At 71.9% G+C, this 86,658-nt stretch carries 73 protein-coding genes and 1 tRNA gene (1 of these 74 running past the window's edge); 45 read left to right on the forward strand and 29 right to left on the reverse strand.

The window, feature by feature from the left end; genetic code table 11:
- On the forward strand, positions 1 to 874 hold the 3' portion of the coding sequence (locus ACH4KB_RS26775; protein WP_398068445.1) for a class I SAM-dependent methyltransferase. Its footprint begins 440 nt before the window's first position; only the last 874 of its 1,314 coding nucleotides appear in the window; its start codon lies off the left edge, out of view; the stop codon is at positions 872 to 874.
- Positions 875 to 1,184: 310 nt separating this feature from the next.
- On the opposite strand, the gene ACH4KB_RS26780 is transcribed toward ACH4KB_RS26775, so the two are convergent.
- Together ACH4KB_RS26780 and ACH4KB_RS26785 are read right to left on the reverse strand one after the other, a co-directional pair.
- Entirely contained in the window at positions 1,185 to 3,716 is a 2,532-nt protein-coding gene (locus ACH4KB_RS26780; protein WP_398068446.1) for an ABC transporter permease, read from the reverse strand.
- Positions 3,717 to 3,837: 121 nt separating this feature from the next.
- Complete coding sequence (locus ACH4KB_RS26785) at positions 3,838 to 4,608, reverse strand: ABC transporter ATP-binding protein (RefSeq protein WP_073879335.1); 771 nt, start codon at positions 4,606 to 4,608, stop codon at positions 3,838 to 3,840.
- Between the two features lie 578 nt (positions 4,609 to 5,186).
- Between ACH4KB_RS26785 and ACH4KB_RS26790 the strand changes: the two genes are divergently transcribed.
- From ACH4KB_RS26790 to ACH4KB_RS26800, 3 genes are all read left to right on the forward strand, one after another.
- A tRNA-Leu gene (locus ACH4KB_RS26790) sits at positions 5,187 to 5,269 on the forward strand.
- Positions 5,270 to 5,477: 208 nt separating this feature from the next.
- A complete protein-coding gene (locus tag ACH4KB_RS26795) occupies positions 5,478 to 6,359 on the forward strand; it encodes a Bax inhibitor-1/YccA family protein (protein ID WP_228925671.1) in 882 nt (293 codons plus the stop codon).
- Between the two features lie 140 nt (positions 6,360 to 6,499).
- Positions 6,500 to 6,817 carry a hypothetical protein gene (locus tag ACH4KB_RS26800; RefSeq protein ID WP_398068447.1) on the forward strand — a complete coding sequence of 106 codons (318 nt, stop codon included), beginning with the start codon at positions 6,500 to 6,502 and terminating at the stop codon, positions 6,815 to 6,817.
- 25 nt (positions 6,818 to 6,842) lie between these two features.
- Here ACH4KB_RS26800 and ACH4KB_RS26805 read toward each other — a convergent pair whose 3' ends face one another.
- The 3 genes from ACH4KB_RS26805 to ACH4KB_RS26815 form a co-directional block, all read right to left on the reverse strand.
- On the reverse strand, positions 6,843 to 7,694 hold the full coding sequence (locus ACH4KB_RS26805; protein WP_398068512.1) for a hypothetical protein: 852 nt from the start codon (positions 7,692 to 7,694) through the stop codon (positions 6,843 to 6,845).
- A 449-nt stretch (positions 7,695 to 8,143) separates the two neighbouring features.
- Entirely contained in the window at positions 8,144 to 9,364 is a 1,221-nt protein-coding gene (locus tag ACH4KB_RS26810) for an acetyl-CoA C-acetyltransferase (RefSeq protein WP_398068448.1), read from the reverse strand.
- A gap of 233 nt (positions 9,365 to 9,597) precedes the next feature.
- A complete protein-coding gene (locus ACH4KB_RS26815; RefSeq protein ID WP_398068513.1) occupies positions 9,598 to 10,599 on the reverse strand; it encodes an SGNH/GDSL hydrolase family protein in 1,002 nt (333 codons plus the stop codon).
- A gap of 159 nt (positions 10,600 to 10,758) precedes the next feature.
- On the opposite strand from ACH4KB_RS26815, the gene ACH4KB_RS26820 reads away from it, so the two are divergent.
- On the forward strand, positions 10,759 to 12,165 hold the full coding sequence (locus ACH4KB_RS26820; RefSeq protein WP_398068449.1) for a cystathionine beta-synthase: 1,407 nt from the start codon (positions 10,759 to 10,761) through the stop codon (positions 12,163 to 12,165).
- Between the two features lie 503 nt (positions 12,166 to 12,668).
- On the opposite strand, the gene ACH4KB_RS26825 is transcribed toward ACH4KB_RS26820, so the two are convergent.
- Positions 12,669 to 13,085, reverse strand: coding sequence for a hypothetical protein (locus ACH4KB_RS26825; protein WP_398068450.1), 417 nt, complete (start codon positions 13,083 to 13,085; stop codon positions 12,669 to 12,671).
- Between the two features lie 792 nt (positions 13,086 to 13,877).
- Between ACH4KB_RS26825 and ACH4KB_RS26830 the strand changes: the two genes are divergently transcribed.
- Positions 13,878 to 14,723, forward strand: coding sequence for a MurR/RpiR family transcriptional regulator (locus ACH4KB_RS26830; protein ID WP_398068451.1), 846 nt, complete (start codon positions 13,878 to 13,880; stop codon positions 14,721 to 14,723).
- A 145-nt stretch (positions 14,724 to 14,868) separates the two neighbouring features.
- On the forward strand, positions 14,869 to 15,408 hold the full coding sequence (locus ACH4KB_RS26835) for a hypothetical protein (protein ID WP_398068514.1): 540 nt from the start codon (positions 14,869 to 14,871) through the stop codon (positions 15,406 to 15,408).
- Between the two features lie 150 nt (positions 15,409 to 15,558).
- Here the strand turns inward: ACH4KB_RS26835 and ACH4KB_RS26840 are convergent, their stop codons facing one another.
- From ACH4KB_RS26840 to ACH4KB_RS26860, 5 genes are all read right to left on the reverse strand, one after another.
- Positions 15,559 to 15,933: a hypothetical protein gene (locus ACH4KB_RS26840; protein WP_398068452.1), complete on the reverse strand. Its 375-nt coding sequence runs from the start codon at positions 15,931 to 15,933 to the stop codon at positions 15,559 to 15,561.
- A 144-nt stretch (positions 15,934 to 16,077) separates the two neighbouring features.
- Positions 16,078 to 16,542 carry a roadblock/LC7 domain-containing protein gene (locus tag ACH4KB_RS26845; RefSeq protein WP_398068453.1) on the reverse strand — a complete coding sequence of 155 codons (465 nt, stop codon included), beginning with the start codon at positions 16,540 to 16,542 and terminating at the stop codon, positions 16,078 to 16,080.
- 38 nt (positions 16,543 to 16,580) lie between these two features.
- Positions 16,581 to 17,390, reverse strand: coding sequence for a winged helix-turn-helix domain-containing protein (locus tag ACH4KB_RS26850; RefSeq protein ID WP_398068454.1), 810 nt, complete (start codon positions 17,388 to 17,390; stop codon positions 16,581 to 16,583).
- Complete coding sequence (locus tag ACH4KB_RS26855) at positions 17,387 to 17,800, reverse strand: hypothetical protein (RefSeq protein ID WP_398068455.1); 414 nt, start codon at positions 17,798 to 17,800, stop codon at positions 17,387 to 17,389. Before ACH4KB_RS26855 ends, ACH4KB_RS26850 begins: the two co-directional genes overlap by 4 nt.
- A 144-nt stretch (positions 17,801 to 17,944) precedes the next feature.
- Entirely contained in the window at positions 17,945 to 19,327 is a 1,383-nt protein-coding gene (locus ACH4KB_RS26860; protein ID WP_398068456.1) for an APC family permease, read from the reverse strand.
- 134 nt (positions 19,328 to 19,461) lie between these two features.
- On the opposite strand from ACH4KB_RS26860, the gene hutU reads away from it, so the two are divergent.
- The 5 genes from hutU (at position 19,462) to ACH4KB_RS26885 (ending at position 25,796) form a co-directional block, all read left to right on the forward strand.
- Positions 19,462 to 21,120, forward strand: a complete 1,659-nt coding sequence (hutU, locus tag ACH4KB_RS26865; protein WP_398068457.1) for a urocanate hydratase — start codon at positions 19,462 to 19,464, stop codon at positions 21,118 to 21,120.
- Positions 21,120 to 22,454 (forward strand): allantoate amidohydrolase, encoded by a 1,335-nt coding sequence (locus ACH4KB_RS26870; RefSeq protein WP_398068458.1) that lies wholly within the window; start codon positions 21,120 to 21,122, stop codon positions 22,452 to 22,454. The genes hutU and ACH4KB_RS26870 overlap by 1 nt, the downstream gene beginning before the upstream one ends.
- A complete protein-coding gene (locus tag ACH4KB_RS26875; protein ID WP_398068459.1) occupies positions 22,445 to 23,815 on the forward strand; it encodes a formimidoylglutamate deiminase in 1,371 nt (456 codons plus the stop codon). The genes ACH4KB_RS26870 and ACH4KB_RS26875 overlap by 10 nt, the downstream gene beginning before the upstream one ends.
- A gap of 266 nt (positions 23,816 to 24,081) precedes the next feature.
- The gene (hutI, locus tag ACH4KB_RS26880; protein ID WP_398068460.1) at positions 24,082 to 25,254 is read left to right on the forward strand and encodes an imidazolonepropionase; all 1,173 of its coding nucleotides are present in this window, start codon (positions 24,082 to 24,084) and stop codon (positions 25,252 to 25,254) included.
- A gap of 131 nt (positions 25,255 to 25,385) precedes the next feature.
- Positions 25,386 to 25,796, forward strand: coding sequence for a DUF6086 family protein (locus tag ACH4KB_RS26885; RefSeq protein WP_398068461.1), 411 nt, complete (start codon positions 25,386 to 25,388; stop codon positions 25,794 to 25,796).
- Between the two features lie 216 nt (positions 25,797 to 26,012).
- On the opposite strand, the gene ACH4KB_RS26890 is transcribed toward ACH4KB_RS26885, so the two are convergent.
- The gene (locus ACH4KB_RS26890; protein ID WP_398068462.1) at positions 26,013 to 27,038 is read right to left on the reverse strand and encodes an RNA polymerase sigma factor SigF; all 1,026 of its coding nucleotides are present in this window, start codon (positions 27,036 to 27,038) and stop codon (positions 26,013 to 26,015) included.
- Between the two features lie 285 nt (positions 27,039 to 27,323).
- Between ACH4KB_RS26890 and ACH4KB_RS26895 the strand changes: the two genes are divergently transcribed.
- The 7 genes from ACH4KB_RS26895 (at position 27,324) to ACH4KB_RS26925 (ending at position 33,699) form a co-directional block, all read left to right on the forward strand.
- The gene (locus ACH4KB_RS26895) at positions 27,324 to 27,692 is read left to right on the forward strand and encodes an STAS domain-containing protein (RefSeq protein ID WP_030589247.1); all 369 of its coding nucleotides are present in this window, start codon (positions 27,324 to 27,326) and stop codon (positions 27,690 to 27,692) included.
- Between the two features lie 202 nt (positions 27,693 to 27,894).
- The gene (locus tag ACH4KB_RS26900; RefSeq protein ID WP_398068463.1) at positions 27,895 to 28,386 is read left to right on the forward strand and encodes an ATP-binding protein; all 492 of its coding nucleotides are present in this window, start codon (positions 27,895 to 27,897) and stop codon (positions 28,384 to 28,386) included.
- 305 nt (positions 28,387 to 28,691) lie between these two features.
- A complete protein-coding gene (locus tag ACH4KB_RS26905) occupies positions 28,692 to 29,450 on the forward strand; it encodes a peptidase (protein ID WP_398068464.1) in 759 nt (252 codons plus the stop codon).
- A 52-nt stretch (positions 29,451 to 29,502) separates the two neighbouring features.
- A complete protein-coding gene (locus tag ACH4KB_RS26910; RefSeq protein ID WP_398068465.1) occupies positions 29,503 to 30,552 on the forward strand; it encodes a hypothetical protein in 1,050 nt (349 codons plus the stop codon).
- Positions 30,549 to 31,703: a hypothetical protein gene (locus ACH4KB_RS26915; RefSeq protein WP_398068466.1), complete on the forward strand. Its 1,155-nt coding sequence runs from the start codon at positions 30,549 to 30,551 to the stop codon at positions 31,701 to 31,703. The genes ACH4KB_RS26910 and ACH4KB_RS26915 overlap by 4 nt, the downstream gene beginning before the upstream one ends.
- A gap of 14 nt (positions 31,704 to 31,717) precedes the next feature.
- Entirely contained in the window at positions 31,718 to 33,109 is a 1,392-nt protein-coding gene (locus tag ACH4KB_RS26920; RefSeq protein ID WP_398068515.1) for a hypothetical protein, read from the forward strand.
- A gap of 227 nt (positions 33,110 to 33,336) precedes the next feature.
- Entirely contained in the window at positions 33,337 to 33,699 is a 363-nt protein-coding gene (locus ACH4KB_RS26925) for a hypothetical protein (protein ID WP_398068467.1), read from the forward strand.
- Positions 33,700 to 33,816: 117 nt separating this feature from the next.
- Here the strand turns inward: ACH4KB_RS26925 and ACH4KB_RS26930 are convergent, their stop codons facing one another.
- On the reverse strand, positions 33,817 to 35,316 hold the full coding sequence (locus ACH4KB_RS26930) for a peptide MFS transporter (RefSeq protein WP_398068468.1): 1,500 nt from the start codon (positions 35,314 to 35,316) through the stop codon (positions 33,817 to 33,819).
- 487 nt (positions 35,317 to 35,803) lie between these two features.
- Here ACH4KB_RS26930 and ACH4KB_RS26935 point away from each other — a divergent pair, with 487 nt between their 5' ends.
- Both ACH4KB_RS26935 and ACH4KB_RS26940 read left to right on the forward strand, forming a co-directional pair.
- Positions 35,804 to 36,481, forward strand: a complete 678-nt coding sequence (locus ACH4KB_RS26935) for a response regulator transcription factor (RefSeq protein ID WP_007450117.1) — start codon at positions 35,804 to 35,806, stop codon at positions 36,479 to 36,481.
- A gap of 55 nt (positions 36,482 to 36,536) precedes the next feature.
- A complete protein-coding gene (locus ACH4KB_RS26940; RefSeq protein ID WP_398068469.1) occupies positions 36,537 to 37,802 on the forward strand; it encodes an ATP-binding protein in 1,266 nt (421 codons plus the stop codon).
- Positions 37,803 to 37,951: 149 nt separating this feature from the next.
- On the opposite strand, the gene ACH4KB_RS26945 is transcribed toward ACH4KB_RS26940, so the two are convergent.
- Entirely contained in the window at positions 37,952 to 38,473 is a 522-nt protein-coding gene (locus ACH4KB_RS26945) for a GtrA family protein (protein ID WP_398068470.1), read from the reverse strand.
- 177 nt (positions 38,474 to 38,650) lie between these two features.
- On the opposite strand from ACH4KB_RS26945, the gene ACH4KB_RS26950 reads away from it, so the two are divergent.
- From ACH4KB_RS26950 to ACH4KB_RS26960, 3 genes are read left to right on the forward strand one after another with little or no spacing between them, the layout of a single operon-like run.
- Positions 38,651 to 39,802, forward strand: coding sequence for a 5-(carboxyamino)imidazole ribonucleotide synthase (locus tag ACH4KB_RS26950; protein ID WP_398068471.1), 1,152 nt, complete (start codon positions 38,651 to 38,653; stop codon positions 39,800 to 39,802).
- Positions 39,799 to 40,347: a 5-(carboxyamino)imidazole ribonucleotide mutase gene (gene purE / locus ACH4KB_RS26955; RefSeq protein WP_398068472.1), complete on the forward strand. Its 549-nt coding sequence runs from the start codon at positions 39,799 to 39,801 to the stop codon at positions 40,345 to 40,347. The genes ACH4KB_RS26950 and purE overlap by 4 nt, the downstream gene beginning before the upstream one ends.
- Before the next feature lie 10 nt (positions 40,348 to 40,357).
- Positions 40,358 to 41,557, forward strand: a complete 1,200-nt coding sequence (locus ACH4KB_RS26960) for a dipeptidase (RefSeq protein WP_398068473.1) — start codon at positions 40,358 to 40,360, stop codon at positions 41,555 to 41,557.
- A gap of 102 nt (positions 41,558 to 41,659) precedes the next feature.
- Here ACH4KB_RS26960 and ACH4KB_RS26965 read toward each other — a convergent pair whose 3' ends face one another.
- Positions 41,660 to 43,003, reverse strand: coding sequence for a UDP-glucose dehydrogenase family protein (locus ACH4KB_RS26965; RefSeq protein WP_398068474.1), 1,344 nt, complete (start codon positions 43,001 to 43,003; stop codon positions 41,660 to 41,662).
- Positions 43,004 to 43,210: 207 nt separating this feature from the next.
- Here ACH4KB_RS26965 and ACH4KB_RS26970 point away from each other — a divergent pair, with 207 nt between their 5' ends.
- Positions 43,211 to 44,368: an acyl-CoA dehydrogenase gene (locus ACH4KB_RS26970; RefSeq protein WP_398068516.1), complete on the forward strand. Its 1,158-nt coding sequence runs from the start codon at positions 43,211 to 43,213 to the stop codon at positions 44,366 to 44,368.
- Between the two features lie 77 nt (positions 44,369 to 44,445).
- Here ACH4KB_RS26970 and ACH4KB_RS26975 read toward each other — a convergent pair whose 3' ends face one another.
- Complete coding sequence (locus tag ACH4KB_RS26975; RefSeq protein ID WP_398068475.1) at positions 44,446 to 45,036, reverse strand: 1,4-alpha-glucan branching protein; 591 nt, start codon at positions 45,034 to 45,036, stop codon at positions 44,446 to 44,448.
- A gap of 106 nt (positions 45,037 to 45,142) precedes the next feature.
- On the opposite strand from ACH4KB_RS26975, the gene ACH4KB_RS26980 reads away from it, so the two are divergent.
- Entirely contained in the window at positions 45,143 to 45,667 is a 525-nt protein-coding gene (locus ACH4KB_RS26980; RefSeq protein WP_398068476.1) for an AAA family ATPase, read from the forward strand.
- A 61-nt stretch (positions 45,668 to 45,728) separates the two neighbouring features.
- Here ACH4KB_RS26980 and ACH4KB_RS26985 read toward each other — a convergent pair whose 3' ends face one another.
- On the reverse strand, positions 45,729 to 46,301 hold the full coding sequence (locus ACH4KB_RS26985; RefSeq protein WP_398068477.1) for a dihydrofolate reductase family protein: 573 nt from the start codon (positions 46,299 to 46,301) through the stop codon (positions 45,729 to 45,731).
- Positions 46,302 to 46,459: 158 nt separating this feature from the next.
- Here ACH4KB_RS26985 and ACH4KB_RS26990 point away from each other — a divergent pair, with 158 nt between their 5' ends.
- Together ACH4KB_RS26990 and ACH4KB_RS26995 are read left to right on the forward strand one after the other, a co-directional pair.
- The gene (locus ACH4KB_RS26990) at positions 46,460 to 46,930 is read left to right on the forward strand and encodes a hypothetical protein (RefSeq protein ID WP_398068478.1); all 471 of its coding nucleotides are present in this window, start codon (positions 46,460 to 46,462) and stop codon (positions 46,928 to 46,930) included.
- The gene (locus ACH4KB_RS26995; RefSeq protein ID WP_398068479.1) at positions 46,927 to 47,454 is read left to right on the forward strand and encodes a class I SAM-dependent methyltransferase; all 528 of its coding nucleotides are present in this window, start codon (positions 46,927 to 46,929) and stop codon (positions 47,452 to 47,454) included. Before ACH4KB_RS26990 ends, ACH4KB_RS26995 begins: the two co-directional genes overlap by 4 nt.
- Here the strand turns inward: ACH4KB_RS26995 and ACH4KB_RS27000 are convergent.
- Positions 47,345 to 48,343, reverse strand: coding sequence for an alpha/beta hydrolase family protein (locus ACH4KB_RS27000; protein WP_398068480.1), 999 nt, complete (start codon positions 48,341 to 48,343; stop codon positions 47,345 to 47,347). The two genes, ACH4KB_RS26995 and ACH4KB_RS27000, sit on opposite strands and share 110 nt — an antisense overlap.
- Before the next feature lie 103 nt (positions 48,344 to 48,446).
- On the opposite strand from ACH4KB_RS27000, the gene ACH4KB_RS27005 reads away from it, so the two are divergent.
- The gene (locus ACH4KB_RS27005) at positions 48,447 to 49,016 is read left to right on the forward strand and encodes a TetR/AcrR family transcriptional regulator (RefSeq protein WP_398068481.1); all 570 of its coding nucleotides are present in this window, start codon (positions 48,447 to 48,449) and stop codon (positions 49,014 to 49,016) included.
- Between the two features lie 48 nt (positions 49,017 to 49,064).
- Here the strand turns inward: ACH4KB_RS27005 and ACH4KB_RS27010 are convergent, their stop codons facing one another.
- Entirely contained in the window at positions 49,065 to 50,012 is a 948-nt protein-coding gene (locus tag ACH4KB_RS27010) for a hypothetical protein (protein WP_398068482.1), read from the reverse strand.
- A 622-nt stretch (positions 50,013 to 50,634) separates the two neighbouring features.
- Here ACH4KB_RS27010 and ACH4KB_RS27015 point away from each other — a divergent pair.
- Positions 50,635 to 51,681: a DUF5954 family protein gene (locus ACH4KB_RS27015; RefSeq protein WP_398068483.1), complete on the forward strand. Its 1,047-nt coding sequence runs from the start codon at positions 50,635 to 50,637 to the stop codon at positions 51,679 to 51,681.
- A gap of 75 nt (positions 51,682 to 51,756) precedes the next feature.
- Here the strand turns inward: ACH4KB_RS27015 and ACH4KB_RS27020 are convergent, their stop codons facing one another.
- Entirely contained in the window at positions 51,757 to 53,082 is a 1,326-nt protein-coding gene (locus tag ACH4KB_RS27020; RefSeq protein ID WP_398068484.1) for an LCP family protein, read from the reverse strand.
- A gap of 117 nt (positions 53,083 to 53,199) precedes the next feature.
- Here ACH4KB_RS27020 and ACH4KB_RS27025 point away from each other — a divergent pair, with 117 nt between their 5' ends.
- Positions 53,200 to 53,748 carry an acyl-CoA thioesterase gene (locus ACH4KB_RS27025; protein WP_018961270.1) on the forward strand — a complete coding sequence of 183 codons (549 nt, stop codon included), beginning with the start codon at positions 53,200 to 53,202 and terminating at the stop codon, positions 53,746 to 53,748.
- 12 nt (positions 53,749 to 53,760) lie between these two features.
- Here ACH4KB_RS27025 and ACH4KB_RS27030 read toward each other — a convergent pair whose 3' ends face one another.
- Positions 53,761 to 55,143, reverse strand: a complete 1,383-nt coding sequence (locus ACH4KB_RS27030; protein ID WP_398068517.1) for an LCP family protein — start codon at positions 55,141 to 55,143, stop codon at positions 53,761 to 53,763.
- A gap of 341 nt (positions 55,144 to 55,484) precedes the next feature.
- Here ACH4KB_RS27030 and ACH4KB_RS27035 point away from each other — a divergent pair, with 341 nt between their 5' ends.
- Positions 55,485 to 56,513 carry a glycosyltransferase family 2 protein gene (locus ACH4KB_RS27035; protein WP_398068485.1) on the forward strand — a complete coding sequence of 343 codons (1,029 nt, stop codon included), beginning with the start codon at positions 55,485 to 55,487 and terminating at the stop codon, positions 56,511 to 56,513.
- 257 nt (positions 56,514 to 56,770) lie between these two features.
- Here ACH4KB_RS27035 and ACH4KB_RS27040 read toward each other — a convergent pair whose 3' ends face one another.
- The 4 genes from ACH4KB_RS27040 to ACH4KB_RS27055 form a co-directional block, all read right to left on the reverse strand.
- On the reverse strand, positions 56,771 to 58,495 hold the full coding sequence (locus ACH4KB_RS27040; RefSeq protein ID WP_398068486.1) for an LCP family protein: 1,725 nt from the start codon (positions 58,493 to 58,495) through the stop codon (positions 56,771 to 56,773).
- A 37-nt stretch (positions 58,496 to 58,532) separates the two neighbouring features.
- On the reverse strand, positions 58,533 to 60,323 hold the full coding sequence (locus ACH4KB_RS27045) for an LCP family protein (RefSeq protein ID WP_398068487.1): 1,791 nt from the start codon (positions 60,321 to 60,323) through the stop codon (positions 58,533 to 58,535).
- Positions 60,324 to 60,547: 224 nt separating this feature from the next.
- A complete protein-coding gene (locus ACH4KB_RS27050; RefSeq protein ID WP_398068488.1) occupies positions 60,548 to 61,972 on the reverse strand; it encodes an LCP family protein in 1,425 nt (474 codons plus the stop codon).
- Positions 61,973 to 62,149: 177 nt separating this feature from the next.
- Positions 62,150 to 62,902 (reverse strand): TIGR03089 family protein, encoded by a 753-nt coding sequence (locus tag ACH4KB_RS27055; RefSeq protein ID WP_398068489.1) that lies wholly within the window; start codon positions 62,900 to 62,902, stop codon positions 62,150 to 62,152.
- A 137-nt stretch (positions 62,903 to 63,039) separates the two neighbouring features.
- Between ACH4KB_RS27055 and ACH4KB_RS27060 the strand changes: the two genes are divergently transcribed.
- From ACH4KB_RS27060 to ACH4KB_RS27070, 3 genes are all read left to right on the forward strand, one after another.
- The gene (locus ACH4KB_RS27060; protein ID WP_398068490.1) at positions 63,040 to 64,617 is read left to right on the forward strand and encodes an N-acetylmuramoyl-L-alanine amidase; all 1,578 of its coding nucleotides are present in this window, start codon (positions 63,040 to 63,042) and stop codon (positions 64,615 to 64,617) included.
- A gap of 79 nt (positions 64,618 to 64,696) precedes the next feature.
- Positions 64,697 to 65,788, forward strand: coding sequence for a sugar phosphate nucleotidyltransferase (locus ACH4KB_RS27065; RefSeq protein WP_398068491.1), 1,092 nt, complete (start codon positions 64,697 to 64,699; stop codon positions 65,786 to 65,788).
- A gap of 101 nt (positions 65,789 to 65,889) precedes the next feature.
- Entirely contained in the window at positions 65,890 to 66,897 is a 1,008-nt protein-coding gene (locus tag ACH4KB_RS27070) for a DNA-3-methyladenine glycosylase family protein (RefSeq protein ID WP_398068492.1), read from the forward strand.
- A 185-nt stretch (positions 66,898 to 67,082) separates the two neighbouring features.
- On the opposite strand, the gene ACH4KB_RS27075 is transcribed toward ACH4KB_RS27070, so the two are convergent.
- The 3 genes from ACH4KB_RS27075 to ACH4KB_RS27085 are packed head-to-tail and all read right to left on the reverse strand — an operon-like array spanning position 67,083 to position 69,935.
- Complete coding sequence (locus tag ACH4KB_RS27075) at positions 67,083 to 68,468, reverse strand: coenzyme F420-0:L-glutamate ligase (protein ID WP_398068493.1); 1,386 nt, start codon at positions 68,466 to 68,468, stop codon at positions 67,083 to 67,085.
- A complete protein-coding gene (gene cofD / locus ACH4KB_RS27080) occupies positions 68,465 to 69,421 on the reverse strand; it encodes a 2-phospho-L-lactate transferase (RefSeq protein ID WP_398068494.1) in 957 nt (318 codons plus the stop codon). The genes ACH4KB_RS27075 and cofD overlap by 4 nt, the downstream gene beginning before the upstream one ends.
- Positions 69,422 to 69,434: 13 nt before the next feature.
- Positions 69,435 to 69,935 (reverse strand): cysteine dioxygenase, encoded by a 501-nt coding sequence (locus ACH4KB_RS27085; RefSeq protein WP_398068495.1) that lies wholly within the window; start codon positions 69,933 to 69,935, stop codon positions 69,435 to 69,437.
- Between the two features lie 709 nt (positions 69,936 to 70,644).
- On the opposite strand from ACH4KB_RS27085, the gene ACH4KB_RS27090 reads away from it, so the two are divergent.
- The 3 genes from ACH4KB_RS27090 to ACH4KB_RS27100 all read left to right on the forward strand — a co-directional run bounded on the left by ACH4KB_RS27090 (position 70,645) and on the right by ACH4KB_RS27100 (position 77,064).
- Positions 70,645 to 70,908: a WhiB family transcriptional regulator gene (locus tag ACH4KB_RS27090; RefSeq protein ID WP_003968728.1), complete on the forward strand. Its 264-nt coding sequence runs from the start codon at positions 70,645 to 70,647 to the stop codon at positions 70,906 to 70,908.
- Between the two features lie 688 nt (positions 70,909 to 71,596).
- Positions 71,597 to 75,529, forward strand: coding sequence for a glycosyltransferase family 2 protein (locus ACH4KB_RS27095; RefSeq protein WP_398068496.1), 3,933 nt, complete (start codon positions 71,597 to 71,599; stop codon positions 75,527 to 75,529).
- The gene (locus tag ACH4KB_RS27100) at positions 75,526 to 77,064 is read left to right on the forward strand and encodes a DUF5719 family protein (RefSeq protein ID WP_398068497.1); all 1,539 of its coding nucleotides are present in this window, start codon (positions 75,526 to 75,528) and stop codon (positions 77,062 to 77,064) included. The genes ACH4KB_RS27095 and ACH4KB_RS27100 overlap by 4 nt, the downstream gene beginning before the upstream one ends.
- A gap of 106 nt (positions 77,065 to 77,170) precedes the next feature.
- Here the strand turns inward: ACH4KB_RS27100 and ACH4KB_RS27105 are convergent, their stop codons facing one another.
- Positions 77,171 to 77,599 (reverse strand): metallopeptidase family protein, encoded by a 429-nt coding sequence (locus ACH4KB_RS27105; RefSeq protein ID WP_398068498.1) that lies wholly within the window; start codon positions 77,597 to 77,599, stop codon positions 77,171 to 77,173.
- A gap of 351 nt (positions 77,600 to 77,950) precedes the next feature.
- Here ACH4KB_RS27105 and ACH4KB_RS27110 point away from each other — a divergent pair, with 351 nt between their 5' ends.
- The 7 genes from ACH4KB_RS27110 to ahcY all read left to right on the forward strand — a co-directional run bounded on the left by ACH4KB_RS27110 (position 77,951) and on the right by ahcY (position 86,534).
- Positions 77,951 to 78,328 carry a DUF3499 domain-containing protein gene (locus tag ACH4KB_RS27110; RefSeq protein ID WP_032753657.1) on the forward strand — a complete coding sequence of 126 codons (378 nt, stop codon included), beginning with the start codon at positions 77,951 to 77,953 and terminating at the stop codon, positions 78,326 to 78,328.
- Between the two features lie 133 nt (positions 78,329 to 78,461).
- The gene (locus ACH4KB_RS27115; RefSeq protein ID WP_398068499.1) at positions 78,462 to 79,832 is read left to right on the forward strand and encodes a phosphomannomutase/phosphoglucomutase; all 1,371 of its coding nucleotides are present in this window, start codon (positions 78,462 to 78,464) and stop codon (positions 79,830 to 79,832) included.
- Between the two features lie 910 nt (positions 79,833 to 80,742).
- Positions 80,743 to 80,925: a Trm112 family protein gene (locus ACH4KB_RS27120; RefSeq protein WP_364874442.1), complete on the forward strand. Its 183-nt coding sequence runs from the start codon at positions 80,743 to 80,745 to the stop codon at positions 80,923 to 80,925.
- Between the two features lie 174 nt (positions 80,926 to 81,099).
- On the forward strand, positions 81,100 to 82,236 hold the full coding sequence (locus ACH4KB_RS27125) for an SIS domain-containing protein (protein ID WP_398068500.1): 1,137 nt from the start codon (positions 81,100 to 81,102) through the stop codon (positions 82,234 to 82,236).
- Positions 82,237 to 82,527: 291 nt separating this feature from the next.
- Positions 82,528 to 83,703: a mannose-6-phosphate isomerase, class I gene (manA, locus tag ACH4KB_RS27130; protein ID WP_398068501.1), complete on the forward strand. Its 1,176-nt coding sequence runs from the start codon at positions 82,528 to 82,530 to the stop codon at positions 83,701 to 83,703.
- 87 nt (positions 83,704 to 83,790) lie between these two features.
- The gene (locus ACH4KB_RS27135; protein ID WP_398068502.1) at positions 83,791 to 84,801 is read left to right on the forward strand and encodes a cation diffusion facilitator family transporter; all 1,011 of its coding nucleotides are present in this window, start codon (positions 83,791 to 83,793) and stop codon (positions 84,799 to 84,801) included.
- A gap of 275 nt (positions 84,802 to 85,076) precedes the next feature.
- Positions 85,077 to 86,534 carry an adenosylhomocysteinase gene (gene ahcY, locus ACH4KB_RS27140; protein WP_398068503.1) on the forward strand — a complete coding sequence of 486 codons (1,458 nt, stop codon included), beginning with the start codon at positions 85,077 to 85,079 and terminating at the stop codon, positions 86,532 to 86,534.
- Positions 86,535 to 86,658 lie beyond the last annotated feature (124 nt).

Consider the following 86,658-nt stretch of genomic DNA (forward strand, 5'->3'; position numbering starts at 1 on the left):
CCACCACTACGACGTCGGCAACGACTTCTACGCCCTGGTGCTCGGCCCCTCCATGGTCTACTCCTGCGCCTACTGGCAGGACGGGGGGACCCTGGAGGAAGCGCAGCGCGACAAACTCGACCTGGTCTGCCGCAAGCTCGGCCTGAAGGGGGGCGACCGGCTCCTGGACGTCGGCTGCGGCTGGGGCTCCATGGCCATCCACGCCGCCCGTGCGTACGGGGCACAGGTCACCGGCGTCACCCTCTCCCAGGAGCAGGCCGCGCACGCCCGCAAGCGCATCGCCGAGGAGGGCCTGACCGACCGGATCGAGATCCGGGTCCAGGACTACCGGGACGTCCGCGACGGCCCGTACGACGCGATCTCCTCGATCGGCATGGCCGAGCACGTCGGATCGGTCCGCTACCGGGAGTACGCGGACGACCTCTACGCCCTCCTGAAGCCCGGCGGACGCCTCCTGAACCACCAGATCGCCCGCCGCCCCGAGAAGGACGAGGACGCCTACCGTATCGACGCGTTCATCGACGCCTACGTCTTCCCCGACGGCGAACTGGCCCCGCTCGGCCGCACCCTGGCCACCCTGGAGGAGGCCGGCTTCGAGGCCCGGGACGTCGAGACGCTGCGCGAGCACTACGCGCTGACCCTGCGCCAGTGGGTGGCCAACCTGGAGCGGCACTGGGAGCGGGCGGTACGCGCCACCTCCCCGGGCCGGGCCAGGGTCTGGCGGCTGTACATGGCCGCATCGGCCCTCTCCTTCGAGCACAACAAGATCGGCGTCAACCAGATCCTCGCGGTCCGCCCGCTGGACGGCGGCGGCTCCCGGATGCCGCTGCGCGCCCGCGCCTGGACGGAGTCCGCCGGGGGCACGGACGCCTGACCCGTACATGCTTACGGGCGTCTGACCCGTACGCGTACGCCGACGGGTGAGGGGCCGGGGGGCCCCCCCCCCCCGGGGGGGCCCCCCCCCCCCCCCCCCCCCCCCCCCGCCCCCCCCCCCCCCGGGGGGGGGGGGGGGCGCCGCGCCCGCGCGGGGGGGGGGGGCGGGCGGGGGCCGCCGGCGGCCCCCTTACTTGTTCCCGGGGGTCGCCCCGGACGGGCCCGCCGGGGGGGGGGGGGGCGGGGGCCCCCCCCCCCCGGGGCCCCCCGGCCCCTCGTCGTCCCCACGTCCCGGGCTCCCCGGGCCCGGGCTACTCGGTCTTGATCGCCGTCAGCATGTTGAGCTTCGCGGCGCTGCGCGCGGGCCACAGCGAGGCGAGGACGCCCACCAGGGCGGCGAGGAGCAGGAAGAGGCCGAGCCGGTCCCACGGGATGACCAGGGCGTAGCCGGGGATGTCGGCGGACAGGGTCCGGCCGATCGCCCAGCCGAGGAAGACCCCGAGGCCGACCCCGATCACCGCGCCGAAGAGCGAGATGACGACGGCCTCCAGACGGATCATCCGCTTGACGCGGCCCCGGTCGAGGCCGATCGCGCGGAGCATGCCGATCTCCTGCTGCCGCTCGAACACCGACATCGCGAGGGTGTTGACGACCCCGAGGACCGCGATCAGCAGGGCCATGGCGAGCAGCCCGTACATGATGTTCAGGGCGGTGTTGATGAAGCCGCCGAACATGTCACGGATGTCCTGCCGGTCCATGACGCTCATCGCCGGGTTGTCACCGAGCGCGTCCACGATCGACTGCTCGTTGGCCTTGCTCGCGCCGCCGTCCGCCTTGATCCAGATCTCGCGGATCTCGGGGCGGGTGGACGTGCTGTGCTCGTCCGCCAGCTCCTTCGGGATGAGGAAGGGGGAGAGGAACTCGTTCTCCTCGTAGAGCGCGCCCACCTTCAGCTCGCCCTTCTTCTCGTCGTCGAACTTCACCGGGAGCGTGTCACCGGTCTTCCAGCCGTTCGACTTGGCGGTCTTGGAGCCGACCGCGACCTGACCGTCCTTCAGCGAGCCGAGGGAACCGGAGACGGTCGTCAGCGAGAAGACCTCCTCCACATCGCCCGGGGTGACGCCGGACGCGGAGTGGCTCTCACCGTCGACCTCGAACCAGGCGGCCTGCTGCGGGGAGAGCGCCGAGACGCCGTCGGCCTTCGCCAGTGCGGTGAGCGCGGACTCGTCGAGCGAGTCGCCGCTGGCCATCGAGACCATGTAGTCGGCCTTGATGTTGTCCGTGGTCATCTTGTCGATGGCCTGGCCGAGCGTGACGCCGAGCACCGAGATGCCGGTGACCAGGGTCAGCCCGATGGCCAGAGCGGAGGCGGTGGCTCCGGTACGCCGCGGGTTGCGGACCGCGTTCTGCGAGGCCAGCTTCCCGGAGACGCCGAACAGCTTCTTCAGCAGCGGCCGGACCAGCGCGATGACCGGGCGGGAGAGCAGCGGGATCAGGATGATGACGCCGATCAGGGCGAAGAACGCGCCGCCCGCGACCAGCTGCCTGCCGGGTGTGCCGCCGGCCGCCGCGCCGCCGACGATCCCCGCGGCGCCGAGCAGGGCGATCACGCCGCCGATGGAGTTCCGTACGACCAGGGACTTGGTGGAGGCGGTGGCGTGCACGCTGCTCATCGCGGCCACCGGGGCGATCTTCGCGGCCCGGCGGGCGGGCAGCCAGGCGGCCAGCACGGTGATCAGGATGCCGACCGCGAAGGCGGAGAGGACGGCGGTCGGCGAGACGACCAGCGGCCCGGCGGGGATCTTGCCGCCCAGGAGGCCCATCGCGGAGCGCAGTCCGGTGGCGAGGCCGAGGCCGAGGGCGAAGCCGATGACGGAGGCGAGCGTGCCGACGACCGCCGCTTCCAGCAGTACCGAGCGCTTGACCTGGCGGCGGGTGGCTCCGATGGCCCGCATCAGGGCCAGCTCGCGGGTGCGCTGCGCGATCAGCATGGTGAAGGTGTTGGCGATGAGGAAGATGCCGACGAACAGCGCGATGCCGGCGAACGCGAGCAGCATGCCGTTGAGGCCGGCCATCCCGTTCTCGATGTCCTTCGCCTGCTGGTCCGCCAGTGCCTTGCCGGTCTGCGCGGTGGCGTCCTCCGGCAGCAGGGGCTCGATGGCGTCCAGCAGCTTCTGGTCGGAGACGCCGCCCGCGGCGGAGACGGTGGCGTTCTGGAAGACGCCGGGCTTCAGGTAGAGCTTCTGGGCGGTCGCGGTGTCGAACAGCACGAGGCTGCCGCCCGCGTTGACCGCGCCGTCCTCGGTGGTGAAGATCCCCGAGAGGGTGTACTCCTTCACCGGGCCGTTGGTCGCGACCCGAACCGGGTCCCCGACGCGGTACTCGCCCTTGCTCGCGGTGTCCTTGTCGAGCGCGACCGAGCCGTTCTTGGCCGGGCCCGAGCCGTCGGTGAAGACGTAGCTCGCGTCCTTGCCGTCCTTGCCGGGGGCGAAGTTCGCACCGGTGTTGGACCAGCCGTTGCCGATCAGCTTGCCGTCCGGGTCGGCGACCCCGGCGAAGCCGTTGACCCGGCCGGTGGCGGAGGCCACGCCGTCCAGGCCCCGGATCTTCTCCAGGGTGGCCTCATCGATGCCGGGGGTCTTCTCGTCGTTGCCGGCGTACGTCTCCACGGAGACGGCGACGTTGTCGTAGCTCTTGGCGGACTGCTTGCCGAAGGCGTTGCCGAGGGTGTCGGTGAAGACCAGGGTGCCGGAGACGAACGCTACGCCGAGCATGACGGCGAGCACGGTCATCAGCAGCCTGGCCTTGTGCGCGAGCACATTGCGCAGGGCGGTACGGAACATGTCTGTGTGTCCTGGGATGGGTTCCGGAAGGGGGACGGGGACGCGCGGGGGCGGCGGCCGGGGTACGGCGGGCGCCCGCGTCAGCCGGTGCGGCGGCCGTGTCGGCCGGCCGCCGACGGCGTCAGCTCGTGCGGCCCTTCGCGTCGAACGCCTTCATCCGGTCGAGGACCCCGTCGGCGGTCGGGTGCATCATCTGGTCGACGACCGCGCCGTCGGCGAGGAAGATGACCCGGTCCGCGTAGGAGGCGGCGACCGGGTCGTGCGTCACCATCACCACGGTCTGCCCCAGCTCGCGCACCGAGTTGCGCAGGAAGCCGAGGACCTCGGCGCCGGAACGGGAGTCCAGGTTCCCGGTCGGCTCGTCACCGAAGATGATCTCGGGCTGCGACGCCAGGGCGCGGGCCACGGCGACGCGCTGCTGCTGGCCCCCGGAGAGCTCGGTCGGGCGGTGCTTCAGCCGGTCCGAGAGCCCGACCATGTCGATCACCTTCTGGAGCCACGCGGCGTCCGGCTTGCGGCCCGCGATGTCCATCGGCAGGGTGATGTTCTCCAGCGCGGTGAGCGTCGGCAGCAGGTTGAACGCCTGGAAGATGAAGCCGATCTTGTCCCGGCGCAACTGCGTGAGCTGCTTGTCCTTCAGTGTGGAGAGCTCGGTGTCGCCGATGCGCACCGAACCGCTGCTGAAGCTGTCGAGGCCGGCGACGCAGTGCATCAGCGTCGACTTGCCGGAGCCCGAGGGGCCCATGATCGCGGTGAACTCGCCCTGCGGGAAGTCCACGGTCACCCGGTCCAGGGCGACGACCTGCGTCTCGCCCTCGCCGTAGACCTTCGACAGCTCCGTGGCGCGGGCAGCCACCGCGGTGGCGCGGTGAACGGTGGGGGTGGTGGTCACAGGGACGCTCCTGGTTCGGGTGATGCGGACGCATGGGCCGTGCTGAGGCGGGCGCTGACGCCATGCCTCGGGGACTTACTCCATCGTTACGTCCCGATCGGCCCCGGTCGTCACTCCCGATGCCCGTTCCCGTGGCCCTCTTGAGTCGCATCGAGGGCGTGGATCCGTCCTCCTCGGGTATGACATCGACCCTGACCGGAGTCGTGGCCACCGCTTCGTGGTCACCCACCGTGAGTGTGCCGGGACGCGGGCGGGGAGCGGCGCCCGCGGCGGTGAGGCCCCTCCGGAGCGCTGCCGGGGCCGGGGCCGGGGCGGAGCCGGACCGGAGGGTGGCGGATGCCCTGGCGAAGCATGGCGCGGACCTGGCGCGTTGGGCCGTACGAGTGCGGCGACTTTCCGTCATTCCCATGCGGTGCGCGGGCCGCCCAAGATCGGCCGCGGGCGTGCGGTCAGCTTGGCCTGATGTCCTGACGGTCCCTCAAGCGGTCAATAAAATAAGACAACATCGCGCCACTGTTCCGCTGATCGAGGGATGTCCCCGGCTAGGGTCGGTAGCCAGACGCGGAGTCGCGCGGCACGCCCGGATGGTGGAACGTAGACACGGCGAGCTTAAACCTCGCTGCCCCTCGGGGGCGTGCCGGTTCGAGTCCGGCTCCGGGCACTACGCGCCGCACCGTGCGTGACCCGGACGGCCCAGACCGTGACCGATGCCCGGTCCGTGATCCCGGCCCCGCACGACAGCTCTCCCAAGCCCTCGGCCGGCATCACTCCGGGCTGCCGAAAAGATCCTCCCCTGGCACTGGGGTGATTCTTTTGCCTACCCATTACTCTTGTGGCAAGGCCACGCAGTGTGGCCATGGAGGAGTGAGATGAGGAGCAGCAACCCGGTCTTCTCGCGACGGGGGTTCAGCCGCGACAACGGCCACGCGGGCTTCAACGCGACGCCGCAGGCCGGGGCCCCCGCGACGGGCAACCCGTACGCGCAGGGCACCGCCGCCAACCCGTACGCCACCAACCCCTACGCGCAGACGGACATCCAGGGCGCCCCGCAGGCGCCCGCCCGTCCCGACGTGATGACCATCGACGACGTGGTGACGCGTACGGCGATGACGCTCGGCACCGTGATCGTCGCCGCGACCGCCGCCTGGTGGACGCTGCCGGTCGACAAGGAGAACGTCGGCACGGCGATCGGCGTCGCCATCGGCGCCGCGATCATCGGCTTCGTGCTGTCGCTGGTGAACTCGTTCAAGCGCCGGCCCTCGCCGCCGCTGATCCTGACGTACGCGGCGTTCGAGGGTGTCTTCCTCGGCGTCATCAGCAACATCGTCAGTGTCTACTGGGCTCCCGGCGCCGCGATGCAGGCGGTGATCGGCACCATGGCGGTCTTCGCCGGTGTGCTGATCGCCTACCGCACCGGACTGATCCGGGTCACGCGCCGCTTCTACGGCTTCGTGATGGCGGCCGCCATCGGCTTCACGCTGCTGATGATGGTCAACCTCCTGTTCGCCGTGTTCGGCGGCGGTGACGGCCTCGGCTTCCGCAGCGGTGCGCTCGGCATCATCTTCGGCATCGTGGCCATCGTCATCGGCGCGTGCATCCTCGCCCTGAACTTCAAGCAGGTCGAGGACGGCATCGCGTACGGCGCTCCGCGCGAGGAGTCCTGGCTGGCGGCCTTCGGCCTCACCGTGACCCTGGTGTGGATCTACATCGAGATGCTGCGCCTGGTCGCGATCCTCAGCGGCGACGACTGACCGGCCGTGGAGCACGCGTGACACCCGCAGTACCCGCGACACCGGAACGGCCCGCAGGCACCATGCCTGCGGGCCGTTCCGCGTTCCGTGTGCCCCGGGGCGTTGGCAGCCGGGCGGGAGGGCCGCGTAGGGTCGGCCGGGTGCTCGATACGACGCCCCTGATCCTGGCCGTGGACCGTTTCGCCGACCGGCTGCGCTCGGCCCCGCAGAGCCGCCTCCAGCGCGGCGCGGCCGCCGAGGCGCTGGCCGCGGCCCGCGAACTCGCCGCCCGGGCCCAGCGCCTGGAGACCCCGGACGCCGAGCCGCGTGAGCTGCCGGACGCCGGGATGTTCGCCGTGGGCGACCAACTCGCCGTCGCCGGGCGGGACCTGGCCGTGGCACTGGAAACGGCCCCGTCCCAGGAGCTGGACGAGGCCGTGCGGTATGTCGGGGAAGCGGCGGCGCGGGCGTTCGCGTGATGCGTAAGGGGCCCGCGCCCGGCGGTCAGAGCGAGGCGATGACGCGGTCGGCGAGGATGTACACGTTGTCCTCGCCGCAGGAGAAGGTCAGGGCGTAGGCGCCCGAGACTCCCGAACCGCCCAGCAGCACCGGCTGCCGGCCCGCCCGCAGGGCGTCGGCGAGGCGCTCGGCGGTCTCGCGGTGACCGGGGGTCATGCAGAGCGTGGTGCCGTCGGCGAAGACGTACACGTCGAGCGTGCCCAGCGGGCCGGGCCGCACGTCGGTCAGCTCGGTCGCCGTGTCGGCCAGCTCCTCCAGCCGGTTCACGGTGCGCTCGTGGTCGGTGACCACGGGTGTCTGTACGGGGATGAAGTCCGGGTGCGAGGGGTGGCGGCGGCGGGCGGCGGCCAGTTCGGGGGAGTCCTCGGGGAACTCCGCGATCTCCGGGAGGTCGGTCAGCTCGCCGATCTCGTGCTCCGCGAGGGTCCGCTCGCTCAGCTCCGTGAGCTCCTCCATCGCCTCGGCCGCTTCGAGGTCCATCGACTCCAGACCGGCGAAGTCGGCCTGCCGGGGCAGGTAGTACGGGGCGTCGTCGCCGAGGCCGGACAGGCCGCCCAGCAGGGACGGGGCGTCGGCGGCGTCACGGGCTTCCTGGGCGGCCCAGAACGCGCGCGCCTCGGCCAGCTCGCGCTCGCGCTCCTCGGCGAGCGCTTCGGCGACGGCCGCGCGTATCTCCTCGGCGGGAGTGGCCGTACCGCGGCTCTGTGGTGGCACGGAAGCATGGAGGGCGTGACCGGCGGCCAGCTCCGTGCGCAGCGCCGCGACCTGCTTGCGCAGCCCGTGAGCGGCGTGCAGTGCGGCGGCGCCGACGGCCGTGGCAGCGGCGGTGGTCAGCAACAGGGCAAATGACATGGCGCTCACTGACATACTCCCGGTTTCTATCGATACCCCCGACTTCCTACATCAGCTTGGCCTGTACCGGTACGTGCTGTCAGTGCATTACGTCACGAAATGGACAGGTCTTTCGGTCCGATGTTTAGCCCCATATCGGCTCTGACCTGCGGAAACGACTCTCCCCCGGGACACAGGTCACATCCTGGGGGAGATTCGGTCACGGTCGGAGCTCGGTGGGGTTGGCCGGGCACCTCAGCTCAGCCGCTCGTGCTGGTGGTCGCGCTGAGCTTCGCCTCCGCTGCGGGCAGGTGCCGCACTCGTGCCTCGCGCGACCCCTACCCTCCGCTGCGGCTCAGCTCAGCCGCTCGTGCTGGTGGTCGCGCTGAGCTTCGCCTCCGCTGCGGGCAGGTGCCGCACTCGTGCCTCGCGCGACCCCTACCCTCCGCTGCGGCTCAGCTCAGCCGCTCGATCACCATCGCCATGCCCTGGCCGCCGCCCACGCACATCGTCTCCAGGCCCCACTGCTTGTCGTGGAACTGGAGGCTGTTGATCAGCGTGCCGGTGATGCGGGCGCCGGTCATGCCGAAGGGGTGGCCGACGGCGATCGCGCCGCCGTTGACGTTGACCTTGTCCAGCGGCAGGCCGAGGTCCCGGTAGGAGGGGATGACCTGGGCGGCGAACGCCTCGTTGATCTCGGCGAGGTCGATGTCGTCGATGGTCAGGCCGGCCCGCTTCAACGCCTGCTTGCTGGCCTCGACCGGGCCGTACCCCATGATCTCGGGGGACAGGCCGGAGACGCCGGTGGAGACGATCCGGGCCAGCGGGGTCAGGCCCAGCTCGCGTGCCTTGGTGTCGGACATGATCACCAGGGCCGCGGCGCCGTCGTTGAGCGGGCAGCAGTTGCCCGCGGTGACCAGGCCGTCGGGGCGGAAGACCGGCTTCAGGCCCTGCACGCCCTCCATGGTGACGCCCGCGCGCGGGCCGTCGTCCTTGGCGACCGCGGTGCCGTCGGGGGTGGTGACCGGGGTGATCTCCCGCTCCCAGAAGCCGTTCGTCAGGGCTTCCTCGGCGAGGTTCTGCGACCGTACGCCGAACTCGTCCATCTCCTGGCGGGTGACGCCCTTGGACCGGGCCAGGTTCTCCGCCGTCTGCCCCATCGAGATGTACGCGTCCGGCACGAGGCCGTCCTCGCGCGGGTCGTGCCAGCTCGCGCCGGACTCCTCGGCGCGGGCTGCGGTGCGGGCCTCGGCGTCGGCGAACAGCGGGTTGTGCGTGTCCGGGAGGCTGTCGGAGTTGCCCTTGGCGAAACGGGACACCATCTCGACACCGGCCGAGATGAAGACGTCTCCCTCGCCCGCCTTGATCGCGTGCAGCGCCATCCGGCTCGTCTGCAACGAGGAGGAGCAGTAGCGGGTGACCGTACAGCCGGGAAGGTGGTCCATCCCCATCTGCACGGCGATGATGCGGCCGAGGTTGTTGCCCTGCTCGCCGCCGGGCAGACCGCAGCCCAGCATCAGGTCGTCGATGTCCTTCGGGTCCAGCTCCGGGACCTTGGCCAGCGCGGTCTGGATGATCGTGGCGGTCAAATCGTCCGAGCGCAGGTCCTTGAGGGACCCCTTGAAGGCGCGGCCGATCGGCGAACGGGCGGCAGAGACGATCACGGCTTCGGGCATCACGCGGCTCCAAGGGGCTGGAAGGCTGTGTGGACGGGCGGAACTCCTCTGGAAGTTACCCGGACGTATCGTCGGGGTCACCCGGCAGGCCGTGTGATGCGGGACTCTTTTCTAAGCGCTTGCTCAGGACGGCCTGCCGGTGTCCTGCCGGATGGCCTGTCGATGTCCTGCCGGGTGTCCTGCCGGGTGCCCTGTCGGTGTCCCGTCGAAGTTCCGCTGGAGGGCGACGCCCCCTACGCGTGCCCGTGGGCGGCGTCCGGGTGCGGGTGCGGAGTCGGTTCCGTGGAGGCGGGCAGACGCCGCCGCCGACGGTGCTTGAGGAGGGCCCAGGGAGCGCGCGCCCCCGTGACCTCCGTGCCGGCCTCCCGAGCCGCCTGGGACGCGGCCTTCGCCACCGGGAGGATGTCCTCGCGGCGCGCGCCGTCCAGCCGGTCGGTCTCCGGCCACAGGCCCAGCACCGCGCACAGCGTGGGCAGCACCGCCATGGCCGCCGTGGCATAGCCCTCGGCGGAGGGGTGGTAGTTGTCCGGGCCGAACAGCTCGCGCGGATTGGCCGCGAACTCGGGGCCCAGCAGATCACCCAGCGACACCGTGCGCCCGCCCTGCTCCACCGCGCCGATGGTCTGCGCGGCCGCCAGCTGCCGGCTCACCCGCCGGGCCAGCCAGCGCAACGGCTGGTAGACCGGCTCGATCGTGCCCAGGTCCGGGCAGGTGCCGACGACCACCTCCGCCCCCGCCGTCCGCAGCCTGCGCACCGCCGTCGTCAGACAGCGCACCGACTGGGTCGCGGGCATCCGGTGCGTGACGTCGTTCGCCCCGATCATGATCACGCAGACGTCCGGGACGCGTGCCGGGTCCGCCAGCAGCAGCGACACCTGCCGCTCCAGGTCGTCCGACCTGGCCCCCGGCAGGGCCACGTTCCGCAGGTCCACCGGCCGCTCGGCCACCGCCGCGAGCCCCGAGGCCAGCAGCGCGCCCGGGGTCTGCCCGGCCCGCCGCACGCCCTGGCCCGCGGCCGTCGAGTCCCCGAGCATCCCGAGCCGCATCGCGTCGTTCGGCCCGGCGAACGCCACTCCGTACCGCCCGTCCGCGCTCGGCGGGACCGGAGCCGTCCCGCCGCCCACCTGCCTTTTCGCGAGCTGGACCTCCGCCAGGAACACGCCCACGGCCGCCGCACCGATCAACCCGATGCTGCCACCGCCGTAGGCCGCGCCCGCCGCGATCCGCCGTGCCACCCTTGCTCTCGACACAGTCCGGTCCACCTCCTCCTCGCCGTACAGCCGTACACGTACCTACTTGCCCCGCTGGGGGCTCGGTGTACTCCTTCCCGTACGCAGAGTGCGTCCCGTACGCATACTCTGGGCCGGACCATCTCGGAGATCCCGGAGTACACGGTGCAATTCCACGATTCGATGATCAGTCTTGTCGGCAACACCCCGCTGGTGAGGCTGCGCAACGTCACGGCAGGTATCCAGGCGACGGTCCTGGCCAAGGTCGAGTACTTCAACCCCGGCGGGTCGGTGAAGGACCGCATCGCGCTGCGCATGATCGAGGCGGCCGAGCAGAGCGGGGAGCTGAAGCCCGGCGGCACGATCGTCGAGCCGACCAGCGGCAACACGGGCGTCGGCCTCGCCATCGTCGCCCAGCAGAAGGGCTACAAGTGCATCTTCGTCTGCCCGGACAAGGTGTCCACGGACAAGATCAACGTGCTGCGCGCGTATGGCGCGGAGGTCGTCGTCTGCCCCACCGCCGTTGACCCCGAGCACCCGGACTCGTACTACAACGTCTCCGACCGGCTGGTCACCGAGACGCCGGGCGCCTGGAAGCCCGACCAGTACTCCAACCCGAACAACCCGCGCTCGCACTACGAGACCACCGGTCCCGAACTGTGGGAGCAGACGGAGGGGAAGATCACCCACTTCGTCGCGGGCGTCGGCACCGGCGGCACGATCAGCGGCACCGGGCGCTACCTCAAGGAGATCAGCGAGGGCGCGGTCCAGGTCATCGGCGCGGACCCGGAGGGCTCGGTCTACTCCGGCGGCTCCGGGCGGCCGTATCTGGTCGAGGGCGTCGGCGAGGACTTCTGGCCGAGTGCTTACGACCGGAACGTCACCGACGAGATCGTCGCGGTGTCCGACAAGGACTCCTTCCAGATGACGCGGCGGCTCGCCAAGGAGGAGGGGCTGCTCGTCGGCGGCTCCTGCGGCATGGCGGTCGTCGGGGCCCTGGAGGTCGCCAGGCGGCTCGGCCCCGACGACGTCGTCGTGGTGCTGCTCCCCGACAGCGGGCGCGGCTACTTGAGCAAAATCTTCAACGACGAGTGGATGGCCGACTACGGCTTCCTCGAGAACACCGGCGCCTCCGCCAACGTCGGCGCTGTCCTGGACTTCAAGGAGGGCCCGATGCCCTCCCTGGTCCACATGCACCCGGAGGAGACGGTCGGCGAGGCCATCGAGGTGCTCCGCGAGTACGGCGTCTCCCAGATGCCGATCGTGAAGCCGGGCGCCGGTCACCCGGACGTGATGGCCGCCGAGGTCATCGGATCGGTCGTGGAGCGGCAGCTGCTGGACGCGCTGTTCACCCAGCGCGCCTCGCTGACCGACCCGCTGGAGAAGCACATGTCGGCGCCGCTGCCGCAGGTCGGCTCCGGCGAACCGGTCGAGGACCTGATGGCCGTGCTCAGTGGCACGGACGGCGCCGACGCGGCGATCGTGCTTGTCGAGGGCAAGCCCAAGGGCGTCGTGAGCCGGCAGGACCTGCTGGCGTTCCTCGCCAAGGACGCGGGCACGGCGAAGGCCTGACGGGCCGACGGCGGGCCGGGCCGACGGCGGGCCGGGCCGAGGTCCGACGGGCCGGCGGCGGGCCTTCGCGAAAGCGGCGGGCCTTCGCGAAAACGGTACGAGCGCGTCATGTTCGCGCAGCACCCGCTTAACACGGCTCCGGCACATTGGTGGGTGTCGGCAGGGAAACCCGCCGGCACCCAGAACGGCGACACCGGACTACGGAGCGGCTCCCGGACCTCCACCGTCGCCCGGACGCGGGCAACCGGCCCTGACCCGGACCGCGTCCCTCGCGGGGACCGCCGTCGTCCCGCCCCCCGGGTGACCGGGGGTGTGGCGGTCCCCGCGACAGACTTCGCAGCTCGCAGCTCGCAGCTCGCAGCTCGCAGCTCGCAGCTCGCAGCTCGCAGACTTCGCAGACGACAGCGCGGCAGGACTTCCCGGGGGCCCGGCCGCGCGGTCGTGCCCGGGCCTCGGCCGGGCTCCGGGAGGCTCGCGCCCGTCGTCGATGATCGTGGCGGCGCTCAGTCCCTCCAGTCGGACGGCGCGCGTTCCTCCCGGCGGCGGAACAGGCCGCCGCCCCGCGCCGCCTGGAACGCGTTGACGCCGACGATGCCGAGCCAGGCCACGACCAGACCCTCGATCCCGGCGTTCGCGACGCCGATCGCGGACAGCGGAATGGCCAGGATCAGCGAGACGATCCCCAGACCGTGCCGCTCCCCGAAGCTCCACGGCTCCGCCGGACGCGCCCCCCGGGCGACGGACATCTGCTGCTCGGCGAGCTGACGCCGGACCCGGCGGTCGAGCGTGCCGTCGAGCCGCTGCTCGACCTTCTCCAAGAACGAGTCGATGAGCGCGGTCTCGTACTCCGCGCCCAGCTCGCCACGGGCCTGGAGGGTGGCGGCGAGCTCCTTCTTGAGCTCGTGGTCACGGGCTTCCATGCCTACGACGGTACGGAGCCGGACCCGCGCCCGCAGTGGGGCTAGCCCCCGGATTTCCTGGGGCTAGCCCCCGAGTTTCGTGGGGCTACCCCCCCCTCCGAGTCCTACCGACCCACGCGGCTTCGACTCTGACAGGTGGCCTACGCTGGATGACTACCTCAAGGCGAAAGGCCCTGGGATGACTACCTCAAGGTGAAAGGCCGGCGAGAGCGCTGACCGGGATGAAGGGCGACTCCGTGCCACCGGACGGCCTCGTTCCCCCCGGTCCGGACGAGGAATCTGCCTGCCGGGTGTGCGGACACGACGACGGCGACCTGTTCTGGGAAGACGGATGGCCCACAGGCCTCATCTGTGTGTGCTGCGGAAACGAGTCAGATGTGTCCGACACCAGCCTCATGGGGGTCCGGAACTACCGCGGCTACTGGACGGGGAACGGTGCAGCATGGCACTCCCCCTCCCACGAGCCCCGGGACTGGGAAATCCTTGAGCAATTGGCCCGCCATCCCAGTGGAATGGCGTTAGTGGTGGTTGGCCGTGTGCCGACCATGATGGCGTGTCTTCCTGATCGATTGCGTCGTTGATCGCGACCGAGCACGTGCGGCAGACGCTATGGCGCTGTACGTGCAGCCCCGACTGCCACCTCATCACTCCCGCCTTCCGGGCTGCGGCATCCGAACAGGAACAGCCCTCCCCGCCCGCCCCCACCCACTGCATATGGACATACAACGACCTTCCTGGCTGAATAGAACGGTCGGCGCCGGTCGTGGCGCGAAATCCAGCAAGGGGACAGGCATGAGTGGGAGCAGCCCCGCCGCACGGTTGCAGCGGCTCTTCGAGGGCCACCGGCTCACGCCCACCCAGCGGCGTATCGCGCACTGCATGGTCCGCCGGGCCGCCGACGCGCCGTTCCTCTCCAGCGTCGAGCTGGCCGAGCTGGCCGGGGTCAGCCAGCCCTCCGTCACCCGCTTCGCCGTCGCCCTCGGCTTCGACGGCTATCCGGCGCTGCGCAGGCATCTGCGCGAGGTCGCGCCCGCCGACGGGGAGCAGGAGGACCCGGGGGAGACGTACAACGAGTACCAGCAGGCCGTCCGCGCCGAGATCGAGAACCTCCAGCACCTCTGTGACGTGCTCGCCGACCCCGCGCCCGTCGAGCGGGCCGGTCGACTGCTCGCCGGCTCCCGGCCGCTGCCGGTGCTGGGGCTGCGCGCCGCCTCCTCGCAGGCGCGCGGCTTCGGCTACTTCGCCGCCAAGGTGCACCCCGACGTCCGGGTCCTCGACGAGGGCGGCAGCATGCTGCCCGACCGGATCGACTCCGCCCGCCGGGCCGGGGCCACCGTCCTGATGTGCTTCGCGCTGCCGCGCCACTCCAAGGAGAGCGTGGACGCGCTCGCGTACGCCCGGGACCAGGGGATGACCGTGGTGACGGTCGCCGACTCCGCCTTCGCGCCCGTCGCCAAGCACAGCGATCTGCTGCTCCCGGCGGCGATCGGCTCCGGGCTCTCCTTCGACACCGTCTGCGCGCCGATGCTGCTCGGCCGGGTGCTGCTGGAGGCGATGTGCGACGGACTTCCCGACGCCCAGGCCCGGTTGGAGGAGTTCGACGCCCGGGCGGCGGCGCGCGGCCTGTTCGTGGAGTGAGGGCCCGCGCCCGGCCCTTTCGCGGATTTCTCAGGTATCGCTCATCTGCGGCGGTTAATCTCCGCGCCCAGAAGCACCGCGGGCAACGCGGCGCCAGGAAGAGAGGGGCACGGACGTGGGGCGCGGAGGGCAGTCGCTGGCGAGAGTGGCCGTGACCGTACGGGCAGGGGCGGCGCCCCTGTGGTGGGCGGGCCTGGTGGCCGCGGCGGCCGGGGCGTTCGTCCCGGGCCTGACCGGGCGTCGGATCGGGCTGCTGGCCGGAGCGGCGCTCTTCATCGTCACGGCGGCCGTCGTGGCCCTGGCGCGCAGCAAGCGGTACGCGGAACTGGCCCGGGGCGCCTCCCGCGCCGGGCGGGGCGACTTCCTCCAGGACCGGGCCGTGACCGTACGGATGTGGCGGCGCGGGCGCAGGTGGTGGCTGTTGGGGGCGTTCGTCGTCGCGGTGGCGTCCTCGTTCGCGCTGCCGGGGGCCGGCGGGCTGCTGCTCGCCGGTGCGGGTGCGGGCCTGTGGCTGAAGGCCGTGCGCATCGGACAGCGGGAGCGCCGTGACGACGTCCTGTACTGGGTGCGCACCGACTGGACCGGGCACGGGGGCCCGGCGGGCAAGCGGGTGAAGGCGTACCGGACGACGGGGCCGGAGGCGGGGGACGCCGCGCCGGGCGGGGCGCGGCGTCGCCGCCGGTGAGGTCGGGCCTTCCGGGGGCCGGGCCAAAGACCTTGCTGAGGCCGGGCCAAAGACCTCGCTGAGGCCGGACCGAAGGCCTCGCAGGGGCCGGACCGAAGGCCTCGCTGAGGTCGGACCGAAGGCGTCGGTGAGGTTGGACCGTACCCGGCGTCAGACCTCCAGGCCCGCCTCGATCTTCTTCAGCTGATGGCGGGCCATCGCCAGGTTCGACCGGCTCGCGTCCAGCACCAGGTACAAAAACAGGCCGTTGTTGCCACGGGTCTTGAGGAGCCGGATCAGGTGGTACTGGGTGCCGAGCGTGATCAGGATGTCCTCGATCTCGTCCTTGATGCCGAGGTGCTCCATGGTGCGGAGCTTGGCGCGGACCACGTCGGTGTTGCCCGCGGCGGCGACCTCCAGGTTGAAGTCCTTGCCGCCGCCGAGCGTGCCCAGGGCCATCCCGCTCGTGTAGTCGACGAGGGCGACACCCGTGGCGCCCTCGATCGAGCTCATCGCTTCCTTCAGTGTCGCTTCGGTGTTCGCCATGGAGGCTCGTTTCCTTTCCCTGGCCGGTCGCGGTGACCGGGGCCGTTTCTGTGGTGGTTGTTGTGCGGGCCGGTGCGCGGGCTTCTGCGTGATGGCGTGAGTCCCGGTGGTGGTGGTGACGCCGCGGGTGGGGGATCGGGCCGCCTACGTGGGGCGTTGCGGCAGGGTGCGGCCGGGCGCGGTGGCGGGGCGTGGGGGCGCGGGGGTGACGGGACGCTCCGTGCGGGGCAGCGCGGCGTCGACGAGCTCGCCGATACGGGCGCCCGCGCGGCGGCCCTCCAGATGGAGCCGGCCGACGTTGATGCGGTCCTCGGCCAGCAGGGTCAGGACGGCGGAGGAGCCCGCGGCGTAGGTGGCGATGTAGCCGCTGTCACCGCGGACCAGCAGTTCGCGGAAGCCGCCCCGGCCGGTGGCGTCGGTCATCCGGATGGAGACGCCGAGGGCGGCCGCGGTGAGGGCGGCGACGCCCTCCGCCTCGACGCCCGGGGTGTCGTGGGCCAGGACAAGCCCGTCGGTGGAGGCGGCCAGCGCCCCGGAGAGCAGCGGGACCCGGGCGCGTAACCGCTGGAGCTCGACGAGGACATCACGCACTTCGGCCTCGGGCACCATCAGCTGTCTCCTCCCGGCACGCTGTCTGAGCGCGCGTATCACAGGGCCTCCAATGCGTCTCGGAGCCGGCGCAGCAGGGCGACGTCGGGGTCGGCCGTCACCTCGGGGAGCACGATCCGGCCCGACGCCGAAGAGGCCGGCGGGGGCTGGGCGCGGACCGCCTCCACGAGGCCGGCCGCCGCCAGCCGCCGCAGGTCGACCAGGATGTGGAACGCCGAACGGCCCAGCGCCCGCGCGATGTCCGAGGCGGTACGGACCCCGTCGGCGAGCTCCAGGAGCCGGCGCTGCCGGGCCGGGACCGGGGCGTCGGACGGATGCGCCGCCGTCCGCAGCAGTGGCGCGGCGTCGCAGGCGGGATCGGGCCAGATCCGGTCCAGGAACTCCCGTCTGCGCAGCGTCTCGCGCTCCACGGCGGCCACCGGGACCGGCCGCACCGGACCGATCCAGTGCGCGACCCCGTAGCGGAAGCGGGCGGGCGTACCGGTCGGGGCGAGCGCGAAGAACGCGGCGTCGTACAGCGCCCCGAGGTGGCACAACTCCAGTGCGCCGCCCGGCACACGGCCGCTGTCGACGAGATAGCGGCCGACCCGCTGGTGCGCCCCGGCCTGTGCCACGGCGTCCCACCAGCCCTCGTGCCGCAGGGTGCCGCCGGCGGTGAGCAGGACGTCGATGCCGGGGGTGGCGGGGCTCTCCGCGTGCACCACCTGGCCGTCGGCGAGGTAGAGGGTGCCGCGGTCGCGCATCAGGGCGCCGGTGGCGCGCTCGGCGGCGAGGCGCCGGAGCATCGGGGAGAGCGCCGGGAGTCGGTCCGTGCAGGGGGCGTCGGGGTCGGCGGCTATCGGGCTCATGCCAGCACCAGGCGCTCGGCCAGCTCGCCCAGGCGCATCCGGGCGAGCGCGAGATTCCCCTCGGAGCGGTCCAGCCACAGATGCAGGAAGACGCTGCTGTCGAAGGCGGTCTCGACGAACCGGAGCATGTGGTACCCGTCGCGGGTGGTGACGATGACGTCCTCGACGGAGGTGCTCGGCGCCTGTCCGGGGTGCTGTGCGCCGCCGTCCGGGGCGAGGTGGGCGAAGGCCGGCTGCTCGGCGGTCAGCCGGGCGACCTCCGCCGTCTCGGCGGCGGTCGCCTCGTGGTCGCCGTTGGGGGATTCCCCGATGGTGCCGAGGGCGAGACCGCTCGTCCAGTCGACCACCGAGGCGCCCCGGGCGCCGGGCAGCCTCATGACTTCGAGCAGGCACTCGTCGATTCCGGGCACGCGGATCTCCCCTCCCGACGTGGCGTACGGCTGTAACGCAGAGGCTACGCAACGTGCTTGCGGCAGGTGGAGGTTCTGGCATTTTCCTTTGGTACATGCGGCCCGCGATGTAAAGGGGCGGCCGGAGCGCGGGGGCGGTGCCCGTCAGGCGTCCGGGGCGCCGGACCTCTCGCGGGCCGTCATGACCGCCTTGTTGAGCACCCACAGGCCGATCCCGATCAGCAGCAGGACCCCGGCCCGGACGTACACGTCGGAGCCCCGGTCGGCCAGGGGGCTCGCCAGGATCAGCGAGGTGAGCGCGCCGAGCACCGGAAGCGCCGTGGGCGTACGGAAGTGGCGGTGGTCCACCCGGTCCTTGCGGAGCACCAGCACGGCGACGTTGACGACGGCGAAGACGCAGAGCAGCAGGAACGAGGTGGTGTCGCCGAGCCCCTCGATCTCGCCGGTGGAGACCAGGCCGATCGCCAGGAGGGAGACGAAGACGATCCCGACCCAGGGGGTGCGGCGGCCGGCCAGTACCTTGCCCATCGCGGGCGGCAGGATGCGCTCGTTGGCCATGCCGTAGCAGAGCCGCGAGGCCATCATGATGTTGATCAGGGCCGAGTTGGTGACGGCGAACAGGGCGATCAGCGCGAAGAGTTTCGGCGGGAAGTCGACGCCCCCGGCCTTCACCACCTCCAGCAGCGGGCCGCTGGAGCCCGCCAGGGTGCGGGAGTCGACCAGGAGCGAGGAGACCAGGGCGACCAGGACGTAGACGGTGCCGGTGATGCCCACCCCGATGAAGATCGCGCGGGGGAAGGCGCGGCCGGGGTCCTTGGTCTCCTCGGCCATGTTCACCGAGTCCTCGAAGCCGACGAAGGCGAAGAAGCCCAGCGCGGTGGCGCCGAGCACCCCGGTGAGCAGGGCGTACCCGGTGCCGCCGGTCTCGATCTGGGTCAGCCGGGAGGGCTCGCCGTCGCCGCTGAACACGGCGTACGCGCCGATCGCGAGGATCACCGCGAGTCCGCTGACCTCGACCAGGGTCAGGACGACGTTCGCCTTCACCGACTCGGCGACCCCGCGGAGGTTGATCGCGGCGAGGGCGAGGACGAACAGGATCGCGATCAGGGTCGCCGGCACCGCGTCGGTGAACTCCCCCAGGTAGTCGCCGCTGAACGCCCGCGCCGCCGCGCTCGCCGAGGAGAGGCCCGAGCACATGACCATGAAGGCGACGACGAAGGTCAGGAACGGGACCTTGAACGCCTTCTGGGTGTAGAGCGCGGCCCCGGCGGCCTTCGGGTACTTGCCGACGAGTTCCACGTACGAGGCCGCCGTCAGCAGGGCGACGGCGAAACCGATCGCGAACGGCAGCCACAGCGCGCCGCCGACCTTGCCCGCCACGTTCCCGGTGGTCGCGTAGATGCCGGTGCCCAGGATGTCGCCGATGACGAAGAGGATCAGCAGCTTGGTGCCGAGGGCGCGCTTGAGCGGCGGCGACCCTCCGGGGTTCGCGGGATCGCCGGTCGTGGGGGATTCGGCAGTGCTCATCGACGCCTCCGGTCCATGCTGCGCATCACTGGCAGAACCTGTTCCCGGTCGCGGCGCGAACCGCACCTGTTGACTACGACTATTCAGAGCATCAGGATGTGAATAGATTTTCACCGTCGCGAGGAGGCACCGCCATGTCAGGACCCCGCCCCGTACGGGCACCGCGCGGCAGCGCGCTGACCGCCCTGGGATGGCAGCAGGAGGCCGCTCTGCGGATGCTCCAGAACAACCTCGACCCCGAGGTCGCCGAGCACCCCGACAAGCTCGTCGTCTACGGCGGCACCGGCAAGGCCGCCCGCGACTGGCGCTCGTTCGACGCGATGGTCCGCACCCTTCGGACGCTCAAGCAGGACGAGACGATGCTCGTCCAGTCCGGGCGGCCGGTCGGCGTCATGCAGACCCACGAGTGGGCGCCGCGCGTGCTCATCGCCAACTCCAACCTGGTCGGCGACTGGGCCAACTGGGAGGAGTTCCGCCGCCTGGAGGCGCTCGGACTCACCATGTACGGCCAGATGACCGCCGGGTCCTGGATCTACATCGGCACCCAGGGCATCCTCCAGGGCACCTACGAGACCTTCGCCGCCGTCGCCGCGAAGAAGTTCGGCGGGACGCTGGCCGGGACGATCACCCTGACCGCCGGGCTCGGCGGCATGGGCGGCGCCCAGCCGCTCGCCGTGACCATGAACGACGGCGTCGCCATCTGTATCGACTGCGACCCGCGCGCCATCGAGCGCCGGATCGAGCACCGCTTCCTGGACGTGAGGGCCGACAGTCTGGAGCACGCCCTCCAGCTCGCCGTCGAGGCCCGCGACGCCCGCCGCCCCCTCTCCATCGGCCTCCTCGGCAACGCCGCCGAACTGCTGCCCCGGATGCTCGCCGAGAGCGCGCCCATCGACATCGTCACCGACCAGACCAGCGCCCACGACCCGCTGGCCTACCTGCCGCTCGGCGTCGACTTCGACGACATGGCCGGCCTCGCCGCCGACAAGCCCGCCGACTTCACCCAGCGTGCCCGCGAGTCGATGGCCCGCCACGTCGAGGCCATGGTCGGCTTCATGGACGCGGGCGCCGAGGTCTTCGACTACGGCAACTCCATCCGGGGCGAGGCCCAGCTCGCCGGTTACGACCGCGCCTTCGACTTCCCCGGCTTCGTCCCCGCCTACATCCGCCCCCTCTTCTGCGAGGGCAAGGGCCCCTTCCGCTGGGCCGCGCTCTCCGGCGAGGCCTCCGACATCCACAAGACCGACCAGGCGATGCTGGAGCTGTTCCCGGAGAACGAGTCGCTGCACCGCTGGATCAAGATGGCAGGCGAGCGCGTCCACTTCCAGGGCCTGCCCGCCCGCATCTGCTGGCTCGGCTACGGCGAGCGCGACAAGGCCGGCGAGCGCTTCAACGACATGGTCGCGAGCGGTGAGCTGGCCGCCCCGCTGGCCATCGGCCGTGACCACCTGGACTGCGGCTCGGTCGCCTCCCCGTACCGCGAGACCGAGGCCATGCTCGACGGCTCCGACGCCATCGCCGACTGGCCGCTGCTCAACGCCATGGTCAACGTCGCCTCCGGCGCCTCCTGGGTCTCCCTCCACCACGGCGGCGGCGTCGGCATGGGCCGCTCCATCCACGCGGGCCAGGTCTCCGTCGCGGACGGCACGAAGCTCGCGGGCGAGAAGATCCGCCGCGTCCTGACGAACGACCCGGGCATGGGTGTCATCCGCCACGTGGACGCCGGGTACGACATCGCCGAGAACGTCGCCGCCGACCAGGGCGTACGCGTCCCCATGACGGAGGGCAACTGATGCCGTCCGGCACGCCCGGGGACACCCCCGGCACGCCCGGGAACACCCCAGGCACGCCCGGGGGTGAGCCCGCCACCTCTCCCGGCACCCGGCAGTGGTGGCGCGCGGGCGACTCCTTCCTCTCGATGTGGCGGGAGCTGGCCCCCATCGGGCGCCACTCCGACAGCGGCGGCTACCGGCGCTACGCCTGGTCACCGGCGGACCTCGACTGCCGGGCCTGGTTCCGCGCGCAGGCCGAGGCGCGCGGTCTCGCGTACGAGACCGACCGCAACGGCAACCAGTGGGCCTGGCTCGGCGACCCCCTGGGCGGGGACGCCGTCGTCACCGGGTCCCACCTGGACTCCGTCCCGGACGGCGGCGCCTTCGACGGCCCGCTCGGCGTGGTGTCCTCCTTTGCCGCGCTCGACGAACTCCACCGCAGGGGAGTGGAGTTCACCCGGCCGCTGGCGATCGCCAACTTCGGTGACGAGGAGGGCGCCCGCTTCGGCCTGGCCTGCGTCGGGTCCCGGCTGGCCGCCGGACAGCTCGCCGTCGCCGACGCCCACCGGCTGCGCGACGCGGATGGGACCACCCTGCCCGCCGCCATGGAAGCCGCCGGATACGACCCCGGGACCATCGGCCCCGACCCGGAACGGCTCGCCCGGATCGGCGCGTTCGTCGAACTCCACGTCGAGCAGGGCCGCGCCCTCGACCTGACCGGCGACCCCGTCGGCATCGCCTCCGCCATCTGGCCGCACGGCCGCTGGCGGTTCGACTTCCGGGGCGAGGCCAACCACGCGGGCACCACCCGGCTCGCCGACCGCCGCGACCCGATGCTCACGTACGCCGAGACCGTGCTCGCCGCCCGCCGCGAAGCCGAACTGACCGGCGCTCTCGCCACCTTCGGCAAGATCGCGGTCGAGCCCAACGGCGTCAACGCCATCCCCTCCCTCGTACGCGGCTGGCTCGACTCCCGCGCCGCCGACCAGGCCACCCTCGACACCGTCGTCACCGGAATCGAGCGGGCCGCCCGGGAGTACGCCGAGCGGGCCGGGATCGACCTCGACGTCGTCCGCGAGTCGTTCACGCCCGTCGTCGCGTTCGAGCACGCCCTGCGCGACGAGCTCGGCAAGATCCTGGAGGCGAGCGGCGACACGGGGCGCCCCCTGCCTGTCCTCGGCACCGGCGCGGGCCACGATGCGGGTATTTTGTCCGCCTCGGCGCCCACCGCCATGCTCTTCGTACGCAACCCCACCGGCATCTCGCACTCACCCGCCGAGCACGCCACCGAGGACGACTGCATGGCCGGGGTCGGGGCACTCGCCGACGTACTGGAAGGTCTCGCGTGCAGCTGACACACCGGACGACGGGCGCACCCGTCACCGCGACGTACTGGATGGACCACGCCTGGCTCGGCACCCACGTCGAGCCGGGCGTCACCCTGGACGTCGCGGACGGCCGCATCGCCGGGATCAGGACCGGGGTCGAGACCCCGCCGCCCGGCGCGACCGTCCTGCGCGGCCTGACCCTCCCCGGTCTCGCCAACACCCACTCCCACGCCTTCCACCGGGCCCTGCGCGCCACCGTCCAGGTCGGCTCGGGCACCTTCTGGACGTGGCGCGAGCTGATGTACCGGACGGCCTCCCGGCTCACCCCGGACACCTACTTCGACCTGGCCCGCGCCACGTACGCCGAAATGGCCCTGGCCGGGATCACGGCCGTCGGCGAATTCCACTATCTGCACCACGCCCCCGGCGGCACCCCCTACGCCAACCCGAACGCCATGGGCGAAGCGCTGATCGCGGCCGCCGCAGAGGCCGGGATCCGCATCACCCTGCTGGACACCGCCTATCTCGCCGCCGGATTCGGCGAGAAGCCCAACCGGCACCAGCTGCGCTTCTCCGACACCACCGCCGAGGCCTGGGCGGAGCGCGCCTCCCTCCTCAAGGGCGACGACCACACCCTCATCGGTGCGGCCGTCCACTCCGTCCGGGCGGTCCCGGCCGGACAGCTGGCCACCGTCGCGCGGTGGGCCGAGGAGCGGAACGCCCCGCTCCACGTCCACCTCTCCGAGCAGACGGCGGAGAACGACGCCTGCCGGGCCGCCCACGGGCGCACCCCCACCCGGCTGCTGGCCGACCACGGGGTCCTCGGGCCGCGCACCACCGGCATCCACAACACGCACCTGACCGAGGCGGACATCGAGCTGCTCGGTTCCTCGGCCACCGGCACCTGCATGTGCCCCACCACCGAACGCGACCTGGCCGACGGCATCGGCCCCGCCGCCGCCCTCCAGAAGGCGGGCTCGCCGCTCTCGCTGGGCAGCGACAGCCACGCCGTGATCGACCTCTTCGAAGAGGCACGCGCGATGGAGCTCAACGAGCGGCTGCGCACGCACATCCGGGGCCACTGGACGGCCGCCGCCCTGCTCCGGGCCGCCTCCGCCGACGGGCACGCCGCACTCGGCCGCCCCGACGCGGGCGTGCTGGAGCCGGGCGCCCCGGCCGATCTGACCACCATCGCCCTGGACTCCGTCAGGACGGCCGGGGCGGTGCCCCGACTGGCAGCGGAGACCGCCGTATTCGCCGCCTCCGCCGCTGATGTGCGGCACACGGTCGTGGCGGGCCGGCACATCGTCCGGGACGGCCGTCACACCCGGATCGAGGACGTGCCCCGGGCGCTCGCCGAGGCCGTGGCAGCCCTGCACCACCACTGACCCCGGACCCGCCCGAGCCCCCGGCCCGGGGACCACCGGCGGGACCGGAACGGAACCCGCCAGAGCCCCCGGACCTGACCCCGCCCGCCGAACCGGACCCGCCCGAGCCCTCCGACCGGGCACCACCGGCGGGACCGGAACCGAACCCGCCCGAGCCCCCGGGCCTGACCCCGCCCGCCGAACCGGACCCGCCCGAGCCCTCGGCCCGGACACCGCCCGCGGAACCGGAACCGGACCCCCCGGAACGCAAGGAGAACACTCTCCAGATGACGACCACCGCCGTCACCCACATCGCCAGCCTGGTCACCAATGACCCCTCCCTCGGCAACGGGACCCCCCTGGGCCTGATCCAGGACGCGGCCGTCGTCATCGACGGCGACCGCATCGTCTGGACCGGTGAATCAAGCAAAACACCCGCCACTGACAACGTCCTCGACGCGGCCGGCCGCGCGGTGATCCCGGGCTTCGTCGACTCCCACTCCCACCTGGTCTTCGCGGGCGACCGCACCCAGGAGTTCAACGCCCGCATGTCCGGGCAGCCCTACCGCGCCGGCGGCATCCGTACCACCGTCGCCGCCACCCGGGCCGCCTCCGACGAGGAGCTCTCCGCCAACGTCGCCCGCTACCTCGCCGAGGCCCTGCGCCAGGGCACCACCACCTTCGAGACCAAGTCCGGCTACGGCCTCACCATCGAGGACGAGGCCCGCGCCCTGCGGATCGCGGCCCGCCACACCGACGAGGTCACCTACCTCGGCGCCCACATCGTCTCGCCCGACTACGCCGACGACCCCGCCGGCTACGTCGACCTGGTGACCGGCCCGATGCTGGAGGCCTGCGCCCCGCACGCCCGCTGGATCGACGTGTTCTGCGAGCAGGGCGCCTTCGACGGCGACCAGGCCCGCGCCATCCTCACGGCGGGCCGCGCCAAGGGGCTGCACCCCCGGATCCACGCCAACCAGCTGACGTACGGCCCCGGCGTCCAGCTCGCCGTCGAGCTCGACGCGGCGTCGGCCGACCACTGCACCCACCTCACCGACGCGGACGTCGACGCGCTCGGCCAGGGCGACACGGTGGCCACGCTGCTCCCGGGCGCGGAGTTCTCCACCCGCGCCACCTGGCCCGACGCCCGCCGGCTCCTCGACGCGGGAGCCACCGTCGCGCTCTCCACGGACTGCAACCCCGGCTCGTCGTTCACCTCGTCCATGCCGTTCTGCGTCGCGCTGGCCGTGCGCGACATGGGGATGACCCCGGACGAGGCGATCTGGTCGGCCACCGCGGGAGGGGCGGCGGCTCTGCGGCGCCCGGACATCGGCCGGATCACCCCCGGCGCCCGCGCCGACCTGGTCCTCCTCGACGCCCCGAGCCACGTGCACCTCGCCTACCGCCCGGGCGTCCCGCTGGTCAGCGCGGTCTGGCGGAGCGGACAGCGGGTGGTGTGACGGCGCCCCGGGGGCCGAGGCCGGGGCGCGTTCATGATCGAACGCTTCACGGGAACGGGCCCCGGCTCGCCTTCCGTGGGGGTCTGACGCGCCGTAAGGTCGGCCCCCGTGGCCAACAGGGAGAGGGTGACGTGAGTCAGTACTACAAAATGGGTGACCGAACCCTGTGGAATCCGTCGAACGGCGCGTCTCGGCTGTTCGCACGTCAGGTAGCCCTTTACGAAGCCGAATTGAGTCTGGCGTCCGGCATCGGCCCCATGGAGGCCGACGAGTGCCAGATCGACCCCGCCGTATTCGCGGCGTTCGCCAACGCCCTGCTCGCCTGGCACGCCGAAACGAGGCACGCCGTCATGGCCACCCTGTCCGCAGGGTTCGTCGCCATGGTGCTGGCCTTGGCCGAGAAGGCGAACATCGAGGTGGACTGGCGGGCCGCCGAGAGTGCCGAGAACGATTACCTCAAGATCTCGGGACCCCATGCGAAGGAGTGGACGGCCGCGCTGCGCCAGCGGGTGCGCGAACTCACCCGGAGCCTGGCGACCTGAGGATCGGCTCGTCAACCGCACCCGGGGCAGGCCGACACCCGGGGCAGGGCGGCACCCGGGGCAGGGCGGCACCCGGCGCGGGATCGCAACCGGCACCGCGCCCCCGCACGCGGAAGGACCCGCTCCCGGCATCCGGGGCGGGTCCTTCCGCGGTGCTGCCCGAACGGCCGTGGAGCCCCATGGGCGGGGCGGCGGGCCGCGTCGGGGGCGGCGGGGTCACTCCTCCAGGGTCAGTCCCTTGCGGAGCTTGGCCAGCGTCCTGGAGAGCAGCCGGGACACGTGCATCTGCGAGATGTTGAGCTCCTCGCCGATCTCCGACTGCGTCATGTTGCTGACGAAGCGGAGCGAGAGGATCATCCGGTCCCTGGAGGGCAGCGCGGCGATCAGCGGCTTCAGCGACTCGACGTACTCGATGCCTTCGAGACCGTGGTCCTCATAGCCGATGCGGTCCGCGAGAGCGCCCTCGTGGTCGTCCTCCTCGGGCTTGGCGTCCAGCGAGCTCGCGGTGTACGCGTTGCTCGCGGACATGCCCTCGACGACCTCCTCCGGGCTGATGCCGAGGAGCTCGGACAGCTCCGCCACGGTGGGCGCGCGGTCCAGCCGCTGGGAGAGCTCGTCGCCGGCCTTCGCCAGGTCGAGCCGCAGCTCCTGGAGCCGGCGCGGTACGCGTACGGACCAGCTGGTGTCACGGAAGAAGCGCTTGATCTCGCCGACGATCGTCGGCATCGCGAACGTGGGGAACTCCACGCCGCGGCTCAGCTCGAACCGGTCGATCGCCTTGATCAGGCCGATGGTGCCGACCTGGACGATGTCCTCCATCGGCTCGCTGCGGGAGCGGAACCGGGAGGCGGCGAACTTGACGAGCGCGAGGTTGAGCTCGACGAGGGTGTTGCGGACGTAGCTGTACTCGTGGGTGCCCTCTTCGAGGGACTCCAGCCGCTCGAAGAGCGTCTTCGACAGGGCCCTGGCGTCCAGAGCGCCCACTTCGGCGTAGGGCGGGATCTCGGGAAGCCCTTCGAGTCCCTCGCCGACCACGCCGGAGAAGTCTGAGGTGGTGCCGGTGGTGCCGGTGGTGCCGGTGGTGCTGATGGTGCCAGTGGTATAGGTGCTGCTGGTGCTGCTGGTGCTGCTGGTGCGCGGGCCGGGAACGGCGCTCGCGGCGGGGGAGTCGGAATTGGTCGGTCCCTGAGGACATGCCGACGGCGCATTGTGGGTACGCGCTTCGTCGAGCCGGGGTGACATGGGTCTCCTCCATCGTTCTCGGCATATGGCTGCCGATGCCCATACGTGTTCCTGCGGTGAAGCGGCGCCTCCAAAGCCGGTTGTGTTTCTGGTGTCCCTCTACCCATACCCGGTCCTGGCCAGCAGTGACAAGCTCCAATTACCGCTATATGTCCGGTTTGTTGAGGTCTCCGACTACCGCGTGGGCAACGGAACGCGTACTGTTTTAGGCACGTCGGCGGCAGCTGTGCATGCAGCCGCACAGGCGGTGACGCGCAAAGTGACGAACGGCGAAGAGGGTCAGGCATGGACCGCGGGACGGTCGGCAGTGCTAACCGGGGTCGACTTCAGGTCGAGGCCCGGACCGAGGGGCGCAGCGAGGTCGTGACGCCGGTGGGTGAGCTGGACCACCACACCGCCGATCTGCTGCGCGAGCCCCTGGAGAGTGCGGTCGAGCAGGGGCGGTCACGCCTGGTGGTCGACTGCTCTCGGCTGGATTTCTGTGATTCCACCGGGCTGAACGTCCTGCTCGGCGCCCGCCTCAAGGCGGAGGCGGCCGGCGGAGGGGTTCATCTGGCCGGGATGCTGCCCGTCGTGGCGAGGGTGTTCGAGATCACCGGCGCGGAGGCGGTCTTCACCGTCCACGCCACGCTCGAAGAGGCCCTGGCCACCTGACCCGGCATGAGCGTGCGACCGCGGACGTCCTCGATGTCGGCTGTGTCACGCGATCGTGTGCCTCAAGTGGGTGTTGTTGCGACATGGCAGGGCAGGAGACACCCCGGCGGTGCCCCGCAAGGGTTCCGGCACACTCGGTAACTGACCATTATCTGTTGAACGGCGACATGGCGACATGGCGAATCGGTGAGGTGAAGCGCTGATGAGCACCACCCGGCAGCATCCGCCGGGCGACCTCGGTCGCGAGCCGGACGGAGCGGGCGCAGCCTCGACCGTCCCGGCCGAGCGGCAGTGGCGCACGCTCTCGCTCGGGCAGGCCAGCGGCATTGTTCCGACGGCCCGTGACTTCGCCCGGCAGGCGCTGCACGACTGGGGCTGGCTCCCGGCGTCGTCCGCGGACCGCAGGGCCGCCGCCGAGGATGTCCTGCTGGTCGTCTCCGAGCTGGTGACGAACGCCTGTCTGCACGCGGAGGGCCCCGAGGAGCTCCGGATCGGCCACACGCCCAAGGTGCTGCGGGTGGAGGTCGTCGACCGGGGAGCCGGTCAGCCCGCCCCCCGTACGCCGCACCGCGCCGGCCGGCCCGGCGGGCACGGCATGTTCATCGTGCAGCGCCTCTGCCTCGACTGGGGTGTCCTGCGCACTCCGGACGCACCCGGCAAGACCGTCTGGGCGGAGCTCGCCGCCCCCGCCTAGCGAGCGTCCGGCGGATCAGGGCCGGGACAGGGCTCAGGGCGTGTCCCGGCCCTGTCCCGGCCCTGATCCGCCGGACACGCCCTGGCCGCGCCCCCACCCGCGCTCCTCACCCGTACACCCCACCGGTACGCCTCGGGCGTACCTCTCACCCGCACCGACAAGAGCGCGCCGGATCGGCGCGCTCTTTGTCTTCCCTCCATCAGGCCCCGGGCGTACCTTGAGCGCCCAATCTGATGTGCCGTCAGTAATGTGCGCCCGTACGGGTCGTGGCGCGCGGCGGCGTCCCGGCATGAGGGGAACACGAGGTGTCGAACCAGAAGCGGACCACTCTCGCGCTGGCGGCTGCGCTGGCAGGCTCGATCGTGGTCGCGGGCGCGCCCGCCGCGCACGCCGAGGTCGTGGACGTCAACTACCAGTGCGTGACGCCCATCGGGCCCAAAGGGGCGGTCTCGCCCATCGATATCAAGGGCGTGAAGAGCGGCGACGGCTACAAGCTCACCATGTCCTTCCAGAAGGGCGTCTCCTCCAGCCCGGTCGAGCTGGGCAAAGGGGCCATGAACCCGAGCGCCGAGATCGAACTCGGCGGTGCGGAGCAGGGGAAGGTCCAGGTCACAGGTCCGGCGAACAGTGAGGCGATTCCGGCCAACGCCCCGATCAAGATCAGCGACCTGTCGGGGACGTACACCCCGAAGAAGAGCGGCAAGGTCACCTTCACGGCCGGGGTCCTCACCATCAAGGCCCTCGGTACGACCACCACCTGTACGCCGAAGAACAGCCCCGGCCCCTCCCTCGAACTCGACGTCCAGGGGGCGGGCGGTTCAACGGACGGCGGCTCCACCGACGGCGGTTCGACGAGCGGCGCGTCCACCGGCGGTTCCACCGGTGGTTCGACCGGCGGTTCCACTGGTGGTTCGACCGGCGGCGCTTCGGGTGGCGGTGAGCTTCCCCGCACCGGCCCGCTGGACTCGGCGGCGGCGCTGGGCACGCTCGGCGGCACCGTGCTGCTGAGCGGGGCGGCCGGAGTGCTCTGGCTGACCCGGCGAGGACAGCGCTCCGCGGGCTGAGGCCGGCACGGTCCAGCGCGGCATCACCGCCGGAAAGCAGAGGAGCCGCCCCATGTCGCCACCCACCCCGCACCTCCGCCGGGCGCTGCTCGTCCTCACGGCGGCGCTCACCGCGCAGCTGTGCGCGCTCGCCCCGCTCCCGGCCGCCGCGGACGGCCCGGCGAAGACCGCAGCTCTGGCCGCCCCCGCCGCTCCGGCCGCCCCCGCCGCTCCGGCCACCCCCGCTGCCCCGGCCGACCCAGCCCCGGCCACCCCGGCGGGCTGGTCGGCCCGGCCCGCCGGCGGAGGCGCCGGCCAGGACGCCAGGCCGTACGTCTATCTGGAGGGCACCCCCGGCACGGCCCTCCAGGACCGTCTCGCGGTGACCAACTCGGGCCGCGCCCCACTGACCGTACGGCTACGGGGCGACGGCCGGGCCGGGGCCTGGATCGGGTTCGCCGCGGCCACCGTCACCGTCCCGGCCCGGACCCGCGCCGAGGTGCCGCTTGCTCTCACGGTGCCGCCCGACGCGGTGCCCGGCGACGCTTCCGGGGAGGTCGTGGCCGACGACGGGGACGAGGAGATCCGCGTACCGGTCCGGGTCCGGATCGGCGGTCCGACGCTGGCGGCGCTCACTGTCGAGGACGTCGAGATATCCGGCGGGACCATCCGGTACGCCCTGGTCAACCGGGGTAACGCAGTGCTGGAGCCCCGGCTCGCGGTACGCGCCGACGGGATGCTCGGCACGTTGCTGGACCGCCCGGAGCGGCCCCTGCCGCTGGAACTGGCCCCCGGCCGGAGGGTGGAGCGGGCCGAACCCTGGCCCGAGGCCCCGGCCCTGGACGCGGTCACCGTACGGCTGCGGGTCACCGCCCCGGGGGGCGCCCGGGACGAGGCCGAGGCCTCGGCGACGTACGTCCCGGTGGCCCCGGCCGTCGGCGCCGGGCTGCTGCTCCTCGGCGGCCCGGTCCTGCTCGGCTCCGCCGCGTACCGGCGGCGACGCACCCGGCGGGGCGGCCCCGGACCGGCGGCCGCGGAACCGGCCGACGACAGGCGATCGACCACAGAGACGAGGCCCTCGGTGACGGCGGGACCCCCAGTGTGGACGGGAGCGGAATCGTGAGGCGGCAGCCCGGCCCCCGAGCCTCCCGGCGCCCCGCGTCACCCGTCCTCCTGCTCCTGGTGGCCGCCCTCCTGGCCCTCCTGCCCGCCCTGTCCGTCCTGTCCGTCCTGGCGGCGCCGGGCGCGCGGGCGGCCGACGGCGATCCCACCGTCAGCCTGTCCAAGAAGGAGGCGGGCAAGGGCGGAGAGATCACCGTCAGCGGCGGCGGCTGGCGCGCCGAGGCGCTGCTGATGCTGCTGATCTGCGGACAGTCCACGCCGGAGCGGGGCGTGATCGGCGGCACCAACGCCTGTGCCAACGCCGACGGCCGCGCCGTCACGACCGACGAGAAGGGCGCCTTCACCAAGAAGCTGCCGGTCACGGAACCGCCGAAACCGTGTCCCTGCGTGGTGCACGTCGCCACGGTGACCGGTGAACAGGCGCTGGCCGACGCGGTGTTCACGGTGGCGGGCCACCCCACCGCAGAGCTGCCGGAGCAGACCGGCGGCGGAAAGCTCGCGGTGCTGGCCACCACCCGCCTGGAGGGTGACAGCTCCCTGCTCACCTGGTTCGGGGCCCCGCCGGCCCGGCGGCTCGTCTTCACGGTGGGCAATCTCGGCTCCGCGCCCGTCAAGGACCCCGTCTTCGAGATCGGCACCGCGCACGGCGTCTACGCGCCGCAGTGGGAGGAGCGCCAGTGGCGCGGCACGGTCGCCCCGGGAGCCAAGGCGCAGATCAAGCTGCCGGTCGAACTGTCGGCGGGCGCGCACGGCGACTACCAGGTGTCCCTGCGGTACGGGCAGAAGGTGCTGGCCGAGCAGCCGTGGGGGGTCGGCCGCCCCTGGGGCGTCACGCTCTTCTGGGTTCTGCTCTGCCTGGTCGTCCCGGCGGCCGTCTTCCGGATCGGCATGGCGGTCGTCGACAAGGTCCGGCCGCGTTCCGCCGGTTCGCACCGTACGCGTACGCCGGCCACCCGACGGAGGCCGAAGCGGCGCGGGCGCACCGGCGCGCGCACCGGCCAGGACACGGCCACGGCCCCGGGCGCGACCACTGAAGCGACCGCGAACGCCGCCACGACCACAGAAGCGACCACGGCCGTGCTGCCGTGGTTCACCCCGGATTCCGCACCGTCGAAAAACCGACCCCGACCCACGACGAAGGGACAAGCGTGAGCACGCAACGGAGGATGAGCGCGGCCGGAGTCGCGCTGATGCTCGGCGGCGCGGGCATCCTGATGGCCGCGAGTCCGGTCCAGGCCGCCGAGGTCAGTTACGCGACGGAGTGCGTTCCGCCGCCGATCTCGGGACTGCCCGCGGTGCAGGGCACCACGAAGGTGGAGCTGACCGCACCGGCCGAGGCGAAGGTGGGCGACGAGATCGAGATCGTCTGGAAGACGGTCGAGGCCGCGTCCAAGAACCCGGACGTGCTGGATCTGGGAGCGGACACCGTCAAGCCGACCGGAACCGTCACCCTGGGCGGTTCGGCGAGCGGCGAACTGAAGCTGGAGGGCCCCCGGCAGAACCCGCCGATTCCCAAGAACAGCCCCATGGTGCTGCCCGACATGAAGGGCACGCTCAAGCTGGAGACCGCGGGGGAGATCACCCTGACGCCGGGCGCGTACAACATCAACGTGTCCAAGCCGATCTCCACGGACACCAAGTGCGCGCCGAAGGAAGAGGTACGGGCGGGCGCCACGATCAAGGTCACCGAGGGCGGCGGCTCCACCACGGGCGGCACGACGTCCGGCGGCACGGCGTCCGGAGGTGCGGACAGCGGCGGCACGGCCGCCGGAGGCACCACGTCCGGCGGCGCCGACACTGGAGGAACCACGTCCGGCGGCACGACGTCGGGCACCTCCTCCGGCGGTGCCGACACCGGGGGCACCACGTCCGGCGGCAGCACCGGCGGCGGGGGCGGGGAGACCGACTTCCCCGGCAAGGAGGTGTCCGTCGCCTACGCGTGCAAGACCCCGATCGGGGACAAGAACGCCACCTCACCGGTCAGGATCAGCGCCAGGAAGAGCGGCGGCGACTACGACCTGACGGTGGAGTTCAGCAAGTCCGTGATGGACAGCCCGATCGACATCCCGGCGGGTCAGGTGAAGCCGTCCATGGACGTCGAGCTCGGCGGGGCGGACAAGGGCACGGTCAAGGTCGAAGGGCCGGTGAACAAGGAGGTCATCAAGACCGGCGCCCCGATCGAGATCCCCGACCTCACCGGCACGTACAAGCCCGGCGCGAGCGGCACGTCCACGCTCAGCCCCGGCGTCCTGACGGTGATGGCCGCCGGTACGACGACCACCTGCACCCCGCCCGCGGGCGTGGCCGTCTCCCTGGAGCTGGACACCTCCGCCCAGCCGGGCGGCGCGTCAGGAGGCAGCGGGAGCGGCGGCGCGGCGGACTCCGGCGGAGCCGCGGCGTCCGGCGGCGGCACGGACTCCGGCGGCGGCCTGGCCGCCACCGGGGCCGAGGACGGCGGTGCGCTGCGAGCGCTCGGCCTGGTCGCCGGCACGGCGATCCTGCTGGGCGGCGCGGTGTTCACGTTCACCCCGTGGCAGAGGCTGCGCGGCACCCGCTGAGCCCGGGACCACGAGCGGGGGCTCCGCCCGGAGCACGCTTCTCCGGGCGGAGCCCCGTCATGCTCAGAACTTGCTCAAATCACCCGGCGCGCCTTGCTCGTACAAGATCGACAAGGCTAGGTTCCCTCTACGCCTCTTCGCAGCAGCGAAGGGCATCGTCTGGGTGCGGCGCTGTCCGGCAGGCTTGACCACCTGCTGGTGCCGCACGGGTTGAGAAAAGGAACGACATGAACGTGACCTGGGGGAAGAAGGCTGCGACGGGCGTGCTCGCCGGCCTGCTGATTACGTCCGGACTGACGCTGGCCACCGCCGCGCCCGCTGCGGCGGCCGGTGTGAAGTACACCTGCAAGGCGACGCCCAGCCTCTCGCTGGGGCGCCCGGTGTCGACCTCCGCCTGCAAGAAGTCCGCCAAGGGCAAGAGCGTCAAGAAGCACCGTGCCGTGCTCGTCTGCGATGTGGTGCGGGGCCGCGGAGCCGAGCACACCATCCCGTGGACGGTGAAGGGCAGCTGGAAGAAGCCCAGCCAGAAGTCCTCGGTGAAGTGCGGCTTCAGCAGCTTCCTGCGGAGCGTCAAGGTCGAGACCAAGTAGTCGTCACGACCGCCTGAACCGAACCGCCTGAACCGAACCGCCTGAACCGAATGGCAGCGGGTCCGCACGAGATGACCGTGCGGACCCGCTGTCGTGTCCCGTGCGGGACCGGGGCAGCTACTTGACGTTGCCCATCAGAGCGCGGATCTTGCGTCCCGCCACTATGAAGGCGATGCCCGCCGCGACGGCCACGGCCGCCTGCAACGTGTAGTACGCGGCGTCGCCCAGCGGGGCGTTGAGCTTCGTGGTCCAGCCGTTGAGGGCGTTGCCCGTCGACGTGGCCAGGAACCACAGGCCCATGATCTGGCCCACGAACATCTTCGGCGCCAGCTTCGTGGACAGCGACAGGCCGACCGGGGAGAGGCACATCTCGCCCATGGTCTGCGCCAGGTAGACGGCGAGCAGCCAGAAGACGGTGACCTTGCCGGTCTCGCTGTTCGCGGCGGCCGCGCCCGCCAGGCCCATGATGCCGAACGAGCCGCCGATGAGGAGCATCGCCAGTGCGAACTTCATCGGCGTGCTGGGCTCACGGTTGCGTGTGGCCAGCTTGACCCAGACCATGGCGAAGATCGGGGCCAGGATGATGACCAGTGCGGGGTTGACCGACTGCAGCCAGGAGGCCGGGAACTCCCAGCCGCCGATGAAGCGGTCCGTCTTGTTGTCGGCGAAGATCGTCAGCAGCGAACCCGACTGGTCGTAGATCATCCAGAAGAGCACGGCCGTGATGAAGAACCACACGTACGCCTTGATCTTCGGCCGGTCCTCCTTGGTGAGCGCCGGGTCCCGGAAGATCGTGATGAAGTAGACGACCGGTACGACGACGCCCAGCACGGCCAGAACGTTGACGATGTGCTCGATGTCGTACGTTCCCAGCGCCAGGTCGATCAGCAGCGCGGCGACCGCGACGCCGGACCACAGGCCCACCTTGCGCAGCATCTGCCGCCGTTCCTCGGGGGAGGCGGGCTTCGCGGGCAGCTTGCCGATCTCGCCGAGGTGCTTCGAGCCCAGCACGTACTGGATGACCGCGAAGGTCATACCCACACCGGCGACACCGAAGCCGAGGTGCCAGTTGACGTTCTCGCCGAGGTAGCCGACCAGCAGCGGAGCGGCGAAGCCACCGATGTTGATCGCCATGTAGAAGAGGGTGAAGCCGGCGTCACGGCGGGCGCTGGACTGGTTCTCGTAGAGCGCGCCGACCATCGCCGAAATGTTCGGCTTCAGCAGACCCGTACCGACCGCGATCAGCGCGAGGCCGAAGAAGAACGTGATGTCGCTCGGCAGCGCGAGCGCGAAATGACCGAGTGCGATGACGATCCCGCCGACCAGAACGGCCTTGCGGGCGCCCCAGAGGCGGTCGGCGACCCAGCCGCCGGGCATCGCGGCCATGTAGACGACGGCGTTGTAGACACCGTAGATGGAGGCGGCGAGCGCCTCCCGGCCCTCGAGGGGGCCGTCGAGCACGGCGGCCACCAAGTACAGGGTGAGGATGGCGCGCATCCCGTAGAAGGAGAAGCGTTCCCACATCTCCGTCATGAACAGGGTGGCCATACCGCGGGGGTGGCCGAAGAAGGTCTTCTCACCGGAACTGGGCGAGTCCTTCGTCAGGCTGGACGCCATGGTCGATCCTTGCTGGTCGGGACGCGACGCCTCGTGAGCTGTACGCGCCCGGTGGGGGGCAGCCGGCACCGGCGCGGCATACCCCGGCCCCACGCCTGAGGGGGACGTGCTCCGTGCGGCCGGGCTCCTGACGGAGATACGGCGGCGGAGCGGGGAAGAACCGCGTCGGGATCCACGCCCGTCGCGCGTCCTCGCGCTCCGGGCCCGGCTCACAGGTCATTCACTCAGGAGCCGGCGGGAACCGGCCCCGCACACAAAAGAGACCCTTGGCGCTCATGGCTGCCCAAAGGTCCTTGAGTAGTGCAACAGGCGTCGGGACACCATACGACACGACACGGCAGGATATGAAAGGACTTGAGACATGGATCACAGGTCCGGATGGAACCACAGTCCCATATTCAAAGGCCCCCGTCCGCTTTGTGGCGCTGACCCGCAGGTGACGTCGTGGGCCTCACCTCGGACCCCCCGTCCGGACTACCATCACTCCATGACCCGTGTACTGCTCGCCGAGGACGATGCATCCATCTCGGAGCCACTGGCCCGCGCACTGCGTCGGGAGGGCTACGAGGTCGAGGTCCGCCAGGACGGTCCGACCGCGCTCGACGCCGGTCTCCAGGGCGGCATCGACCTGGTCGTCCTCGACCTGGGGCTGCCCGGGATGGACGGTCTCGAAGTCGCCCGCAGGCTCCGGGCCGGCGGCCACACCATCCCGATCCTGGTCCTGACGGCCCGCGCCGACGAGGTCGACACGGTCGTCGGCCTGGACGCGGGCGCCGACGACTACGTCACCAAGCCGTTCAGGCTCGCCGAGCTGCTCGCCCGGGTCCGCGCCCTGCTGCGCCGCGGGGCCTCCGAGCCCGTGCCGCAGCCCGCCACCCACGGGGTCAGGATCGACGTCGAGTCGCACCGGGCCTGGATGGGCGAGGAGGAACTCCAGCTCACCGCCAAGGAGTTCGACCTGCTGCGGGTCCTGGTCCGGGACGCCGGCCGGGTCGTCACCCGCGACCAGCTGATGCGCGAGGTCTGGGACACCACCTGGTGGTCCTCCACCAAGACCCTCGACATGCACATCTCCTGGCTGCGCAAGAAGCTCGGCGACGACGCCGCCAATCCGCGCTACATCGCCACCGTCCGGGGCGTCGGCTTCCGGTTCGAGAAGAGCTGACGTACGAAGCACCCATGCACCCTGAGAACGGCCCCCGCGGCCCCCTGAGGCCGGCATGCGCCGCCGGCTGATCAACTCCACGCTCGCCGTGGTGCTCGTCGTCATCGCCGTCTTCGGCGTCTCGCTGGTGATCGTCGAGACGCGCACCATCAGCGCCAGCGCCCAGGAGAGCGTCGAGTCCGAGGCGCTCCGGCTGATCAGTGTGGTCGACAGCCGGCTGCTGGGCGCGGAGCGGATCAATCCCGGGGTGCTCGCCGAGCAGATCGACCCCAAGCGGTACGCCCTGGTCGAGATCCCCGGCCGCAAGCCCATCGCCGTCGGCGAACGTCCCGTCGGCAGCGTCCTGCGCGCCGTCGAGACCGGTGAGCAGGGCGAGACCGTCACCGTCGAGGAGTCACGCTCGGCCGTGACCCGCGAGGTCGGGCGCACGCTCCTGATCATCGGTGCGGTGGCGCTGCTGGCGATCGTCTCGGCCGTACTGCTCGCCGTACGCCAGGCGAACCGGCTGGCCTCCCCGCTCACCGACCTCGCCGAGACCGCGGAGCGCCTCGGTTCCGGGGACCCCCGCCCGCGCCACAAGCGGTACGGGGTGCCCGAGCTGGACCGGGTCGCCGACGTCCTGGACTCCTCGGCCGAGCGGATCGCCCGGATGCTGACCGCCGAACGCCGGCTCGCCGCGGACGCCTCGCACCAACTGCGGACGCCGCTGACCGCCCTCTCCATGCGGATCGAGGAGATCTCGGTCACCGACGACCCGGACACGGTGAAGGAGGAGGCGAACATCGCCCTCACCCAGGTCGAGCGCCTCACCGACGTCGTCGAACGGCTCCTGACGAACTCCCGGGACCCGCGCACCGGCTCCGCCGTCGTCTTCGACCTCGACGAGGTCGTCAAGCAGCAGATCGAGGAGTGGCGCCCCGCCTACCGCAGCGCGGGCCGCGCACTGGTCTGCTCCGGCAAGCACGGGCTGAAGGCCGTCGGCACCCCGGGCGCGGTCGCCCAGGTCCTGGCGGCGCTGATCGAGAACTCCCTCATGCACGGCGGCGGCACCGTCGCCCTGCGCACCCGGGTCACCGGCAACCAGGCCGTCATCGAGGTCACCGACGAGGGCCCCGGCGTCCCCGCCGAGCTGGGGGCGCGCATCTTCGAGCGGACCATCAGCGGCCGCAACTCCACCGGCATCGGCCTGGCCGTCGCCCGCGATCTCTCGGAGGCGGACGGCGGTCGGCTGGAGCTGCTCCAGCAGCACCCGGCGGTCTTCGCGCTCTTCCTCAGCCGGGTCCCGGTCGACCGCAGGACCCCTGAGCGCCCGGTGCGCTGAACAACGACGGGCGCGGCGGGCCGGTTCCCGTACGGGCGCGGCGGGCTCGTCCCTCAGAGGTGCCGCGGCTCAGTTCCACAGAGGTGCCTCGGGCAATTTCCGTACGGGGTCGGGCGCCGGGCCGGTTCCGTACGGGGCCGGGCGCCGGTTCAGTTCCGTACGGCGTCAGGCGTTACCCGCTCCTCCGCCGGCCTGCGCTGCTCCAGAAACCGTTCCGCGTTCAGCACGGCCTCCTTGGCGGGCAGGGTCTTGAAGACCCAGGTCCGGTAGGACCAGAAGCGGAACAGGGTGGCGACCCCGATGCCGACGATCTTGAAGACATTGCTCTGGACCGGGGTGTTCCAGCCGAAGCCGTACGTCGCCAGGTACAGCACGCCCGTCTCGATCACCGCGCCCGCCGCACTGAACAGCAGGAAGAGGGCCAGCTCACGGGTCCGGCCGGTCTTGTCGCGGTCCCGGTAGGTCCAGTAGCGGAAGCCCACGTAGTTGAAGAGGATCGCGACGAACGTCGCCACCACGCTCGCCCGGACCACCTGGAGGTCCGTCGTGTGCCGCAGCAGGTTGAAGACCGCGATGTTGACCAGCAGGCCGAAAGCGCCGACCGCGCCGAACTTGGCGACCTCCCGGGCCAGCAGCTCAAGCCGGGTCCGCAGTGCGCCCCGTTCGCTCATGGTGATCGCTGGTCCCGTCCGTCGGAAGGCGTCTGGAAGACGTGTCGACGCAAGCACGTCAACTCCGCCATGCTAACCAGCCCACCCGTGTGACGCCCGTGAGTCCGCAGGGGTCGTGGTCCTACGGCATCCGTACGGCCGTCCGGGAACCACCGGCGTGGCGGATATCCTGAAGACGTGACGTTCCCGGTAGTCGGCATGGTCGGCGGCGGTCAGCTCGCCCGCATGACCCACGAGGCGGGTATCCCCCTCGGCCTGAAATTCAAGCTGCTCAGTGACACCCCCCAGGATTCGGCGGCCCAGGTGGTGAGCGAGGTCGTCATCGGCGACTATCGCGACCTGGACACGCTGCGCGCCTTCGCGCGCGGCTGCGACGTGATCACCTTCGATCACGAGCACGTGCCGACCGAGCATCTGCGGGCCCTGGAGGCGGACGGCATCCCCGTGCGCCCCGGCCCCGATGCCCTGGTGCACGCCCAGGACAAGGGGGTGATGCGCGCCAAGCTCCTGGAGATCGGCGCCCCCTGCCCCCGCCACCGCATCGTGAGCGACCCGGCGGACGCCGCCGCGTTCGCGGAGGAGGTCGGGGGCTTCCCCGTCATCCTCAAGACCGTGCGCGGCGGCTACGACGGCAAGGGCGTGTGGGTGGTCCGCTCCGAGGCGGACGCGGCCGACCCGTTCCGCGCCGGCGTTCCGGTCCTCGCGGAGGAGAAGGTCGACTTCGTACGGGAGCTGGCGGCGAACATCGTCCGCTCGCCGCACGGCCAGGCCGTCGCCTACCCGGTCGTCGAGTCCATCCAGGTGGACGGCGTCTGCGACACGGTGATCGCCCCCGCCCCCGGGCTGGACGAGGCGCTGGCCGGCGAGGCCCAGCGGCTCGCGCTGCGCATCGCCGCCGAGCTGGGCGTCGTCGGACACCTCGCGGTCGAGCTGTTCGAGACCCGCGGACCCGACGGGAAGCCCGGCATCCTGGTCAACGAGCTGGCGATGCGCCCGCACAACTCGGGCCACTGGACCATGGACGGCGCGATCACCTCCCAGTTCGCCAACCACGTGCGGGCGGTCCTCGACCTCCCCCTCGGCGACCCGCGCCCGCGCGCCCCCTGGACGGTCATGTGCAACGTCCTGGGCGGCGACTACCCGGACATGTACCACGCGTATCTGCACTGCATGGCCCGCGACCCGCAGCTCAAGATCCACATGTACGGCAAGGACGTGAAGCCCGGCCGCAAGGTCGGACACGTCAACACCTACGGCGATGACCTGGCGGACGTGCGGGAGCGCGCCCGGCACGCGGCCGACTACCTGCGAGGAACGATCACCGAATGACTTCTTCCGGCACCGGATCCCCCGCCGCCCCTCTCGTCGGCATCGTCATGGGCTCGGACTCCGACTGGCCCGTCATGGAGGCCGCCGCCAAGGCGCTCGACGAGTTCGAGATCCCCTACGAGGTCGACGTCGTCTCCGCCCACCGCATGCCGCGCGAGATGATCGCGTACGGCGAGGAAGCGGCGGGCCGCGGCCTGAAGGCGATCGTCGCGGGCGCGGGCGGGGCGGCCCACCTGCCCGGCATGCTGGCCTCGGTCACCCCGCTGCCGGTCATCGGCGTTCCGGTGCCGCTGAAGTACCTGGACGGCATGGACAGTCTGCTCTCCATCGTCCAGATGCCGGCCGGGGTTCCCGTCGCCACGGTCTCCGTCGGCGGCGCGCGCAACGCGGGCCTGCTGGCCGCGCGGATCCTCGCCGCGTCCGACCCCGCGCTCCAGGAGCGGATGCGGGAGTTCCTTCAGGAGCTGAACGACCAGGCCACCGAGAAGGGCAAACGTCTGCGCGCCAAGGTCCAGGGCGCGGACTCCTTCGGCTTCGGAAAGTAGGGGGCGGCACATGAACGACGCCTATCTGGGGCGGGCCCGCGCACTCCTCGCCGTCCACCCCGTCGTCGACGGCCACAACGACCTCCCCTGGGCCCTGCGCGAACAGGTCGGCTACGACCTCGACGCCCGGGACATCGCCGCCGACCAGCGCGGCCTGCTCCACACCGACCTGAACCGGCTGCGGGCCGGCGGGGTCGGCGGCCAGTTCTGGTCGGTGTACGTCCGCACCGACCTGACCGGCGACCAGGCCGTCAGCGCCACCCTGGAGCAGATCGACGTCGTCGGCGAGCTGATCGCCCGCTACCCGACGCGTCTGCGGCGGGCGCTCACCGCCGAGGACCTGGAGAAGGCCCGCGCCGAGGGCCGGATCGCCTCCCTGATGGGCGCCGAGGGCGGCCACTCCATCAACAACTCGCTGGGCACCCTGCGCGCCCTGTACGACCTGGGCGTCCGCTACCTGACGCTCACCCACAACGACAACATCGACTGGGCCGACAGCGCGACGGACCTGCCGCGCCTCGGCGGCCTCTCCGCCTTCGGCCACGAGGTCGTCCGCGAGATGAACCGCGTCGGCATGCTCGTCGACCTCAGCCACGTCGCGGACGGCGTCATGCGCGACGCGCTCGCCACCAGCACCGCGCCGGTGATCTTCTCGCACTCCTCGGCCCGCGCCGTCTGCGACCACCCGCGCAACATCCCCGACGACGTGCTCGCGGCCCTCCCGGCCAACGGCGGCGTCGCGATGGCGACCTTCGTCCCGAAGTTCGTGCTGCCCGAGGCCGTCGCCTGGACCCTGGCCGCCGACCGCAACATGCGCGAGCACGGGCTGCACCACCTCGACACCACCCCGACCGCGATGCGCGTCCACGAGGACTTCGAGGCGTCGAACCCGCGCCCCGAGGCCACCGTCTCGACCATCGCGGACCACCTCGACCACATGCGCGCGGTCGCGGGCGTCGACCACATCGGCATCGGCGGCGACTACGACGGCACGGCGTTCACCCCGCGCGGCCTGGAGGACGTCTCCGGTTACCCGAACCTCATCGCGGAGCTGCTGCGGCGGAACTGGTCCGAGGGCGACCTCGCTAAGCTGACCTGGCAGAACTCCGTACGGGTGCTGCGCGACGCGGAGGCCGTGGCCCGCGACGAGCAGAGCCGGCGCGGCCCGTCCCACGCGACGATCGCGGAGCTGGACGGCCCGCTCGGCTGACGCCGGAAGGTCTTCGCGCCCAGCGCCGTGAGGGTGAGCGCCCTGGAGCGCTCACGCTGTGAGGGTGAGCGCCCCGAAGCGCTCGCCCTCACGGCGAAGCTACTAGGCCTTCGGGCGGCCCATCGCCCGGTACGTCCACCCGGCCGCGCGCCACACCGCGCTGTCCAGGGCGTTGCGGCCGTCCAGGATGGTCCGGCGGGCGGCCACCTCGCCCAGCTCCGCCGGGTCCAGCTCGCGGAACTCACGCCACTCCGTCAGGTGCAGCACCACGTCCGCCCCGCGCACCGCCTCCAGCGCGGAGTCCGCGTAGCCGAGCGTCGGGAACAACCGCCGGGCGTTGTCCATCCCCTTCGGGTCGAACACGGTCACCTGGCCGCCCTGGAGGTGGATCTGCCCGGCGACGTTGAGCGCGGGGGAGTCGCGTACGTCGTCGGAGTCCGGCTTGAACGCCGCGCCCAGCACCGCCACCCGCTTGCCGAGGAACGAGTCGCCGCCGACCGCCTCCCGGGCCAGCTCCACCATGTGGCCGCGGCGGCGCATGTTGATGGAGTCGACCTCACGGAGGAAGGTGAGCGCCTGGTCCGCGCCCAGCTCGCCGGCGCGTGCCATGAAGGCGCGAATGTCCTTGGGCAGGCAGCCGCCGCCGAAGCCGATCCCGGCCCGCAGGAACTTCTTCCCGATGCGGTCGTCGTGCCCGATGGCCTCCGCGAGTTTCACGACGTCCCCGTCGGCGGCCTCGCACACCTCGGCCATCGCGTTGATGAAGGAGATCTTGGTGGCCAGGAAGGAGTTGGCGGAGGTCTTCACCAGTTCGGCCGTCGGGAAGTCGGTCACCACGAACGGCGAGCCCTCGGCGACGGGCCCGGCGTACACCTCGCGCAGCAGCTTCTCGGCCCCCTCGCTCGCGACGCCCACGACGATCCGGTCCGGGTGCAGGGTGTCGTTCACGGCGAAGCCCTCGCGGAGGAACTCCGGGTTCCAGGCCAGCTCTGCGTCGGCGCCCGCCGGAGCGAGCTCCGCGAGGCGGGCCGCGAGGCGGGCGGCGGAGCCCACCGGGACGGTCGACTTGCCGACGACCAGGGCGGGCCGGGTCAGATGCGGCGCCAGCGAGTCGAAGGCGCTGTCGACATAGCTCATGTCGCAGGCGTACTCGCCGTGCTTCTGCGGGGTGTTCACACAGACGAAGTGGACATCCCCGAACTCCCCGACCTCCTCCCAGGAGGTGGTGAAGCGCAGCCGCCCGGTGGATCCCTCGATGCCGGCGACGTGCCGCTGGAGCATCTCCTCGAGACCCGGCTCGTACATCGGCACGCGGCCGGTGGAGAGCAGCTCGATCTTCTCCGGCACGACGTCGAGCCCCAGGACCTCGAAGCCCAGCTCGGCCATGGCCGCGGCATGGGTGGCGCCGAGATAGCCGGTGCCGATCACAGTGATCCTGAGGGCCATGGAGTGCTCCTGGGAGATGCGGACGGACGTGCGGACCGAGCATAGTCGGGCAGCGGAAGGCCGGAATTCACCGCTCCAGCTGTCCACCGCATCGCCTATGTCCCACCCCTGTCGGGAAGCTCACGTACAGGGCACGTATGCCGCCGGGCGGTCTGCGGACTAAAATTGGGTTACTTAACGGTAGTTAGCATCTGGGGAGTGAGCGTCTTGGCGGGTTCGACCGATTTCGACCTGTACCGTCCGGCCGAGGAGCACGACATGCTCCGCGAGACCATCCGCGCGCTCGCCGAGGCGAAGATCGCCCCCTTCGCCGCCGCGGTCGACGAGGAGAGCCGCTTCCCGCAGGAGGCGCTGGACGCCCTGGTCGCCTCGGACCTGCACGCCGTCCACGTCCCGGAGGAGTACGGCGGCGCCGGCGCCGACGCGCTCGCCACGGTCATCGTGATCGAGGAGGTGGCCCGCGCCTGCGCCTCCTCTTCCCTGATCCCGGCCGTCAACAAGCTCGGCTCGCTCCCGGTGATCCTCTCCGGTTCCGAGGAGCTGAAGCGCAAGTACCTGGGCCCGCTCGCCAAGGGCGACGCGATGTTCTCGTACGCCCTCTCCGAGCCGGACGCCGGCTCGGACGCGGCGGGCATGAAGACGAAGGCCGTGCGCGACGGTGACTTCTGGGTCCTCAACGGCGTGAAGCGCTGGATCACCAACGCGGGCGTCTCCGAGTACTACACGGTCATGGCCGTCACCGACCCGGCCAAGCGCTCCAAGGGCATTTCCGCGTTCGTCGTCGAGAAGTCCGACGAGGGCGTCTCCTTCGGCGCCCCGGAGAAGAAGCTCGGCATCAAGGGCTCTCCGACCCGCGAGGTCTACTTCGACAACGTGCGCATTCCCGCCGACCGGATGATCGGCGAGGAGGGCACCGGCTTCGCCACCGCGATGAAGACCCTGGACCACACCCGCATCACCATCGCGGCCCAGGCGCTCGGCATCGCCCAGGGCGCGCTGGACTACGCCAAGGGGTACGTCCAGGAGCGCAAGCAGTTCGGCAAGCCGATCGCGGACTTCCAGGGCATCCAGTTCATGCTCGCCGACATGGCGATGAAGCTGGAGGCGGCCCGTCAGCTCACCTACTCGGCCGCCGCCAAGTCCGAGCGCGTCGACGGCGACCTCACGTTCTTCGGCGCCGCGGCCAAGTGCTTCGCCTCCGACGTCGCCATGGAGGTCACCACGGACGCCGTCCAGCTGCTCGGCGGCTACGGCTACACGCGGGACTACCCGGTCGAGCGCATGATGCGCGACGCCAAGATCACGCAGATTTATGAGGGCACGAACCAAGTTCAGCGGATCGTGATGGCGCGCAACCTGCCATAACCGCTTCTACCGACGGCCCCCGGCGCAGTGCCGGGGGCCGTTCGTATGGGCTCAGGCCCCTGCGGCGTTGACGGCCACTACCGCGACGCGACGGCCGCCAGCTCTCCCCGTACGGCCGTTCCGTCCGGCCAGGTCCAGCCGGCGACGAGACTTCCCGGAGACCCCTGCTCGGCTTCCGACGCCCGCAGGACGCGGTTGATCCGGACGTCGGCCCCCTGGTCGGCACCGGCACCGGCATCGGCCCCATGGACGATGACGGTCGGGTCGGGGGCGTCGCTCACGCTCTGCTGCTGCGGCTTCGCCTCGCCGCGCAGGAGGGCGCGCAACTGCGCCAGCACCACCGGGTCGTGGGCGCCGTCGTAGATCCACCGGGTGCCGAGCACTCCGTGCTCGGAGGTGCCGATCAGCGCCTCGTCGGGGACACCCTCCAGCGCCGCGCCGCGGTAGCCGAGCGGCACCAGATACGCCACCGGCTCCTGCCCGGCCGCCTCCGCCACGACCATGAACTCGATCCCGACCTCCCCTTCCGGGTCGTCCAGACGGAACCCGCCGGCCTTGACCAGGTCCGGCGTCTCCCCGGAGCCCGCGTACCAGCTCTGCTTCGGCAGCCAGCCGGTGATCAGCTCCAGCTTGCCGGGCGTCATGGTGGTGCGGTGGATGGTTGCCATACGGGCTCCCTGATACGTAGGTCTGGCCCGTCCTCACGACGGGTGTGTCCGAACCTACGGGGAACGGGCGCTCCGGTGCCCGAAGTATTCGCCCTAGGGTGGAACGATGATCATCTGGCTGAACGGAACCTTCGGCGCGGGCAAGACCACCACGGCGAAGGAGATGACCTCGCTCCTCCCGGACTCACGGCTGTTCGACACCGAGAAGGTCGGCGAGATGCTCTGCCATGTGCTCGGCGTGCCGGAGAAGGACTTCCAGGACTTCCCGCCCTGGCGGGGCCTGGTGGTGGAGACCGCGCGGCAGGTGCTCGACCACGTGGGCGGAACGCTGGTGGTCACGCAGACGGTCCTGGTCGAGTCGTACTGGCAGGAGATCCACGACGGCCTGACGAAGGCCGGTATCCCCGTGCACCACTTCCTCCTGCACACCGACCGGGAGACCCTCGTCGGACGCATCGAGACCGACACCGCACCGGAGAGCGCCGGCGCCCGGCAGTGGCGCCTGGACCACCTGACCGACTACGAGCGGGCCCTGCCCTGGCTCCGCCGGGAAGCTCGGGAGGTCGACACCACGGGCGTCGTGCCCACCGAGGTGGCGGAGACCGTCCTGCGAGGGGTGCGCGCCTGCTGACCGGCCGGGCCGGGGCGGGGGCTGTGGTCCGGCAGGGCCCCGGGGGACCCACCCGGGCGCGTCAGCGGACGACCTCGAAGACGTTCTTCTGGATGCCGTTGGCGTACGCCTCGTGCTCGACCAGCTTCAGCTTCTGGGCGTCCTTGTCCGTGTCGCTGAACAGGCGCTTGCCCGCGCCGAGCAGGAGCGGGAAGACGAGCAGGTGGTACCGGTCGATCAGGTCGGCGTCCGCGAGGTTCCGGTTCAGCTCGGTGCTGCCGTGGACGATGATCGGGCCGCCCTCGGTCTTCTTCAGGGCGGCCACCTCGTCGAGCGACCGCAGGATCGTGGTCTCACCCCAGTCGGACACCAGGTCGCCGTCGGTCAGCTTGGTGGAGACGACGTACTTCGGCATCGCCTTGTACCCCGTGAACTCCTCCATGCCCGGCCACACCGGGCTGAACGCCTCGTAGCTGGCCCGTCCCAGCAGCAGGGCCGTGGCCTCGTCCTGCTCCTGGCTCTTGAGCTCGTACGCCTCCGGCAGGAACTCCACGTCCTTGAACGTCCACCCCGAGTTCCGGTAGCCGGGCTCGCCGCCCGGGGCCTCCATGACGCCGTCGAGCGAAACGAAGGCGGTGCTGATCAGGGTGCGCATCAGGTCTCCTGCTGTGTCGTGGCGGGCCCCGGTGGGTGCCCGGCGTCGCCTCTCAGTCTTACGGAAGGACAGACCGCGCACCCCACGAAAAGTCATCGGTCCCGCACCGAGCACCGTCCCCGACCGCACCTCGGCCCCGGCCGGTAGCCTCCCTCCCCATGACCGAACTCGACAGGCTGACCGCCCTCTTCATCGCCCTGGGTGCGGAGGACGACGCTCGCGACTGGGCCGAGTCCGAGGCGGAGGAGGGGCTGCCGCAGCTCGCCCGCTACCGCCTCCTGCGGACGGTGTGGCAGGACGTCGACGCCTGGGGCACGGCGGCCCCGCAGTGGGTCGACGCCTACCGTACCGACGGAGCGGCGGCCGGCGCCGTCGACCGGGCCCTCGCGGCCGGGCTCACCCCCGAGGACCTCGGCGCACTGGCCCGCGAAGTCGCCAGGGAGACCGCGTTCGGCGTGCTGTACGCCCTGGCGGACCCTGCGGACGGGTCGCTCCCGGCGGGGGTCGAGGCGCAGCTGCCCGGTTGGCGGCTGGCGGAGCTGAATCCGGCCGGCGCACCGACCGGCCGTTATCTCGACGCCCTCCACGAGGACTTCGCCGAACTCGAACCGAAGGGAGCCGTGTCATGACCGCCTCGCCGGCGCCAGGGGACTCGGGCGCGGTGGCTGCCTCCTCCGTGTCACGGGAAGCGGACGCGGAGCATTCCCCGACCCCCTTCGACCACGCCGAACGGCGCATCTGGTCCGGCAAGGCCGAGGCGTACGCCCGCACCTACGCCCGGCTCTGCGCCCACCCGGCGGCGGGACTCCTCGACGCCGCTGGGGCCGGGCCCGGCAGCCGCGTCCTCGACGTGGGCTGCGGCAGCGGCACCATCGACTTCCTCGCCGCCGGGCGCGGTGCGACGGTCCACGCCGTCGACGCCGAACCCGGCATGGTGGACGCGACCCGCAGGGCGGTCCCGGAAGCCGAGGCGCGTACGGCTCGACCTCCCGAACTTCCCTACGCTGACGACGCGTTCGACGCGGTCGTCGGAAACTTCGTGCTCAACCACGTGGGCCGAGGGCTGTTGGCGCTGCCGCACGCCGCGTTGCCGGCACGCGGGACTTGCCGACGATGCTCCACGTACCGTCGCCGGCCGCGTCCGTGGCGCTGAGGGCGGCCCACGCGTCGTCGTCGAGCTTGAGGGCGTCGAGGAGGTAGGCGGAGACCGCGTCGGCGACGAGGGCGACGCGGGCGGGGTCCTCGTCGGTGGTCTCGGCGGCCGACTCGCCGGCGAGGCCGCCCAGGGTGTGCTCGCCCTCGGCGATGGTGAGCAGGCTCTTCGGGGCCGGGCTGAGGTGGTAGGCGTCGGTGAACCACTCCGGCCCCCGGGTGGAGAGCTGGGACTGGTCCTTGCCGCCCGCGACGACCAGGGCCGGGGTGGTCATGGTGGAGTAGTCCGGCCTCATGAACGGAAGGCGTTCGGCCGCGAACGGGGTGAGGGTGTCGCCGGTTCCGGTCGCGGCGATCAGCGCACCGGCCGAGACGGCGGGGTGGGAGAAGTCCTCTCCGGGAACGCCGTCGGCGTCGAGCACACGCGCGCCGAGGATCGCCCCGGTGGTCTGCGCGCCCCAGGAGTGGCCGACGACCGCTATGCGCTCAAGGTCGACGCGCGTCTCCAGGCCGCCGGCCTGGACAAGGATGTCGCCGAGGCCGTCGATGACCGCGTGGAGGTCGGCGATCCGGACGCGCCAGACGGTGGCGAAGCGCGGGTCGTCCCAGCCGATGCCGTTGCGGCGGGAGTCCAGGTGGGTGGGCTGTACGACGACGAATCCGGCGGCCGCCCACCGATCGACGAGGGGCTCGTATCCGTCCATGGACCAGGCGTTGCCGTGGGAGAACACGATGACGGGAAGGTTCCGGCCCGACAGGGGAGCGGTGACCTTCACCTGGAGGTCGACGCTGCGGCCGGGCGCGGAAACGGAGATGGGCTTGACCGCGACGATCCGCCGGTCGCGGTCGCGGTCGCGGTCGCGGTCTGGGCCGAGGTGGCTGGAAGGCATGAGGGACCTGCGCTTTCTCCACGGGATCGCTCTGCCATACTTTGGCGGAGCGCCGTTCCGCCAACTTAGCGGAACATTGTTCCGCGAGCAAAGGGAGGGCCTCGTGCCGGAATCGGTCGGAGTACGCCAGGCGCAGGCACAGCGCACCCGCGACGGCGTGCTGTCGGCGGCGTCGGCGGTCTTCGTGGACCAGGGAGTCCAGGCCCCCATCCGCGACATCGCCGAACGGGCCGGCGTCGGTGTCGGCACGATCTACCGGAACTTCCCGACACGGGCGGACCTCGTCACCGCCGTCTACCGGCACCAGATCGACACCTGCACCGCACTCGCGCCCCGGCTCCTGGAGGAATCGGCCTCCCCGTTCACCGCCCTGACAGGCTGGGCGGACGCGTTCGTGGAGTTCCTGGTGACGAAGCACGGCCTCGGCGCCGCCCTGGGGTCCGGCGATCCGGGGCTGGAGAACCTCCACGCCCTCATGCTCGACACCCTGGTTCCGGCCTGCGCGACGCTGCTCGACGCCTGCGTCGCCGCCGACGAGATCGGCCCGGACGTCACCGCCTACACGCTCATGCGCGCCATCGGAAACCTCTGCATCACCGGCCCCGACTACGACCGGGCGGACGCCGCGCGCATGGTCGCGACCCTCCTCGCCGGATGCCGTCGCCAGGCATAGCGACAACGCCCGACCGCGCGACCACCGCGTGACGGTCGGCGTGCAGGCCTACGCCGCCTCCCAGTACTGGGCCCGGCAGTCGCGGCAGTGACCCGGGGCCGGAGAGCGGAAGGCGCGGTCACAGCCCTCGCAGGTCTGGAAGGGGGTGACGGGCGTCCGGTGGACCGGGGTCAGCTCCTGGGTGCCGGGGAGCGGCGGTGGCAGGAGCACGGTGAGGCGGTGTCTGACGATTTTCACCGGGTACTTGGGCGGCTGCGGGAGCTCGGTCGTCAGGGCGCGGCGGATGGCATCGGGGTGTGCGCCCCGCTCCAGCCAGGCAGCCGCACCGGGCGCCAGCTCCTCGACATCGTCCTCGGAGAGCACCAGCTCCGGCGCGTGACGCCGAAGGTCGGCGAGGAGCGCGGAGGCGGCCCGGTGCAGCTCCGGGGTCAGCTCGCGGGGCTGCGGGAGCGGCCGGCGGGGAGGCTTGGGCGCGATGCGCGACGGTACGCGGACCGGCGGGTGCGCTTCCTCCGGTACGGGGGTGGGCTCGGGCGGAGGGAGGGGCGCGGGCGCAGGTGCGGGCACCGCAGGCGTCACCACCGGCACCGGTGCCACCGTTACCGGCACCACCGTCGCGCTCCGCAGCAACGCCCCCGGCTGGTTGCAGAACACCGTCCGGGTGGTCATCCGGCCGTTCGGCAGCCTCTCGCGGGTCCGGTGCAGATAGCCGTGGGTCTCCAGCTCGCGCAGTGCGGCGGCGATCGTCGTCTCGCCCTCGGCGAAGCGGGCCGCGAGCGCCTTGATGCCGACCTTGGACCCGGCGGGGAGCGACTGGATGTGTACGCCGATCCCGATCGCGGTGAGGGAGAGCTCGGCGTGCTGCGCGAGATGGTTGCCGACGACCGTGAAGCGGGTCGTGTGCGGGATCGCGACGTGGATCACGCCGGAGAGCGGCAGTGGTCCGGGAACCTCTGCCAGGGCGCGGGTGAGGGCGATATCGTGCTGGGTATCCATCGGGAAGGTCTCTGCTTCCTTGGTGGTCAGGTCCTCGCTCGGGATTGCCGTCCCGGCGGGGGCCGTCTCATGTCTGGGGTTGTGTTCAGCGCGAGCATATGCCTTCCAACCCGGCCGAAATCCACACCAGTTGGTGAATCTCACCCATGTGGGTGACCGATCCACCCCGCAGTTGACCACCGGGATCAGGTGGGGTGGGGTTGGGTAATTTCTCTTGGTTCTTTAGTTAGTTGACGTCGTGGCCCACCGGGTCGCGGTGGCCCACGATCCGGTCGGCCTCCACCGGGTCGTGGCGGGTCACGACCCGGCGCGAGCAGCGATTTCGGGTGGATCTCCGGGTACCCGTCACTCGGCCCGGCCCGGCCCGCCGCCCCTACCCTGCGCGCCATGGCTGACGAAGACGCACGCGAGCTCGATCTCCGCCTTGGCGTCAGGGGATCTTCCGGCGAAAGCCGCTCGGTTCGGAATCCGGCAGCTGACGCACACTCACCACCCCGCACGCTCCGAGCGCGCTCGGCCCCACGGGCGGCCGGGCGTGCTCGTCGGCGTCTGCACCGCGCGGCGGAAGCCCTTTGCGGCGGAAACCCCTGACACCGACAAGCGACTTCGGCACACTGAGTGCATGAACGCTCACCCGGAGAAATCGCCGGACCATCTCACGATCAACGTCACCCGTCACGACGACCCGGTCTCCGAGGTCATCGAGGCGGACGCGTTCGCCTCGGTCCGCAAGTACCCGAACATCGTGGTCCGGGGGCCCCTGTTCGGACTCGCCGAGCAGCGGCGCGGTGACCGGCCGCGCTGGCGGTTGCTGGGCGAACTGGACTGCGGATTCCCGCAGATGGCCCGGGACGAGCTCAACTCGATCCTGTGGTTCAGGGCGAGGGACGATACCGAGGACCCGGCGGTGCGGAGGTCCCTGCTGGACGCCGTGGCACGGCTGGAGGCCGAGGCGACCGACGAGGTGTCGGCGGACGGCGTCCGCTACCGGGTCGTGCGCGCCGACGAGTTCGCCCGGATCGGGGGCGACCGCCTGGAGCCGCCCCGGGCCACCGACCCGGACGAGGACAGCTGGGACCTGGACGCCCCCGACCCCTGCCGCACCGAGGGCTTCGTGGTCGACCACGCGGCGGCCGTCGGGCTGACCGAGGGGATCGACCGGGCCGGGCTGCTGAGGCTCTCCTACACCGCCGCCCGCTTCCCCGATGACGTACGGGCCGACTCCCGGCGGGCGTTGACCACCCACCCCGGGGTCGTGCTCCTCCCGACGACGTTCCGGGTGGTGGAGCGGAAGGAGTCGACCTGGTCGATGGTGACCGGGCAGTACTCGACCCCGCAGGGCGCCCGCCGTGCCCTCGTCCACCACCTCACCAGGCCCGTTCCCCAACTGCCGGATCTGCCGGACATGCCGGAGCTGCCCGCCTGGATGAAGGTGGACGAGAAGGAGGCTGCCCTCCACGCGCGGGCCGCGAAGAAGTTCACCGCGCGCCGGAGGCCCAACGAACTCGTGGTGCGGGGGCGTCGGTACGAGGTGGTCCGGGTCGAGCGTGTGATGCGGATCGGGCCGGACGGGCCGGAGAAGTCGCGCCCGTCCGACGTGGACGACTACGGCCCCTCCCAGATCCACCCCCTCATGGACGAGAAGGGGAACATCACCTACGGCTCGTAGGCGGCCCCCGGCAGATGGACGGAAGAAGGGCGCCGGGCATCAGCCCGGCGCCCTTCAACGGGTCTGCCCGCAGGCTTAGTTGCCCTTGACCGTGACCTTCTCGTCGTTGTTGAGCTGCTCCACCAGCTGCTTCACCTTGGCCTTGTCCCAGACCAGGTTGCCCCCGACGCTGCCCGAGATCGGCATGTTCATCGACGTGCCCTCGCCGCCCGTGACGCCCTTCATGGCGAAGAACATGTTGCCCAGCGCCCAGAGCGACATGTCCTTGTCCACGATCAGCGTGTCCAGGCCCGCGCCCATCGTCGGGTACAGCTTGAACGGGTTGATGATCGTGGACGGGGTCGCCGTCTGGCTCGCCAGCGCCGCGAGGAACTTCTGCTGGTTCTTCGTACGGTCCAGGTCGCTGCCCGCGAACGCGTACCGCGTCCGGACGAAGGCCAGGGACTGCTCGCCGTTCAGCGTCTGCTTGCCGGCCTGGAAGTCGGCCCCCGACTTCTTGTCCTTGAACGCCTTCGGGATGTCCAGCTCGACCCCGCCGATCGCGTCCACGATCTTCGCGAAGCCGCCGAAGCCGATCTCGACGTAATGGTCGATGTGCAGCCCGGTGTTGAACTCCACCGTACGGACCAGGAGTTCGGGGCCGTCCTCGGCGTAGGCGGCGTTCAGCTTCACCTGCCGGCCGGTGCCCTGGAACTTCTTGCCGGACTCGGACCCCACGAAGGACGGGATCTCGACGTTGGAGTCCCGGGGCAGCGAGATCAGCGTCGGGCCGCTGGAGCCGTCGTGCAGGATCATCATCGAGTCGGTCCGCTTGCCCTCCGCGGAACCGGTGCGCAGCCGCTTCTTCTCCTCCGCCGACATGCCCTCACGGCTGTCGGACCCGACGATCAGGTAGTTCGTGCCGTCGCCGGACTCCGGGCGCTCGATGACCTTGGCCAGGTCGACCTCGCGCTTCAGCTTCGAGTCGGCCCAGAAGTACGTCGAGATCGAGACCGCGAGCACCACGACCACCAGGGTCAGCGCGCCGAGCTTGATCCGGCGGCGCCAGTCCGGGGCCGGGCCGCCCTGGACGTAACCGCCGTCACCGCCGCCGCGACGACCGCCTCCGCCGCCCCGGCCGTCGGACCCGCCGCTGCCCGAACCGTAGACCTGGCCCGTGTTGTAGCCGCTGTCGTAACCGGGGCCGGGGCTGTTGCCGTAGCCGCCGTCCTGGTAGCGGTCGTCGTATCCCTGACCCTGCTGCGGCACCTGCGGCCTCTGCGGCGGCGCCGACGGCCTCTGCGGGGCGGGGCGACGCTGGATGTGCGGCATCGCCCGCGCACTCTCGGGCTGGGGGTTGGCACTGCCCCGCCCGTAGCGCTCGCTGCGGTCGCCGGTCCGTCGATCGGGCCAATCGTTCATTGGAACAGTGTGCCGTCCCGGGCCACAGCTATTACAGGGTGTAAGGGAAATCGCACCAGGGCTGTTGCGAACCTGATGCATTCTGCGGGGCGCACGCCCCCGCATAAGGTGGACTGTATGACAGATCAGGCCACCCGCCCGGAGGGCGAGATTCCGGGCAAGCCGACCGCGGCGTCCCGGACCACCCTCAGCCACATCATGACCGGCAGTGACACCAACCTCCTCGGCACGGTGCACGGTGGTGTGATCATGAAACTGGTCGACGACGCCGCCGGCGCGGTGGCCGGCCGGCACTCCGGCGGGCCCGCGGTGACCGCCTCGATGGACGAGATGGTCTTCCTGGAGCCGGTCAGGGTCGGTGACCTCGTTCACGTACGCGCACAGGTCAACTGGACCGGCCGCTCCTCGATGGAGGTCGGCGTCCGGGTGATGGCCGAACGCTGGAACGAGTCGACCCCCGCCCAGCAGGTCGGCAGCGCCTATCTGGTCTTCGCCGCCGTGGACGGGGACGGCAAGCCGCGCCGCGTACCGCCGGTGATCCCCGAGACCGAGCGCGACAACCGGCGCTACCAGGAGGCGCAGATCCGGCGCACCCACCGGCTCGCCCGCCGCCGCGCGATCAAGGAGCTCCGCGAGAAGCGCGCCGCCGACGGCATCGACGACTGAGCCGCCCCGTGGTCACGGGCAGACCACCTCGTCGCCCGTCACCGTGGAGAACTCACCCGTCTCCCGGCCCTCCGCCTTCACCCGCTGCACCTTCGTGAAGTCCGAGCCCACCGTCACCTTCAGCTGCGGGCCCTGGCCCTTCACCGCCTTCAGTTCGCTCCCGGGCAGCGCTGTGGCCAGGGACTTCGCCGACCGGTCCCAGCGCGGGTCGTACTCCACGAGCGTCCGCTTCAGCTCCCGCGCCTCCCCGTTGAGCGGGGCCCCGGTGGTGGCGAAGCCGGTCGCCCGCAGCGCCTCGTCCACTGTCCGGCCGAGACCCGCCTCCGGGGTCCCGTTGTAGACCTGCACCCGGATCTCCTTCGGCGCCACGTCCACGAGCGTGGCCCGAGGCTTCTTCGGACCGGCCGCGGGCTCCGGCTTCGACGGGGCCAGCGGCTTGTCCTCGCGCAGGGCCTGGAACAGCTTCTTCGCCTTCTCCGCGTCCCACCGCACCGTCGAGCCGATGCCCTCGACCGGGAAACTGGGGTCGCCGATGGGCACGGAGGCGAACTCCGACGAGGCCGGCCCGAAGCCCTTCATCGCCTTGCCGAGCGCCAGCATCTGCTCCGTACCGAAGCCCTCGTCGGCCCGGACCGAGCCGAGCGCCGAGGCGGCGACCTGCTGGAATTTCACCGGGTTCAGCAGCACCCCGCTGCTCGTCGCCTGCTTGATCAGCGCCGCCACGAACTTCTGCTGGCGTTCCATCCGGCCCAGGTCGGAGGCCACGTCCACATGGCGCGAGCGCACGTACTGGAGCGCCTGGCCGCCGTCCAGCTCATGCGTGCCCGCGGGGAGGTTCAGCCCGGTGTACGAGTCCTTCATCGGCCGCGCCGTACAGATCTTCACCCCGCCCACCGCGTCGACCGTTTTCATGAAGCTGGTGAAGTCGACCTCCAGATAGTGGTCGATCTTGACCTTCGTCATGTTCTCTACCGTCCGCACGGTCAGCGTGGGCCCGCCCTCCGCATACGCGGCGTTCAGCTTCACCGGGTGGCTCTCGTGGCGCTTGCCCGTGGTGCGGTCGGTGTGGGCGGGCATCTCGGCGTAACTGTCCCGGGGGAGGCTGACCACGCTCGCCCGCTGCCGGTCGGCCGACAGATGGACCAGCATGATCGTGTCGGTGCAGTGGCAGGGCGCGCCGCCGAGCCGGTACTTCTTCTTCTCGGCCTTGGTGATCGTGTCCCGGCCGTCGGTGCCGACGAGCAGCAGATTCGTGCCGTGGCCCGCCTGCGGGCGGTTCTTCATGTCCTTGAACGGATCGACCCGGCCGATCCCGCTCTCCAGGCTGCTCACCACGGCGTGCCCGATCCCGCCGGCCCCCAGCACCAGCACCGAGAGACCCGTGGCCACCCGCATGCCCCAGCGCGGCCGTTCGTCCTGCTCGCGGCGGCGGACCGGCCGTGTGCCCTGCGGCGGGCGGCGGTGCGGGGGAGCGGTGCGGGGGCGCGGCGGACGCTGCGGTCGTTGCGGTGCGGGCACGGGGAGACACCTCCGGGGTGCAAGGGAGACACCTCTGCGGTGCAAGGGGACCATCGCACGGTAGGCCCATACGATCTCCGTCCCGGCCCGCGACCCGGCGGCGCGCACCGGTATCCCCCATTCGCGGTAACGTGGCGGCCGAATAACGCCGCCTCCCGGGGCGCCCGCCTCCCGCGGTGCGGCACCCCCGGCGCCCCCGAGGACCACCCGAGGACCACATGTCTGCCGCGCAGTACCCCGCCGTCTCCGTGATCATGCCGGTGCTCAACGAGGAACGTCATCTCAGGAACTCGGTCCGGCACATCCTGGAGCAGGAGTACCCCGGTGAGATGGAGGTCGTGATCGCGCTCGGCCCCTCCGCCGACCGTACGGACGAGATCGCCGCCGAGCTGGTCGCCGAGGACCCCCGGGTCCACACCGTGCCCAACCCCACCGGCCGCACCCCCGCCGCCCTCAACGCGGCGATCAAGGCCTCCCGCCACCCCGTCGTCGTGCGGGTCGACGGCCATGGCATGCTCTCGCCGAACTACATCGCGACCGCCGTCCGCCTCCTGGAGGAGACCGGCGCGCAGAACGTCGGCGGCATCATGCACGCCGAGGGCGAGAACGCCTGGGAGGACGCCGTCGCCGCCGCGATGACCTCCAAGATCGGCGTCGGCAATGCCGCCTTCCACACGGGCGGCCAGGCGGGCCCGGCCGAGACCGTCTACCTGGGCGTCTTCCGCCGCGAGGCCCTGGAGCGGGCGGAGGGCTACAACGTCGAGTTCATCCGTGCCCAGGACTGGGAGCTGAACTTCCGCATCCGCGAGGCCGGCGGGCTGATCTGGTTCTCGCCCGAGCTGAAGGTCCAGTACCGCCCGCGCCCCACAGTGAAGGCGCTCGCCAAGCAGTACAAGGACTACGGCCGCTGGCGTCACGTCGTCGCCCGCTACCACTCCGGCTCGATCAACCTCCGCTACCTGGCCCCGCCGACCGCCGTCGTCGCCATCGCGGCGGGTCTGGTCCTGGGCGCGGCCGTCACCCCGTGGGCCCTGATCGTGCCCGGCGGTTACGTGGCCGCGATCGTCGCCGGGTCGCTGCCCGCGGGCAAGGGCCTCTCGCTGAAGGCCCGCGCACAGATCCCGGTGGCGCTGGCGACGATGCACATGTGCTGGGGCTTCGGCTTCCTCACCAGCCCCCGGTCGCTGGCCAAGCGGGTCATCGCGAGCCGCCGCCCGGCGATGAACGGCAGCAGCGAGACCGTCTGACACCGGTCGCCCGACGCGTACGAAGGGCCCGCGGCTCGACGTGTACGAAGGGCCCCACCGCCCGACGTGTACGAAGGGTCCCACCGTCCGACGTGTACGAAGGGCCCCACCGTCCGACGTGTACGAAGGGCCCCACCGCCCGACGTGTACGAAGGGCCCCACCGCCCGACGTGTACGAAGGGTCCCACCGTCCGACGTGTACGAAGGGCCCCACCGCTCGGCGGTGGGACCCTTCGTGTACACGTGTCGTTACGGCGTCACCAGGTGTAGTTCGGGTTCACCTTCATGCAGGCCTTCTCGTCGTCGCCGTTGAGGGCGCCCGCCGACTCCGGGGTCTTCTCCTTGCCCTTGGACACCGGGTAGGCCCCGTCCTCGCGCCAGTCCGCGCCCACGGCGAGCGAGATCCCCGAGACGTCCGTGGACCTCTTCACCTGCGACAGCGGAACCCCGAGCGCCTTGGCGACCGCCTGCGCGTCGCCCTCCAGATCCGCGCTCGGGTACAGGACCGCCGTCCGCGCCGCCGCGGTCACGTTGCCGGGGTCGACGGTGGCCTTCGCGTAGCCCGCGTCCTTCAGCTGTTCCATCACGTCACCGGCGCGCCCCGAGGCGGGCCCGAGCGCGTCCGTGGCGGTCCCGTTCCGCACGGCGACGGCGATTTCGCCGACCGGCGCCGACGGGTCCTTCGCGGCCTCCGGCTTCTTCCGCTTGGAGGCCTTGCCGTCCAGCGGGACGTCGTCGCGGACCATCCGGAACAGCTGCTCCGCGTCGCCCGCCTTCGGGTAGACCCGGCCGTTGTTCGTGCCGGTGCCGTACACGTTGGGCATCGTCGACATCGTGATGCGCTTCGTGGGGACTTTCTTGAACTCCTCGGCCAGGTCGTAGAGCTTCTTGACCGTGTCGAGGCCCTTGTCGACCGTCAGCGCCTCGGTGGCCGCCTCGGCGAGGTTCATCAGCTTCGCCGGGTCGGTGAGTTTGGTGCCCTTGCGCAGTTGGCGGACCATCGCGTTCATGTACTGGTGCTGGGCTTTCGCCCGCCAGAGGTCGGTGTTGTCCCCGAAGCCGTACCGGGTGCGCAGCCACTGGAGGGCCTGCTCGCCCTTGACGTAGGTGGTGCCCTTCTCCAGCTTCAGCCCGGAGCCCTTGCCGTCCCGGCCGCGGGAGTTGATGTTGGCGTCGACACAGACCGGGACGCCGCCGATGGCGTCGGCCATCGAGACCACACCGGCGAAGTCGATCATCATGAAGTGGTCGATCCTAATGCCGGTCAGCTCGTACCAGGTGGCCACCGTGCACCCCGGACCACCGCGGCCCAGGCTCTGGTTGGTCTGCACGTCCACGGTGCTGGCGGGGAAGACCTCGCCGTCCGGGGCCGTGCACTTGGGCATCTTCAGCATGGTGTCGCGCGGCATGCTGATCACGGACAGGTTGCTGCGGTCCGCGGAGATGTGGAGCAGCATCTGCACATCGGCCAGCGGCTTCGCGCCGAAGGTCTCCTTTGCCCCGCCCAGCTTCTGGTTGGCCTCGGAGTCGCGGGCGTCGGAACCGATGAGCAGGATGTTGAGCGGGGTCTGACCGGCGGCGTTGGCCTTGTGATCGGCCATCTGCTGGTCGCCGAGGGTCAGATCCTCTTTCTTGATGTTGCCGTTGAGGTGCTCGTAGTAGAGGTAACCGGTCGCGCCGGTGGCCAGTATGAGCACGGAGAGCACGGAGGCGCTCCAGCGCAGGACCCGCCGCTTGGCGCTCTTGGGCGCCCGTCGGCTGCTGCGCGCCCGGGCGCCGCCGCCGTTTCCGCCCCGGCCTCTGGCCGCCCGACGGCCGCCCTCCGGCGCCCCACGGCCACCTGGCTCCTCACGGCCCCCCGGCCCGCCGCCCGGCCCATCGCCCTCGTGCGGGCTCCCGTCCCGGCCGAGTTGATCGGGGCGGCGGCCGCGTGACCGCGTCCTCGCCCCGGGCGTGCTGCTCCGTCCCACCGGACCCCCCATGCTGTTCAGATTTCCGCTGCGGCGCGGTGACCCGGTGTCACTGGGCGCATACAGCTTTGTCGGCGCTTGCCTTCTCGATGTCCTTCGGCGGCTTCGCCGGTCCGGTGATGAGCTGTCCCGCGCCCTTGAAGTCCGCCCCCAGCGTGAGCACCATCGCCTCAAGTTCCTCGGCGTCGGTGGTGCCCTGCTTCATGGCCGTTGCGGGAAGCCCCATCATCTCGGCGAGCGCCCGGGCCTGATCGGCCTGGTTGGGCGCGTACTCCAGCGTCGTCTTCTTGATCTTCTCGGGTGCGTTGGCCTTGTTGGTGGACTTCAGCACCCCCTGCTCGTTCTGGAGCCAGGTGACGGTCGAGCCCGCCGCGCCGGGGATCTCACCGCCGTTGAGGACGTCCACGCGTACGTCGGCGGCCTCGGCCTTCGGTCCCTTGAGCAGGGCCGCCTGCTTGCCCTTGGCGGCCTTCTCCTTCTGCTTCACCTCGGTCAGCGAGGTGTCCGAGCGCATCATCGCGAAGAGCTGCTCGCCCTTGACCGGGTCCACGACCACCGTGACGGGCTTCGGCTCGGCCGGGTTGTCTATGACCGGCATCGTGAGGAAGCTGATGTTCTTCGTGTCGACCTTGCCGATCTCCTCGGCCAGCGTCATCAGCTTCGTCGCGTCGCCGATGGCCGTGTCGACGGTCAGCGCCTTGGTGGCCGCGTCGGCCAGCGAGTACAGCTTCTTCGGGTTGGTCAGGGTGTCGCTCGACTTCATCTCGCGGATCATGGAGCCGAGGAACTGCTGCTGCACCTTGATCCGGTCGAGGTCGCTCCGGTTGCCGAAGCTGTCGCGGGTGCGCAGCAGGGCCAGCGCCTGCTCGCCCTGCACCTTGGACTCGCCCTGGGGCAGCTTCAGGTGCGACTTCGGGTCGTCGATCGGCTTCGCCATGCAGACCTTGACACCACCGACCGCCGACGTCAGGGACTTGACCGCGTTGAAGTCGACCATCATGAAGTGGTCGGGCTTGACGCCGGTGATGTTCTCGACCGTCTTCATCGTGCAGCCGGGATTGCGGCCGTTCTGGCCGAGGCTGGTGTTGAAGCGCACGTTCGGGGTGCCGGGGATGACCGTGGAGGTGCCGTCCTCGTTCTTCGACTCGCACTCGGGGATCTCGGTCACCAGGTCGCGCGGGATGCTCATCGCCGTCGCGTTGGTCCGGTCCTCGGAGACGTGGAACAGGATGGTGGTGTCGGCGTGGCCCTCGCTGCCCTTGTCGCCGTACCCCTCGTTGCCCTTGCCGGTGCGCTTGTCGGTGCCGAGGATCAGGATGTTCATCGGGCCGTCGGTGACGACGTTCTTGCTGCCGGCGTCGCCGACGTCGATGGCGTCGATGTTCCCGTTGAGCTTCTGGTACAGCGCGTACGCTCCGGCCGAGCCGGCGACCACGACGAACGCCATGACCCCGCCCGTCCACAGCAGCGCCTTCTTCTTGCGCGACTTCTGGGGCTTGCGCTTCCGACGGCCGGGCGCGGGCGGTTCGGCGGCCCCGCGCCCCCCCTGGGAGCTGCGGCGGCTGCGCTGGCCGGGCACCCCGCGGCGCGGCCCGTCCGGGGCGCCCTCGCGCTCGCGCTCACGCGAACCGGCACCGCGGCGTCCCGAGCCCTCGTGGGACGAACCGGTCCGGGAGCCGCCCCGGCGACCGGTCCCCTCGGCCGTAGCCGTACGCGAAGGGCTGCTCGACTCCCCAGTGGAGTGATCCAGTCGCAATTCGTAATTGCCGGTGTGCGGGTTGAGTACCCACTGGTCGGCGGGGTCGATATCGTCCGCCCGTCCACGACTGTGCGCGTCCACGGTTGCCTGCGTCCTCCGTCGGTGCCACGCGAGGCGCCCTCCCCCGGCAAGGCGCTCGTTCCTTCGCTCCAGCAGTGCACGACCTGACGGCCGGAAGCACCGGATCGCGTCACACTATCCGGCCGATTCCGCGTCGGGCGACGTGCGTGACACATTCCACGCCCCTTACAACCGGGCATTCTTCCCATTAGGCGTCGATTGCGTTCTATGTCTTGGCAATTGCTTTACTGCTTGCACAGGTCGTCCGCCGCGCTCGAACCCGAATACGTGGGTGTGGGTGTCGGGCTCTCGGATCCCGTGTCGTCCGGTTTCCCGTCCTGCTTCGCCTCCTGGTCCCGCTGTGCTTCCTTGAGTTCGTCGGCCGGGACCACTGCGACGGGCCGGTCCTCGCGGAGTTGCTTGAACAGGTCGCCCGCGTCCGGTTCGACGAGTTCGTCCCGGTTCGCGTTGTTGCGGTACGGCTGCCGGGGCACGGTCAGGAACTGCACCTGCTCGGTCGGCACGTTGCGCATCCCGCGCACCAGGTCGTACAGGTCGCGCAGCGAGTCAAGACCCGGGTCCGTGGTCAGCGACTTGGTCGCCGCGTCCAGCACGGGGTAGAGCCGCGTCGGGTTGAGCAGGACGCCGTTGCTCTGCATCTTGTTCACCAGGGCGCCCAGGAACTGCTGCTGGCGCTCCATGCGTTCGGTGTCACTGCCGTCGCCGAGGGTCTTGCGCGCCCGTACGTAGCCGAGGGCCTCCTCGCCGTCCAGCGTCTGCCGGCCGGCCGGGAGCTCCAGGTGCGCGTCCTTGTCGTCGATCGGCTCCTTGAGGCAGATCTCGACTCCGTCCACGGCGTCGACCATGTCCTTGAAGCCGTTGAAGTCGACGACCATGTGGTGATCGACGCGGATGCCGGTCATCCGTTCCACGGTGCGGATCGTGCAGGCGGTGCCGCCGACCTCGAACGCCGTGTTGAACTGGGTGAACCGCTCCCGCGTCTCCTTGCCGTCCGAGGTGCGGCAGCTGGGGATCTCCACCATCAGGTCACGGGGGAGGGAGACTGCGGTCGCGCTCTTCCGGTCCGCCGCCAGGTGCAGCAGGATCGTGGTGTCGGAGCGCTGACTGCCGCCGTCGTCCCGACCGTACTCACGGTTGTCCCCGGCCCGGCTGTCGGACCCGATGAGCAGGATGTTCTGGGCGTCCATGACGACCGGGGTCGGCCGTTCCTCCTCGTACGCCTTGAGCTCGGCGGCGGCGCTCGTGTCGGTGGTGATGTTCCCGTCGAGCTTCTGGTACATCCACCAGCCCACGCCCGCGGCGACCAGCACGAGGAACGAGGCGGCGAGCGCGGTCCAGCGCAGCCAGTGGCCCTTGCGGGCGGTGCCGCCACCGTCCTTGGACCGGTCGGCCCAGGTCTGCGCGCCGGCGCCGCCCCCGGCCTCGGGCGCGCCGTCACCTTCGCCGGCACTCCCGCCGCTACTGGCCTCGGCGGGGTCGGGACCGGGCTCGGGGCCGGGGCCGGGATCGGAGTCGGGCTCGGCACCCGCCTCGATCTCGGGCTCGGGCTCGGGTCCGGACTCCTGCTGCGACCTGCCCTGCGGCTTGTCCCCGGCCGGGTGGTCCGGGTCGGACGGCGGGCCAGCACTGTCGGTCACGTCTGCGTCCATCCTTCACGTTCGGCGGCGCGAGGGGCCGCCGGTCGCAGGAGTAGACGGCTGAAACTCACGCTTGGTTGTGCACGGCCAGGAGAGTGGTCTGTACCGCCCGATCATCCACCCGCTCCGGAGCCGATTTCCGAGGACTCGGCCCGCTGTGGGCCGGACGAGTGCACCTCAGGGCGCTTGTCATACCGCGGTGTTGGTGACCCGCTCACTCTCGGTCCGCTTGGCCAGCCCCTCCGCGCCGAGCTGCCCGAGGTGGCGGCAGAGCACCACGGACCCGCCGGCCGCCAGTGGCGCGAACAGTCCGGCGCTCAGCCCTTCCCAGGTGTCGTACGTACGCCCGCTGAGCAGCCGGGACCCCGGTACGAGGCCGAGGGCGTCGGCGTCCTCGCGCGCCCGGGCGACGAGCTGCGCACCCGTCAGCTCGACCCCGCCGACGGCCAGCGCGGGCGCGTCCGGATCCACCGGGGCGAAGGGGGCGAACCGGTCGCCCTGGCTCGGCACCTCCACCGCGTAGTCCGCGAACCCCTCGGGCGCCTGCGGGAACCGGCCACCCAGCGGACGCAGGGCGAGGGCGACGCGCTCGCCCCGGCAGGCCCGCGCCCGCTCCAGGCTGTCCGGGCCGGTCACGACGAGATCGGCGGCGGCCGGGTCGCCCTGGACGTCGGCGACGACCCCGACGGAGGAGCAGGCGAGCAGCCAGACCGCGGACTGCCAGTGCGCGGGGAGCAGCAGGGCGAGCCGGTCGCCCGGCTCCGCCGCGAGGTCGCCCTGGAGCAGATTGGCGGTCTTGGCCACCCAATTGGCGAAGGTGGCCACCGACAGTTCGACGCGTTCTCCGGTGGCGTCGTCGTAGAAGGTGACCAGGGGGCGGGCCGGGTCCGCGGCGAGCGCGGATCGCAGCAGGTCGGCAGGGGTGCGGTCGCTGGAGTTCATCCGCGCAAGCGTACGCGGGGCCGCTGTGCGGGGCGGGCTGAACGGGTGTCACGTACACCGGTTCGGCCGACGGCGCGTCACGCCGGGGCCGACGCCCGGGTCGCCGGACTCATGCCTATATGGCGAGGATCATGCGTATGCGTGCACTATTGGTCACCTCAGTCGGCGTCACCTGCGCGGCAGCCCTCACCCTGCCGCTCGCCGCCCCCGCCCTGTCCGCCCCGGCCGCACACTCCGCCTCGGCCCGGCCTCCTTCCCCGGCCCCCGAGTCGCCCGGGTCCGGCCCGCCGTCGGCCCGGATCGAAGCCACCCCCCACAAAGCGAACGAAGCGAATCAGCAGAACGAAGCGAATCAGCAGAACGAAGCGCAGGAAGAGGGCGGGCGCGAAGTCCCCGAAGCGGCCCCGCCGCGCAGCGGCGAGACCCGTGCGGCCGCGCTCGCGGGCTCGACGCAGTCCCTGCCCCTGGAACCCCTCGCCGCGCCGTCCGACCGCTCCCTGGGCCCCGCGACGGCCGGCCAGGGGCTGGATCGGCGGACGGCCCGCCCGTTCTCCCTGGTCGGCGTGGTCTGGGACGACGCCGAAGCCGAACTCCACGGCACGGTCCAGGTCCGCACCCGGGCGACCGGCTCCGCGAGCTGGTCGGACTGGCAGGACGTCGAGACCCACAACGCCGAGCACGCCCCCGACCTCGGCAGCGCCGAACGGGAGTCCGGCGCCGTGCGCGGAGCGACCGCCCCCCTCTGGGTCGGCGACTCGGACGGCGTGGAGGTACGCGTACGTCCGGAGGCGGCCGATCCGCAGCACCGGCCCGCCGCCGCGCCGCTCCCCGAGGGGCTGCGCATCGAACTCGTCGACCCCGGCGAGGACCCCGCGCCCGAACCCGCCGCCGGCGCCTCCGCCGGCCGGACCGCCACCCCGGCGGCGTTCGTCGGCAACCCGGTGCCGCCGACGACGACGGGGGCCGTGCCGGAGGTGCTCACCGCCGAATCCGCCGCGGCCTGGGCCGTCAACGCGGACCTCGCGCCGCTCGGCGCGGCTGTCATCCCCGCGCTGACCAAGGCGGCGACGGAGGAGGAGGCGGCGATCGTCGCCGCCGGGGCGAAGCCGTACATCGGCCCCCGCCCGAAGATCGTCACCCGCAAGGGCTGGGGCGCGGACGAGAAGCTCCGCGAGCGCAACTTCGCGTACACCAAGTCCGTCAAGGCGGCCTTCGTGCACCACAGCGCGACCGGGAACAACTACACCTGCAAGCAGGCTCCCTCGGTGCTCCGCAGCATCTACCGCTACCACGTCAAGAGCAGCGGCTGGCGCGACTTCGGCTACAACTTCGCCGTCGACAAGTGCGGAAACATCTACGAGGGCCGCGCCGGAGGAGTCTCCAAGGCCGTCCTGGGCGCCCACACCCTGGGCTTCAACACCAACACCATGGGGGTCGCCGTGCTCGGCACGTACTCCTCCACCAATCCGCCCGCCGCCGCGGTGACCGCCGTCTCCAAGCTCACCGCCTGGAAGCTCGGACTCTTCGGTGCCAACCCCAAGGGCAAGGTCACCCTCGTCTCCGGCGGAAGCGGCAAGTACGCGAAGGGCAGGAAGGTCAAGATGAACGTCATCTCGGGCCATCGGAACGCGTTCGCAACCGAATGCCCCGGAGCGCGTCTCTACAAGAAGCTCGGCAAGGCCCGGACCACCTCCGCCAAACTGCAGGGCCGCTGACCGGGGCGTTTCCGACCGGTCTGCTTAGACTGGCCAGCCACAACCAGGCCAGGCCCCAGCAGGAAGCAGAGACGGTGCTGTGACAGAGGCAAAAGAAGCGATCCTCCTGGTCGGTGGCAAAGGCACCCGGCTGCGCCCGCTCACGGTGCACACCCCGAAGCCGATGGTTCCGGCGGCGGGGGTCCCCTTCCTCACCCACCAACTGGCGCGGGCCAGGGCGGCCGGGGTGGAGCACATCGTGCTCGCCACGTCCTACCTGGCGGAGGTCTTCGAACCGTACTTCGGCGACGGTTCCTCGCTCGGCCTGCACATCGAGTACGTCACCGAGCGGGAACCGCTCGGCACCGGCGGAGCCATCCGCAACGTCGCGCCGAAGCTGTCCTCGGGGCCCGACGAACCGGTCCTGATCTTCAACGGCGACATCCTGACCGGGCTCGACATCCGGGCCCTGGTCACCTCGCACACCGTCTCCGGGGCGGATGTCTCCCTCCACCTGACCCGGGTCGAGGACCCGCGCGCCTTCGGCCTCGTGCCGACCGACGCGACGGGCCGGGTCACTGCGTTCCTGGAGAAGCCGCAGACGCCGGAAGAGATCGTCACCGACCAGATCAACGCCGGGGCGTACATCTTCCGGCGCTCGGTCATCGACTCCATCCCGGCCGGCCGTCCCGTCTCCGTCGAACGCGAGACCTTCCCCGGACTGCTCGCCTCCGGCGCCCACCTCCAGGGCATGGTCGACTCGACGTACTGGCTGGACCTCGGCACCCCGGGCGCCTTCGTCCGCGGCTCCGCCGATCTCGTCCTCGGCCGCGCCCCGTCCCCGGCGGTCCCCGGCCGCTGCGGCGACCGCCTGGTCCTGCCGACCGCCTCCGTGGCCCCGGACGCCAAGCTCACCGGCGGCACGGTGGTCGGCGCGGGCGCGGTGATCGGCGCGGGCGCGAGAATAGACGGCTCGACGATCCTGGACGGCGCGGTCGTGGAAGCGGGCGCGGTCATCACGGACTCCCTGGTCGGGGCCGGGGCCAGGATCGGCGACCGCACGGTGCTAGTGGGCGCGGTGATCGGCGACGGGGCACACGTGGGCGCGGACAACGAACTGCGTGACGGGGTCAGGATCTGGTGCGGCGCGGTCCTGCCGGACGCCTCGGTCCGCTTCTCCTCGGACCAGTAGCGCCGTACCCGTAGAGCCGTACCGTCGTCCCCGTAGCGCCGTACCCGTACCCTCGAAGGACGCCCCTCCGCACGAGAACACCGAGAACACCGAGGCCACCCGTGGCAGGACGATTCGCCCCCCGCACCGCGCGAGCGGCGCTGCCGCACCAGGCCCCCGCCCCGGTGCGTCGGACGGCCGCGCCCTCGCACGACGGCCCGCCGCTGACCCGGGAGTGGACCCCACCCGGCCCGCTGGACCTCCGCCTCGTCCTCGGCCCCCTGCGCCGGGGCCCGGCGGACCCCACGTTCCGGATGGTCGCGGACGGCACGTTCTGGCGGGCCACCCGCACGCCCGAGGGCCCCGGCACCCTGCGCCTCGCGGCGCGCGGCGACCGGATCGAGGCGGCGGCCTGGGGCCCCGGCGCGGACTGGCTGCTGGCGGGGCTCCCCGCGCTCCTGGGCGCGGACGACGACCCGGACGCCTTCGTCCCCCGCCACCGCCTGCTGGCCCTGACCCGCCACCGCCGCCCGGGCCTGCGACTCCTCCGCACGGGCCTGGTCATGGAATCGCTGATCCCGTCGATCCTGGAACAGAAGGTCACCACGGACGAGGCGTACCGCGCGTGGCGTCACCTGGTCCGCCGCTTCGGCACCCCTGCCCCCGGCCCCACCGCGGAGCTGGGCCTGCACGTCATGCCGGACCCACGGGGCTGGGCGATGATCCCGTCCTGGGAATGGCACAGGGCGAACGTCGACGCCAAGCGGTCGTCGACGATCCTGCGCGCGGTCCGCGTGGCCCGCCGACTGGAGGAGGCGGCGACGATGAACCTCCCCGAGGCACTGGCCCGGCTGCAACTGATCCCCGGCATCGGCCCCTGGACCTCGGCCGAGACCCTCCAGCGCTCGAACGGCGCACCGGACGCGGTCACGGTCGGCGACCTGCACCTCCCGGGCATCGTTGGCCACGCCCTGGCGGACAACCGCGACGCGGACGACGAGGAGATGCTGTCCCTGCTGACCCCGTACGCGGGCCAGCGCCACCGAGCGACCCGCCTGGTCCTGCTCTCGGGCCACACCCCGAAACGCCGGGCCCCGAGGATGGCCCCGGGCAACATCACCCACCTGTAGCCGTTTCCCTTTCCAGCCCCTCCGGCGTTTGAGGAGCGGGGCCCGGGGCGGAGCCCCGAAACCAGCCTGTCCGGCGCTTGAGGACAACGGGGCCCGGGGCGGAGCCCCGGTTTCGGGGAGGGGCGGGGAGGGGACAAGGCCCCGCGCAGCGGCACCCCCGCCCCGCGGCCTGGCCCACCCCCACCTCACCGCACGGTGAGAAACGCCTCCGCATCCCGAACGCCCCGCTCCCGAGGCACCCCCGCCGCATGCCCCACAGCCACCGCCCCCAACGGATCCCAGGACGACGGCAGCGACAACACCTCCCGCACCACGGACGGGCAGAACATCGTCGAGGACACCCACGCCGACCCCAGCCGCTCACCCGCCAGCGCCACCAGGAAGTTCTGCACGCCCGCGCCCGCCGCGACGACGAACATCTCGCGCTCCGCGGCATCGCGCCGCTCGTCCCCGTACGTGTGCGAGCCGTCCATCACCAGGCACGGCACCGCCAGATACGGCGCGTTGCGCAGCACATCCCCGCGCCGCACCCGCTTGGCGATCGACTCCTCGCTCTTGCCGTCGCGCCGCAGGTCCTCGATCCACGCGTCCCGCATCGCGTCGAGCAACCGGGTCCGCGACTCGGCGGACTCCAGCAGCACGAACCGCCACGGCGTCGTGTGATGAGGGGCGGGCGCGGTCACCGCCGCGGCCACCGCCCGCCGCACGGCCCCCGGATCCACCGGCTCGTCGGTGAACTCGCGCACCGTACGCCGCAATGTCACCGCTTCCCGCACGGCCTCGGACGTCCCGAGCCGGAACATGTCGTCGGCGGCGGTCCGCACCAACGCACGGGCACCGGACTCGTCCCCGGACGCCACCACATGCGGCAGCCCCCGCACCACGGCGACCGGCAGCCCCTCCGCCTTGCCCTTGACCAGGTCCCCGGCCGCGGCCAGCTCGTCCGCCGTGGCCACGACCGTGGCGCTGAGCGGATTGCCGTACGCGTCCGTCCCGCCGCGCAGATCGTCCAGCACGCGCACTCCGGCGGCCCCGATCGCGACATCGGTCAGCCCGTTGCGCCAGGGCCGCCCGAAGGTGTCCGTCACGACGACGCCGACCTCCACACCGAGGGCGTCCCGCAGCCCGTCCCGGATGGCCCCGGCGGAGACGTCGGAGTCCTCGGGCAGCAGCAGTACGGTCCCGGCCGGCGTGTTCGAGGCATCGACCCCGGCGGCGGCCATGACCAGACCCTGCCGGTTCTCCACGATCCGCAGCGGCCCGCGCCGGGCCACGACCCGTACGGTCTCGGCGTCTATGGCGGCCTCGCGGTCGGCGGCCCGGACGATCCGGCCCTCGGCCTTGGAAACGATCTTCGAGGTGACGAGCAGGATGTCCCCGTCGAGCAGTCCGGGCTCGGCCGCGGCGATCAGCTTGGCGAGATCGTCACCGGCCCGCACCTCGGGAATCCCGCCCAACGCCCAGACCCGGAAAGAGGGCGCACCCGAAGCCGCGCCGCCACCACCGCCACCGGCGACACCACCGGCACCACCGCCACCGGCGACACCACCGCCACCAGGAGAACCGCTCACGCCCGGACCTCCTCGGCCAGCTCCAGCGCCTGCCGGGCCATCGCCGCGGTCGTGTCCACGTCCGTCATCATCAGCGGCACCGCCCGGCAGCGGATCCCCGCCGCCTCGACCTCCCCGACCGCACCCGCGTCCACCGTGTCCACCAGCCAGCCGTCCAGCAGTCCCGAACCGTAGTGCTGGGCCACCGCGGCGGCGGTCGACTCGACGCCCACCGCGGCGAGCACCTTGTCCGCCATCCCGCGCACGGGCGCGTCCCCGACGATGGGGGAGAGGCCGACGACCGGCACCCCGGCCTCGGCGATGGCCTCCCGGATCCCGGGCACGGCGAGGATCGTGCCGATGGACACCACCGGATTCGACGGCGGGAAGACGATGACATCGGCCGAACCGATGGCCTCCAGCACCCCCGGGGCCGGCTTGGCCTGCTCCGCGCCGACCGGCACGATCGCCTGCGCCTCGACGGAGGCGCGCAGCTTCACCCAGTACTCCTGGAAGTGGATCGCCTTGCTCTCGCCGTCCGTCTCGACGGCGACATGCGTCTCGACCCGGTCGTCGGACATGGGGAGCAGCCGCACACCCGGCTGCCACCGGGCGCAGAGCGCCTCGGTGACCGCGCTCAGCGGGTAGCCCGCGCCCAGCATCTGCGTACGGACGATATGGGTCGCGAAGTCGCGGTCGCCGAGACCGAACCACCCGGGGCCCACGCCGTACGCCGCGAGCTCCTCCTTGACCTGGAAGGTCTCGTCGGTCCGCCCCCAGCCCTGCTCCTCGTTGATGCCACCGCCGAGGGTGTACATCACGGTGTCGAGGTCGGGACAGACCTTCAGCCCGAACAGATGGATGTCATCACCCGTGTTGCCGATCACCGTGATGTCCGCGTCGGGCGCGGCCTGCTTGAGGCCGCGAAGGAAGCGGGCACCGCCGATGCCACCGGCCAGAACAACAATGCGCATGCGGAGCAGTTTGTCAGGCGGGTACGGCGCCCACGGCCGTCGGGGCGCTCTGCGTGGCGTGCATCGGCATCTCGGTCAGGCCCGGGTAGTAGATGTGCAGGCTCACGGCCGGTTCGAGCGAGTCGTTGACCACTTCGTGGACGTACCCCGGGGCGAAGGCACGCTGCGCGCCCGCGCCGAGAGCTCGCGTCCCGCGCTCGGTGTGCTCCGTCAACTCGCCTTGCAGGACCGTCAGCACGCCGGCGGAGAGGCCGTGGTCGTGACGTCCGCTGCCCTGCCCGGGCACCCAGCTGAGCAGCCACACCTCGTAGCCGGGGCCCTGGTGCAGGCGGTGGTACCAGCGGGAGGCGGAGTCGTACTGGACGATTCCGGCCCACTGGGCGCGGTCGGCCGCGATGGAGCGGGCGAGGCCGACGAACTCGGAGACGGTGGAGGGGTGCTCGCGGGCGGGCTGCAGGAGGTGCTGGACCTCAAGGATGTCGCCGGCGATCTGAAGGTCGCTGTCGCTGTTCATGGCTGCGGTGGTTCCTCGGCATGGGGGGTGCACGTGCGGGGAGTCGCGGTGAGCGTCGGCAGCCCGGAAACGAGCCGCGTGAAGTGCGAGGTGCGGGGAGGAGCGGGAGGAGACGAAGAAAGACGCTCGACCGGAGAGGCTGGATCAGAGCTGGAGCGCTAGGGCATCAACAGCTGTGACAGCTGGAACAGCAACAGCGGGCCTGGACAGCACTACGGAACCCACGGATGTGGGTGACGCGCGTGGCTGTGGTCGCTGGCATGGGACCAAGGAGACCGGCTCGGCCGTCGACTGTCAACCCAATGCCCGAAATGGGGGCAATGTTTCACCCCTTCCGGTTGCCGGGTTTGGAGAAAGGTTTATGCGCGCCTGGGCGGGGACATGTGGCGCATCATCCGCGCCCTCAAACGCGACTGACGCTCCGTGACCTGACTGTGATCTTGATCGCTTCGGTGATCGAATCGCAACACAAGGGGGCCTTCGCTCGTCTCTCACGGGAGAGGGTGTGGAGCTGCGGGGCCAGTGGCATATGTCAGGTTTTTGCTGATTTCAACACTTTCTGCATACGCTTGGTTCCGCAGAGTGAATCCCTGGGCCAATAGCAGATCCTCGCTTGACTGGCCCGGAGCTACACACTTGTAATTTCACTCGTGTCGTTCAGCCGCAAACGGCTGCATCACGGGACGCAAGAGACAGACGAGGGGCGCACATGACCGAGCTGTTCCAGCAACTGCTGGTCGAGGACGCGGACGAGGAACTCGGCTGGCAGGAGCGCGCACTGTGCGCCCAGACCGATCCCGAGTCCTTCTTTCCGGAAAAGGGCGGATCCACCCGCGAGGCCAAGAAGGTCTGCCTCGCCTGTGAGGTGCGTTCGGAATGCCTTGAGTACGCCCTTTCCAACGACGAACGCTTCGGAATCTGGGGCGGGCTCTCCGAGCGGGAGCGACGGCGCCTCAAGAAGGCCGCCATCTGACGTCCGCCCCCCCCCGGCGGCCCCGCGACAGAACGCGTCGGCCACCGACCACCGCCCCGGGCGTACCCCGACCCACCGCACCCGGACCCGTCCCGGGAGCACCCCGACCCACCGCACCCGGACCCCTGGGCGTATCCGGAACCACCCGGCCGGACCCGCCCCCGGGCGTACCGCGAACCACCCAGACCGGACCCGACCCCTGGGCCACCCGAACACCCCCGCCAGGCCCCCGGCGCACCCCGGACCACTGCCGGCCGCCGACCGCCGGCTCGCGAGCCGCAGAGCGACCCGCACCCCACCGCACGCCCCCACACCCAACCCACGCCCCCCACTCCTTCCACGCCCTCTCCCCCTCCCCTCTCCCCCTCCCCGCCCCCACTTCCCGCACTTCCGGCCGAGGCCGCCCCTCTTATCCGGTCCTATCCGGCAGGCTTTCCCGTCCGGCAGGCCCCCGAGCCCGCTTCCCCACCCCCGACGGCCCGTCCACCGACCCCTTCCCCGGGGCTCGGCAGACGGGCCGTCGGCGCGTGCGCGCCCGGCCCCTTCGCCCGCTCCGACCCCCGCCACCTGTCCGTACCGTTAGTGTGGGGCCCCGTCCGAGACGCGCCAACGCCCCGACGGCGCGCGCGTGTACACCGATGCAGCCCCCGGGGACGCCCCCGGACCCGGCCGGAGGGCCCGTACCTCGATGTCCGTGCACAGCCACTCGGCGGCGCCGAACGCGGCCGCCGCCGCCCCAGAGTTCCCCCGGCACGTCGTCACCGCCGTGCTCGTCTCCCACGACGGCGCCCGCTGGCTGCCCGACGTGCTGGACGGGCTGCTCGGGCAGGAACGCCCCGTACAGAACGTCGTCGCCGCCGACACCGGCAGCGCCGACGACTCGGCCCGGCTGGTCACCGAGGCGCTCGGCGACGAACGCGTCCTGCACCTCGCACGCCGTACGAGTTTCGGCACCGCCGTCGACGAGGCGGCGCGCACGGCGGGAACCCTGACCCCGGACGACCTGCCGTACCTCAAGCGCCCCAGTGGTTGGGACCCGGCCGGCCGGACCTGGGTCGACGAGAACTACGACCTTCCCGAACTGCCGCACGGCGAACCGGTCCAGTGGCTCTGGCTGCTGCACGACGACTCCGCGCCCGAGCCGGACGCGCTCGCCGAGATGCTGCGCGTCGTCGACACCGACCAGCACGCCACGATCGTCGGGCCCAAACTGCGCGGCTGGTACGACCGCAAGCAGCTCCTCGAAGTCGGCGTCTCCATCGCCAACAGCGGACGCCGCTGGACGGGCCTGGACCGCCGCGAGCAGGACCAGGGCCAGCACGACCAGGTCCGTACCGTCCTCTCCGTCTCCTCCGCCGGCATGCTCATCCGCCGCGACATCTACGAGGAGCTCGGCGGCTTCGACCGCAGGCTCCCCCTGATGCGCGACGACGTCGACCTGTGCTGGCGCGCCCACCTGGCGGGCCACCGGGTCCTCGTCGCCCCGGACGCCGTCCTGCGGCATGCCGAGGCCTCCGCCCGGGAACGCCGCCCCATCGACTGCGCCGGCCGCTCGGTCGCCAGCCCGCACCGCGTCGACAAGGCGGGCGCGGTCTACACGATGCTCGTCAACGCCCGCGGCAAGGCCCTCCCCTGGGTCCTGCTCAGACTCGTCGTCGGCACCCTGCTCCGTACCCTCGCCTACCTCGTCGGCAAGGTGCCCGGTCAGGCCCTCGACGAGGTCACCGGCCTGCTCGGCACCCTCCTGCGCCCCGGCCGCATCCTCGCCGCCCGCCGCGACCGCGGCAAGGGCGCCGTCGACGCCGCCGAGCTGCGCGCGCTGTTCCCGCCGCCCGGCGCGACCGTCCGGGCCACCGTCGACCAGGTCGCGGGCAACTTCGGCGGCCGCAGCGACGCCGACTCGGGCGGCTCGCGACACGGAGCCGTCGAATCCGGGCCCGGCGGCGACGACGCCGACTTCCTCGAAGTCGACCAGTTCGCCCGCCTCAAGCGCATCGGCCGCAAACCGGGACCCATCCTCTTCGCGCTGCTCCTGCTCGTCTCCCTCATCGCCGGCCGCAACCTCCTCAGCGGCGGCGCACTGGCGGGCGGCGCCCTGCTGCCCGCCCCGGCCGAGGTCGGCGCGCTCTGGGGGAGCTACGCGGACGCCTGGCACACCGTCGGCACCGGCGGCACCCAGACCGCCCCGCCCTACCTCGCGCTGCTCGCCGCCCTGTCGGCCCTCTTCCTCGGCTCGACCGGTCTCGCCATCAGCGTGCTGCTGGTCTGCTCGATCCCGCTGGCCGGGCTCACCGCCTACTTCGCCTCCCGCCCGCTGCTCCCCTCCCGCCTGCTGCGGGCCTGGGCGAGCGTCGCGTACGCCTTCCTGCCCGCCGCGACCGGCGCCCTGGCCACCGGCCGCCTCGGCACCGCCGTCCTCCTCGTCCTGCTCCCGCTGACCGCCCGCGCGGGCGTCGCCGCCCATGGGCTGCGCGTGGACAGCGCGGCGGGGGAGCGCGGCAGCTGGCGCGCCACCTGGGCGTACACGCTGCTGCTGACCGTCACGATGGCGTTCACCCCGATCGTCTGGCCGCTCGCCGCGGTCCTCGGCATCGGCGTCCTCGTCCTGCGGCGCGGCGACATCACGGCGTACGGACTCCGATTCGTCGCCGCCGTCGGCACCCCGGTGCTGGTCCTCGCCCCCTGGTCGCTCACCCTCCTGACGGACCCGTCCGCGCTCCTGACCGAAGCGGGCCTGGACCTCGGTACGGGAACGGCATCGGGCCTCGACCTGCTCGGCATCAGCCCCGGCGGCCCCGGGGCGACGGGCGGCATCCTGCTCCTCGGCATCGTGCTGGCGGCGCTCGCCGCCCTGCTGCGCGGCGAGCGGCAGTTCGCCGTCCGCACCGCCTGGGCGGTCGCGCTCGTCGGCTTCCTCTTCGCCGCCGTCGCCAACGGGTCCACCTGGGCGGGACCCGCCACCCTCGTCTACGGCGCCGCCCTGATCGCCGCCGCCCTGGTGGGCGCGGACGGGGCCCGCATCCGGGTCGCCGAACAGAGCTTCGGCTGGCGTCAGCCCGTCGCCGTACTCATCGCGCTGGCCGCCGGACTGGCCCCGGTCCTGGCCGCGTTCGGCTGGATGATCGGCGGCGCGGACGGACCACTGGAGCGGCGCGACCCCGTCCAGGTGCCCGCCTTCGTGGCGGAGGAGTCCACCACCCGCGACCAGCCCCGCACCCTCGCCCTCGGCGGCAGCTCGCCCGGCTCCGTGGAGTACAGCCTGGTCCGCGGCTCGGGCGTCCGCCTCGGCGACGGCGAACTCACCGAGGCGGGCGGCAGCAACAGCCACCTCGACAAGGTCGTCGCCAACCTCGTCGCCGGCTCCGGCGCCGACCAGGGCGGCCAGCTCGGCGGCTTCGCGATCCGCTACGTCCTCGTCCGGGACGGAGCACCGCGCGAGATGAGCCGGGTCCTCGACTCGACGCCAGGGCTCAGCCGCCTCAGCCAGCTCGACGGCAGCGCCCTGTGGCGGGTGGACCGCCAGGTCGCCCGCGTCATGATCATTCCGGCTTCCGGCGAGGGCGAGCACCTTTCGGTCGGCTCGGCCGCCGTCGAGGCCCACTCCGAGATCCCGTCCGGCGAAGCGGGCCGCGTGCTGCGGATCGCGGACGCCGCCGACCCGGGCTGGACGGCGACCCTGGACGGCAAGCCGCTGCCCCGCAAGACCGTCGACGGCTGGGCCCAGGGCTTCGAACTGCCCGCGGAGGGCGGCCGTCTGGATCTCAGCCACGACGCCCCGATCACGCATACCGCGTGGATCTGGGCGCAGGCCGGACTCCTCCTCGTCCTGGTGGTCATGGCCCTGCCGGGCCGCCGCCGGGAGATCGACGACGACCTGCCCGAGGAGGCGTCGCCCGCCGTCGCCGCCGAGCCGGTCGACGGAGAGGGCCGCCGCGCCCGCAGGCTCCGCGCAGCGGCCCAGGCCGAGGCGGCGGCCGCCGCCGAGGAGGCCGGGGAGCCCGGAGGGCCCGGGGAGCCCGGGGACGACGCCCACCCCGGCGACCGCGATCCGTCGCGAGTCCCGGGCCCGGGCGCGGACCCGGGGGAGTACATCCCGGCGCAGCAGTCCGCCGACCCGTACGCCGCCACCCCCCCGGCGCACGACCCGCAGGAAGTCACCGGCGGCTACGCGGCGGTCCCGCAGCAGCAGCAGTACGGCGAGTACGCGCAGTGGGACGGCCGGCAGCAGGGCGCCGACTACTACGCGACGTACCAGCCGGACCCGTACGCCCAGCAACAGCAACAGCAACAGCAACAGCAACAGGGCGCCGGCTACCAGGGCTACGAGGCCCAGGACCCCTACACACAGCAGTACGACGAGCAGGGCACGTACGCCGGACAGGCCGCGTACAACGACCAGAGCTCCTACAACGACCAGGGCGCGTACAACAACGACCAGAACGCGTACGACGAGTACGGCCGTTACGTCGGCGGCCAATACCAGCAACAGCCCTACCCCGACCCCGCCCAGCAGCCGCAGCCCGACCGGCACCCCGCCGAGAACGGCGAACAGACCGACCCCCCGGCCCCGGGCCAGGCCCCGTGGCAGACCGGTAACGCATCGCGAGGCGATTCCGAGTGAAGTCCACCCACCTGTCCCTGATCGCGGGCGCCGCCGTCCTGGCCGCCATCACCGGATTCGCCACGGTCACCGCGCCCGGAGCCCCGGCGGAGACCGGGACGAAGTCCGCCGCGCTGCTGCCGGTCGAGCGCTCCAGCCTGGTCTGCCCGGCGCCCAGCGACTCCGACCTCGCCGAGACGCAGTACACCGCGTTCACCCCGGCGGGCGAGGGCGGCGAGGCCAAGGGCACCGCCGAGCTGAAGCCGGCCCTGCCGGTCGTGGACGACGAGGACGAGACCGACCCGAAGAAGATCAAGAAGGCCGAAGAGGCGGCGAAGAAGGCGAAGGAGAAGGCCGACAAGCCGGTCCTCGCCGTGACGGAGCCCGGAAAGCCGGTCGTCGCCGAGGCGGACGGCTCCGACGCCCCGGCCCTCGTCGGCACGGCCACCGGCAAGCTGGCCCCCGGCTGGGCCGCCCAGCAGACCACCGAGGTCACCGTGGGCGGCGCCCGCGGGCTCCTCGGGGTCACCTGCACCGCTCCCGACACGGACTTCTGGTTCCCGGGCGCGAGCACCGCGAAGTCCCGCCAGGACTACCTCCACCTCACCAACCCCGAGGACTCCGCGGCCGTCGCCGACATCGAGCTGTACGGCCCCGAGGGCGCGCTCAAGTCCGAGGTCGGCGACGGCATCACCGTGCCGGCCCGCTCCAGCGTCGCCGTTCTGCTGTCCACCCTCACCGCCGAGGCCGTCGACCACCTGACCGCCCACGTCACCACCCGCTCGGGCCGGGTCGGGGCGGTCGTCCTGAGCGCCGACGACAAGGCGGGCAGCGACTGGATCACCGCGTCCGACGACCCCACCGGCACTCTCGTGCTGCCCGGTATCCCGGCCGACGCCACCTCCGTACAACTGGTGGCGTTCGCACCCGGCGAGGACGACGCCGACGTGAAGGTCCAGCTCCTGGGGAAGAACGCGGCGTTCTCCCCGGCCGGCAACGCCACCCTGCACATCAAGTCCTCGATGACGGCGGCCGTCGACCTCAAGGACGTCACCCGCGGCGAACCGGGCTCCCTGCGGCTGAGCCCCGTCCAGAAGGACCGGGCGACCCCGATCGTCGCCGCGCTGCGCGTGGTCCGCGGCAAGGGCGACAAGCAGGAGATCGCCTACATTCCGGCCACCGGGCCGGTCGGCGCGCGGGCGAGCGTCCCGGACAACCGGGCCAAGGGCTCGACGCTGTCCCTGACCGCGCCGGGCGCCACCGCCGAGGTGAAGGTCACCGCGTCGGCGGGCAGCGACGGAGGCGAACCGGCCGTGGAGACGTACACGGTCAAGGCCGGCACGACCCTCGCCGTCACCCCGAAGGCCCCGGAAGGCCTCAAGGGCGCCTACGCGCTGACCGTCGAGACGACCTCGGGCGGCCCGGTCCACGCGTCGCGCACCCTGGCGCGCACCGAGGACGGCGTCCAGATGTTCACCGTGCAGACGCTCCCCGACGACGGGGGCACGGTCGAGGTCCCGTCGGCCCGCCAGGACCTCTCGGTCCTGGACGACTGAGGGCGAGCGACCTCCGACAGCCGAGCCGTCCCCCTGGCTCGATCGAGCCCCCCGGGCCCCCTGGGGCGCCGGGCCCCCTGGGGCCCCGGGGGACCGGCCCCGGGGGCTAGTCCTGCCCGTACCGGGGATCGACAGACTCGGGCGCCAGCCCCAGCAGCTCGGCGACCTGCTCGACGACGACCTCGTGGACGAGCAGGGCGCGCTCGTCGCGGCTCTTGGTGCGGATCTCGACGGGCCGCCGGTAGATGACGATCTGCGCGGGCCGCCCCTTGCCGGCGGAGACAGCACCGCCGAGCGGAACGATCTCCTCCGGGGTGTCGGGCACATCGAGGACGACGAAGTCGACCTCGGCCAGCTGGGGCCAGCGCCGCTCCAGCCGCTCCACCGAGTCCTGGACCAGATCACGGAAGGTCTCGCCCCGGCTGGCCGACAGCGGCACCTGCGGTGGCGCGACCGGCCCGCGCATACCGCGGCCATGCCGGTCACGGCGCCGGGGCCGCGGCTCGAACGGGCGGGGAGGTACGGAGCTGTCCATCACCGACGCAGCGTAACGCTCCGGGGGCCGGGTGATCGGCGAGCCGACGCGTCCGACCGGAGCTTCCGGGGAGGAGGCCCGTCCCGATTCCGGATGTCCGCAGTTGAACATTTCGGCCAAGGTTGAGCCCTTTTCAGGCCCGTGATCCGATCATCGACCCTGCGCCCGACGCCGCGATCCACCCCCGCCCGCGACCGGCACGACCACGGCGCGATCGCTGGGCCCCGCCCCGACGCAGGTCAGGGCCCCCGCCCGGAACGCCGCGGTGCCGCAGGTCACAGGGCGACACGGTGGGGTGACCCGAGGGGGAGTCGTCGCAGCCCGCTCAAGAGTGCGGTACCGTCCAACATCGTGAGCCCTGTACGTCGCTGTTCGCGCACCGCGTGCGGCCGCCCTGCCGTCGCGACACTGACGTACGTCTATGCCGATTCGACTGCGGTCCTCGGCCCGCTCGCCACCTACGCCGAGCCCCACTGTTACGACCTCTGCGCCGAACACAGTGAGCGGCTTACCGCGCCACGGGGTTGGGAAGTGGTGCGGCTCTCCGACGGCTCCGCACCTGCGCACCCCAGCGGCGACGACCTCGAAGCACTGGCCAACGCGGTCCGCGAAGCGGCACGCCCGCACGACCGGGGTCCGGACGGCGGGGGCCGGGGACCACGCGCCGCCGACCCGGTGGAAGTGGCCCGCCGAGGCCACCTGAGAGTGCTGCGCTCACCGGACTCCTGAAGCCGACTCCTGAAGCCGACTCCTGAAGCCGACTCCTGAAGCCGACTCCTGAGGCCGCTTCTGAGGCCGACTCCGGGGGCTCTGACCGGCCGGGTAGTTTGGGCGGTCCGCAAAGACCCCAGGAGGACCGGCCGTGGTTGCTGATCTGTCGCAGCTCGTCAAGGCGTACGACGTGCGCGGAGTGGTCCCCGACCAGTGGGACGCATCGCTGGCCGAACTCTTCGGATCCGCGTTCGTCCAGGTCACGGCCGCCGACGCGATCGTGATCGGCCACGACATGCGCCCAACGTCACCGGCCCTCGCCGACGCGTTCGCCCGGGGTGCGGCGGCCCGGGGCGCGGACGTCACGCTCATCGGCCTCTGCTCGACGGACCAGCTGTACTACGCGTCGGGGGCCCTCGGCCTCCCCGGGGCGATGTTCACGGCCTCGCACAACCCGGCGCGGTACAACGGCATCAAGATGTGCCGGGCGGGGGCCGCCCCGGTCGGCCAGGACACGGGCCTCGCCGAGATCCGCACCCTGGTCGAGCAGTGGTCGGAAGGCGCCCCCCAGCCGGCGCCCGCCACCGCCCCCGGCACGATCACCGAGCGCGACACCCTCACCGACTACGCCGCCCACCTCCTCGGCCTGGTCGACCTCAAGGCGATCCGCCCCCTCAAGGTCGTGGTCGACGCGGGCAACGGCATGGGGGGCCACACGGTTCCCACCGTCTTCGAAGGCCTCCCGCTCGACCTCGTACCCCTGTACTTCGAGCTGGACGGGAGCTTCCCCAACCACGAGGCCAACCCCCTCGACCCCAAGAACATCGTCGATCTCCAGGCCCGCGTCCTCGCCGAGGGCGCCGACCTCGGCCTCGCCTTCGACGGCGACGCTGACCGCTGCTTCGTGGTCGACGAGCGGGGCGCGGGCGTCTCCCCCTCCGCCATCACGGCCCTGGTCGCCGCCCGCGAGCTGGCCCGCAACGGCGGCGAGGGCACCGTCATCCACAACCTGATCACCTCCTGGTCCGTCCCCGAGGTGGTCCGTGAGAACGGCGGCACCCCGGTCCGCACCCGCGTCGGCCACTCCTTCATCAAGACGGAGATGGCGAGGCACGGCGCGATCTTCGGCGGCGAGCACTCGGCGCACTACTACTTCCGCGACTTCTGGAACGCCGATACGGGCATGCTCGCCGCCCTCCACGTACTCGCCGCACTCGGCGGCCAGCAGAAGCCGCTCTCCGAACTGGTCGCGGAGTACGACCGGTACAGCGGCTCCGGCGAGATCAACTCCACCGTCGCCGACCAGGCCGCCAGCCTGGCCGCGGTCAGGAAGGTCTACGGCGCCCGCGACGACATCACCTCCGACGACCTGGACGGCCTCACGATCACGGCCGCCGACTGGTGGTTCAACCTCCGCGCCTCGAACACGGAACCTCTGCTGCGCCTGAACGTCGAGGCGAGGGACGAGAAGACGATGGCGGCGGTACGCGACGAGGTCCTGACCCTGATCCGCAAGGCCTGACCCAGCCAGGGCCCGCTCCGACCCCGCTCGGCGCCATCAACGTTCACACCCCGCCCCACCTCGCCTCGCCCCACCTCGCCTCGCCCCACCTCGCCCCACCTCGCCTCGCCCCGCCCCACCTCGCCCCGCCCCAGGGCCCGCGCCCACCTCGGCCCGCCACCCCGCTCCCTTTTCGGCCCGCCCCTCCGGACTCCCTTTTCGCCCCGCCCCTCCGGCGTTTGCCCCCCGCGCCCACCTCGGCCCGCCCCACCTCGCCCCGCCCCACCCCACTCCCTTTTCGGCCCGGCCTTCCGGCGTTTGCCCCCCGCGCCCACCCCGGCCCGCGCCCACCCCGGCCCGCCCCACCCCGGCCCGCCCCACCCCGGCCCGCCCCACCCCGGCCCGCCCCACCCCGGCCCGCCCCACCCCGGCTCGCGCCCACCCCGCCCCGCCACCCTGCTCCCTTTTCGGCCCGCTCTTTCCAGCCCCTCCGGCGTTTGCCCCCCGCCCCCACCCGGCCGGCGCCCGCCCCGGCCGGCGCCCGCCCCGGCCGGCGCCCGCCCCGGCCCGCGCCGCCCCCACCCGGCCCGCCCCCCGGCGTTTGCCCCCGCCCCCGCCCCGACCCGCCCCGCTCCCTCTTTGGCTGGCTCTTTCCAGCCCCTCCGGCGTTTGAGGAGCGGGGTCCGGGGCGGAGCCCCGGTTACGGGAAGGGGCGGGGCGGGGAGAAGCACGCCGCAGGCGTCCACCCACGCCACGCGCACCCGCGCCCCGCCCCCAGGCGCCCACCCCCACGGCACCCCCCACGCCACCCCACCCCCCCCATCCCCTGGATCTCACCCCCGGCCAGGCCGCGCCCCCTCCACCCCAGCGGTAGGCTGACGACGCCTGATCCACGCGGATCGGAACTCGCATGCTCGAAGGGACTCACCCCATGGCGCTCGAAGCCGGCCTCCTGGAGATCCTGGCCTGCCCGGCCTGCCACTCCCCGCTCGACGACCGTTCGGCGGCCGACAGCCCCGAACTGGTCTGCACGGGCGACGCCTGCGGCCTGGCCTACCCGGTCCGGGACGGCATCCCGGTCCTTCTCGTCGACGAGGCCCGCCGCCCCGCCTGACCGCGAGCGACACGCGTACGGGCAGGACGACGCGGGACGGCCCCGGCAGCGCACGGCAGCCGGCCCGACCGCAGACCGGCGCCACCGTTCGGCACCGCGCCCGCCCCGGAGGCCACCGCGCCCGTACCCGTAACCGCACCCCGCACCCCGCCCGGTGATCGGAGGCCCACCGCCATGCTCGACGAGTCCTTGCTCGACGCCCCGGAAGCCCTGGCCCGAGCCGACCGCCGCGATCTGCTGCGCGGCGCCGCCGAGGCAGGCGCCCGGGTCCGTACCGCCGCCCGGCACGCCGCCGAGGCCGGTATCGGTGGCCTGAACCCGGAGGGCCGGCCACGAGCCGTCCTCGTCGCGGGCCCCGGCACCGCCGCCTCCGGGGTCGCCGACCTGATCGGCGCACTGGCGGGCGCGGCCGCCCCCGTCGTACGCATCCACCCCACGGGTGTGGCCCCCGCCCCCGGCGCCCTCCGCTGGGCGCTGCCCGGCTGGGCCGGATCCGTGGACCTGCTCCTCATCGCGACCGCCGACGGTTCCGAACCGGGCCTCGCCCTGCTCGCCGAGCAGGCCTACCGTCGCGGCTGCACCGTCGTCGCCGTCGCCCCCACCCGCTCACCGCTGCGTGAGGCGGTCGACGGGGTGCACGGCCTGGTCGTCCCGATGGCCGCCGCCCCGTACGGCGAGTACGACGCGGAGACCTCCGCCGCCGGCCCCGGCACCCTGTGGGCCCTGCTCACCCCCCTGCTGGCCCTCCTGGACCGGGTCGGCCTGGTGACCGCGCCCCCCGAGGACCTGCAGAAGATGGCGGACCGCCTGGACCGCACCGCGGAACGCTGCGGCCCGGCCATCGCCACGTACAGCAACCCGGCCAAGACACTCGCCGCCGAGCTCGCCGACAGCCTGCCGCTGCTGTGGACGGAGGGCGACGCAGCGGGCCCGGTGGGGCGCCGCTTCGCCGCCGTACTGTCCGAGCTCGCAGGCCGCCCCGCCCTGACGGCGGAACTGCCCGAGGCGCTGCCCTCGCACGGCACGCTCCTGGCCGGGGACTTCGCGGCGGGCGCGGACCCCGACGACTTCTTCCGCGACCGGGTCGACGAGGGCGAGACGCTGAGGGCCCGGGTCGTCCTGCTCCGGGACCGCCCGACGGGAGGCCTCAGCGCCTACCCGGCGGCGCGTGAGCTGGCACTCGGCCATGACACTCCCGTGAGCGAGCTGGAGCCGGAGGAGGGCAGCGCGCTGGAGGCCGTGGCCGAACTGCTCGCGATCACCGACTTCGCAGCGGTCTACCTGTCACTGGCCTCGGCCCCGCAACTTTGACAGAGGCACCCGGACACCGAACACCACACACCACGCACAAGGACGGACCGCGGCCCCAGAGCCCCAGGGAACGAACCCCTCCCGGGAAACCCAGGGCGCCAGGAGACCCAGAAAGGCTAGGAACCCCAGAAAGGCCAGGGTGGCCAGGAAGCCTAGGGAGAAAGGGGACCCCCAGCCCTCCAGGACCGTGTCACCCCCCGGCCACCCCCACGACTCCAGGACCTCACGTAACACTGATACCCCTGGTGCCACACTCACCCACCCCACCCAGCCCCACCCGAGGACGACTCCATGGACCGGCTGTCCAACACCGTGCGCCCCTACGCCTGGGGGTCCACCACGGCCATTCCCGCCCTGCTCGGCACCGCCCCCACCGGCGAACCGCAGGCCGAGATGTGGATGGGAGCCCACCCCGGAGCACCCTCGCGCATCACCCGTACCACCGCGTCCGGTGAGACGGAGCTGGCCCTCACCGAGGCCATCGACGCCGACCCGGAGAGGGAGCTCGGCGCGCCGACGGTCAACCGGTTCGGCCCCCGCCTCCCCTTCCTCCTGAAGCTCCTCGCCGCCGGCGCCCCCCTCTCCGTCCAGGTCCACCCGAACCTGGAGCAGGCCCGGCAGGGCTACGCCGACGAAGAGGCCCGGGGCGTCCCGATCGACGCCCCGCACCGCACGTACAAGGACGCGAACCACAAGCCCGAACTCATCTGCGCCCTCACCCCCTTCGACGGGCTGTGCGGCTTCCGCAGCCCCGCCGACGCGGCGGACGCGATGGAGGCGCTGGGAGTCGACTCCCTCAAGCCGTACGTGGACCTCCTCCGCGCCCACCCCGAGGAAGCGGCCCTCCGCGAGGTGCTCACAGCGATCCTCGGCGCGGAGCCGGCGGAGATGGCCGAGACCGTGGCGGAGGCGGCGGCCGCCGCCGAACGCCTCGGCGGTGCCCACGCCCCGTACGCCCGCATCGCCCACCACTTCCCCGGCGACCCCGGGGTCCTGGCCGCGATGCTGCTGAACTACGTGCAACTCCAGCCCGGAGAAGCCCTGTTTCTCGACGCGGGCGTTCCGCACGCCTATCTCGACGGCCTCGGCGTCGAGATCATGGCCAACTCGGACAACGTGCTGCGCTGCGGCCTGACCCCCAAGCACATCGACGTCCCCGAACTCCTGCGGATCGTCCGGTTCGAGGCCACCGAGCCCGGCGTGCTGCGCCCGGAGGCGGCCCCCTCGGGCGAGGAGCTCTACGAGACCCCCGCCGACGAGTTCACCCTGTCCCGCTACACCCTCGCCCCAGGGGCGGCCCCCACCGAACTGACCGCCCCCACGCCCCAGATCCTGCTCTGCACGGCGGGCTCGGTCACCGTCGGCGAACTCGCCCTCGCACCGGGGGAGTCCGCGTACGTTCCGGCCGGCGAGACCGTCGAGGCAGCGGGACCGGGAACACTCTTCCGGGCCACCGTGGCGGCCTGAACCACGGACCGTCCCGACGGCTGCAACAATGTGCCGCCTCACCGCGACGGCACCTGCCGCGCACCGACGAAGGGACACCACGCACTCATGAGCGCGTCAGGCGGAACCAAGGCGATCGTGGCGGCACTCGTCGCCAACCTCTCGATCGCCGTGGCCAAATTCGTAGCGTTCCTCTTCAGTGGTTCCTCGTCGATGCTCGCGGAGAGCGTCCACTCGCTCGCCGACTCGGGCAACCAGGGACTCCTGCTGCTCGGCGGCAAGAAGGCGAAGCGCGAAGCCACTCCTCAGCACCCCTTCGGCTACGGGCGCGAGCGCTACATCTACGCGTTCCTCGTCTCCATCGTCCTCTTCTCGGTCGGTGGCATGTTCGCGGTCTACGAGGGCTACGAGAAGATCAAGCACCCGCACGAGATCGAGGCCTGGTACTGGCCCGTCGGGGTCCTGGTCTTCGCGATCATCGCGGAGATCTTCTCCTTCCGTACGGCGATCCGTGAGTCCAACCTGACGCGCGGCGACCGCTCCTGGACCGAATTCGTCCGCCGGTCCAAGGCGCCCGAGCTCCCGGTCGTTCTCCTGGAGGACCTCGGCGCGCTCGTCGGCCTGATCCTGGCGCTCGCGGGCGTCGGCCTCGCCCTCGGCACCGGCAACGGCGTCTGGGACGGCATCGGCACCCTCTGCATCGGCATCCTGCTGATCCTCATCGCGATCGTCCTGGCCGTCGAGACGAAGTCCCTCCTGCTCGGCGAGTCCGCCGGCATCGAGGACGTCGAGAGGATCAAGGCGGCCGTGGTGGACGGCGAGACCGTCACCCGCATCATCCACATGCGCACCCTCCACCTCGGCCCCGAGGAACTGCTGGTCGCCGCCAAGATCGCGGTCCGGCACGACGAGACCGCGACCGAGGTCGCCGACGCCATCAACGCCGCCGAGAACCGCATCCGGGCGGCGTGCCCGATCGCCCGGGTCATCTACCTGGAGCCGGACATCTACAACGCGCAGGCCGCGGCGACCGGAGCCAACCCGGGCAAGGCCACCGAGGCCCCGGGAACGGGACCCGAGACGGGCGAGGACCCGGTCTCGAAGGATTCCGGCCACTGACCCACCGCGCATCGGCCCCGATCGGCCCGGTGACCCCTCACACACGTTCTTCTCCAGGAACGGGCTGGGGCTCACTGGGCCGTTCGGTGTAGATTCGGATACGGATAACAGACGTCGCTGCTGATGGCGGTCGCCCGGCTGGCGGAAGCGAGCCGGGCGAGGGACAGAGGGCCTCCGACGGACTGCACTGCGAACCCCCGGGCATTCGTGTGCCCGCCGCGCAGAGTCAGCCCAGAGAAAGCCCACCCTCGACCCATCACGAGGAGCAGCCCGTTATGACGACGGCCACCAACCGCCAGGACTTCAAGGTCGCCGACCTCTCCCTCGCCCCCTTCGGGCGCAAGGAGATCACGCTCGCCGAGCACGAGATGCCCGGCCTGATGTCGATCCGTAAGGAGTTCGCCGCCGCTCAGCCGCTGGCCGGCGCCCGGATCACCGGTTCGCTGCACATGACCGTGCAGACCGCCGTGCTCATCGAGACCCTCGTCGCCCTGGGCGCCGATGTCCGCTGGGCCTCCTGCAACATCTTCTCCACCCAGGACCACGCCGCCGCGGCCATCGCGGTCGGCCCGAACGGCACTCCGGAAGCCCCTGCGGGCGTTCCGGTCTTCGCCTGGAAGGGCGAGACGCTGGAGGAGTACTGGTGGTGCACGGAGCAGGCGCTGACCTGGCCGAACACCCCGACCGGCGGCCCGAACATGATCCTGGACGACGGTGGTGACGCCACCCTCCTCGTGCACAAGGGTGTGGAGTTCGAGAAGGCCGGCGCCGCCCCGGACCCGTCGACCGCGGACAGCGAGGAGTACGCCCACATCCTCACCCTGCTGAACCGCACCCTCGGCGAGGCCCCGCAGAAGTGGACCCAGCTCGCGTCCGAGATCCGCGGTGTCACCGAGGAGACGACGACGGGTGTGCACCGCCTGTACGAGATGCACCGTGACGGTTCCCTCCTGTTCCCCGCGATCAACGTGAACGACGCGGTGACCAAGTCGAAGTTCGACAACAAGTACGGCTGCCGCCACTCCCTCATCGACGGCATCAACCGCGCCACCGACGTCCTGATCGGCGGCAAGACCGCCGTCGTCTTCGGCTACGGCGACGTGGGCAAGGGCTGCGCCGAGTCGCTGCGCGGCCAGGGCGCCCGGGTGATCATCACGGAGATCGACCCGATCTGCGCACTCCAGGCGGCCATGGACGGCTACCAGGTCGCCACGCTGGACGACGTCGTGGAGCAGGCGGACATCTTCGTCACCACGACGGGCAACAAGGACATCATCATGGCCAAGGACATGGCCCGGATGAAGCACCAGGCGATCGTCGGGAACATCGGCCACTTCGACAACGAGATCGACATGGCCGGCCTCGCGAAGATCGACGGCATCGTCAAGGACGAGGTCAAGCCCCAGGTCCACACCTGGACGTTCCCCGACGGCAAGGTCCTCATCGTCCTGTCCGAGGGCCGCCTCCTCAACCTGGGCAACGCGACCGGGCACCCGTCCTTCGTGATGTCCAACAGCTTCGCCGACCAGACCCTCGCGCAGATCGAGCTGTTCACGAAGCCCGAGGAGTACCCGACCGACGTGTACGTGCTGCCCAAGCACCTGGACGAGAAGGTCGCCCGACTCCACCTCGACGCCCTGGGCGTCAGGCTCACGACGCTGCGCCCCGAGCAGGCGGCGTACATCGGCGTCCAGGTGGAGGGCCCGTACAAGTCCGACCACTACCGCTACTGATCCCTCCGCGGTAGCTGATCCACCCCTCGGCGGGGGGGGGGGGCGGGGGGCCCCCCCCCCCCCCCCCCCCCCCCCCCCCCCCCCCCCGCCCGCCCCCGCCCCCCCCCCCCCCCCCCCCCGGGCG

Source organism: Streptomyces sp. NPDC017520, assembly GCF_044329855.1.
GTDB lineage: Bacteria > Actinomycetota > Actinomycetes > Streptomycetales > Streptomycetaceae > Streptomyces.

What these genes read in the sequence shown, in the direction of transcription:
- ACH4KB_RS26780 (WP_398068446.1), bottom strand. Translation starts at nt 3,716, where the DNA reads ATGTTCCGTACCGCCCTGCGCAATGTGCTCGCGCACAAGGCCAGGCTG.
- ACH4KB_RS26795 (WP_228925671.1), top strand. Translation starts at nt 5,478, where the DNA reads ATGAGGAGCAGCAACCCGGTCTTCTCGCGACGGGGGTTCAGCCGCGAC.
- ACH4KB_RS26810 (WP_398068448.1), bottom strand. Translation starts at nt 9,364, where the DNA reads ATGCCCGAAGCCGTGATCGTCTCTGCCGCCCGTTCGCCGATCGGCCGC.
- ACH4KB_RS26825 (WP_398068450.1), bottom strand. Translation starts at nt 13,085, where the DNA reads ATGGAAGCCCGTGACCACGAGCTCAAGAAGGAGCTCGCCGCCACCCTC.
- ACH4KB_RS26830 (WP_398068451.1), top strand. Translation starts at nt 13,878, where the DNA reads ATGAGTGGGAGCAGCCCCGCCGCACGGTTGCAGCGGCTCTTCGAGGGC.
- ACH4KB_RS26840 (WP_398068452.1), bottom strand. Translation starts at nt 15,933, where the DNA reads ATGGCGAACACCGAAGCGACACTGAAGGAAGCGATGAGCTCGATCGAG.
- ACH4KB_RS26845 (WP_398068453.1), bottom strand. Translation starts at nt 16,542, where the DNA reads ATGGTGCCCGAGGCCGAAGTGCGTGATGTCCTCGTCGAGCTCCAGCGG.
- ACH4KB_RS26850 (WP_398068454.1), bottom strand. Translation starts at nt 17,390, where the DNA reads ATGAGCCCGATAGCCGCCGACCCCGACGCCCCCTGCACGGACCGACTC.
- ACH4KB_RS26860 (WP_398068456.1), bottom strand. Translation starts at nt 19,327, where the DNA reads ATGAGCACTGCCGAATCCCCCACGACCGGCGATCCCGCGAACCCCGGA.
- hutU (WP_398068457.1), top strand. Translation starts at nt 19,462, where the DNA reads ATGTCAGGACCCCGCCCCGTACGGGCACCGCGCGGCAGCGCGCTGACC.
- ACH4KB_RS26870 (WP_398068458.1), top strand. Translation starts at nt 21,120, where the DNA reads ATGCCGTCCGGCACGCCCGGGGACACCCCCGGCACGCCCGGGAACACC.
- hutI (WP_398068460.1), top strand. Translation starts at nt 24,082, where the DNA reads ATGACGACCACCGCCGTCACCCACATCGCCAGCCTGGTCACCAATGAC.
- ACH4KB_RS26890 (WP_398068462.1), bottom strand. Translation starts at nt 27,038, where the DNA reads ATGTCACCCCGGCTCGACGAAGCGCGTACCCACAATGCGCCGTCGGCA.
- ACH4KB_RS26895 (WP_030589247.1), top strand. Translation starts at nt 27,324, where the DNA reads ATGGACCGCGGGACGGTCGGCAGTGCTAACCGGGGTCGACTTCAGGTC.
- ACH4KB_RS26900 (WP_398068463.1), top strand. Translation starts at nt 27,895, where the DNA reads ATGAGCACCACCCGGCAGCATCCGCCGGGCGACCTCGGTCGCGAGCCG.
- ACH4KB_RS26910 (WP_398068465.1), top strand. Translation starts at nt 29,503, where the DNA reads ATGTCGCCACCCACCCCGCACCTCCGCCGGGCGCTGCTCGTCCTCACG.
- ACH4KB_RS26920 (WP_398068515.1), top strand. Translation starts at nt 31,718, where the DNA reads ATGAGCGCGGCCGGAGTCGCGCTGATGCTCGGCGGCGCGGGCATCCTG.
- ACH4KB_RS26925 (WP_398068467.1), top strand. Translation starts at nt 33,337, where the DNA reads ATGAACGTGACCTGGGGGAAGAAGGCTGCGACGGGCGTGCTCGCCGGC.
- ACH4KB_RS26930 (WP_398068468.1), bottom strand. Translation starts at nt 35,316, where the DNA reads ATGGCGTCCAGCCTGACGAAGGACTCGCCCAGTTCCGGTGAGAAGACC.
- ACH4KB_RS26935 (WP_007450117.1), top strand. Translation starts at nt 35,804, where the DNA reads ATGACCCGTGTACTGCTCGCCGAGGACGATGCATCCATCTCGGAGCCA.
- ACH4KB_RS26940 (WP_398068469.1), top strand. Translation starts at nt 36,537, where the DNA reads ATGCGCCGCCGGCTGATCAACTCCACGCTCGCCGTGGTGCTCGTCGTC.
- ACH4KB_RS26945 (WP_398068470.1), bottom strand. Translation starts at nt 38,473, where the DNA reads ATGAGCGAACGGGGCGCACTGCGGACCCGGCTTGAGCTGCTGGCCCGG.
- purE (WP_398068472.1), top strand. Translation starts at nt 39,799, where the DNA reads ATGACTTCTTCCGGCACCGGATCCCCCGCCGCCCCTCTCGTCGGCATC.
- ACH4KB_RS26960 (WP_398068473.1), top strand. Translation starts at nt 40,358, where the DNA reads ATGAACGACGCCTATCTGGGGCGGGCCCGCGCACTCCTCGCCGTCCAC.
- ACH4KB_RS26965 (WP_398068474.1), bottom strand. Translation starts at nt 43,003, where the DNA reads ATGGCCCTCAGGATCACTGTGATCGGCACCGGCTATCTCGGCGCCACC.
- ACH4KB_RS26975 (WP_398068475.1), bottom strand. Translation starts at nt 45,036, where the DNA reads ATGGCAACCATCCACCGCACCACCATGACGCCCGGCAAGCTGGAGCTG.
- ACH4KB_RS26980 (WP_398068476.1), top strand. Translation starts at nt 45,143, where the DNA reads ATGATCATCTGGCTGAACGGAACCTTCGGCGCGGGCAAGACCACCACG.
- ACH4KB_RS26985 (WP_398068477.1), bottom strand. Translation starts at nt 46,301, where the DNA reads ATGCGCACCCTGATCAGCACCGCCTTCGTTTCGCTCGACGGCGTCATG.
- ACH4KB_RS26990 (WP_398068478.1), top strand. Translation starts at nt 46,460, where the DNA reads ATGACCGAACTCGACAGGCTGACCGCCCTCTTCATCGCCCTGGGTGCG.
- ACH4KB_RS26995 (WP_398068479.1), top strand. Translation starts at nt 46,927, where the DNA reads ATGACCGCCTCGCCGGCGCCAGGGGACTCGGGCGCGGTGGCTGCCTCC.
- ACH4KB_RS27000 (WP_398068480.1), bottom strand. Translation starts at nt 48,343, where the DNA reads ATGCCTTCCAGCCACCTCGGCCCAGACCGCGACCGCGACCGCGACCGC.
- ACH4KB_RS27010 (WP_398068482.1), bottom strand. Translation starts at nt 50,012, where the DNA reads ATGGATACCCAGCACGATATCGCCCTCACCCGCGCCCTGGCAGAGGTT.
- ACH4KB_RS27015 (WP_398068483.1), top strand. Translation starts at nt 50,635, where the DNA reads ATGAACGCTCACCCGGAGAAATCGCCGGACCATCTCACGATCAACGTC.
- ACH4KB_RS27020 (WP_398068484.1), bottom strand. Translation starts at nt 53,082, where the DNA reads ATGAACGATTGGCCCGATCGACGGACCGGCGACCGCAGCGAGCGCTAC.
- ACH4KB_RS27025 (WP_018961270.1), top strand. Translation starts at nt 53,200, where the DNA reads ATGACAGATCAGGCCACCCGCCCGGAGGGCGAGATTCCGGGCAAGCCG.
- ACH4KB_RS27030 (WP_398068517.1), bottom strand. Translation starts at nt 55,143, where the DNA reads ATGCGGGTGGCCACGGGTCTCTCGGTGCTGGTGCTGGGGGCCGGCGGG.
- ACH4KB_RS27035 (WP_398068485.1), top strand. Translation starts at nt 55,485, where the DNA reads ATGTCTGCCGCGCAGTACCCCGCCGTCTCCGTGATCATGCCGGTGCTC.
- ACH4KB_RS27040 (WP_398068486.1), bottom strand. Translation starts at nt 58,495, where the DNA reads ATGGGGGGTCCGGTGGGACGGAGCAGCACGCCCGGGGCGAGGACGCGG.
- ACH4KB_RS27050 (WP_398068488.1), bottom strand. Translation starts at nt 61,972, where the DNA reads ATGGACGCAGACGTGACCGACAGTGCTGGCCCGCCGTCCGACCCGGAC.
- ACH4KB_RS27055 (WP_398068489.1), bottom strand. Translation starts at nt 62,902, where the DNA reads ATGAACTCCAGCGACCGCACCCCTGCCGACCTGCTGCGATCCGCGCTC.
- ACH4KB_RS27060 (WP_398068490.1), top strand. Translation starts at nt 63,040, where the DNA reads ATGCGTGCACTATTGGTCACCTCAGTCGGCGTCACCTGCGCGGCAGCC.
- cofD (WP_398068494.1), bottom strand. Translation starts at nt 69,421, where the DNA reads ATGCGCATTGTTGTTCTGGCCGGTGGCATCGGCGGTGCCCGCTTCCTT.
- ACH4KB_RS27085 (WP_398068495.1), bottom strand. Translation starts at nt 69,935, where the DNA reads ATGAACAGCGACAGCGACCTTCAGATCGCCGGCGACATCCTTGAGGTC.
- ACH4KB_RS27090 (WP_003968728.1), top strand. Translation starts at nt 70,645, where the DNA reads ATGACCGAGCTGTTCCAGCAACTGCTGGTCGAGGACGCGGACGAGGAA.
- ACH4KB_RS27095 (WP_398068496.1), top strand. Translation starts at nt 71,597, where the DNA reads ATGTCCGTGCACAGCCACTCGGCGGCGCCGAACGCGGCCGCCGCCGCC.
- ACH4KB_RS27105 (WP_398068498.1), bottom strand. Translation starts at nt 77,599, where the DNA reads ATGGACAGCTCCGTACCTCCCCGCCCGTTCGAGCCGCGGCCCCGGCGC.
- ACH4KB_RS27120 (WP_364874442.1), top strand. Translation starts at nt 80,743, where the DNA reads ATGGCGCTCGAAGCCGGCCTCCTGGAGATCCTGGCCTGCCCGGCCTGC.
- ACH4KB_RS27125 (WP_398068500.1), top strand. Translation starts at nt 81,100, where the DNA reads ATGCTCGACGAGTCCTTGCTCGACGCCCCGGAAGCCCTGGCCCGAGCC.
- manA (WP_398068501.1), top strand. Translation starts at nt 82,528, where the DNA reads ATGGACCGGCTGTCCAACACCGTGCGCCCCTACGCCTGGGGGTCCACC.
- ACH4KB_RS27135 (WP_398068502.1), top strand. Translation starts at nt 83,791, where the DNA reads ATGAGCGCGTCAGGCGGAACCAAGGCGATCGTGGCGGCACTCGTCGCC.
- ahcY (WP_398068503.1), top strand. Translation starts at nt 85,077, where the DNA reads ATGACGACGGCCACCAACCGCCAGGACTTCAAGGTCGCCGACCTCTCC.